Source organism: Caballeronia sp. HLA56 (assembly GCF_054655155.1).
Genome location: NZ_BAAHOB010000002.1, coordinates 55,339 through 168,898, shown reverse-complemented (window position 1 = coordinate 168,898; position 113,560 = coordinate 55,339). Strand labels below are relative to the sequence as shown.

The following is a 113,560-nucleotide window of genomic DNA, read 5'->3' as shown; positions in this document are numbered from 1 at the left end:
GCGCTTGCTGACCGGTATCGGTCTTGGCGCGGCCATGCCCAACACCACGACGCTGCTCTCCGAATACGCGCCGCAGCGCAAGCGCTCGCTGCTCATCACCATCATGTTCACGGGCTTCAACCTCGGCTCCGCGCTGATCGGTTTCGTCGCCGGCTGGTTGATTCCCGAGCACGGCTGGCGCTCGGTGCTGATCTTCGGCGGCGCGTTGCCGCTCGTGTTGATTCCGCTGCAAATCTGGCTGCTGCCCGAATCGGCGCGTCTCATGTCGGTGCGCGGCGCGACCTCGCAACGGATCGGCGCGGTGCTCGGACGTGTCTGCGGCGAGCGCTTCAAGGGCGATGAAGTCTTCGTATCGACGGAACCGCCGCTGCCGACCAAGAAGCCTATCGGCGTGCTGTTCTCGCAAGGCTACGGTTTCATGACCGCCGCGTTGTGGGTCACGTACTTCATGGGCCTGCTCGTGATCTATCTGCTGACCGGCTGGCTGCCCACCTTGATGAAGGATGCGGGTCTCACGGTTTCCGCCGCCGCCAACATCACGGCGATGTTCCAGATCGGCGGCACCATCGGCGCGATCATCGTCGGCTTCATCATGGACAAGACGCGGCCCGCGCCTGTCATCAGCGCGGCGTATCTCGGCGGCGCGGTGTGCGTGCTGGGGCTTGCGTGGATCGGCGCGTTGTCGTCGTCGCTCGCCGTGCTCGTGTTCGCCGCGGGCTTTTGCATGAGCGGCGCGCAGACCGGCCTCAACGCCTTCGCGCCGGGACGCTATCCGACCGTGGCGCGCGCCACCGGCGTGAGCTGGATGCTCGGCATGGGACGCTTCGGCAGCATCTTCGGTTCGGCCATCGGCGGCGCGCTGCTCGGTCTGGGCTGGCAGTTCGGCGCGATCCTCGCGATGCTCGCCGTGCCCGCCACGCTTGCCGCCGTCGCCATTCTTGTCGCGCAGAAAACGCGCGCCGGCGAACCCGCGCCGCAAACGAACGCCGCTGCACACTAGTTTTCTGGAGCAAGGATGATCATCGACATTCACGGCCACTACACCACCGCGCCCAAGGCGCTGGAAGCGTGGCGCAACCGGCAGATTGCCGGCATCAACAATCCTTCGGAGAGGCCGGCGGTTTCCGAACTGCGTATCAGCGACGACGAATTGCGCGAGTCGATCGAGAGCAATCAGCTTCGCCTGATGCGCGAACGCGGGCTCGACCTCACCATCTTCAGTCCGCGTGCGAGTTTCATGGCGCATCATATCGGCGACTTCGACGTGTCGAGCACATGGGCCGCGATCTGCAACGAGCTGTGCTTTCGCGTGAGCGAGTTGTTCCCCGATCACTTCGTCCCCGCCGCGATGCTGCCGCAAAGCCCTGGCGTCGATGTGGCGACGTGCATTCCCGAACTCGTGAAGTGCGTCGAGCAATACGGCAATGTCGCCATCAATCTGAACCCGGACCCGTCCGGCGGTCACTGGACGAGCCCGCCGCTGTCCCATCGTTATTGGTATCCCATCTACGAAAAGATGGTCGAGTACGATATTCCCGCGATGGTCCACGTGAGCACGAGTTGCAACGCGTGCTTTCACACGACCGGCGCGCATTATCTGAACGCGGACACGACCGCCTTCATGCAGTGCCTGACCTCGGACCTGTTCCGCGACTTTCCGAGCTTGCGTTTTGTGATTCCGCATGGCGGCGGCGCAGTGCCTTATCACTGGGGTCGTTTTCGCGGGCTGGCGCAGGAACTGAAAAAGCCGCTGCTCGAAGACCATTTGCTGAAGAACATTTTTTTCGATACCTGCGTGTATCACCAGCCGGGCATCGACCTGCTGACGCGCGTGATTCCCGTCGACAACATCCTCTTCGCGAGCGAGATGATCGGCGCGGTGCGCGGCATCGACCCGCAAACGGGACAGTATTTCGACGATACGAAGCGCTATGTCGAAGCCGCGCAGATCGAACCCGAAGCGCGCTACAAGATCTACGAAGGCAACGCGCGCCGTGTGTATCCGCGCCTCGATACGGCGCTCAAGTCAAAGGGACGTTGAACATGGTCGAACTCGGAGTGGTTTATCGCAACATCGATCGCGCGGACGCAGAGGCCGCGACGAAACTCGGCGCGCTCGGCTCGGCGACCGTGCATGAAGCCATGGGGCGCGTCGGTCTGTTGAAGCCGTACATGCGGCCCATCTATGCGGGCGCTCAGGTGAGCGGCACGGCGCTGACGGTCCTTCTGCAACCCGGCGACAACTGGATGCTGCACGTCGCCGCCGAACAGATTCAGCCCGGCGATATCGTCGTGGCCGCCTGCACCACCGACAACACCGACGGCTTCTTCGGCGACTTGCTCGCGACGAGTTTCAAGGCGCGCGGTGCGCGTGCGCTCGTCATCGACGGCGGCGTGCGCGACGTGCGTGTGCTGACCGCAATGAACTTTCCCGTGTGGAGCCGCGCGATCTCGTCGAAGGGAACGGTCAAGGCGACGCTTGGCTCGGTCAACATTCCGGTGGTCTGCGCGGGCGCATGGGTTACTCCCGGCGATGTGATCGTCGCCGACGACGATGGCGTGGTCGTGGTGCCGGCTGCATCGGCGAGACAGGTGCTCGACAAGGCGAGCGCGCGCGAAGCGCTGGAAGAAGAGAAGCGCGACAAGCTCGCGAGCGGCGTGCTGGGTCTCGACATGTACAACATGCGCGAGCCGCTGCAACGCGCGGGCCTGCGCTACATCGACTGATATGGCAACGACGATTACCGGCATCTCGTCGATGGCGACGAAGCATCTGCTAGCCGATCTCGCCCATGCTTATGCAAGCGCATTCGCGAAGCCGGTCGCGATCGAATCGACGGGCGGCGTGGCGGCGTTGCGGCGTATCGAGGAAGGCGAGGCGTTCGATATCGTCGTGCTGGCCGCGAACGCCATCGAGCGTCTTGCCGAAGCGGGACGTATCGATCCGGCGAGCCGCGTGAATATCGCGCGTTCGGGCGTGGCCGTCGCGGTGAAGGCGGGCGCGCCGCATCCCTCCATCGACGACGAAAGCGCCGTGCGTCACGCAGTGTTGGCCGCGCGCAGTATCGGCTATTCGACCGGGCCGAGCGGCGCGTATCTCATGCGGCTGTTCGAGCGCTGGGGCGTGCTTCAGGAGGTGTCGTCGCGTATCGTGCAGGCGCCGCCCGGCGTGGCCGTGGGCGGACTTATCGCGCAAGGAGAAGTGGAGCTGGGCTTTCAGCAGATGAGCGAGCTGATCGGCGTCGCGGGCATCGACGTAGTGGGTCCGTTGCCCGCGGACATTCAGACGCTCACGGTATTTCAGGGCGCCGTGTGCACGGCCGCGCGCGAACCCGTGCTCGCGCGCTCCCTTCTTGCTTACCTGAGTTCTCCGGAAGCCGGCGCTGTCATGCAACGTCATGGCATGGAACCCGTTCGATGAGCACGCGCCTGAGCGAACGATGCAGACTTGCACTCTTTCGCCTGGCGTTGTCGGCGCCAGGCGGCGTCACCGTGTTATTGATGGCCGATGGACGAGAGAGCGCCTTGCGCATCGCGCGCGCGGCCGTCTCCATTCTTCGCGAAGTGCCGGTGCATGAAGTGCGCGTACGCGAATCGCTGTCGTTTCGCGAGCTGCTTCGCGCGGGCGTCAGCGACGACCCCGATCTGCGCGTGTTCGAAGCATCGTCGAAAGACGGCAAGGTGCAAGCCTGGATCGAGCCGCCAATCTTCTTTACCGACGACGCCACCTTGCTCGGGAAGTGGGCCGAGCTGCATGCGGATCTCGCGACGGAGACCGCACGGCAGCTCATCGACCGCGCGAAGTAGCGGCGGACTTCAGGCCATTAAAGCAGCGTCAGTGCCCCCAGCGCAGCACCAGCGGGTCGAGCTTTCGCGCCACCTTGAGCAAGCCTTCGCGCACTTTAGGATGCATCGGCGCAAGCGGATGCCTCACCGCGTCCGAGCCGATCACGCCGCCTTCCTTCATCAGCGTCTTGCATGCGGCAAGCCCGCACTGACGGTTCTCGTAATTGATGAGCGGAAGCCATTGCTGATACAACTCGGCGGCTTCGTCGGTGTTGCCGGCAGCGTAGGCATCGACGATCTTGCGGATGCCGTCGGGGTAGCCGCCGCCCGTCATCGCGCCGGTCGCGCCTGCATCGAAATCGGGGATCAGCGTGATCGCTTCTTCGCCATCCCACGGGCCGACGATGGCATCGCCGCCGAGTTCGATCAGCTCGCGCAGCTTCGACGCAGCCTGCGCCGTTTCGATCTTGAAGTACGACACGTTTTCGACTTCACGCGCGAGCTTCGCGAGAAAGGGCGCGGACAGCGGCGTGCCCGCGACGGGCGCATCCTGAATCATGATCGGAATGTCGATGGCGTCCGACACCTTCGCGTAGAAATCCTGAATGCCGCGCTCGCTCACGCGGATAGTCGCGCCGTGATAAGGCGGCATGACCATGACCATGGCCGCGCCTGCGTCCTGCGCCGCGCGGCTGCGTTCGGCGCAAACGTGCGAGCTGAAATGCGTCGTCGTGACGATCACCGGCACGCGGCCCGCGACATGTTCCAGCACGGTGCGCTGCACGGCATCGCGCTCTGCGTCCGTCAGCGCAAACTGCTCCGAGAAGTTCGCGAGAATGCACAAGCCGTTCGAACCGGCATCGATCATGAAGTCGATGGCGCGCTTCTGGCCTTCGAGATCGAGCTTGCCTGCGTCGTCGAAGATGGTAGGCGCGACGGGGAACACGCCGCGATAAAGGGGAGCTGCCATTGATTGTTGTCTCCTGAATTTAGATGCGATAGAGGGCGCTGGCATTGTCGTGGAAAAGGGCCAGTCTTTCCGCGGGCGTTCGGTGCGCGACCATCGCCTTGAAGCCGCTGAAAAGATTGTCCAGCGAAACGACAAGGCTATCCACCGGAAAATTACTCGCGAACATGCAGCGCTCGACGCCGAAGCTCGCGATGGCCTCGCAGACCACCGGCCCGTTGCGCTCCACGCTCCAGTTTATCCCCGCTTCGCCGATGCCGGATATCTTGAGCCACACGTTGGGCCAGCGCGCGAGCGTATCGAGCGCGGCGCGCCATGCGCGCAACGCCTCCTCGCTGCGATCGGCCGGTAAGCCCGTGTGATTCACGATGATCTTCACATCGGGAAAGTCGCGCGCAAGTTCGGCCGCTTCCGCGAAATGCCACCACGGAGCCTGCAGTTCGAACATCAGATCATATGCCGCGAGCAGCGCGTAACCACGCCGCCATCGTTCGCAGCGCATGGAACCCGCTGCCGAGAAATCCGCGCGATGCTCCGCGCGCGGCACGGTCTTGGGCTTATGACGCACGCTGCGCACGAGCGGCAAACCACGATATCCATCAAGCACCGCGCGCACGTCTTCGCGATCCAGCCAGATTTGCCCGGCCATTGCATTGGGCAGGCCGGTGCGCGCGTTGAGCGCGCTCGCCCAGCGCGCTTCGCCGAGCGGATCGCGCGCGTCCCATTCGCCTTCCATCATCACCGTCTTGACCACGCGATGACTCGCCGCCTGCGCAAAGTAATCGTCGGGCAGGAAGTCATGGCAGATGGCCGCGTAATCGCCATAACGGAACGGAATGCGCGGCAGATCGCGCAGCCACGGATGATAGTTGTTCGCGAGGTCCCAGAAATGATGATGCGCATCGACGACAGGCAGGTCGGCATCGTCGCCGCTTTGCAGGAAGCGCTCGCGCAAGGCATCGATATGGGCGTGCATCATGGGCTCTTAGCTCACGCGGTCTTGTGCCATGCGCACGAGAATATCGAAGGCCTTCTGTGTAGCGCCGACATCGGCGGAACCCTTGCCGTGGATATCGAACGCGGTGCCGTGCGCGGGCGTCGCGATGGGCACAGGCAAGCCGCCGTGCACCGTGACGCCGCGCCAGAAGCCCATGAGCTTCATCGCGATCTGGCCTTGGTCGTGATACATGGTGACGACGCCATCGAAGACCTTTTGGTCGCGTGCACGCACGAAGATGGTGTCGGCGGGAAAGGGGCCTTGCGCGTCGTAGCCGAGCGCGCGTGCATGCTCCACGGCCGGCGTGATGACATCGATCTCTTCGCGGCCGAATGCGCCGTTGTCGCCGTTGTGCGGATTGAAGCCGCAGACCGCGATGCGAGGCGCCGCGATGCCGGCGCGTTTGAGTCCGTCGTGAATCAACTGCACCGCGCCGACTATGCGTTCGTCAGAAAGCCGCGCGCTCACGTCCTTCAATGCAATGTGGGACGTGACGCGCGAGGTCCACAGTTCATCGAGCACGTTGAATTCGCAAAATGCGCCGGCATAGTCGAGCTGATGCGCGAACCATTCCATCTCGTCGTTCGTGTCCATGCCCGCCATGTGCAGCGAGGTCTTGTTGACGGGCGCGAACAACATGGCGTTGGTGCGGTTCGCGCGCGTCAGTTGCAGGGCTTGTTTGAACGCTTCCAGGCTGTAGCGTCCGCCGCGTTCCGTGGATACGGCGGGCTCGTAAGGCGCGTCGTCGGGCAGGCGGAAGTCGATGAGCGAAGGCACGTCGGTACCGCGCGCGGCGGCGGCTTCATCGTTCACCACGGTGTAATCGAAACGTTGCCGCGCGATCTCCATGCCGCGATCGAGTTCGCGCCGGTCGCCGATGATGAGCAGATCGGCACGCTTGCGATTTTCCGGCCGTGCAACGAGGCGCGCGATGAGTTCGGGGCCGATGCCGGCGGGGTCGCCGAGAAGGACAGCAATGCGAGGTTTCATGACGGATCAACCTTTGGGTTTTTTAGCGGGTACGGCGCAGATCGATGGCGATCGAGCCGAAGATATACACCAGCGCGCAGGCACTGTAGAAATGCAGCACCGTATCGAACGAACCGGTTCGCTGCAGGATGAAACCGGTGATGAGCGGAACCGAGATGCCGCCGACGCTGCCCGCGCAGTTCATGCATGCACCGAGCAGACCGACGCGCCCCGGCGTCGCGAGCAACGAAGGCAGGCTCCAGTAGAGACTACCCCACATCAGCAAGAACGACGCCGCGCACAGCACCGCGACCGCGCTCACCGGCGACTGAATGGTCGGCAGCGCGGCGAATACGGCAAGCGTCGTGATGCCCGACAGCGCGATCATGCTCTTGACCACCTTGCCGCGCGAGAAGCCGTGCGTGCAAAGTGCATCGCAGAGAAAGCCGCCCGACAGCGAGCCCAAAGCGCCGGAAAAGAAGATGAAGAACGTGGCCGCGCCGATCTGCGAAAGACTCAAGCCGCGCGCTTGCGTCAGATAGCTCGGTCCCCACGTGATGAGCCCGAAGAAGATCATCGCCCAGCTCATGCGGCCGACGCACATGGCGATGGTCGAGCGCAGCGGCAAGGGTTCCTCGGCGATGACGCTCGCGGCGACCGGGGCCGCGCCGTCACGAATTCGCGCGAGTTCCGCGCCATTCACGAAGGGATGCTTCGCGGGATCGTCGCGCAGATAGCGCCATGCGAGCCAGCCCGCCGCGATGGTCGCGATGCCCGCCACGACGAACGCCATGCGCCACGAGCCGAACGCGAGGATGAGATTGGAGATTGCAAGCCCGCCGATGGCCGCGCCCAATGGCGAGCCCGCATCCATCAATACGGCGCCGCGACCGCGCTCTTTCTTCGAGAGCCACAATGCATTGAGCTTGCTGCCGGCGGGAAAGAGCGGTGCTTCGGCGCCGCCCAGACCCACACGCAGGAACAGCATCGACAGACCGCCGCCGGCAGCGCCCATCAAGGTCTGGAAAATGCCCCACAACACCGTCGCGCCCGCGATGATCTTGCGCGGACCGTAGCGGTCGATGAGCCATCCGCCCGGTATCTGCAACAGCGCATACGACCAGAAGAAGCTCGACAGGATCAGCCCCTGCATGGCGGGCGAGAGCGCGTATTCCTTGGCGATGGTGGGCATCGCGATGGAAAGCGAGATGCGATCGACGAGATTGATCAGCGTGATGAGAAACACCACGCCAAAGATGCGCCAGCGCACGCTCGTCGCGCGCTCCGACGTAACCGCGTCGAGCGCGGGCGCTTCTATTCTGCTTTCCATTGCGTGTCTCCAATCCTTGATGTCGAGGGCTGCATTGGCCCATCGTTCGTGCGTTATTCGATGATGTTGAAGTCATCCAGATACTTGTCCGAGAGCGTGATGCCGAGGCCCGGCGTTTCATCGGAGAGTTGCAGATAGCCGTTCTCCGGTTGCGGTTCACCGTCGAAGATGTAGTAGAAAAGCTCGTTGCCCACTTCCACGTCGTAGACCGGGAAGAACTCGGACATGGGGCTCGCCACGCTCGACATGGTGAGGTGATAGTTGTGCATCTGTCCGGCATGCGGAATGACCGGCACGGACCACGCCTCGGCCATTGCGTTGATCTTGCGCGCCGCCGTGATGCCGCCCACGCGATTCGTGTCGTACTGAATGACGTCCACGGCGCGGCGTTCGAGCAGGTCCTTGAAGCCGTAGATGGTGAACTCGTGTTCGCCGCCCGAGATCGGGATCACGTTCATCTTCTTCAGTTCCTGATAGCCCTCGATATCGTCGCCGATGACCGGTTCTTCCAGCCAGCGCGGATTGAATTCGGCCAGGCGCGGCAACATTCTGCGGGCGTATTCGAGCGTCCAGCCCATATAGCATTCGACCATGATGTCGATGTCGTCGCCCGCGAGTTCACGCAAGAGACGCAACTGTTCGACGTTCTTCGCCATGCCGCTCGGGCCGTCTTTCGGGCCGTAGCCGAAGCGCATCTTCATTGCGGTGAAGCCGTCGTCGAGATAGCTCTTTGCTTCGGCGAGAAACACGTCGCGGTCGTCGTTGTTGTAGAGCTTCGAGGCATAGCACCAGATCTTTTCCTTGGTACGTCCGCCGAGCAGTTTGAAGACGGGCTTCTTCACCGCCTTGCCCATGATGTCCCACAAGGCGATATCGACAGCCGAGATCGCCGCCATGCCAATACCCTTGCGCCCCCAGGCAAGCGTGCGCCGATACATCTTCTGCCAGATGTATTCGTGATCGAACGGGTCTTCGCCAATGGCGATAGGCGCGAGATATTCGTCGACGATCTGCTTGGCCACGCGCGGCGCAAGCGCGCAATTGCCGATGCCGATGGTGCCGTCGTCGCACTCCACTTCGACCACGAGCCATTGGTGAAAGCGGAACGAGCCCATGGCGTCGCCGCGTTCGTAGAGAATGTCCACGGCATTCGTGCAGAAGTGCGCTTGCGGCGGCACGACCTTGCCTTTCCATTCGAATACGCGTGCACGGATATGCTTGATCTTCATCGCGAATGTCTCCTTCTTGTTTGATGGAAGGCCGCGCGAGGAAGGGTTTGCGCGGCTGTTTCGGGTGACGCTAGTGTGCGAAACTGCGCGATAACTGACTATTGAATAATTTGCATCGGGTTATTTCCTGCGGTTATCGCGGGAAAGCGCTCACAGGGTTATCGCCGACATGATTGCGCCTGCCAATACCATCCGCAAACGCCTGCGCTTGCGTCATCTTCAACTGATGATGGCGCTCTCTGAAACAGAGTCTCTGCGCAGCGCCGCCGACGAACTCGCCATGACGCAGCCCGCCGCGACCAAGGCGTTGAAGGAACTGGAGGACACCATGGGCGCGTCGCTGTTCGTGCGGCATGCGCGCGGCATGCAGGCCACGGTATATGGCGAAGCGGTCATGCGTTATGCGCGCGTGGTGTTCGAAGACCTCGACGAGTTGCGCGAAGAACTCGCGGCCATCGAAGCGGGGGATATCGGCAAAGTGCGGATTGGCGCGGTCATGGCGCCCGCGCCCGAGCTGTTGACGAAAGTGATCGTACAGTTGAAGGACGCGCATCCGCGTCTGCATATCACCGTGCAGATCGATACCAGCGATGTGCTCGTGCAAGCCTTGCAGCAGGACCAACTGGATATCGTGGTCGGGCGCATTCCCTACGGGTTTCCCGCCAACGACTTGAGTTTCGAAACGCTTGCCGAAGAGGCATTGGCGATTGTCGCGCGGCCCGGGCATCCGGTGCTCGAATCGGCCGGACGCCCGAAACTGGATGAGCTCGCGGGGTATGCGTGGATCGTGCAGCCGCATCCAAGCCCGATGCGCGAGATCATCGATCAGACTTTCAGGGAGTCACGCGTCGCACCGCCGGTGAGCACCGTCGAGACGTCTTCCATTCTCACGACGCTTTCGCTGTTGCGCGATTCGGATATGTTGGCGGTGCTGCCGAGTTCGGTTGCCGACTACTACGCTTCGCTCGATACCATCGCTTCCATTGCCACGCCGCTGCGTGGACGGCTCGCGCCTTATGGGTTGATCCTGCGCAGTAACCGGCGCATCAGTCCGGCTACGCAACTGGTCATCGAGGCGATTCGGGCAGCCTAGTTAGGGCGACGGCACGGCCGCGTTATGCGTGTCGAGCGCGAGATGCCGTCGCCGTCCGTCATCGGCGATCCGCGAATGCCAGTTTCCCTTCGGCATCGCGCAACGAGGAATCGGCATCGTTCGCCGGATCGAGTTCGATATCGGGTCGCATGAAGAACGTCATCACGATACCCACCGCAAGCAGTCCCAGCGAGCCGCCGAACGGCAAGGTCCAGCTTCCGGTGCGGTCCACGATGAAGCCGAACACGATCGGCGAGAAGATGCCCGCAATGGCCGATCCCGCATTGACGAGCCCGCTCGCAATCCCGACGTGCTTGGGCGTGATGTCCATCGGCACGGCCCAGATGGGACCGATGGTCATTTCGAGGAAGAAGAACGACAGACTCATGCAGCCTGCCATGACGGGCAAGGACTTCACCACCATGACGGGCGCGAGAAAGATCAACGCGCCGAGAAATGCGACGATGATCATGTTGCGCCGCGCGGCGACCACGTTGCCGGTGCGTTTGAGAATGCGGTCGGAGATCACGCCGCCCGCCGTATTGCCCACGACGCCCGAGAGAAACACGCCCGCTGAAAAAAGCGCCGAGCTCTTGAGATCGAGGCCGCGTCCGTGCATGAAGAACGTCGGCAGCCACGTGAAGAAGAGCCAGCCTGTCCAGCCGTAGCAGAAGTAGACCATCATGGTCGGCCCGATGCGCTTGATGAGACGTCCCCACGGCGTCGGCTCGCGGGTCTTCTCCACGGCCACCTTATTCTCGGGCGGCAGCTCGGCGATCTCCTCGGCCGTGATGTGTCGATGCTTGCGCGGGTTATCGGCGAAGTACCACGCGTAGACCAGCACCCAGACCGCGGTCAGCGCGCCCACCAGAATGAACGATGCACGCCACGACGCAAAGGCGACGAGAATCGCGATCAGCGGCGGCGTCAGCGCATTGCCCAGGCGCGAGAACGAATGCGTGAGCCCTTGCACGAAGCCGCGCTTTTGCGCCGGATACCAGTTGACTAGCGCGCGGGCCTGCGCCGGAAGCGCCGCGCCCTCGCCGACACCGAGCAGCATGCGCGCGCAGAAGAGCGATACGACGCCGCCCGCGAAGCCCGTCGCGACCGTGGCGACGATCCAGATCGACGCGCACAGCACGAGCGTGGTCTTCGCGCCGAAGCGATCGCTTACCCATCCGCCGATTACCTGGCAGATCGCATAGGTGTAGGCGAAGGCGCCGAACACGAAGCCGATATCGGTATTGCTGAGATGAAGATCATCGCGAATCAGGCCTGCCGCGGCGGACAGGTTGACGCGATCGAGATACATGATGAAAGACATCGCGCACATGAGCGCGAGGACCGACCGGGTGACCTTGGGTCGATGGAACATAGCGTGTCTCCTCCGAGGCTTGTGCGCTTCATGCGCGCTCTTATCGAGGGCGAATCGTGTATCGATCCGACGTCCGAAGTCTGGAGAAAACAGCGATAGCCGTCTATTGAATTTGCCTTATGAGGCGATTACCACAGGTTATGTCCTTGAAAGCGGCTTCGAAAATGCCGCGGCCCGCGCTTCCTTGAGAAGACGCGGGCCGTCAGGGTGAACCAGTAGACGATCAAGCGGCGATGCGCGCGCCTTCGTCATGCAGACGGAAGATTTCGACTGCGGTACGCAACGCGCCCGCCTGATCTTCGAGCGACTGCGCCGCTGCCGCCGCTTCCTCGACGAGCGCCGCGTTCTGCTGCGTCACTTCGTCCATTTGCGTCACGGCGCGCGCCACTTGTTCGATACCGCTCGATTGTTCTTCCGATGCCGCCGCGATCTCGCCCATGATGTCGGTCACGCGTTGCACGGCGTTGCTGATGTCGTTCATCGTGCGGCCGGCTTCATCGACGAGCGCCGCGCCGGATTGCACGCGTTCGACGGAGGTATCGATCAGTTCCTTGATCTCCTTCGCCGCCGCCGACGAGCGTTGCGCGAGCGAGCGCACTTCGCCTGCCACGACCGCGAAGCCGCGTCCTTCTTCGCCTGCACGCGCCGCTTCCACGGCTGCGTTGAGCGCGAGAATGTTGGTCTGGAACGCGATGCCTTCGATGATCGCGATGATGTCCGCGATCTTCGTCGAGCTCTGGTTGATCTCGCCCATCGTGGTCACCACTTGCGACACCACATGGCTGCCCTTGCCCGCGATCTCCGATGCATTGGCGGCCAGCACGCTCGCTTGGCGCGCGTTGTCGGCGTTCTGTTTGACCGTGCCCGTGAGCTCATCCATGCTCGACGCGGTTTCCTGCAATGCCGACGCCTGTTCCTCGGTGCGCGAGGACAAGTCCACGTTGCCCGCCGCGATCTGCTTGGTCGCGGATGCAATCGATTCGCTACCCGAGCGCACCGAACGCACGGTTTCGACGAGGCTCGCCTGCATGGTCGAAAGCCCGCGCAGCAGCTGGCCCATTTCGTCGTTCGAGGTGATGCGCACATCGCGGCGCAGGTCGCCTGCGGCAATGGCGCCGAACTGTTCGAGCGCGGCGTCGAGCGGGCGCGCAATGCGCTGGCGCAGCGAGAACCACGAATACGACGATGCAGCGAGCCCGATCACGATCGCGATGATCGACACCATGCGGAACATGGCGAAGGTCGCCTGGCTCGCGTCGTAGTCGCTTTGCGCCTGGTCGAACTGCAGCTTGCGCAACTCGACGCCGGTCTTCGCGAAGTCGTTGAACGCGGCCTGCATCGTGGCGGCGTCGGCGGTGACTTTCGCCTGGTCCTTCGCGCGCACGTCGGCATAGCCTTCGTCGAGCAGCTTTTGCATTTGCAGACGCTGCTCGTTGAATTTGTCCGCAAGCTGCTTTTCGCCGGGAGCCTGGGGCAGGGCGGCGTACTTCGTCCATGCGTCGTCGGAAGTCTTGCGCATCAGCGCGCCCCGGCCGATGGCCTCGTCCGCCGCGTTCGTGCCGATGTTCAGCGCCGCGCGATCGAAGCTCAGACGTTCGCGCGCCATGAACATTTCCGCGTTGCCGACCGACACCGCGCTCGGCATTTCATTCGTGAAGAGGTCGTGGGTCGTCTCGTTGGACTTGCTCATGCCGACGAGTCCGACCAGCCCGATGCCGATGAGCAGCATGCTCAGCAGAGTCATGGCGAGGGCGAGGCGGCCCTTGATTGTGGAAAACATATTCGTCCCAAAGGTGGCTGCATCTTGTTCGCGCGCCGGCACGCGACGATGCTCTCGCCTGCCACGCGGCCAGTGAAATGTCACCGGCCGCCTGTATAACGACCGCAACGCGATGGCCTTTAGGGAAACGGTTACCGATAACTGCGCGGCTTTGAGATCGACCGTGCGAAAACCTCGGACATTCAGCGCATCAGGGAAAACGCGGCGTGCCTGAACGCTGCCGGCTACGCATGGCGACGAGCGCGCGCACGATCAGCAAGAGGTGATAGTAGAGCCTGAGACTTGCGCCGTACGTATAGGCATCGGGATGTTCGAAGGCGACGCGCAGCGCGGCGAGCGGCGCATCGTGCCGCGCGTGCAGCGAAACGACGATCGGCGCCAACCGGCGCAACGCGATGCCGCGCGCCGCTTCGAGCGATGGATCGAGCGTCATCGCCGAAACGAACTGGTAGGCGCTAAACGCTGCCGCGCTGACCGAACGGCGCGTGCTGCGCGACACGGAAGCCGTCGTCTCGCGATAGTACGAAACGTATTCGTGCAGATAGTAGACATGCTTGGCCGCCAGACACAACTGCGCGCCGAACACGTAATCGCAGCACGCGCCGACTTCCTCGCGATACCCCACTGCCCGCACGAGCGCCGCGAGCGCCATCCAGCCATTGTTGGGGAACATTTGCACAAGACCGGTTCGTCCTGGCAGCGGCTGCATGCCTTGCGCGCGCCGTTTTCGATGGAACGCCGCATTGAGCGCCGCGCTTTTATGGACATCGACGCGACCTTCGGGATCGACCTCGTATTGATCGCCGAACGCGACTTGCAGATGCGGATACGTCGCCCAAAGCGCCGCGAGCCGCGCGACGGCGTCGTGCACGAGATAGTCGTCGTCGTGGATCAGCATGACGAGCGCGCCCGTCGCACGCTCGAAGAGGCTCGACACATTGCGTGCTTGCCCAAGCGGCACGTCGTTGCGTACATATCGCACGCGCGCGTCGTGCGCGTAGCACGCGGCGATGAGCTGCTGCGTGAGATCGTCACGCGAGTCGTCCCCGATCAATATTTCGATGTGCGGATACTTCTGCGCGAGGCAGGAGTCGAGGCACTGCACAATCAGTTCGGGCCGGTTGCAGGTGGGCAGGCAAATGGAGACCGTCAGCGCGTTTTTCATCTTCTTCTCGCTTCGTCGTTTGTTTATATCGGCGATTTTGTCGGCGATTTTCAGCGGCCGCTTCACAATGCGAAATCTTTCGCATCGTTAGCAAGGTAGAAGAAAGAGGAAGAAAAATAATCCGAAAAAAATGGGTAATTAATACGGCGTTTGCGGCTCGGGTTCGTACGCCATACCGATTTACGCGATTCGCGCGTGCATCGCTCTGCCTAACCGGCGCGATGCCCCGCGCCGTCAGTCCGGATATTCGTCGTGACGCTTCCACCAGTTGCCGGTTTCGTTGCGGCCTTTCGGCGCGCGATCGAGCCACTGATACATGCCCCAGAGACTGTCGAGACCTCGCGAGTAGGCCGAGTACGTGTGATAGACGTCGCCGTCCTGCATCGCGAAGACGCTCAAGCCTGGTCTGTCGAGCGAATACGCGGGCGCGGTCGTGCCGACATCGGCGGCGCCTTGCTTGACGGTTTCGGGCGGGTCTTTCTGATCCATCGCGTGGCGATTTTTCGCATAGTTATATTCGATGCTGCCGTCGCGCTGCTGCTCTTCGGTGAACGACACGTTGAAGTCGAAGTTGAAGTCGCCATCGTGCGCGGAGGCCCATGGAAACTGCCATCCCATGCGCTTCTTGTAGGCCGCGAGCTTCTCGATGGGCGCACGGGACACGCACCACAGCGCGACATCGTGATGCGCGAGATGAATGGCGAAACCGTCGAAGCCATCCGCGATCGCGGAGCAAGACGGGCAGCCCGCCTTCCAGTCCGGCCCGAACATGAAGTGATAAACGAGCAACTGCGAGCGGCCGCCGAACAGGTCAGCCAGCGTGGCACTTCCTGTTTCCGTATCGAAGCGATAAGTCTTGTCGATGCGAACCCACGGCAACGCCTGACGTCCCGCGGCGAGTTCATCGCTTTGCCGGGTGAGTTCCTTTTCGCGCGAAAGAAGGCTCAAGCGTGCGGCCAGCCAGTCGTCGCGCGTTCCTGTCGTATGACTCGTCATCGTGCTTGTCTCCCGAGTGAGGTTTCGAAATGCACGGTGTTAGATTAGTACCGGACGCACACCTGAGGGGAGTGACAATTGTGGCGGGAATCGGAGGCGGCATGGATTCGCTGATCAACGCGGCGGCGCGCGCGCTCGCGGCCGGCGACCCCCTTGGCGCGCTCAATCGGGTTGCATTGCGCGACGACGCCGCTGCGCTCGCACTGCGTGGCATCGCCATGGCGCAACTCGGCGAGTTCGCGCGCGCGAAGACCTTGCTGCGCAGCGCGGCGCGTCGATTCGGCGCGAAGGAAGCGGTTGCGCGTTCGCGATGCGTGGTCGCCGAAGCGGAGATCGCGTTGGCATCGCGCGATCTTGCGTGGCCGCAGAAAGCGCTCGATGCCGCGCGCGTCACGCTCGAAGCGCATGGCGACCACGTCAACGCGTTCCATGCACGCATATTGGCGGTGCGCAGGCTCGCGTTGCTCGGCCGGTTGGACGATGCTCGGCTCTTGCTCGCATCGCTCGACGCCTTAAGTCTTCCACCGGCATCGGAGGCCGCACGCGAACTCATTGCGGCGGCAATCGCGATACGGCGTGTGGAGACGCAGCCTGCGCGCGAAGCGTTGACGCGCGCGCGAGAGGCGGCGCATCGGTCGGGTATCGCCGCGCTCGAAGCCGAAGCGGAAAGCGCGTCGAGCGTGCTCGATGCGCCAGCGGCCAGACGTATCGCACAAGGCGAAGCGCGGCTCCTGCGGCTCGATGAAGTGGAGGCGCTGTTTGCATCGGCTGCGTTCATCGTGGATGCGTGTCGCAATGTCGTGCGCGAAGGCGGCGTGACCATTGCGCTGGCCACGCGTCCGGTGCTTTTCACGCTGGCGCGCGCGCTTGCCGAAGCATGGCCGGACGATGTGCCGCGCGACACGCTCATCGTGCGGGCGTTTCGCATGAAGCATGCGGACGACACGCATCGGGCGCGCTTGCGGGTCGAGATCGGGCGCTTGAGGACGATGCTGCAATCGCTCGCGACGGTGAGCGCGACGCCGCGCGGCTTCACGCTGACGCCGCGTCGGGCAGATGAAGTCGTCGTTCTGGCGCAGCCGACGGAAGACGCCTACGCGACGCTGCTGGCCGTTCTCGCCGATGGTCAAACGTGGTCCAGTTCGGCGCTTGCGTTGGCGCTTGGATCGAGCCAGCGCACGGTACAGCGTGGGCTTACGACGCTCGCGGCGGCGGGCAAGGTTCAGGCATACGGACAAGGACGCGCGCGCCGCTGGATGACCGCGCCCCTGCCCGGTTTCACGACGGCCTTGTTACTCCCTGCTGGTTTGGCCTACGACTAGCATGAAGTCTCGATCAACCAGTGAGCAAAGAGGAAGGCGACATGAAACGCGCAAAGGCGGAGATCATCCGCGAATACGGACCTTTTCCCGAAGTGGAAGGCGTGCACGGCGTGAGCTGGGACGGACAGCAAGTCTGGTTCGCCTCGGGCGATGCCCTCAACGCGCTCGACCCCGAAAGCGGCAAGACCCGACGCAAGCTCGCGGTCGCGGCGCACGCGGGCACGGCCTTCGATGGCGAGCATCTGTATCAGATTGCCGAGGACCGCATTCAAAAGGTCGATCCAAAAACCGGCGAGGTCGTCTCGACCATTCCCGCTCCCGGCGGTGGCGCGGATTCCGGTCTCGCGTGGGCAGAAGGCACGCTCTGGGTCGGACAATATCGCGAGCGCAAGATTCATCAAGTCGATCCGGGCGATGGCAAAATTCTACGCACCATCGATTCCGATCGCTTCGTCACGGGCGTCACCTGGGTCGATGGCGAACTCTGGCACGCCACGTGGGAAAGCGACGCGAGCGAACTGCGACGCATCGACCCGGCCACCGGCGAAGTCTTCGAGCGGCTCGACATGCCGGAAGGCGTGGGCGTCTCGGGACTCGAATCGGACGGCGGCGAGCGCTTTTTTTGCGGCGGCGGGCGCACAGGCAAGATAAGAGCCGTGAAAAAGCCGAAGCTAGAATGATGCACCGGCGCTGTGCCGAAACGGTCAAGCCTCGAGTCGAAGACCAGGCATCCCCCTTGCGAACACGCTACTCCGACATTTCGCGCGCCGCGAATTAGCTTTACTCTGTCGGATTGGTGCGCGCCCTTCGCGCATCGTTCAAAGGAAAAGGATTCCCCGATTTGGATTCGACTTTTTTCGGTCGCCCTCAACTCGATTCATGGGTCGGCGAAACGGCGCGCTTCATACGCGATTTCGACTGGCGCAAAACGCCGTTGGGCCCGATCGGCGACTGGCCGCCGGTCTTGCGGTCGGTCGTGCAGGTCATGCTGCCCAACGCATTGCCGATGGCCCTGCTTTGGGGCGACGAAGGCACGCTCGTCTACAACGAAGCCTATGCGAAGTTCTCGGGTGTGCGGCATCCGGGCATCCTCGGCATGGCCATTGAGAAGGCATGGCCCGAGGCGGCGGACTTCAACCGTAACGTGATCGATTCGGGCATGCGCGGCGAATCGCTGACTTACCGCGACACGCGCTTCGTGCTGGCGCGCGAGCACGATCCCGTCGAAACATGGCTCGATCTGCACTACAGCCCGGTTGCATCGGATGAAGGCGTGCCGGTGGGCGTGCTTGCAGTCGTCGTCGAGACAACCGAGCGCGTGCTGCTCGAACGCAATCGGAGTGCGGCCGAAGCGGCGTTTCGCGGAACCAACGAGCGGCTGCAACTCGCGTTGAATTCGGGCGCCGTGCGCGGCACCTTCGTGTGGGAAATCACGCAAAACCGCGTAAAGGGCGACGAACGTTTCGCGCGCACTTTCCTCTTCTCGCTTCAGGAAGTGGAAACCGGCTTGCCGATCGAGGCGGCGCTCGAGATCATCCATCCGGACGACCGCGGACGCGTGACTTCGCTGATCGCCGCGACCTTGCGCGATGGCGCGCCGTATCGCGCCGAATATCGCATCCGCACGCCGGACGAGGGCTGGATCTGGATTCTCGCGTCCGGCCGCTGCGAATACGATGAAGCCGGAGCGCCGCAGCGGTTTCCCGGCGTGATCGTCGATATCAACGACCGCAAGATCGCCGAAGAAAGCCTCAAGGAACTGACGCGCGGTCTCGAAGACAAGATCTCCGAAGCCGTGGCGGCGCGCACCGCGGTCGAGGCGCAATTGCGCCAAAGCCTGAAAATGGAAGCGCTCGGCGCGATGACGGGCGGCGTCGCGCACGACTTCAACAACACTCTGCAGGCCATCAGCGGAAATTTGCAATTGATGCAGTATCTGCCGCCGACCGACCCGCGCGTGCCCGAACGCGTTCAGGCTGCGCTGGACGCCGTGCAGCGCGGCGCGACGCTCGCCTCGCAACTGCTGTCGTTCGCGCGGCGGCAGCCGCTCTCGCCGGTGGTCGTCAATCCGCAGCGGCTTTTTGCCGAGTTGCACGAACTTCTGCAGCACGCGGTGGGCGCGTCGGTGGTGATCGGCGCCACGTTGCCGGAACAGGCGTGGAATTTCTGCGTCGACCGCAATCAGCTGGAGAACGCGCTGCTCAATCTCGCGATCAACGCGCGCGACGCCATTAGCGGCGATGGCCGGCTCACGCTCACGTGTTCGAACGAGTCGCTGGATCACGCCGCGTGCGAGGGCAACGACCTGCGTCCCGGCGAATACGTGCGTCTTTCCGTATCCGATACGGGCACGGGCATGCCGCCCGATGTCCTCGAACGCGCCTTCGAGCCGTTCTTCACCACCAAGCCGGAAGGACACGGCACGGGGCTCGGCTTGTCGATGGTGTTCGGCTTCGTCAAGCAGTCGGGCGGCCATATCCATGTGTCGAGCACGGTGGATGTCGGCACGACGGTGGAGATCTACTTTCCACGCAGTTACGACGACGAGACCTCGTCGGCCGAAGCGGGCAGCATTCCCACGCACACGGGCAGCGCAACCGTGCTCGTCGTCGACGACGACGTCGCCGTGCTCTCCTCGACGGTCGCGATTCTCGAAGCCATGCATTACACCGTGCTCAAGGCCGCAAGCGGCGACGCGGCGATGAGCGTGCTGGAAAGCGGCATCGGCGTGGACGTGATCCTGACCGACGTGGTGATGCCAGGCAAGGTGAAATGCGCCGATCTCGCCGAATGGGCGTTCGCCCAGCCGCAGCCGGTGCCGGTGATCTACGCGTCCGGCTATACCCGCGACATCATCTCGCGCGACGGCGTGCTGCGGCCCAACGTGACGCTGCTGAACAAGCCTTATCGGGCGGAGCAACTGGCGAAGGAAATTGCGTCGGTGTTGAAACGCGAGTGAGCGCGCTTTCCATCCCATCTAAAGTATTTACCGATCCCGCCGTTATGCATCAGTAAGATAAACCAAAAGCAACAGCAACAGCGGACGGGGTCGAAGGTGCAGGGCAGAGCGTCTGATTTTCTCGGGATCATCGGCGAAAGCGTGGCCGGCGAATCTCACTATGTCGAATGCACACGGCGCCTGGACGGCTTTGGAGCCGCGTTCTTCGGCGTCTTGCTGGTCGCCGCGGTGACGCCTTTCATTCCGCTGCCGTGGAACCTGCTGCTGGCGGCCATCGCCATCGCGGCGGTCGTCGTGATCCAGCAGATGCAGCGCGCGCACCGGCAAACCTTCGTCGCGCGTCAGCTCTCGAATGGTCTTCTCTCCATCGCGGACGACTGCATCAAGCTATTGAGTCCGGAGGGCAAGGTCGTCTGCATCTCCGAAGTCGGCCAGCGCCTGATTGAAGCGCGCGCCGCCGACGATGTCGTCGGCATCGACTGGCTCGCGCTCTGGGACGGCCCCGACGCGCGCCGCGCTTTCGAACGCGCCAAGGCCGGCGAATCCACGTCCTTTACCGGCGCGTGCTGCACCATGCGCGGCAATCTGCGCTGGTGGACTTCCACTTTCGCGCCGGTCTACGGCGAGTTCGGCAAGCTGATAGCGGTACTTTGCAAGTCGCGCGACATCACGGCGGAGCGCACGCTCATTGATGAGTTGCGGGGCAAGGCGCGCGTGCAGAAAGACATGGAAGATCACGTCGATGCCGTGTTCTGGACCGCGAGCCACGACTTCCGCGAACTGCTGCATGTGAGTTCGGCATTCGAGCGCATGTGGGAAATGCCCGTGTCCGCGCTCGAAGCGGACGAGACCGCATGGTCGCAGCGCGTGCATCCCGAGGATATCGCCGGGCTGCGCACGCAGATGCGCGCCGCCGTCAACACGGCCATGCCCGCGCAAAGCTATTTCCGTTTGCGCTTGCCGGAGGAACGCACGCGCTGGGTTCGCGCGGATATCTATCCCGTCAGCGAAGACGGCGCGGTGTCGCGCGTGGTGAGCGTTTGCGTCGATGCCACCGAGGAGCGCAACCGGCTTCAGCAATTGCATCGCCTGGCGAACATCGACAGCCTCACGGGTCTTCATAATCGCAACGCGATCGTCGAGGCGCTCGACGCGCGCTGCGCATCGGGCGAGCCGTTCGCTTATCTCTTCGTCGATATCGACCGCTTCAAGTCCATCAACGACACCGCCGGCCACACCGCCGGCGACACCGTGCTCAAAGCCCTGGCCTCGCGCATTCAGGAAGCGCTGCCGCCCGATGCAATCGTCGCGCGGCCGGGCGGCGACGAGTTCACCGTGATCCTGCCGGGCGCGTTCGATCACGAACAAATCGCGCGGGCGTGCCGACGGCTTGCCATTGCGTGTCATCGCCCGATAGCGATGGATTGCAAGAGCATCGCGATGACCTGTTCGATCGGCGTGGCGCTCTTTCCCGAGCACGGCAGTTCGCCCGAGTCGCTCTTCATCAGCGCCGACATGGCCATGTACGCGGCCAAACGCGCGGGCCGCAACACGTTCCGCGTGTTCGGCGAGCGCGAGAAGGACGAACTGGCGCGTGCGCATCTCGAATCCGAACTGTTGAACGCGATTCGCCAGAACCAGTTCCTGCTGCATTTCCAGCCGCAATATCGCGTGGATTCCGGCACGCTCGTGGGCGTGGAAGCGCTGTTGCGCTGGAATCATCCGCTGCTCGGTCTGCTCGGTCCGGGCGCGTTCGTGCCGATGCTCGAAGAGAGCGGCTTGATCGTCGAAGCGGGGCACTGGATCATTCGCGAAGCCGTGCAGGCGGCGTCCCGACTCTCGCATGCAATGCCCGCCGTGCATTCGATGGCGGTGAACGTATCGCCGAAACAGTTCCGCGATCCGCGTCTCGTCTCCGTGCTTAGGCACGCGATCAAGCGATGCTGTATCGACCCGAACAACGTCACGCTGGAAATTACGGAGTCGGCGCTGATCGAAAACGTCGACGATGCACAGGACGTGCTGTCGAAAGTGCGCGAGATGGGCGTGCGGATTGCCATCGACGATTTCGGCACCGGCTATTCCAGTCTCAACTATCTGACGCGTTTCAGGCCCGACGTGCTGAAGCTCGACAAGTCTTTCGTCGATAACATCGCCACCGACGAGATGATGCGCATCGTGGTGGAAGGCGTGATCGAGCTCGCGCATAAGCTCGGTGTGACGGTCGTCGCGGAAGGCGTGGAAACGGCAGAGCAGCTGGACTGTCTGCGCGAGGCGGGTTGCGACAAGGTGCAGGGCTATTTGCTGAGCCGGCCGGTCCCGCTCGACTCGCTGCTCAAGACAGTCACGAAAGTGCAGCGGCTGGCAGCGGGCTGACGCTGCGGCCTGCTTGTCGGCACGGCTCGCAGGCGGGTATACAATCGACTTGTTTATCTGTCGCGCGTTCGAATGCGCCTGCCGCCATCATGGAAACTCCATCGACCAAGGAAACGCCCAAGAAGCGGATGTCTCCCGTCATGCTCAACGTGCTGACCGCGCTCGTTGGCATCGGCACGCTTGGCGTGGGTATCGGCTGGCTGATCTATAGCTGGGTCGTGGATCTGGAAGTGCCTTACTTCGCCATTCCGCTCGTGCTCACCGTGCCGGTGATCGCCGCTGTCGCGTTCCGTAACTGCTGGGACTGAAAACACTCGATTTGATCGACGAAAAAAAAGCCGCGTTCTTATACGCGGCGTTTTTTCTTGATGCAATGCATTCGTTGGTAGGCTCGATTGGATTCGAACCAACGACCCCCACCATGTCAAGGTGGTGCTCTAACCAACTGAGCTACGAGCCTGTGGAGCGGCGGATTATAGAGAGCGGCATCGCAATGCACAAGAGCGCACGCAAAAATTTTTGCGGCGGCGCGGCAGGCTTTCAATTCGCCTCTCAGGGCAAGTCCCGAGTCGGCTATTTAGCCGGGCATTACCTTGACCCCAAGCGTCTCCCTAAACTTGCGTCACAAGGAGGAGACGCCATGTCAAAGCTGATCCACACGATGATTCGTGTGCAGGACCTCGACCGCTCGCTGCGCTTTTACCAGAACGCGCTGAATCTCGAGACGGCGCACCGGCTGGACTTCCCGGACTTCACGCTCGTCTATTTGCGTAACGACGAAACCGACGCTGAAATCGAACTCACGTGGAACAAGGGACGCGCCGAGCCCTACACCCATGGCGATGGCTACGGACACGTCGCCGTGAGTGTCGCGGATGCCAAGGCCGAGCGTGAGCGTCTCATCGAACTGGGCATGACGCCCAACGACCTGCGCGAATTCCGCGACGACGACGGCGCGCTCATCGCCCGTTACTTCTTCATTCAGGACCCGGACGGATACAAGATCGAAGTGCTGGAGCGGCACGGCCATTATCAGTAACACGATTTCGAGCAGCGCATACACATAAATAAGCTGTTGCAGTACCCCACAAGGAGATAGACATGCGAGACACGATCATTCCGATCGTCGCGCCGCGGCGGGCGGGCGACGTCATCGAGGCGGGCGTGCGGCACTCTGAAGCGCAAGCCGCGCCGCCTAAAATTGCGTTGACACGACGCGAATTCCTGCGCGGTTCGGGCGTGCTGGTCGGCACGCTCGCCGTAACCTCGGTGTTCGCGAGCCTGGCGCCAAGCCGCGTGTGGGCGCTCGAACTGCAAGGGTTCGACACGCATCAGGGCGAAGTGTTGCTTGCGTTCACGCGCCAGGTGTTTCCGCATCCCACGCTGGACAACGCCGTGTATGCGCTCGTCGTCAAAGACCTCGACGCGAAGGCCAAGGCCGATCCGGCCGTGCGTCAACAACTCGCCGATGGCATCGGCAAGCTCGATGCCGGCGCCGGTTCCGACTGGACCAAACGCGCCGCGGCGGACCAGGCAAAGGATGTCGCGGCGCTTGCCGGCACACCGTTCTTCGAAACCATTCGCAGCACCGCGGTCGTCTCGCTCTACAGCAACGCGATGGCGTATGCGCACTTCGGCTATGGGGCATCGAAGGGAGACGGAGGCTATCTCTATCAGGGCTTCAACAATCTGTCATGGCTGCCGGACCCGCCGGTCGCCGCAAGCGGACCGATTCCGAAAGACGGCTGATTGCGCGCGGATCGAAACGACATCGGGCGAGCAGGCAGCAGCGCCGACTCTCGCGATACAGCGGACACAGCGGAGACAGACATGTACGCAGGCAACAAGGTGCAGTTCAAGCAGAGCGACGACCACGTGGTCGTCATCATCGGTTCGGGCGCGGGCGGCGGGACGCTCGCCAACGAACTTGCGCAGAAAGGGATCGACGTGGTGGTGTTGGAAGCGGGCGGCTCGCATACGCAAAGCGATTTTTCGACGGAGGAATGGAACGCGTTCCAAATGCTGTCGTGGCTCGACAAGCGCACGACGTCCGGGTCGTGGCGCGTGGCGAAGGACTTCCCGAATCTGCCCGCATGGATCTGCAAGACGGTGGGCGGCACCACCGTGCACTGGGCGGGCGCGAGCCTGCGCATCCAGCCGTGGGAGTTCAAGGCGAAGTCCACGTATGGCGATATCAAGGACGCGAACCTGCTCGACTGGCCCGTCACGCGCGACGAGCTGAACCCGTACTACGACCGCGCAGAGAAGAAGCTGGGTGTCACGCGCACCAACGGTTTCCCCGGACTGCCCGGCAACAACAACTTCAAGGTGATGTCGGCGGGCGCGGAGAAGGTCGGATACAAGGAATGCAACACCGGCCACATGGCGATCAACAGCACCGTGCGCGACGACCGCGCGCATTGCTTCCAGCGTGGCTTCTGCTTTCAAGGCTGCCGCATGGGCGCGAAGTGGTCGACGCTCTATACCGAACTGCCGCGCGCGCAGGCCACGGGGCACATGGAGTTGCGCACGCAGGCGCACGTGGTGCGCATTGAACACGATGCGCGCGGCAAGGCGAGCGGCGTCGTCTACTACGACGCGAGCGGCAAGCTGCAACGTCAGAAAGCGCGCGTCGTCGCGGTGGCGGGCAATTCCATCGAGACGCCGCGCCTCTTGCTGAACTCGCAATCGAGCAAGTTTCCGGACGGGCTCGCGAACGGCTCGGGACAGGTGGGCCGCAACTATATGCGCCACACGACGGGTTCGGTCTACGGCGTGTTCGAAGACAAGGTCGAGATGTTCAAGGGCACGACGATGGCGGGCATCATCGAGGATGAAGCCGTGTTCGATCCCAAGCGCGGTTTCGCGGGTGGCTACCATCTGGAAACGGTGTCGCTCGGTCTGCCGTTTTATGCTGCTTTCGTGGATCCGGGCGCGTGGGGTCCGAGCTTCGCGCAGACCATGGATCAGTACGCTTACACAGCCGGCATGTGGATCGTCGGCGAGGACATGCCGCGCGAGACGAATCGCGTGACGCTCAATTCGGACGTGAAGGATCAATACGGCCAGCCGGTGGCGAACGTCCATTTCGACGATCATCCGAACGACCAGGCAATGCGCGAGCATGCCTACAAGCAGGGCAGCGCCGTGTACGAGGCGGCCGGCGCGAAGATGACGTATCGCGTGCCGCCGTATCCATCGACGCACAATCTCGGCACGGCCCGCATGAGCGCGCGCGCCGAGGACGGCGTGTGCAACAAGCATGGCCAGACCCACGAGGTTGCGAACCTGTATATCTCCGACGGCAGCCAGTTCACGACGGGGGCGGCGGAAAATCCGACGCTCACCATCGTGACGCTCGCGATCCGGCAGGCGGATTACATCGCGGGACAGATGAACGCGCGCCGTGTTTGAACGGATGCGCTAACGCCTGCCATGCTTCCGGGTCCGACTCGATTGCTGGACGAGTCGCCCGGGAGTAGGGTTGACCGGCAATCACGGGAGGGCTTTCTCATGTGCGGGGTTTATATCAACGCCGATCCGATTCTGTATGAATCGCGCACGCGCTCGCTGCGCATTCACGGAGTGATCACCACGGTCAGGCTGGAGAATCTGTTCTGGGATGTGCTGCAGGAAATCGCGGAGCGCGAAAATCTGACGACGAGTCAGTTCGCGGTGAAGCTCTACGACGAGTTGATCGCACTGCGTGGCGAGATGCCAACCAACTTCGCCTCATTCTTGCGCGTGTGCTGCCTGCGGTATCTGTCGATTCGCGAAGTGAAAAAGGCGCCAGCCGAAAGCGAAGCGCGCGTGGGCAATGCGTTGAATGATTCGGGGTTGAGGGTGTTGAAGGCGCGGTAGCGGCTAGCGCCGCCGCCAGTCCAGACAGCGCTGAACCCCCTTCAATTACAAGTCCCATCGATATACTCGAACCCCGAAGCGATCGCAAACCTGATCGCTTCTTCCACGCAATCGAATTCCCCCGGCAGTTGCACCGAGCGCTCGCGGCCGTCCACGTCCTGAATGCGCGCCATCGCGGCAAACGCATCTCCATGCCGGACTGCCGCCGGCGTGACCAACATATCTCTGTAGCTGAAAACCATCGTTATCTCTTGTCGCAATCAATTCTGTCAGCGGCGCTGCCTGTGGAAAACCCTAATTCGGCACGCTCTGCACCGATTAACGGCATCGGCAAACGTTTCTTTACAGTGATTTTCAACTGGCTTTGAGTGGCCTTTCCAACACGATTTCATTTCTTGCGACTTTCCTCAGTCGAATGTGGCGACGACAACATAAAAGCCGTCGCGTCTCGATCAGAATCGGTTCCGTCTTACGAATAAAAACAAACGCTTCAAGGCGGCACCATAGCGGCCAGAGGCTTACGGGGAAGTCATGCAGCGAGATAAAAACAATTCGCTCGAGAAGGGTTTTAAAACCCTCCGGCGAACGACCGCAGTGTGCATCACGTTTTGGGGAAGTATCACGGGCGCTCACGCGCAGGACGCGGAAGCGCCGGCCATCGCCACGCATGTGACGAGCTCGGCGCAAGCTCAGCCGCTCATTTCGCTGCCGAGCACGCCGACGCCCAGCCCGCTGAACCGCGGCACCGCGCTGCCCGCCGCCAATGGCGCGCCTCTCAGCTCGCGCGGCACGGTGAACGGTTCGTCATCGCTCGACAAGGGCGATACCCTCGCCGATACCCCGCGTGCCCGCGGCGCCGACGTCAACGGTCAGAAGCCGCTCGACGATGCGCTCGGCGGCGTCGTCACCACCGACACCGTGACGCTCGCCGGCCAGGACTTCTACAACTGGTTCGCGCAGGCATGGGGCGCGATTCCCCTCTCCGAGCGCTACATCGTCTCGGTGCACGAGCGGCCCTCGGCGCGCTACGGCAGCCTCGTGTGGGTCGAGTTCGGGCAACGCCGCGTGTTCCAGGCGTTCCTGCCGATCGCCCGCTCCAATGTGAAGCCGGTGGCGGAAAACGCGGCGCAGATCGCGTTTCAGAACGTCATGCAGGCCGACATATCGCGCCTCTTGTTCCGCGACGCCGACATGGCGACGGACGAACTCTAAAAAAAGCAACACGGCCAATCACGGGGATTCACGATGAAGATCACTGCGCCCGCAAAACGCGCGATGCTCGCCTGCGCGCTCTCGACGACGCTCGCCGCCGCACACGCCACCTCGCTCGTCTATGAACCGGTCAATCCGAACTTCGGCGGCAATCCGCTGAACGGCACGAACCTGCTCAACGAAGCGAACGCTCAAAACAAGTACAAGGACCCGTCGCTGTCGGATCTCGGCACGAGCAGCCAGTCCACGCTCGACCAGTTCAACACGCAACTGCAGCAGGCGATCCTGTCGCGCGTCGCATCGTCGATTTCGAGCTCGATCGTCGGCACCGACGGCACCTTGCATCCGGGCACGATCAACACGGGCAATTTCTCGATTGCGATCACGCAAGTCACGGGCGGCAATCTGCAAGTGACGACCACGGACAAGACCACGGGCGCATCGACGACCTTCGTCGTTGGCAACGGACAGTGAGCTCGAACATCGTCATGAATAAGAACAACTTCAAATTTTCCGCGATGCGCGCCGCGCTCGGCGCCGCCGTCATCGGCTCGATGCTGCTCACCGGTTGCGTGACCGCGCCGATGCCCTCGGCGGGAAACGCAACCCTCACGCCGCCGACGCGCGTGACCCGCGATCTCACGCATCTGCCGCCGCCGAAGGGACGCATCGTCGCGGCCGTGTATGGCTTTCGCGATCTGACGGGCCAATACAAGCCGTCGCCGGACAGTTCGTTTTCCTCGCAAGTGACACAAGGCGGCGCGTCGTTCCTCGTGAAAGCCATGCGCGATTCGGGCTGGTTCACGCCGGTCGAACGTGAAAATCTCCAGGACCTGCTCACCGAACGCAAGATCATGCGGGCGCTCGAAACGCCCGACGACAAGAACCGCGCGATTCCGCAGATCGGGTCGCTGGCGCCGGCGAGCATCGTGCTGGAAGGCGGCATCGTCGGCTACGACTCGAACATTCGCACGGGCGGCGCGGGCGTCGCGTATCTGGGGATTTCGGCGTCGCAGCAGTATCGCGTGGATCAGGTGACGGTGAACCTGCGTGCCGTGGATATTCGCAACGGCACCATTCTCAACAGCGTCTCGACCACCAAGACCATCTATTCGATTCAGGTAGATACGGGCGTGTACCGCTTCATCGGCTTCAAGGATCTGTTGCAGGCCGAACTCGGCATGACGCGCAACGAGCCGCAACAGTTGTGCGTGAACGAAGCGATCGAATCGGCGCTCGTGCATCTGATCGTGCAAGGCGTGGCCAATCAGTCGTGGTCGCTCAAGGACACGAAGGACTGGTATGACCCGACCATGCAGCGCTACTTGCAGGAAAACCAGGGCTATGCCGCGACGATGGAGCAGATCAATCCCGCGTATAGCCCCGAGAAGATCGATCCGCCGAGCGCATCGGCGGCCAAGAGTTAAGGCACATTGATGGAGGAGACTGAAATGAAGTCAATGCGTTCCTTGACACGCGCCCCGAAAATCGCGCTGCTCGCGGCGTGCGGCGCGGTCGTGAGTGCATCGCTCGCGGTGTTCGCGGCGGACCTCTCGCCGATCTCGGACTTCGGTCCTTCGGAGCCGGGCTTCGGTGGGCAGACGGCGCGTGTCAATCAGGCGGGCGCGGGCAATCGCATCGTCGGCGTGCAGGCAAGGCAGAACGTGCTGCTCGCCAATCAGGCGGGCGTGGCGAACGCCGCCGCAACGGCGCAGGCAGGCAACGACAACTGGACGGCGCTTTCGCAGTCGGGCAGCGGCAACCAGTACGCCGGTTATCAGGCCGGAACGAACAACCGCTCGGTCACGGTGCAGAGCGGCAGCGGTAATGCAGCAGCGGTCACGCAGATCGGTTCCTCGATGTCTTCGCAGGTGACGCAGTACGGCGCCGGCAACGAGGTTTCCATCCTGCAAAGCCGCAACGGCGCAGGCGTGTCTGTGACGCAGACGGGCGGCGCGAGGGCTTCGGTCCTCATGAAGTAGGTGCCTGAACGCCATGGTCGAGTGCCAGGGTGAGAGGAGACCGCGGTAACGCAGTAAGGTGTGATGCAGGAGAGTAGGTGGAGTCGTGCCGGCTGACGGTAGGGGCCGTCAACCGTTAGGGTGACTAATCGAAGTACTCAAAATATCAAATCAACGAGGCATAAAAATGAAAGTCAAGGCATCTATCATCGCTATGGGTCTGGCAGCACTGGCATCGACGGCAGCTTTCGCCGACAACTCGTCGGTAGGCGAAAAAGCCTTCGTGACGCAGATCGGCGCCGGCAACACGGCTACCGTGACGCAGACGGCATCGAGCAACGACACGGTCAATGTTCTGCAAAGCGCGAACAACGCGCAAGCTACTGTCACGTCGTCGAATGGCTCGAACAACGACACCGACATCAAGCAACTGAGCGGCGCGGCGAACTCGAAGCTCGGCGCGACGGTCACGCAAGACGGCGCACACAGCGAAACCACCCGCATCTCGCAGAACGGCACGAACTCGACGGCCAACGTAACGCAAACCAACGCGTCGCAAGACAAGGACACCGTCAACCAATACGGCGCCAACAGCAAGTCGACGATCTCGCAAACGGGCGGCGGCTCGAACACCGTCACCATCAATCAAGGTTCGACGCAGTACGGCAAGATCGACGGCGGCGAAGCCACCGTGACGCAATCGGCCACTATCGGCAACACGGTGAAGATTTCGCAAGACCGTGACCACGGCAAGGCCGTGGTGCAAACCACGGGCGGCGGCTACAACGACACGACCGTGACGCAAACGGGCGGCGTGACCGACACGTCGGTTCAGCAAAACAACGAATACGCCGACACGGTCAAGATCACGCAGAACGGCGCGGAAATCGCCAACGTCTCGTCGACCAACGGTGGCAACAACCACACGACCATCGACCAGAGCGGCGCCAGCCTGCCGAACCTTGCAAGCGTGCATCAGATCAACGCGCAAAACGAGACGACCAACATCGTTCAGTCGGGCGCCGCGTTCAACACCGCTTACGTCGATCAACTGTACGCTTCGAACGACCACGCGACCGTCGTCCAGACCGGCAGCAACAACACGGCTTCGGTTGCACAGCGCTTCGGCGGCGGCAACACGGCAAGCTCGCTGCAACTCGGCTCGTCGAACAAGGCCGATCTGACGCAGGACAGCGCGGGTGAATCGAACATCGTGTCGTCGCAAATCGGCGATCTGAACACGGCGAAGGCTTCGCAGTCGGGCTCGTATGAAGACTTGCTGCTGACGCAAGCGGGCTTCGGCAACGTCGCGACCTCGTCGCAAACGGGCGCCAACAACGTCGGCGTGATCACGCAGATCGGCCTGGGCAACAACGCATCGGTGACGCAAGCTGGCTACGGCAACACGGCTGTCGTGACGCAAACGGGCACGGGCAACAAGGCGACCATCGCACAGAAGTAAGCATCGCGGTTCTTGCAGTACCTTGCGGGCGGCTCATGCGGGAGCCGCCCGTTTTTTATTCGCGTCTCCTATTGCGTTACGCGCCTTGCCCCGGGAAAGGCACGAAGGCGGCGCTGCAATCGACCGGGCCTGACGTGCCCGTGTTGGTCGAACGCGTGACCGTCACGCTGCCGGCGGTCTGAAAGGGCAGATTCGTTCCATCCGCGCCAATGGCGATAAGCGCATCCGACACGGCGAAGCCAGCCGGCGCCATATCCGCGATAACGTTGTTGAGCGAAATCACGAGCGGATTCACGACCGGCGGATTCGGCACACCCGCCGTGCCGCCGGACCATCCGGAGCCTTGCATGATGGGACTTGCCGAATTGAAGCCCTGAAACGTATAGCTCGATGCATTCACGATACGCACGCCATCGAGCGCGATGCCCTGCATGTTCGGATAAAGGCCGCCATTCTTCGTCGCGCTGTAATACGGCGAGAAGATGAGTGCCTGCGGGTTGCCGTCCGGCGACGACGAAGGCGTGCGGATGCAAATGTTCGAATAGCGGATGTTCGAGATCAGTCCGCTGCGGCTCCAGTCCGACTTGATGCGCAGGCCGTTGTCCGCGCCGTCGATCGCGAGATCGTAGACATTGACGTTGCTCACGCTCGGCAAGACGCCGTTGACCGCGACGACATCCGGATTGGCCGCGCCGTTGTCGGTGCCAGCGGTTTCGCTGCCGATCGACATGCCGTGGCCTTCGTAGAAGTGACTATGCGCAACGGTGAGGTTATAGGTCCGGCCGTTGACCGTGCCCGTGCCGCCCTTGATCGCCATGTTGTCGTCGCCGGTGCGGATGAACGAATAGGCGATCAGGATGTTGCTCGCGTCCCCCGCGAGCCTGCCGGGATTGCCCGCATTGCTCGTGATGACGCCCGAACTGCCGGGATCGATGCCGTCGGTGTTCTTCGCGGTGGCGGGGCTATACGGCATGCCGAGATAGTTCGTCATGGCTTCATAGGCGGCCGTCGGCGTGTAGATCTTGACGGCCCATGCCGTGAAGCCGTCGATGCCGCTCGGCACCACATGGAACTTCGGCGCATTCTGCAACGTCACGCGGTACAACGTGAAATTGCGCCCGTTGCTGATCTGGACGAGGCGCGGATTGTTCTGCGCCTGATTCAGCACCTTGTTGGCCTTCCAGCCGATGTCCCACCAACTCATGGTGGTGCCGTCGGGGCGTTTGAGCAGATTCGGGTCGTTCGGCACGCTGCTCACGAGGGGACTGCCGCCGCGCCCGTCGATGACACCGTCGCCCATCACCGCGACATTGGCGACCTTGCTCGCGTTGATGAGCGCGAGACAGCCGTTGTCGCTCGCGGTGATGACGCCGCAACTCGCCGTCCCCTTGGTCTTGTCGTACTGACGTGGGTCGCGCGACGCGAAGAGCGTGACGCCCTGATCGATCCACAAGGTGATGCCGGTCGGCATGGTCAGCGCGCCTGCGAGAAACGCGTTCGCGCCGCCCGATCCGGCCATCAGATGCACGGCCTTGTTGGTCGCGAGACTCGTGCTCGACTTGTTCGCGCAGTCGTTGAGCGCGGCCTGAATGCGCGCGGTGTCGGGCGCAGTGTCGGTGGCGTCGGCGCTATCGGGCAGGAGGCCGTTTGGCAGCGCGGAGAGCGTGGCGGGCAGTTCCTTGCAGACTTGCGCGGCGGTGGGCAACGACGGTTCGGGCGGCAATGCGGCGTCGTAGAGCGTCGTGCCGACCTTGAAGCCTGCGGGCGGCGTGACGACGGCCGAGTCACTGGCGGGCGCGGCATCGGACGCGGTTTGCGCAGGCGTGGCGTCGGAGGCGGTTGGCGCCGGTGTAGCGGTCGATGCAGGATTAGCTGCCGATGCAGGCGCAGCGGACGAACCCGCTGAAGCCGCCGAAGCCGCTGAAGCCGCTGAAGCCGCCGGTGCTTCGCCGTTATTCTCGACCGCCGCGTTTGTCGGCGTGGACGAAGAGCCGCCGCAAGCGCCGAGCGCGAACACCGTCGTAACCGATAAAAGCCACGCGGCCGCGATCCGCGACGGACTGCTCTTGGTTTCTCTCTTTGAACTGCTGTGGATGCAATTTCTCATGCTTGGGTCAAAGCCTCGTTGTTTGAATACGTCATCCGAGGGAGAACGCTGCCTGATGTCATCCGATAAGGCGGCGCAATCCTCTCATGTGGTCGTACAACTTCGAGGAGAATCTTAGCGATCCGAATCAAGAGAGATACTTGGGTTTGTCCCTTAAGCCATTTATAAGAAAAACATAAGAATCGCCGGCGAATCTGTCTTCGAAATCGCCGGTTGAATCGGTTTCAACGTAAGCGCGTCCTGGCTGGCGGGTACGGAGAAGACCCCGTCAACTGCTAGAAGGCATCAAAAACCGGTCGACGATATCCACGATCTGCGCGCGCTTGGCCACGAGAAACGCTTCGGCTTTCATGTCGATATCGAACAGCGTGCCGAAGGTGTGCTGATTCGCGATGCAAAAAAAAGCCAGGCTGCTGATGGTCATGTGCACGTCCTTCGCGCTGACATCGCGGCGAAATACGCCTTGCTCGCGGCCGCGTTCGAGGATGGCGTCGAGCAGGCGAATGATGCCCTGATTGCTTTCGCGCACCACGCCCGATTTCGCGAGGAATGCGCCGCCTTCTATGTTCTCGCTTGCCACGAGCCGCACGAAGCTCGGATGGCTCACGTAATAATCGAACGTGAAGGCGCAGATTTGCGCGAGCGCTTCGCGTGGTGGCATGTTGGCGTCGCCGAGCGCTTCTTCCTCGTGACGGATGCGCTGATACGCCGCTTCGAGCGTCGCGATATACAGTTTCTCTTTTGAATCGAAGTAATAAAAGACGAGCCGCTTGGTGAGTCCGACGCTTTGCGCGACGTCTTCCACGCGCGTGGAGGCGAAACCGTTTTGAGCGAACGCTTCGGCGGCGGCTTCGAGCAAGGCCGCTTTCGTGCGTTCGGCGTCGCGTTGTTTAGGCTTGATCATGCGGCGAGGCTTCGAGTCGGTGAGAGACGCGATTGTATGCTTAACATGTTCCATCGCCGTCATTCGTGAAGACTTCGCGAGTTGGTGCTATGTTGCTGCCGGAGATACTTCCGTCAATAAGATTGCGCCAGTCAAAGGAGTGCAACACATCATGAGACATCGTTTGATCAAAGCGGCAAGTATCCTGTTTTTATCGACAGGTTTTGCGTCGGGCGCGTATGCGCAATCCACGGTCACCATGTATGGCCGTCTCGATGGCGGCATCGAATATCTGAACCACGTGGCGAACGGTCAAGGCGGCACGTCCTCGCGCTGGAGCGCCGAAGGCGGCGACTGGGGCACGAGCATGTTCGGGCTGAAAGGTATCGAAAATCTGGGCGGCGGCACGTCGGCCATCTTCACGCTCGAAACCGCCTTGCAGATCATGAACGGCACAACGGGCGGCGGACGCATGTGGTCGCGGCGCGCTTATGTGGGACTGACTTCGAAAGAGTGGGGGCAATTGCAGGCTGGCCGTAATCTTTTCATCGATAGCGACGGCGTCTGGGAATTCGATCCCTTCGTGCAACAGGCGGTGTCGTCGGCATCGCTCGTGAGAGGACGCAACTGGCAGCAAAGCAGCAATAACGTCGAATATCACAGCCCGGTGTTTCATGGCCTCGACGTGCAGGGGCAGTATGCGTTCGGCAATCAGCCGGGCGCGTTCAACAAGGGCGCGACGGGCGAGTTCGGCCGCTCGGACGGCATCATGCTTACCTATCATTCGTCGATGCTCGACGTGCGCGGCATCTACGATGAACTGCGCAGCGTGGATGGCCGGCTCGACAACATCTTCCAGGCGTCGCGCGAATACTTTGTCGGTGCAAACGTGAAGGTCGACAAGTTCAAGCTGCAGGCCGCGTACACGCACTACGCCGCGCCGGATTCGCCCGCAGGCGTGGCGGATAGCGCCGATCACTACTGGCTCGGCGCGACTTACCAGTGGACGCCGCAATGGGCCGTGACGGCCGCGGGCTTTTACATTCACGTGGGCGACGGCACGGGCGATACGGCGCACGATCCAGCCAGTCACGCGACGCTCTATGCGCTCGGCACGACCTACAACTTCACCAAGCGCACGTTCGTCTATGGCACGGTAGCCTACGTGCGCAACAGCGCGAACGGCACGTTTTCGGTGTTCGCCACGCCGCGCGACACGACGCCCAGCACGAGCCCGCTCGCGGGAGAATCGCAAACGGGTGCGTATGTCGGCCTGATGCACATCTTCTGATTCAGGCTTCGCGGCGCAACCAGTCTGCAAGACGCGTGCGACCCAGACGCGCATCGGCGAGCGGCACGAGCGAATTTTCTTCGAGCGTGCCGCCGAAGTACGTGGCGTTTGTATCGACGACGACATTGCGCGTGTCATTCACCGCCTGAAGATAGCGCGATATCAATTCGTTCATGGGCGCGCGCTCCGGTCCGGCTATATCGAGCACGCCATTCAGCGGCGCGGTCAGCGCGATATCCGCGACGATGGCCGCCACGTCGTCCGCTGCAATCGGCTGAAATCGATGCGGCGAGAGACGCGTTTGGTCATCGCTCGTACAGACATCGGCGATGCCTTGCAGAAACTCGAAGAACTGCGTCGCGCGTACGACGGTGTAAGGCAAACCCGATTCGCGAATCAGCTTTTCCTGCTGGTCCTTTGCGCGAAAATAGCCGTTGTCCGGCATGCGATCCGTGCCGACAATCGACAACGCCACATGATGTTTCACGCCCGCTGCGTGTCCGGCTTCGATCAGGTTCATGGTCGACGTGCGGAAGAACGCCATCACGTCATCGGGCGCCCATGAAGGCGCGTTCGTTACGTCGATGACCGTATGCGCGCCCGTCAACGCTTCCTTCAAGCCTTCGCCCGTGACGGCATTCACACCGCTGCGCGACGATGCGGCCAGTACATCGTGACCCTGTGCGCGCAGAATGGCGACTGCCTTCGCACCGATGAGCCCCGTTCCGCCAATAACGACAATCTTCATGTCCAGCCTCTTCAAGTGGATGAATGGTTGAAGCCATTGTGCAAGAATGATGGCTCACCCAAAAGGGACAAGATTCGCAAGATTGACTAGGCCATAGGATGCGTCATGGCGTGGAACATGGAAATCGACCGGCGCGAGGAATTGCCGATCTATCTGCAGATTTGCGAGCGATTCAAGTCGGCTATCGCGGCAGGGCATTTGCGGCCCGGCGACCGCGTGCCCGCCTTGCGAGGCTTGGCGACGCAGCTCAACACCGCGCGCGGCACGGTGGAGTTGGCCTACAGCATCCTCGTCAACGAAGGCTATCTGCACATGCGCGGCGCGGCGGGTACGTTCGTATCGTCGTCGTTGCCTCCGTCGGCGACCGCCGCGCGATCGCGCAAGAGCCGTGACCGCGCGCTTGCGCCCGCGCAGCCTCCGCGTGCGGATGACATCGGCAACGACGCGAAGCCGCTACGCCCCGGCCTGCCCGCGCTCGATGCCTTTCCGCGCAAGGTCTGGAGCAGGCTCGTGGCGTATCGCGCGAGAAGCGGCGATGTCGCCGCGCTCACCTATCCGGAACCAGCGGGCTATGGACCGTTGCGCGAGCACATTGCAACGTATGTCGGCTTGTCGCGCGGTGTGGAATGCTCGCCGGAACAGGTGTTCGTGACCAACGGCTATCGCGCGACGCTCGAACTCGTCTTGCGCGGCCTCGCTCGACCGGGCGACAGCGCGTGGTTCGAGGAACCGGGCTATCTGCTCGCGCGCAACTTTCTTATCGAAGCGGGACTGCGGCTCGTGCCGGTGCGGGTCGATGACGAAGGTCTCGATGTCGAACGCGGCGTGGCGCTCGCGCCGGATGCGCGCTTTGCGTTCGTCACGCCGTCGCATCAGAGTCCGCTTGGCGTCACGCTTTCGCTCGCGCGGCGCATGAAGCTGCTCGACTGGGCGAATCGCGCGGGAAGCTGGATCGTGGAAGATGATTACGACAGCGAGTTTCGCTACGTCGGGCGTCCGTTGCCGGCGTTGAAGAGCCTCGACCGGGATGATCGCGTGATTTATTGCGGCACCTTCAGCAAGGTGCTGTTTCCCGGCTTGCGGCTTTCGTATGTGGTTGTGCCCGAGCGGGCCGTCGCGCGCTTCGGGCAATTGACGAGGAGCACCAACGCGGGCTCGCCGTATCTATTGCAGGCGGCCGTGGCGGACTTCATCGCGCAAGGGCATTTCGCGCGGCATCTCAAGCGCATGCGTGCGTTGTACGACGAGCGTCGCACCTTGCTTGCCGATGCGCTCGTGCAGGCGTTCGGGGCGAGGCTGAGCGTGGAGTTGCCCGCTGGCGGCATGCATCTGGTGGCCATCTTCAATGCGGGCCGCGACGGTCCCGTGGATGATCTCGCTGTCGCCGCGCGCGCCCGCGAGGCAGGGTTCGCGGTGATCGGTTTATCAGCGTGGTATCTGGGCAAACGCACGAAGCGCACGTTGAGTGGCCTCGTGCTCGGCTTTGCCAATGTCGGCACCGCAGCGGAAGCGTCGCGTCTTGCGCGCATGCTGAGGCGCGCGTTCGATGGCTAAAGCGCGATTAGAGCGCGATTAGAGCGCGACGGAATCGCTCGAAGCGAAGAGCGCATGATGCGCGAGCCTGGCGCGTGCAACACGCAATGCGTCCTCCACTGCGGCGTCTGCCATGACGAGCCCCTGCAGCAATAAAAACTGCACGCTGTGAATGCCGATGGAACCCAGCGCATATCGCAGATACGGCGTCAGAAAGTCCGGCTGACGCGCGCGTTCCCCTGTATGAAAACCGCCGGACCCGACGATCACGAACGTGGGCCGGTCGCGCATCAAGCCGATCTTGCCTTCGAGCGTGGCCGCGAACGTGCGATGAATGCGCAACACATAGTCGATCCATAGTTTCAACGCGGCGGGAACGGTGAAGTTATGCATCGGCGTGTTGATGATGAGCGCATCGGTCGCTTCTATCTCGCCGACCAGCGTTTCGGAGAGATCGAACGCGCTGGCATCGGGCGTGCGCGAGGTAACGTTGCCGGCATAATCGCGTGTGATGGGCGCAAGCGGATGCGCCGTCAGATCGCGTTCGATCACTTCGACGATATTGGTGCTGCGCAGACGCTCGATCATCTCCATGGTGAGTCGATGGCCGTGGCTGTTCTCGCCATGCGGGCTGGCGTTGAGCAGAAGAAGTCTCATCGCGTCTGCTCCGTCGTGTCGTTCAGCGTCTCGACGAAATGCATGCCTCGCGCGAGCAAGCCATTGCGGTAGTAGAAGCGCTGCGCGAGCGCCATATGCAGGCCTGTGTCGAGCACGAAGTGGGCGCAATCGGATTCGCGCGCGATGTTGCGCACGGCATCGAGCAGGCTTGCGCCGATGCCGCTACGTTGCAACTCGTTCGTGACGACGAGATCGTCCACGTAGACGAAGCGTCCATAGATCAGATTCATCTGCATGCGATAACCCGCGAGTCCGAGGACCGTGTCCGCGTCGGACGCGGCGATCAAACGGTAGCCTTGTTCATGCTGTGCTCGCAGTTGCGTGCAGAAAGCCGTGGCATCCGTCAGATGCGGACGCAGTTGTTTCATCACCGAGAAAGCGCGCGTCCAGTCGGCGGGCGTATCGAGATGGCGTATGACGATCCTTGGGTTCATGCGTGTTTCTCCTTGAGGCATGAACCGTACGATACATTCTCGATGACCCAGCGACGAGGGCCAAGAAAGCGCAAACCAACTAGGCCAAGATTTCAGCACACACTCGGCAGACGCTGCGCGCAAATGTCGAGCACATCGGCGGGATCGCGGCGCCACCAGTTGTCCTTCGAAAAAATCTCCACTTCGATCAAACCGTCATAGCCCGCCCGTTCAACCGCGGCCCGCAGCGCCGCGAGTTCGATCACGCCGTCGCCCATCATGCCGCGATCGAGCAACATGTCGCGCGTGTCGCGCAGCCAGTCGCATACGTGAAACGCACGAATCCTCTTGTCGCGTCCCGCCGCGCCTATCGATTCGACGAGCGCCGGGTCCCACCAGCAGTGGTAGGCATCGACAGCGATGCCGAGAAAGCCATCCGCATGAGGATCGATGTCCGTGCATATCGCCAGCGCTTGCGCGATCGTGTTGATGGCCGAACGTTCTGCCGCGTACATGGGATGCAGCGGTTCGAGCGCGAGCGGCACGCCGCAGTCACGTGCGGTTTCATGCAATAAGCCGATGCCTTCCGCTATCTGCTCGCGCGCGCCGCGCAGGTCGCGACTGTCATCGGGCAGCGCGCCCACGACCATGACAAAGGCGCGTGCGTCGAGAATCGCTGCATCGCGCAGAGCCGCGCGGTTCGCTGCAATGTTCGCGTCGAACCCAGCACGCGTCTTCGCCGGAATGTAAGTCGAGCGGCAATAGCCCGTCACTGTGAGTCCGTGCGCGCGAATCTGCCGTGCAATCTGCTTGACATCTGCTTGTTCCACCTCATGCCGCCACGGCGCAATGCCGCCGAATCCCGCACGCGCGATACGGTCGATGGTCACGTCGAGCGGCTCGCGATGGCCAAGCGTCGCCGTGTTGATCGAGCATAGATCAGGTCTTCCTTGCAGGCTGCGCATGATGTCAAGCGCCGCAACCGAGGGCCGATAAAACCGCGCGCGCTCGCACAATCGCTTGCTCGGGATCGCGCAGTAGGCCAGCGCGATCGGCAAGACGCAATACATCCGCGAGATACACGGGCGGCCGCATGCCGTGATGCCCGCCGAGCATGAAGAAGTGATCCTGAAAGCCGTTCAGATACGCGAGAAACACGACGCCTGTTTTGTAATACTGCGTCGGCGCACGAAAAATATGGCGCGATAGCGGCACGGTCGGCGCGAGCAACGCGTGATAACGCGCGTGATCGTTGACGGCGAGCGCGGCGAGCGCCTGTGAAGCGGCGGGCGCAATGGCATCGAAAATGCCGAGCAGCGCATGCGAATGCCCGACCTCGTCGCCTTCTATCAGGCCGGGATAGTTGAAGTCGTCGCCGGTGTACATCTTCACGTCATGCGGAAGGCGGCGCCGGAACGCGATCTCCTTCGCGTCGTCGAGCAGCGAAATCTTGATGCCGTCGATCTTCGCCGCGTTCTCGCCAATGATGTCAAGACACGTCCGCGCCGCGCTCTCGTAGTCTGGCGCGCCCCAATAACCCGCGAGTTCCGGGTCGAACATGTCGCCGAGCCAGTGCAGGATGACGGGCTCATTGCACATCGACAGGACTTCACGATAGACGCGCCGGTAATCGTCGCCATTTCGCGCCACCCGTGCGAGCGCGCGGCTTGCCATCAGGATGACGCGGCCGCCTGCGTGCTGGATGGCTTCGAGTTGTTCGGCGTAGGCGCGGATCACGTCGTCGCAAGAGCCGACTGTATGCGGCGCGACGTGGTCGGTGCCGCAGCCCGAAGCGATCGAAGCGCCGGGCATGTCACGCGTGTCCGCTATCGTGCGCGTGATCAGCTCGAGCGCGCTCTTCCACGGCAGGCCCATGCCGCGCTGCGCGGTGTCCATCGCTTCGGCGATACCGAGCCCTTGCCCGATCAGATAGCGCCGATACTCGAGCGTGCGTGCCCAGTCGATCGCAACGGGTTCGTGAAGCTCGCCGCTCTTACGTGGATCGGCGACGACATGCGCCGCCGAGTATGCGACGCGATTGAACAGCGCATCGGGTTCGCGCGGCACGAGCGGCGTGCCAATCAGACGATAGGTTTCCAGTGTGCCGCGTTCGGTCGGAAGCGTGATCTGCATGCGTATGCTCAGTATTTGTGAACGAGAAGACCGCCGTCGATGCGAATCGGCTGGCCGATGCTGTAGGGCAAGCCGCCCGTGGCGAGCGTGCGCACGGCGGTAGCCACTTCTTGCGGCGTGCCCCAGCGCTTGATCGCGGTGAGACCGTGTTCCATTTGCACGTCATAACGCGCTTTCGAGGGCGCCGTCATCTCGGTTTCGATGAAACCGGGCTGCACTTCGTAGACGCCCACGCCGAAGTCCGCGAGCCGTAGCGAGAAGAGCGTCGTTGCCATGGAGAGACCGGCCTTGGACACGCAATACTCGCTGCGCTGCACGGAGGCCGCGACGGCATTCGACGAAGTAATGGTGATGATCGAAGGTGGATAGTTCGCCCCAGGCGCAGCGGTATTGCGCGCGATGCGCCGCCCGAACGCCTGCATCAGAAAAAACGTGCCGCGCGTGTTCACCTGGAGGCACCGGTCGTAACTTTCCGGCGATACATCGAGCAAATCGCCGCGCGACATCACCGAGACGCCCGCATTGTTGACGAGACACGTCACCGGTCCCAGACGTTCTTCGATTGCGCCGAACAGGCTGTCGTGTTGCGCGATGTCGGCGAGATCGGAGAGTTGCACCGCGCATCGTGCGCCGCGTGCGATGACGGCGTCGCGGGCATCGTCGAGTTCGGCGGATGCGGCGATATCCGTGATGGCGATATCGAAACCGGCGCTTGCGAGTTCCAGCGCGATCGCGCGGCCAATGCCGCGACGCGCGCCGGTGACGAGCGCAACGGGACATTCGTTCATTGCCCTTTCCCTCCATGATTTATAAGTAACGATACGGTTCGTTATTTATAAAATCAAGCGCTATCGAGCCGAAGAGGGTTTTTACCTAGCAGGGGAGCGGCGGCAGAGAAAGGCCGCCGAAATGCGGTCAGCGCGGACGCAGCAGGCTGAGCACGGTATCGATATTGAATTCGAGCCGTTCGCGCAGCGCCTCTTTCGAGACGAAATCGAAGCCGAAGATCACTTCGCCGGTGAAGCGATTGGTCAGGTAGTAGTAGCCGATGGCCGCAAGCGTCAGATGCAACTGGCGCGCGTCGATGCCGCTGCGGAAGTCGCCGGCCGCGACGCCACGGTCGAGAATCGACTGCAGCATGTCGATGAAACCGCCGTGCAGTTCGCGAAAACGCAGCGACTTCTTCACATGCCGCGCGCGATGCAGATTCTCGCTGTTCACGAGCGCCATGAACTCGGGATGCTTGAGGTAATACTCCCAAGTGAACGTCATGAGCGCGCGGATGGCGTCGGCGGGCGGCAAGTGGCCGAGTTCCAGCTTGCGCTCCGCGTCGCGAATATCGGACCACGCGTCTTCCAGCACCGCCTGAAAGAGTTCGTCCTTGCCCTTGAAGTATTCGTAAATCATGCGCTTGTTGACGCCCGCCTTTTCGGCGATCGAATCGATGCGCGCGCCACCCAGCCCGACTTTCGCAAATTCCGCCTTGGCCGCGGCCAGGATCTTCGTCTGCGTCTGGATTGGATCGCGCGTGCGTTTGGTTTTCTTCGGCGCGTCCGGCGCTTCGGCGGTCGTTATCGGCATTGCCCCGTCTCTTTCGTGTTCGAAGCCTGAACGTTAGCCGACGCCGCCGGCACTGGCAATGCGCGGACTGTCGACGTGATCATCGTAAACCCCACTTTGTTCATCGAGCGCTTGAAGCCGATCCGAGCGTGTGCCAACATCTTCTCTAAGTAACGAACCAGTTCGTTTTTAGTTAATTAGAGCGAGGTAATTCAAATTGGATAAATGGATTCACGCCGAGGCCGTCGCGAACGCGATCCCTGACGGCGCGACGATTGCAATCACCGGTTCCGGCGGCGGCTTGCTGGAACCCGACGCCGTGCTCGCCGCCATCGAAACGCGTTTTCTGACGACGGGGCATCCATGTGACTTGACGGTGGTTCACGCGCTCGGCGTCGGCGACGGGCGCGGCAGCGGTCTGGGCCGTTTTGCGCACGAAGGCATGGTCAGGCGCGTGATCGGCGGACATTGGGTCTGGTCGCCGGCCATGCAGCAACTCGCCGAGAGCGGCCGTATCGAGGCGTACAGCTTTCCGGGCGGCGTGATTGCCACGCTGTTTCGCGAGATCGGGGCGAAGCGTCCTGGCGTGCTGACGCGCGTCGGCTTGCGCACGTTCGTCGATCCGCGCTTCGGCGGCGGCAAGCTCAACGATCAAACGCATGAGGATCTCGTCGAACTCGTGACGCTGGGCGGCGAAGAGTATTTGCGCTACAAGCCGTTTCGCATCGACTGGGCCATCGTCATGGCGTCTTCCGCCGATGACAGCGGCAACCTCACCACGCGCCACGAACCCGCCGACCTCGATATCTACGCGGTCGCGCTCGCCGCGCACAACAGCGGCGGCACGGTCGTCGCGCAGGTGAAGACGCGTTCGCAAGACTACGTGCCCGCCCGGCTCGTGCGCGTTCCCGGCGTGATGGTCGACCGGATCGTCGAGACGCCCGCGCAACGTCAATGTGCGATCAGCGACTACGACGCGGCGTTGAGCGGCGAAGCGCTCTTGGAAGCGCACTCTTCGAACGATGAGGCGGCTTATCCCGAAGGCATGCGCCTGATCGTCGCCGAACGCGCGGCACGGGAACTTGGCGTGGACCAGTCGGTGAACTTCGGCTTCGGCTTTCCGGGCGCGATTCCCGCCGTGCTCGCAAGACAGGGGCGCGTCAACGACTACTGGGGATCGGTGGAGCAGGGCGTGCATCGCGGCGTAATGCTCGACGGCGCCATGTTCGGCACGGCGCGAAATGCCGATGCCATTCTCCCGAGCGTCGATCAGTTCGACTTTTACAGCGGCGGCGGTATCGACGTGACCTTCCTCGGCATGGGCGAGTTCGACGAAGAAGGCAACGTCAACGTGTCGAAGCTCGGCAGCACGGTGGTCGGCCCGGGCGGATTCATGGACATTGCACAGGGCGCGAAGAAGATCGTCTTCTGCGGCGCATTCGAGGCGAAAGGTCTCGAAGTGAAGCAGCACGCCGACAGCCTCGAAATAGTCACGCCCGGTTCGGTGCCCAAGGCCGTGAAGCGCGTGCGCCATGTCACGTTCAGCGGCGTGCAGGCGCGTCTCGAAGGCAAGGAAGTCCTCTACGTGACCGAGCGCGCCGTGTTCCGGCTCGATGCGCTCGGCGTGCGGCTCATCGAAGTGGCGAAGGGTATTGACGTGCGCCGCGACGTGCTCGCGCGCATGGCGTTCGAGCCGCTCGTCGACGAGCATTTGCTCGAAGCGGAGTCGGCTGCATGACAACGAATCGGAACGAGGAGACAGGCATGCAATCGGAGTCCGGCATTCGCTTTGCCGTCGAGGGTGGCATCGCGGTCATTACGCTCGAACGCGTGGCGCGTCATAACGCGCTGACGCTTCACATGCTCGACGATATCGCGCGCGCCGTGAAAGAAGTCGAACGCAACGATGACGTGCGCGTCTTGCGCTTCGAAACCGCGAGTCCGCGCTTCTTTTCGAGCGGCGCGGATATCAACGAGTGGGGCGACATCGATCCCCAGAAGATGGGCACGCGCTTCATACGCGAGGGAAATCGCGTGTTTCGTGGCATCGCGGAACTGGATATTCCGACCATCGCGGTGCTCTCGGCCAGTGCGCTTGGCGGCGGACTGGAACTCGCGCTTGCATGCGATCTGCGCTATGCGAGCGTCGATGCGAAGCTCGGTTTTCCCGAGGCCTCCGTCGGCGCGATTCCCGGCTGGATGGGCTGCGCGCGTCTCGCGGAACTCGTGGGCGCGGTACGCACGCGTGAACTGATTCTGCTCGGCGAACCTATCGATGCCGCGCGCGCGGTGGCTTGGGGCATCGTCAACGAAGCCTTGCCCGCGGATACCTTGCTCGCACGTGTCGATACCGTGAGCGCGTTGCTCGTCGGCCGGTCGCGGACCTCGCTGTCGGTTGGAAAGCGGCTGCTTCGACTAGTCGAAACGGGCCAGGCAGAAATCGCGCACGAACTGGCGGCTTCGGTATGCAAGGCATCGCCGGATGCGCTCGAAGGAGTGGCGGCTTTTCGCGAGAAACGCAGCGCGAGATTTTGATGCCTCTCGGCGTAGTCATCGCGGGCCCGATAACTACCTAGTAAACCGTATGAAGTGGAGAGAGACAAGACATGGACCGTTCCAGTTACCGCTGGCGCATCTGCGCGCTGCTGTTTTTTGCGACCACCATCAACTATTTGGACCGGCAAGTGCTCGGTCTGCTCAAACCCGCGCTCGCGGTGCAGTTCAGTTGGACGGAGACGCAATATAGCTACATCGTCGTCATTTTCACCGCTTGCTATGCAGTGGGCATGCTGCTGTCGGGAAAGCTCGTCGATCGCGTCGGCGTGAAAATTGGCTATGGCGTGTGCGTGTTGTTGTGGAGCATCGCGGCGTGCGGACACGCGCTCGTGCGCAGCACCTTCGGCTTCGGCGTGATGCGAGCCTTGCTCGGCTTGTCGGAATCGGGCAGCTTTCCATGCGCGGTAAAGAGCGTATCCGAATGGTTCCCGCGCAAGGAACAGGCGTTCGCGGTCGGCATTCTGACTTCGGGCACGAGCATCGGCGCGGTGGTGGCGCCAGCGACCGTGCCTTGGCTCGCGGCCGTGTACGGATGGGAAGCGGCTTTCTTCGTCACCGGCCTGACCGGTTTCGTGTGGCTCGGCTTCTGGTACTTCATGTATCAGGCGCCTTTGAAACACAAGAAGGTGTCGCGGGAAGAACTTCGCCTGATCGACGATGGCGCTTCCACCAACGCCGCGACGCAACCGCGCATCAGCTGGTTCGCGCTCTTGAAGTTGCGGCCGACATGGGCGTTCTTCGTCGGTAAATTGCTGACGGATCCCATCTGGTGGTTCATGCTGTTCTGGCTGCCGTCGTACTTCAATTCGCGCTTCAATCTCGACTTGAAGAACCTCGGGCTGCCGCTCGTGATCGTGTATGTCGCGACGTCCATCGGCAGCGTGGGTGGCGGGTGGATATCGTCGAAACTGATTGCGCGCGGTTGGAGCGTATCGAAGGCGCGTGGCACGACCATGTTCGGCCTCGCGCTGCTCGTCACGCCAATTGCATTCGCGCCGTGGATCGACAACATGTGGGCGATGGTCGCTTTGCTCAGTCTCGCGGCGGCGGCGCACCAGGGCTGGTCGGCGAATCTTTTCACTACCGCGTCCGACATGTTCCCGAAGCAACTGGTCGGCTCCGTGGTCGGCATCGGCGGATTGGCGGGTGCCTTGGGCGCGACACTCTTTCCGCTTTTCGTGGGCGCGGTGCTCGACCACTTCAAGTTGCTCGGCAACATCGGCGCGGGTTACAACGTCATCTTCGTGATCTGCGGCAGCGCTTATCTCATTGCGTGGCTCTTGATGCGCGTGATTCGCGCGTCCAGGACGGTGACCGATGTCGACGGCCTGCAGGCCGACGCGAGTTGAAGGCAAACGATAGAATCCTACGCATCGCCGTGCGCTTCTATTGTCCTCATGCCGCTCAATCCTGCTTCGCCGCTCGCCCGTCTCATGTTCGCGCCCGTGCTGCCCGGCGGAATAGTATGGATAGGCTTGCGCACGGCGCGGCGCGCGCCCATGCAACAGGTCGAGAGCACGACGGCGCTGACAGGCGGCGGCCTTGACGGCGACCACTACAGCCGCAAGCAGGGCAACCGGCAAGTGACGCTGATACAGCTCGAAAGCATGCGTGCCATAGCGAGCCATCTTGGCCGCGACGAAGTCTCGCCATTCGATCTGCGACGCAATATCGTCACGTCGGGCATCAATCTGCATGCGCTGAAGGACCGTCGGTTTCGTATCGGCGATGCGGTGCTCGAAGCGAGCGGCGAATGTCATCCCTGTTCGCGGATGGAAGAGACTTTCGGCGTCGGCGGCTATAACGCCGTGCGCGGCTTCGGCGGAATCACGGCACGCGTGATCGAAGGCGGAGAGATCGCGCTTGGCGATGTGATCGTGCCTTTGACGTAAGATAGCTCGCTTCCGAACGTCCATTATCGAACAGGAGCGTCAAGCGTGATCGAGCCGAAGAGCGTATTCAAGGACAACCTGGCGCAATTGCCGGGCATCGATGGTATCGGGCGTATCGATCTGATCGATAGCCGAGGCGCGGTGGTGTCGAGCATCGAAAACAAGCCGGGCAAGCAGGGCTCGCTCGCGGTGTATCACTATCTCAAGCAAGCCTTCGGCACGCTCGATGTCGAGGCCGCCGAGTATGGCCTCGCTCTTTTCGCCGAACATACGACCGATGCGCGCAGCCGTCCGGGCGCGCATCCGAATGTGGATCGGCTGGTCGAGATTGCAAATGGTGGCGAACCGTTGCGTATCGAAGTGATCGCCGCCGCGTAAGCGAATGGGCCTGGAAACTCTCAAAGAAGCGGTGGCGGAAGAATGACGCCGCTTGGCATCGTAACTCGCGTGGGCCCAATGACGCTATTGAAAATCAGGTCGCCGTTCGGCAGGAATTCGATCAGCGCATAAAGTCCATTACCCAATATGCCCGGGCCGAAAATCGTTCTATGGACGGTTACGCCCGTCGACCAGTCCAGTCCGGTCACTTCCCAGCCGGTGCTTTGATAGTAGCCGTTCACGAAGACGATGTGCGAGGTTGAGCTAATACCCGGCACCATGGTGTTGGACGAAACATCGGCGCGAGCCCAGGTCGAAGACCACGCGTGTGTCTGAGGGTTCCAGGCAAAGCGCTCGACGCCAACGGGCGATGGCACGAGTGGGCCGCGTGCCAGAAAACCATCCACGGCGATATTGCCCGAGCCCGTTGAACCATCAGCCGACGAGACATTGTTCACGACGAAAGCGCCGTAGCCATCCACGGCGACCGATTGATCGGTTTGAATCTCATAGGCGGCGGGCAGGCCGCAATTGACTTGTATCGTGCCGGCGATTCGATCCGTGAAACCGGGCGGAATGGCGTCCCGCCAGAACGCCATCAGGCTCATACGCTTCAATCCGTCAGTGATGACGACCAGCTTGTCGGTATCGGTGTTGAAACCCATGAGCGTGGGCGTGCTGCCCGAGCCGGAGCCAAAGAGCGTCGGATACGTATCGCCCGTGGGATAAGGCGACGACCATGCGCCATCTGCGGAGCTTTGCGAAAGCGTCGTCCCGGTCCACACGACTTTGCGCATGAGCTTGTCGGTGACGATGTAAATGCCGTTGTTTTCATCGACCGCAGCGGAATTGCTGATGCTCTCGTCGCTATTGAATTGCACGGTATGCGTGGGTCCAGTGAAAGAACGCGAGACTATGGTTGCCGAATGCGTGCCGAGCACGACCAAATTGCCGTCGTAAGTCATGACAATGCCGGCAATCTGTTCGTCGCTCTGCAGAAAGGTCGTTGCATCCAGCGTGCGGATGATCTGGATGCCGAGCGCCGGCAGCGTTGGCGAAAGCAGCGCGAACGCATAGACCTTCTTCCCGTAATTCACATAGAGAACGTTGTCGAGATCGACAACGTTATAGGCCGAGGAAAGTCCGCCCGCGAGCGGAAGACTCGTCGTGATCTGGTTGACGATGCTTTGCGCCTGCTGCAGTGTCGCGACGGGGGCCGTAAGCAAGCCGTTCAGCGTACTCGACAAGGTCTGGGTAAGTCCTGGCAGAAAAGCCCGCGCCACGGCTTTGAAGCTGCCGCCGGCAGTCGAAATATAGCTCACGCCCGTCGTCGATACACCCCACATGTAATTCGGCGAGGTCGAGGCCAGCGTCATGATGTTGATGGGCCCTGCCGGGACTTGCGGTACTTGTAATAGTGGTACCGGGAGCAAGGCGGAAACGTTGCGTGTACCCGTCGGCGCCGGATAGGGGAAGGCGTCGGTCTGGGCCGAATCGAAATGCGTGACGGCGTATTTGGGTGCGGAAAGATAAGGATTGGGGACCGGATCTGCGGCGCGCGCGGGCAGCAATGTGAACGACGCTGCTATCAAGACAAGCAGCGAACATATTGCTTGAATAAGCTGTTTTTTATTCACGAAGATATCCTAAATATCATTGAATGAAACGATGGGATGTCGCTTAAGTTCGCATTGCGTTACGACGCTCAACGAGTGCGATATTCGTTTATCTGGAAGTTTTCAAAAACGGCTGTGATCAAGCTAAAAGGCGGACGGATAACCCAGGAGCCGCGGCCGGATTTCAACAAGCACTCTAGAATATGGCCGGCGCTTTTTCCAATGATTTGATTAGCCGAGGATCGTCGAGAACGAGACGATGGAGATAATCGCAAGCGCAATTAAAGATGTTGCACGAAATGAAACAGCCCGATCGTTTTTAGCGACCGGGCTGCTATTTTTTCCATCAAGTCAGATGGAAAGTCAAACCGGCTTTAACTCCACCCGCTTGATGTCCTTGACGATCACGAGATAGGCAAACACCGTGATCAGCGCATTGACGCCGACGAACGCCAGCGCGCCGTTGAACGAGCCGGTCCGCGCGAGGATATAGCCGATCACGATCGGCGTGACGATGCCCGCCGCATTGCCGAACATATTGAAGATCGAACCCGACAAGCCGATGGCTTCCTTCGGCGCCGTATCCGCGACCACCGCCCAGCCCAACGCACCTATGCCCTTGCCGAAGAACGCGAGCGACATCAACGCCACGACGAGCCAGTCCGCATCCACATAGTTGCAGCCGATGATGCACGACGACAGCAACATGCCGGCGACGATCGGCAGCTTGCGTGCGAACGTGACCGAACGCCCGTGGCGGATCAGCGAGTCGGACAGCACGCCGCCCAGCACGCCGCCGAGAAAGCCGCAGATTGCAGGCAGCGAGGCGATCAGGCCCGCTTGCAGAATCGTCATGTGACGCGCCTGCACGAGATAGATGGGAAACCACGTCAGGAAGAAGTACGTCAGCACGTTGATGCAGAACTGCGCGAGATACACGCCGAGCAGCATGCGGTTCGTGAGCAACTGGCGCACGGCGCTCCAGCCCAAAGCGTTGCCACCGTTGCCGCCGACGCGCCCACGCCGATGCCCGCGCACGAGGCCGCCGCCTTCCTCGATGTAATCGAGTTCCTGCTTGTTGATGCCCGGATGATCGGCGGGATTCTTCATGACAGCGAGCCATGTCAGCGCAAGCAGCAAGCCGGCGATACCCATGACGATATACACGTGATGCCAGCCGAAAGCGTGCGTGAGCCAGGCCATCAACGGCGTGAACACGACAGCGGCGAAATACTGCGCCGCATTGAAAATGGCCGATGCCGTGCCGCGTTCGCTCGTCGGAAACCAGCTTGCGACCACTTTGGCGTTGGCGGGGAAGGCGGGCGCTTCGGCCGCGCCCATCATGAAGCGCAGCACGAACAATGCGGTCACGGCGGTGGCGGCGCTGCCGAGCAGGCCGATCGAGCTTTGCAGCAGCGTAAACAGCGACCACAGAAAGATACTCGCCGCATACACGCGCCGCGCGCCGAAGCGGTCGAGCAGCCAGCCTGCGGGAAGCTGCGAGAGCACATACGCCCAACTGAAGGCCGAGAAGATATACCCCATGCGGATGGCGTCGAAACCGAACTCGGCGCGCATCGCGGAGCCGGTGACCGACAAGGTCGCGCGATCCGCATAGTTGAAGGTCGTGATCACGAAGATCAGCAACAGAATCACGTAACGCACTTTCGTGCGCTTCATGGCGTCGGCCGGAGCAGCAGCGCGGCTCATCGACATGGCAATCTCCTTTTGGTTACGGCAAAAAAACGCGCGGCGCTCGTTGATGACGGCGCCGCGCGTTTTTGTGTCTCCTGCCTGTCGTACTCTTACTGTGCGCCGAGCTTCTTGATCAGCACGTCGAGCTGGGCGACTTCTTCCTCGGTCAGGTCGGTGAGCGGTGCGCGCACCGGGCCCGCGTCGTGACCGACCAGCTTCGCGCCCGCCTTGACGATGCTCACCGCATAGCCCGCACGGCGATTGCGGATGGCAAGGTACGGCAGGAAGAAGTCGTCGATCAGCTTGCCGACGGTTTCGTGGTCGTCCGCCGCGATGGCGCGATAGAAGTCCATCGCGGTCTTCGGAATGAAGTTGAACACGGCCGACGAATATACCGGCACGCCGAGCGCCTTGTAGGCCGCGGCATAGACTTCCGCGGTCGGCAGGCCGCCGAGGTACGAGAAGCGGTCGCCCAGACGGCGGCGGATGGTGACCATGGGCTCGATCTCGCCCACGCCGTCCTTGAAGCCGATCAGGTTCGGGCAGCGGTCGGCCAGACGTTCGAGCATGTCGGCGTTGAGCTTGGAGTTGGCGCGGTTATAGATAATGACGCCCATCTTCGGCACGGCCTTGCAGACTTCTTCGGCGTGAGCCGCGATACCTTCTTGCGACGCTTCGGTCAGATAATGCGGCATCAGCAAAATGCCCTGCGCGCCGTTCTTCTCGGCTTCCTGCGCAAACGCGATGGCCGTGCGCGTCGGGCCGCCCGCGCCGGCGAGAATGGGCACCTTGCCACGGCACACTTCGGTGGCCGTCTTCACGATCTGCGAATATTCGGGTTGCGTCAGCGAAAAGAACTCACCCGTGCCGCCCGCCACGAACAGCGCCGATGCGCCGTAGGGCGCGAGCCATTCGAGGCGTTCGGCGTAAGTATCCGCGCGGAAATTGCCTTGGCTGTCGAAGTCGGTCACGGGAAAAGAAAGCAGGCCTTCGGAAACGATTTGCTTGAGTTCTTGCGGTGTCGTCATGGTGTTATCTCGGTGGGCAGCGTCCGGCGGTTGCAGCGCTTATAGGTCATCGTACAACATGGGGTGACGTCGTACAACGAAAAGTGAATGGAATCGACGCTCTTCGGGGTAAACACCGACCAAAAGACAGCGGCTATGTTGTAGGATGACATAACTCTAGCCGGCAGAAGTTTTCGCGCCAAGGATCATCAAGAATGAATCAGTCCCCGCTCTATATTCGCGTGCACCCGGACGATAACGTCGCGATCGTCGTCAACGACGGCGGTCTGGGCGAAGGCGCCACGTTCGCCGACGGCCTCGTGCTGCGCGAGCGCGTGCCGCAAGGCCACAAGGTCGCGCTGGCCGATCTGCAGGAAGGCGACGCCGTCATCCGCTATAACGTCGTGATCGGCTATGCGAACAAGCAGCTGCCAAAGGGAAGCTGGATCAACGAGCACGTGCTGCGCATGCCCACGCCGCCCGAGTTGCACGATCTGCCGATCGCGACCATCAAGGCGCCGGACAACTCGCCGCTCGAAGGCTTCACGTTCGAGGGGTATCGCAATGCGGACGGCTCGGTCGGCTCGCGCAACATCCTCGCCATCACGACGACCGTGCAATGCGTGGCCGACGTCGTGCAGCACGCGGTGACGCGCATCAAGACGGAACTGCTGCCGCAATACCCCAATGTCGACGACGTCGTGAGCCTCGGCCATACGTACGGCTGCGGCGTCGCCATCGACGCGCCCGACGCCATGGTGCCTATCCGCACGGTGCGCAATATCGCGCTGAATCCGAACTTCGGCGGCGAAGTGATGATGGTGAGTCTCGGCTGCGAGAAGCTGCAGCCCGAGCGCCTGATGCCGCCTGGCACCATTCCTATTGCGGCGGCATCGGTGGAAGTGGACGACGTTGCCGATATCGGCGATCTCACGGCGGACGAGAACGGCGGCGCGGTCGTGCTGCAGGACGAATCGCATGTCGGCTTCGAGTCGATGATCGATTCCATCATGCGCATGGCCGACTCGCACCTGAAACGCCTCAACAATCGTCGCCGCGAGACGTGTCCGGCGGCGGACCTCGTGATCGGCGTGCAGTGCGGCGGCAGCGACGCCTTCTCCGGTCTGACGGCGAATCCGGCAGTCGGTTTCGCGACCGACCTGCTGGTGCGTGCAGGCGCGACCGTCATGTTCTCGGAAGTCACCGAAGTGCGCGATGGCGTCGCCCAGTTGACGGCGCGCGCCGCGAACGGCGAAGTGGCGGCGGCGATCATCCGCGAGATGCAGTGGTACGACGATTATCTGAAGCGCGGCGGCGCGGATCGTAGCGCGAACACCACGCCGGGCAACAAGAAGGGCGGGCTGTCGAATATCGTCGAGAAGGCGATGGGGTCCATCGTCAAGTCGGGTAGCTCGACCATTTCGGGCGTGCTTTCGCCGGGCGAAAAGGTCAAGCAGAAGGGCTTGATCTACGCGGCGACGCCCGCGAGCGACTTCATCTGCGGCACGCTGCAAGTGGCTGCGGGTATCAACCTGCATGTGTTCACCACCGGACGCGGCACGCCGTACAGCCTGGCCGAAGTACCGGTCATCAAGGTCGCGACGCGTTCGGATCTGGCGCGGCGCTGGCACGATCTGATGGATATCAACGCGGGCACCATCGCGACGGGCGAAGCGACGATTGCGGACGTGGGCTGGGAGTTGTTCCGTCTCATGCTCGATGTCGCGAGCGGAAAGAAGCAGACGCGCGCCGAGAAACTGAAGCTGCATAACGCGCTGGTTCTGTTCAATCCGGCGCCGGTGACCTGATTTTTTATCGCTGTTCGCTGGAACGATGCGCCCCGTCACCGGCATGGCTGGTGAACGGGGCGCAGTGGTTTGTGGTGGTGAGCGCGTCGAGGCGAGCGCTGCCGTCGCTGCTTGCCGCGATGGCTCCGGGTACACTACTTGCCCCTTGAAACGACCGTCCCACGCCTGGCCCTCATGCCCTCCATCGCTCCCGCACTCGAATGCCGCCGCCTCAGCAAGTCCTACGGCAACGGCCGCATCGTGCTCGCGGGCCTCGACTTCATCCTCGAATCGGGCGAGTTCGTCGCGATCATGGGCGACTCGGGCGTCGGCAAGTCCACTTTGCTGAATCTGATCGCCGGTCTCGATACCGCCGACAGCGGCGACGTACTGATCGATGGCGCGCCGATGTCCACCCAAAGCGACGATGCCGCCACGCGCACGCGCCGCGAGAAGCTCGGCTTCGTCTTTCAGGCGTTTCACGTGCTGCCGCATCTCACGCTCGCGCAAAACGTCGCCGTGCCGCTGCTGCTCAACGCCATGCCGCCTGCGCCCGCGAACGCGATGCTCGCCGCTGTCGGTCTCGCGGGCCGCGACGATGATTTGCCGCGACAGTTGTCCGGCGGCGAGTTGCAGCGCGTGGCGATTGCGCGCGCGTTGGTGCATCGGCCGCGCCTCATTCTCGCCGATGAACCCACCGGCAATCTCGATCCGCAAACGGCGCACGAAATCCTCGCGCTCTTGCGCCACGAAACGAAATCGACGGGCGCCGCGACCATCATGGTCACGCATTCCGAAGCGGCCGCCGCGGTTGCCGATCGCGTGCTCGTGCTCGCGGACGGCACCTTGCACGAGGCGGAATCGCTCGCGGCGTTCAACGCAGCGCGCGTCCAATGACGGCGCGCGCCGCCGCGCCCCGCACGCTCACGCGCTGGTTGCTCGGCGCGCAATGGCGCAGTCATCGCGGCCGCGCGCTGGTCGCCATACTCACTATCGCGCTTGGCGTCGGGCTCGGCTACGCGGTGCAACTCATCAACAGCGCCGCGTTCAACGAGTTTTCCGCCGCCGCGCGCAGTCTGTCCGGCCAGGCGGACTTGCAGGTACGCGGCGCACAGCCGTTCGTCGATGAAAACATCTATCCGCAACTCGCCGCGCACGAAGGCGTGGTCATGGCGAGTCCCGTGCTCGAAGTCGATGCCGCCGTGCCCGGCCGCGATGCGCCGCTCAAGGTGCTTGGCATCGATGTGTTCCGCGCCAAGCGCGTCGCGCCGGACCTCACGGGCGTGCCGTCCGCCGACGCGCCGTTCGACGTGCTGTCGGGCGATGCCATCTTTCTGTCGACCGCCGCATTGCAATGGCTCGGCGCGCGCGCCGGCGGCAAGGTTGCGTTGTTGAGCGGGACCGAGAAGGTGCCGTTGCGGGTGGCGGGCGGAATCGCGCGGGCATTGCCGGGACAGCGCATCGCGGTGATGGACATTGCGGCGGTGCAGACGCGCTTCCATATGACGGGCAAGCTGTCGCGCGTCGATCTGCAACTCGCGCGCGGTGTCGATCGCGACGCCTTCCAGCGCGAGCTGCAGCAGTCGCTCGGAGCGCGTTTTGTCGTCGGACAGACGCGCGATGTCGAAAGCCGCACCGACCGGCTTTCGCGCGCGTATCGCATCAACATGAACGTGCTGGCGCTCGTCGCGCTTTTTACCGGCGCGTTTCTGGTGTTTTCGACGCAAGCGGCGGGCGTCGTGCGCCGCCGCGCGCAATTCGCGATGTTGCGCGTGCTCGGCATGACGCGCAGGCAACTCGTGCGGCAGATCATGCTCGAAGGCGCATTGCTGGGCGTGGTGGGCGCGATCATCGGCATTGCGCTGGGTTATGCGGTGGCGGCGGTGGCGCTGCGCTTTTTCGGCAGCGATCTGGGCGGCGGCTACTTTCCGGGCGTGCAGCCGCGAGTCGGTTTCGAACCGCTTGCGACGGCCATCTTTCTTGCGCTCGGGATTGGCGTGGCGCTGGCGGGGACGCTCGTTCCCGCGCTCGAAGCGGCGCGCGCGCGGCCCGCGCCCGCGCTCAAGGCGGGCAGCGAGGAAGCCGCGCTCACGCCGCTGCGCAAGCCGTGGCCGGCGTTGATCTGTCTTGCGCTCGGCGTGGTGCTGACGCAAGTGCCGCCTGTCTTCGATGCCCCCATCGCCGGTTATCTCGCCGTCGCGTTTCTGCTCGTCGGTGGCATCGCGCTCATGCCGCGTCTGACGGCCATCGTGTTTCGTGCGGCGAGCGTCGGGTATGCATCGCGAAAGAATAAGGCGCCGCGCGCGCGCGGCACGATCGCCACGCGCGCGCGCGGCACGATCGCCACGCTCGCGCTCGCGCGGCTTGCGAATGCGCCCGGTCAAGCGTCGATTGCCATGGGCGGCGTGCTGTCGAGCTTCACGCTGATCGTCGCGATGGCGATCATGGTGGCGAGCTTTCGCGTGTCGGTGGAAGACTGGCTCATGCATCTGCTCTCCGCCGATCTCTACGTGCGCATGGCGTCGAGCGGCGACACGGGCGGCTTGCGTCCGGCCGAGCAGGCGCAACTCGCGGCGACAAAGGGCATCGAACACGCGGCGTTTTTGCGCACCTCGCAGGTGACGCTCGATTCGGCGAAGCCGCCTATCGTGCTGATTGCACGCGAAATCGATGCCGCCGATCCGGGCGCCACGTTGCAGATGACGGGTTCCGTGCTGCCGCCTTCGTCGTGGCAACCGAACGAGACGCCGGTATGGGCGTCGGAGGCGACGGTCGATCTTTATGGCTATCGGGTCGGCGAGCGCATTGCGTTGCCGGTCGGCGCGGCGAAGGAGCGCTTCGTCATCGCGGGCATCTGGCGCGACTACGTGCGGCAGACGGGCGCGTTGCAGATCCGGCTCGCCGATTACCGCCGCATCACGGGCGACACCACCGCGACCGACGCCGGCATCACGCTGTCGAAGGGCGTGCCGGCCGCACAGGTGATCGACGCGCTAAAGCGCTTGCCGTTCGGCGCCGCGCTCGAATTTTCGCAGCCGGGCGACATCCGCGCGCGCACGCTCACCATCTTCGACCGGAGTTTCGCGGTGACTTATTTGCTGGAAGGCGTGGCTATCGTGATCGGCCTGTTCGGCGTGGGCGCGACGTTTTCGGTGCAGACACTTGCGCGCGCTCGCGAGTTCGGCATGCTGCGGCATGTCGGCGTCACGCGCGGGCAGATCCTGGCGCTGCTTGCAAGCGAAGGTGGCTTGCTTACCTTGCTCGGTATCGCGATGGGTTGCGTGCTTGGGTTCGCGATCAGTTTGATCCTCGTGTTCATCGTCAATCCACAGTCGTTTCACTGGACGATGTCACTGCATGTGCCCTGGTCAATGATCGCGATCATCGGCTGCGTGATGCTCGCTTCTTCATGCGCGACGGCGGTGCTGGCGGGAAGACGCGCGGTGTCCATCGATGCCGTGCGCGCGGTGCGGGAGGATTGGTGATGCGTGCGTCTTTGCTTTCGACGATGATGCTTTTGGCGACCGTCGCCGGCGCGGCAGATGCGGTGAATGCGGCGAATGCGGCAAGCACCACGGAGACGTCCGACACAGCCAGCGCCGCCGACCGGCAATTCGCATCCGTCAGCCCCGGCCACTCCATCCAATGGCCCCAAGACACCGGGTCCCACCCGGCTTACCGCACCGAATGGTGGTACGCAACCGGCTGGCTCGAAACACCCGATCACAAGCCGATGGGCTTCCAGATCACCTTCTTCCGTTCGAAGACCGGCAAGGGCGAGCCAACGAGTGCTTTCGATCCATCGCAAGTCATCATCGCGCATGCCGCCCTGAGCGATCCTGCGCACGGCCGCCTCGTGCACGATCAGAACGTCGCGCGACAAGGCTTCGATCTCGCCTACGCGAAAAACGGCAACACCGACGTCAAGCTCGATTCATGGCGCATGACGCGCGCAGCGGACGGCCGCTACACCGTCAGCGCCGATGCCGCCGGCTTCGCATTGCACCTCGTCTTCGCGCCGACGCAGCCGCCGATGCTGCAAGGCGATGCGGGCTACTCGCAGAAGGGCCCGCTTCCCGCGCAGGCGAGCTACTACTACAGCGAGCCGCAATTGAGCGTGAGCGGAAGCGTCACGAGGCCGTCGGCATCCGAGAAGAAAGGCGATACGGTCGCCGTCACCGGCAAGGCCTGGCTCGATCACGAATGGTCGAGCACGCTGCTTTCGTCGGATGCATCCGGCTGGGACTGGCTCGGCGCGAATCTCGACGACGGCTCCGCACTCATGGCCTTCAAGGTGCGCAGCCGCGACGGCCACGCGATCTGGGCGCATGCCGCATTACGCGATGCCGCCGGACACGCGACGCAATACGGCCCCGCCGATGTCGACTTCACGCCGCAACGTCAATGGCGCTCGCCGCGCACGGGCACGACGTATCCGGTGGCGATGAAAGTGCGCGTCGGTGCGTTGCAATGGCAGCTCGCGCCGCTCATCGACGATCAGGAACTCGACTCGCGCGATTCCACCGGCGCGCTTTACTGGGAGGGCGCGGTAACGCTGACAGGGACGGGTTCCGCGCCCGCTCAACGGGGGCGCGGCTATCTCGAACTGACGGGTTATGCGAAGGCCATCGAAGTCGACAAGCGCTGACGCCGGTTACGGCGCCGTCGCGCTCGGCGTGCCGCCGGGACCGTAAGGATCGGGATTGCCGAAGCGAGGCAAGTTGCCGTTCATGCGCGCCCGGCGCAACTCGTCCTGCACTTCGGCGCGCGTTTTCGGCGCCTGAGTCGATACGACGTAAGCCGGCGCCGCGTTAGCAACCGGGCTTGGTTTCGCGGCTACTGGGATGGGCGCATCCGTGGCCGGAGCGCGCGCGGGTTTATCGAGCGTATTCGCGGCCGCGGATTCGAGCGGCGCGCGTTGCACGGGCGGCACAGGCGCGCGCACCGCCGCGGCTTCAAGCGGCGCCACGCGGGTTTGCGCGACGGCATGGTTACCGCGATGCTTTTCGCGCGCAGTCTTTCTGGTTTCCAATGTCCGCTTCTGTGCGCGATGCACGCGCGCCGGTTCTGCCTGTGCAACCGGCCTGGGCGCGGGTTCATCGCGTGTAATTTCGGCTGCGGTTGCCGTTGCGGTCGCGGTTTCGGGACGCGCATCGGCGACGGCTACGACAGGCGCCTTTGCAGGCTCCGGCGTTTCCTCGCGCACGCTGCCGCGCACGACTGCGCCGCGGTCGCGCGACATCATGTTCGTCCTGTCGTCGCTGCGTCGGTCCTGCTTGGGCAGCAGGTTGACGGCCAGCAAGGACAGCACGATGACACCCGCGCCAATAAACGTAATGCGGTCTGCGTAGCGGAGCATGAGAGCGTGATCCTCCTTGAATTGTCTGGCGAATATGGCGGACAGCGTGCATCGGACCACCGCGTATCAGATTGGTACGCGCGATGCCGTCCGACGGATGCGCCAATCGTTCGCCAATCGCCGCCAAACTCACTCGATTGATGTGAAGGATCACCGCGCCGCCGCGTCACTTGTAGTGCGCAACGCGCGGTCCAGGCATCAGCTTTGATCCGATGCCGCCGGCCAGCGGTTCTCGAACACGCATTCCTTGCGGGTACGGCGCTTGGCCCAGCCTTCGGTTTCGAGCATGGGTTCGTCGTAAAAGCGCTCGACATGTCCCAAGCAGAGAATCGCGACTGGCTGCGCGCCTTCCGGCATGCCGAGCAGGTCGGCGACGTCGTCGGGATCGAAGATGGAGACCCATCCCATGCCGATGCCTTCCACGCGCGCCGCAAGCCACATGTTCTGGATGGCGCACGCCACCGACGCGAGATCCATCTGCGGCAAGGTGCGCCGGCCGAAGACGTGCGCCTCGCGTCCGTCCATGAGCGCCATCACGATGATTTCCGCGCACTCGCGCATGCCTTCCACCTTGAGCGCCATGAAAGCGTCGCGACGCTCGCCGAGGGCATCGGCGGTGGCGACACGTTCCCGTTCGACGATAGCGTGAAGCGCTTCGCGCGTTGCATCGCATGTGATGCGCAGCATGCGCCAAGGCTGCATGAAGCCGACGCTCGGCGCACACAGCGCGGCATCGACGATACGCTTCAACGCGTCTTGCGCGACCGGTTCGTGCGTGAAATGGCGCATGTCGCGCCGTTCGTGGATTGCGCGATAAACGGCATCGCGCGCGGCTTCGTCGAAAGGCTCGTTCATTGAGAAATGCGCTGGAAAAGTGGGTTCGTGCTGCGCGGATTCTAGTTCATGCGGGTGCGCTCGCGCTGTTCGTGCTGCGTAGCCGATGTTCTCATCAAGTGCTCGCACGCCCATGCTGAATGCAACAACAGCTTACAAAAACCTTGATCGATACCCTGCGCGACCCGTAGAATGCGAACCATTCTTATTTGACGAGCGTCGCTGGCATGTTGGCAATTGCGTTGAATGATCTTCCGAAGGCGTGCTGACGTGCGGCCCGTTCTGGTTCGGCTCCATCGATGGCTCGGCGTCGCGACAGCGCTCTTCTTGTTCGTGTCCGGTCTCACGGGCGCGGTGATCGCGTGGGATCACGAAATCGACGCGTGGCTCAATCCGGCGTTGTTTTACGCGCGCACGGAAGGCGCCGCGTTGCCGGCGCTCGAACTCGCGCATAAGGTCGAAGCCGCCGATCCGCGCGTTCAGGTGACGTATCTGCAACTCGGCGCCGAAGCCGGCCACACGCTGCAGATGCTCGTCACGCCGCGCACGAACCCGGCAACGGGTGCGCCATTCGATGTCGATTACAGTCAGGTCGCGGTCGATCCGGCAACGGGCGTCATTCAGGGCAAGCGGCTGTGGGGCACGGTGTCGCTGGCGCGTATCGATCTGATGCCGTTCCTCTACAAACTGCATTACACGCTGCATCTGCCGGTGCTCGGCGGCATCGATACGGGAACGTGGCTGCTCGGCATCGTCGGGATTTTGTGGTTCTTCGACAGCGGCATCGCGCTCGTGCTGTCGTTTCCGAGCGTCAAGGCATGGCGCAAGTCCTTCGCGTTTCGCTTTAGGCGCGGCGGTTATGCGCTCACGTTCGATCTGCATCGGTCGGGCGGCGTCTGGATCTGGGGCTTGCTGCTGATGGTCGCTATCACTTCGATATCGATGAATCTCGGCGATCCGGTCGTGCGTCCGCTCGTCTCGCGCCTCTCGCCGCTCGCGCCAACCATGTTCGATAACCCGGAACTCACGCGCGCGGCGCCCAAGGGCAGCACGGCGTTGCCGGTCGAAAGCGTCCTCGCGACCGCCGTCGCGGATGCAAAGCGCCTCGATATCGCCGCACCGCCCGGCGCGCTGTATTACCTTCCGGCGATGCAAGCTTACGGCGTCGGCTTCTTCGCTCCGGGCAACGATCACGGCGACGGCGGTCTCGGCAACGCCTGGCTTTACTACAACGGCTACACCGGCAAGCTCGCCGGATCGTCGATTCCTGGACGCGGGTCGGCCGGCGACATCTTCATGCAGGCGCAGTTTCCGTTGCATTCGGGACGCATCATTGGCGTGACCGGACGCGTGCTCATCAGCTGCGTCGGCGTCATGGTGGCGATTCTCAGCGCGACTGGCCTGATGATCTGGCTGCGCAAACGCACGGCGCGCTCGCGTTCGGCGGCGTCGGCACGCGAACGCGTCGCACGCGGCCAGTCGGTTTCGTCCTGATTTGCTGGGCGGCATCGGCGGGTGCTTCGTGCATGACCTGAGAGTGGAAGACGCCTCTGCGAGTCGAAAGACCGCCGAGGCGTTTTTTCGTGGCGCGTGCGCGGATTCGCGGGACGGCGAGACCCTGTGCAGTACCATCACTCGGTGCATGAAAAGAAGACATGGAGCACTCATGAATGCATCGGAACAGATCGACGAATTGATCGCGGGAATCACCGACTGGCGCGGCGAGACGTTCGCGGACATTCGCCGCGTGGTTCTCTCGGCGGACCCGCGCATCATCGAGGAATGGAAGTGGATGGGCAGCCCGGTCTGGTCGTGCGACGGCATGATCGCGGTGGCCAACGCGCACAAAGGCAAGGTGAAGCTGACCTTCGCGCACGGCGCGGGTATTGCCGATCCGGACCAGCTCTTCAATGCGGGCCTCGAAGGAAACGCGCGACGCGCCATCGACTATCTCGAAGGCGACAAGGTCGATGCCCGCGCTTTGAAGGCGCTCGTGCGCGCGGCTATCGCTTATAACCAGACCAAGCTCAAGAAGAACGCGCCTGCGCGCAAGCGGGTGAAGGCGGGTAGCGAAGGCTGAACGGCGGACATAACGCGGCGTCATCAATCCAATAACCTCAAAGCCATTTCTCGCATCGAACGCGCGCTCTACCATTCGACTCATCGTTTCATAACGAACACGGAGAGTCGATCATGTACGTCATCACGGGAATCAGCGGAAAGGTAGGCGGCGCGCTCGCCAAGGCATTGCTCGACGCGGGTCAGACGGTCCGCGCGGTCGTGCGCGATGCGAAGAAAGGCGACGCGTGGAAGGCGCGCGGCTGCGAGGTGGCGCTCGCCGACATGACGGATGCGCGAGCGCTCGCGCATGCGTTCGAAGGCGCGACGGGCGTGTTCATTCTTCCGCCCTCGGATTTCGATCCGGCGCCCGGCTTTGCGAGCGCGCGCGAAGTGATCGATGCGATCGTCGCCGCTATCGCGCTTGCGAAGCCGAAAAAGATCGTTTGTCTGTCGACCATCGGTGCGCAGGCGAAAGAAAGCAATCTGCTCTCGCAACGCACGCTGATGGAAGAAGCGTTGAGCAAACAGGAGATTCCCGTGACCTTTCTGCGTCCGGGCTGGTTCATGGAAAACAGCGAATGGGACGTCGATACGGCGCGCGCCGAGGGCATCGTCCATTCGTTCCTGCAGCCGCTCGATCGCGCCATCCCGATGATCGCCACGGAAGACGTCGGCCGCGCCGCCGCCGCCTTGCTCCAAGAGGATTGGAGTGGCGTGCGGTATGTCGAACTCGAAGGCCCGCAACGCGTCAGCCCAAACGATATCGCAGCGGCGTTCGCGCAGACGCTCGGTAAGCCGGTGCGCGCGCAAGCCGTGCCGCGCGAACAGTGGGAAGCGTTATTCGTGAGTCAGGGCATGCGGCATCCCACGCCGCGCATGCGCATGCTCGACGGCTTCAACGAAGGCTGGATCGACTTCGAAGGCCCGGTGGAGCGTGTCCGTAAGGGCTCGGTCTCGCTGCTGGCGGTGATCGGGAAACTCGTTTCCTCGCGCTGAAGTTTCAAGGCGCCGCTTCGGTCTGCGCGCGCGCGAGTTCCGCGTGCGCTTCGTCCACCTTGCGCTGGCGCTCCGCGATCTTCTTCGCGCTCTTGCCTTCGGTCTTCGCTTTCTGCAGATCGTGCTCGCGTTCGGCGAGCTTCTTTTGCGCGGATGCGACCTTGCGCTGGCTCTCGTTGCGTAAGGACGCTTCCGTGCAATTGGCGTTCAGTTTGCCAAGTGCGGTTTCCAGGCCATCGATACGACTCGCATTGCCATGCGCACGCGCATAGGTAATTTCCTCTTCGATTGAGGCGCGCTTCGAGTCGCAACTGGTCTGTGCGGAACAGAAAAGCGGCATGGCCGCCATTGCCAGACATGCCGCCGTGAACGCCGTTTTCATAGTCGATCCTCGCGATGAATGGTCCGTCAGCATAGCGCAAAGCGCTTGACCCATTTGCCTGCTTGCGCCAACTTGCCGGTTGCGGATCTGTCGATCGAAACGAAAGATGGCTTGGAATGTCCGGCGCTTCATTCACGCACGCGCGAAAGCACGGCGAGCGCGGCGAGCAAGCCCGACGTCTTATCACCAACGCAGCAAGCGCGGCCCGAGCCATGCGCCGATAGCGGCAGGCATGAGCATGCCGATGGCATACCACACGCTCCAGAACGCGGGGCTCATCTCCGGGCAATGCAGGCAATACGCCAGCGTGGCGAGCGAGCTTGCGAGTAAGCCCGCGACCGCCCCAGCGAGCCGCAAACGTGTGGGTGCAAGCCCCTTGACGGCCCAAAACACGGCCGGAAACGTCGGCAACGATAGCAGCGTGATATTGAACGGACAACTGCGCCACGAATGCCCAAGAACGAGCGGCGCGCGGTCCACGGGAAGCGCGGCCGCGAGGACGAACGCCCCGGCAACCCACACGACGACGAAAGGCAGCACCACGAGCGCCCACGCATGACCCGCGCGCGCACCCGGCCTGCCGAGCCGCGTCACGACGAGCAACGCGCCGATGCCGACGCACGAGGGAAATGCGATCTTCGCCCAGAACATCGCGGTGCCCGCGACGCTGCGCAAGTCGGGCCGCATTCCATAGACCATCAGCATCAACACGACGGAGCCGAGCACACCGAGCGGCAACGCCTCGCCGAAGCGTCGTGCAATGGCCGCGCGATCGACGCGCGTTGCGCCATTCGAGAGGAGATCGATCAGGTCATCGGTTTTCATCGGATACCCCGGATGCGCGCGGCAAGTGCCTTCAGGCCGCGATGCACGCCCACCTTCACCGCCGACTCGGACAGCCCCGTGATGCGCGCCGTTTCGGTGACGGAAAGGCCTTCGAGCTTGACATGAACGATAGGCAAGCGCTGTTTGTCAGGAAGATGTTCGAGTAACTTGCCGATGTCGTGACGCGCGCGCGCGGGTTCGTCGTCGCTGAGCGCGAAGAGGTCGGTATGGTCGTCGAGCGGGTCGTTCAGCGATTCGTGACGCGAGCGCGAGCGGAAGAAGTCGGTCAGCTTGTAGCGGGCAATGGCATGCACCCACGCCGTGAGCGGTTCGTCCGGCCGATACGTATGCCGCGCATTGTGCACGGCGAGCAGGATTTCCTGCACGAGGTCTTCGACATCTTCGCGATGCTGCGGAATACGTTTGCGCAGATAAGCCCGCAAATGCCGCGTCAGCGCCTGCAGGAATTCGCGGTAGGCAGTCTGCTCGCCGTCCAGGCCGAGCACGAACAGCGCCTTCAGGCGGTGTTCCGCGTCATGCAAGATGGGTCCTGTGTTGACGAGGCGACGAATGGGCGATTCCGCATTGCGCTGCGTGGCCGCGCGGTCACGTTCACGTTCTGGATCGGTCGATTCAGAATAGCCGAAGCCAAGATGCGTCGCAACATTGGCGCTGATTGCGTGCAACGTGCCGTCGGTGTTCATCGTCATCGTCGTGTAGTGGAAGGGTCGACCTGGGTAGTTCGTTGCAACGCGTCCCGTGGTTACAGTTTCTTTGCATCGATAAAAATAATGTGTCGCTGTAACCGGCGGCGCGTTGGCGGCGAATTACTCGGAACACAACCGCGTGGCGCCCGAACGATCATGCAAACCACTCTTGTCGATCAGCCTTCTGAACTCGTGCATCCGCTCTGGCTGCGCGTCTCGCACTGGCTCAATGCCTTTGCCGCTTTCATCATGCTGTTCTCGGGATGGCGCATCTACGACGCATCGCCCGTCTTTCCCGGCTTCGTCATTCCGCCATCGATCACCCTTGGCGGCTGGCTCGGTGGCGCGTTGCAATGGCATTTCGCGGCAATGTGGCTGCTGTTCTTCAACGGCATCTTCTATCTGATACTCAATCTCGCGAGCGGCCGTTTCCTCGCCAGGTTCTTCCCAGTGTCGCCACGCGCCGTATGGCGTGACCTGGTCGCGGCGCTTACCGGCAAGCTCTCGCATGGCGACTTGCGCCAGTACAACGCGGTGCAGAAGCTCGCGTATCTCGTCGTCGTGATCGATCTGATGGTGCTCGTGCTCTCAGGGCTCGCGATATGGAAGTCGGTGCAGTTTCCGCTGCTGCGCGAACTCATGGGCGGCTATGACCGGGCGCGCGTTGTCCATTTCTGCGCGATGGCGGTGATGGCGGCGTTCATCGTCGTCCATGTGGCGATGGTCGCACTCGTGCCGCGTTCGCTTCTGACCATGCTGCGCGGCCGTTGAACCGATACGAGACTCCACGATGAAACCCAAGGACAGAAGCATCATGACGCTCGATCGCGCATCGATTCTCGCGGATGCGCGGCGCGAACTCGATATGCCGTCGCGGCGTCTTTTCGGCAAGCGCCTGTTGTCGCTCGGCGGACTGGCGATGCTCACCGGCTGCTCGATCACCGACGACGACTCGGTGAACACATTTTTGACTGCGGTATCGCGGCTCAACGACCGCGTGCAAGGCGCGCTATTCGATCCCGCGCGGCTCGCACCGACCTACACGGAAGCGCAAATCACGCGGCCGTTTCCATTCAACGCGTTCTACGGAATCGACGACGTACCGAGCGTGAATGGCAGCGACTATCGGCTGAAGGTGAGCGGGCTCGTGGCGGGGCAGCGCGTATGGACCTTGCCGCAGCTTTACGCGCTGCCGCATGCCGAACAGATCACGCGTCATATCTGCGTGGAAGGCTGGAGCGCCGTAGGACGTTGGGGCGGCACGCCGTTCTCGGAGTTCCTGCGTCGCGCCGGCGCGGATACGACGGCGAAGTACGTCGGTTTTCGTTGCGCGGACGACTACTACGAGAGCATCGACATGCCGACGGCGCTGCATCCGCAGACACTGCTCACTTTCGATTACGACGGCGAACGCTTGCCGGCGAAATACGGTTATCCGATGAAGCTTCGCATGCCGACCAAGCTCGGCTACAAGAACCCGAAGCATATCGTCGAGATCTTCGTCACGAACACGTATCCCGGCGGCTATTGGGTCGACCAGGGCTACAACTGGTTCGGCGGTTCATGATCGCCGCTCGTTGAAATCCGGCTTTGGCCGGAGCAGAAGACTCAACCTCACTCACTCAAGGAGAAGTAGCATGAAGCAATTGATGACGGCAGTTCTCACCGCGGTCCTTGCAATCGGCACGACGGCCGCCTACGCGCAGGCAAGCGATACGATGGCGCAGGGCTCGATGAGCAAGGACAGCATGTCTCACGATTCCATGAGCAAGGACGCGATGTCGCATGACTCGATGGGCAAGGGCGACAAGATGAAGAAGCACGACAAGATGAGCAAGGATCACGCGGCTTCGGGCGCGATGGCGCAGTAAGCGCAAAGGCCGGGAGTGATATCCCGGCCTTATTCCTTTTAGGACAGATGCGCTTCAACGCCATGCGAAGCGACAACCGCTGCGGCAACGAGCATCACGAAGACTCACGTCCCGCGCACCACCGCCATCCTGTCTTCACCGTCTCGACTTCCGGCACTTCGCGCCACCATTTCTCACCGCGATGCGGCTCGACCAGATTCAGCCGCTCGCCCATGCGCGGCGTCGCCAGCGCGATACCCCGTGCAAGCGCGAGCCCAGTCACGCGCTCGAACGGTTCCTGCCAGCGATGCATCGCCAGATCGAACGTGCCGTTGTGAATGGGCACGAGCCAGCGGCCGCGCAAGTCCACGTGCGCCTGGACGGTCTCCTCGGGCTGCATGTGCACGTAGGGCCACTGCGCGTCGTAGGCGCCGGTTTCGATGAACGCGACATCGAACGGTCCGAGCCGCTCGCCGATGGTCCGAAATCCTTCGAAATAGCCGGTATCGCCGCTGAAGAACACGCGCAAGGCGTCATCGACGATCACCCACGACGCCCACAATGTGCTGTTGCCATCGAAGAGACTGCGGCCGGAAAAGTGCTGAGCGGGCGTCGCGGTGAATGCGAGGCCGTCTAGCTCCACGCTTTGCCACCAGTCGAGCTGGCGCACCTTGCTCGCGTCGATGCCCCATTCGATCAGCCTGTCGCCCACGCCGAGCGGCGTCAGAAACACGTCCGTCGTCGCGGCGAGCGCAAGCACGGTCTCGCGGTCGAGATGGTCGTAGTGATCGTGTGAAAGGATCACGCCGCGCAACGGCGGCAGGTCGGCAAGCGCGATGGGCGGCGCATGAAAACGCTTCGGCCCGACATTGCGGAACGGCGATGCGCGCTCGCCGAACACCGGATCGGTCAACCAGAACTCGCCGCGCAGTTTGAAGAGCAGCGTGGAGTGGCCGAGGCGAAAGAGGCTGCGGTCCGGCGCGGCATCGAGTTGCGCGCGCGTCAGTGTCAGCACGGCCGGCGGCGCTACGGGCGCGGTGCCGCGCGGCTTGTTGACGATCATGTTCCACATGATGCGCAAGGTCTTGCCCATGCCCTCGGCCGGACGCGGCTTGACATTGCGAAAGCGCTCGCCGTCGTGCTGCGGCGACGTATGCGACAGTTCGCGTCCGCGCCTGGCTGCGGTGAGTCCGAGCGCGCGGCTGATCGAGGCGGTAATCGACGTCATGGCAAATGGCATCCGGTTGGTGCAGCAGGAAAGTAGACTGCCCAGTGTAGTTTATTTTCGAGATGAAAGTAAACCGCTCAGTGTAAAATTGCCTGATGGAATCGAACGCTGACCAACCTCGTCTGACCGACCGCAAACGCGCCGCCATCGTGAGCGCGGCGGTGGAGGAATTCATCGCCTCGGGTTATGACGCCACGAGCATGGACCGCATCGCGGCGCGCGCGGGGGTATCGAAGAGAACGGTGTACAACCATTTCGACGGCAAGGACGCGCTGTTCGCGGCGATCCTCCATCAGTTGTGGACCGCAAGCCAGTCCGACGACGCTCCTGCCTACGACCCTCGATCGCCGTTGCGTGCGCAGTTGCTCGACCTGCTTGCGCGCAAGTTGAATCTGTTGAACGACGCCGCGTTTTTATCGCTTGCGCGAGTGGCGATTGCGGAGGGCATTCATTCGCCCGAGCGCGCGCGGGAAATGGTCGGCAAGCTTGGCGAGCGCGAGGAAGACTTGACGCGATGGATACGCGCCGCCGCCGCCGATGGCCGCCTGAATGTGGCGTCGGACCCGGCGTTCGCGGCGCAGCAGTTGCATGGCATCGTCAAGGGATTCGCGTTCTGGCCGCAGGTCACGATGGGTCAATCGCCCTTGTCCAAGCGCGAGCAGAAGCGGGTAGCGGAAGCGGCGGTGGATCTCTTTCTGGCGGGGTATGGCGTGCCCGATTCATCGTCGAAATAACTTCAATTTTTCCCTTAAAACAAGGTTCGAACGAATGAGACTGAAAGGAAAAGTAGCGATCATCACGGGCGCGGCGCAGGGCATCGGCGCGGCCACGGCACTCAAGTTCGCGCAGGAAGGCGCGATCGTCGCGGCATGTGACCGCAACGCGGAAGCGCTGGGAGCGGTGGTCGAAGCGTGTCGGCAAGCGGGCGCCGAAGCGAGCGCATTTTGCGTCGATATGTCGGATCGCGAGCGCGTCGACGAGATGGTGGCGACGGTGCGCGACCGCTATAAGCGCATCGACGTGCTCGTGAACAATGCGGGCATCACGCGTGACGCACGCCTGCAGAAAATGACGCTCAAGCAATTCGACGATGTCATCGACGTGAATCTGCGCGCCGTCTTTCACGCGAGCCAGGCCGTGGTCGATGGCATGATCGTGCAAGGTTCGGGCGTGATCCTGAATGCGAGTTCGGTGGTCGGCATCTACGGCAATTTCGGGCAGACCAATTACGCGGCGGCGAAGTTCGGCGTGATCGGTTTCACGAAAACGTGGAGCCGTGAACTCGGGCCGAAGGGCATCCGCGTGAATGCGGTTGCACCCGGTTTCGTCGATACCCCGATTCTCGCGACCATCCCCGCCGAAGTGCTAGAAAAGATGCGCGCCGATGTGCCGCTCGGCCGTCTCGGCAAGCCCGAGGAAGTCGCGAATGTCTATGCGTTCCTCGCAAGCGACGAAGCCAGTTACGTCAACGGCGCGGTGATCGAGGTAGCGGGCGGCATGACGCTTTGAAGGTTGGCGTTCAGCCCGGTTCCTTCACTTGCCCGGCTTGCGCGGCGGCGTCTTGCGCCGCCTCTTCTTCCGCACGCCAGCGCTGACGCGATCGATACATCGTCGCCAGCGCAATGCGCGCCATCTTCACCCAGCCCGAACGGCGCGGATCGGCCAGCATGCTGAGCGCGCGCGCGTAGTCGAGCGTCAGGCCCGGCGTCCACGCCATGGTCGCCGCGCGCTTGCGCACTTGCGCCGCCACCCATAGCTCGGGCGTCGTCATGATGCGCACGAGCGGATTCCACCCGCCGCGCTTGCCCCACACACGCGCCGATGCGCCTTCGATGGCCGCTTCGAGCGCGCGCGCCACGGTGCTCGAACAGTTGCGATACGTGAGGTTGTAGGTCGTGTCGCGCTGATATTCCTGCCAGAAGCGCGCGAGCCTTTCGGGATCGTAATTGCGGATGCGTACCTGTTGCGTCGACGGGCACCATGCTTTCGATTCGGTCGCGTAGTCGGGTTGAAACATGCCGGGCACATCGTTATCGCGGGTCGCACGCAAGAGGCGCGAGAACTCGTCCGGCGAGCGGTCTATCTCCACCGCCGGATACAGGCTGATATACACGCCCTCGGGCGTTTCGAGCGCGGCATGGCCGGTCGAGATGGTGCCGTTGCGGTCGACGGCGGCAATGTACCGGTCGATGATCAACTGCCTGCGCGGCTGCATCTTCGCGGTGCCGACCGGCGTCCATACATGCACGGTCAAGGCGGCTTCGTCGGGTCCGGGAGGGCCGTCCCAGACGACGCCCGCGACCGGCGTGCGTGCCGCCTGCACGGACGCCTGCGATGCAGCTGCGGCGGCCGCGGCGTCATCGGCTGCGGGGTTGCGCGCGAGACGCCGCACGCGCGAGGCGAGCAGCAGCATGTTCCATCCACCGAAGAAAAGGCCGAACGCCACGCAATAAGCCACCGTGCCCGCGTAGTAATCCGGATACGGCTGGTAGAAGAAAATGGCGATGGCGATCTCGAACACGCCGCCTGCCATCGCGAGCTTCCAGCGGCGATAGCGGACCACGCGCGCGGAGACGATCTGCAACGCGCCATCCACGAGAAAGAGCGTGCCGAAGATGAGCGACAGCACGAAGTTGCCGCGCTCGCCGCCGATCAGCACGAGCAGCGCCGACAAAGAGAACGCCGCGCTCTTAACGTAGCGCAGCGTGCGTTGCCCGCCCATGCCGGTCCATGCAACCGCAAGCGTGGCGAGTCCTTCGAGCAGCAAGGCGAGCGCGAACGGGATGATGGGAAAGTACAGCGAGCCGTCGAGGGCATCGACGAAAATGACTCCGCCCAGCGCGATGCTCAGAAAGCCGAGCACCATGACTTCGCGCCAGCGCGTGCGCAGATAGTCCACGCCGAGAAGAATCATCACGAGACGAACCATGTCGAAGCTCCGTCGAACTGTTCGGTGCGTGGAGTGCGTCCATTCGCAAACGACGCGGCCACTCACTATATAAAGCATCGGACGGGGAAGCGGCAAGCTCGCGATGACAAGCCCTAGCCTAACGCCTGACTGGCGATGGCGTATTCGATCGAAGTGGCATCGACGGGCAAGGGACCATTGCGCACCACGCGCTCGATGCTGTCGACATGCGGCAAGCCGAGGCCTTCGAGCCATGTCGAAAGTCCGAGCCTCGCGGGGGTATCGACACGTACGAACATACCTGCATGCAGCGCGAGCCAGTAACTGATGAGCGCTTTCGCGCGGCTTTCATTCGGCGAGTCGGGCGCGACCACCGGGCCGATCACATGACCGTCGCCGAAGCGCCGGAACAATGCGAAGCCGAGCAACTCGCCGTCGCGATCGAGCGCGATACCGCTTGCGACATCGAGCAATTGCGGCAGCACGGCGCTCCGATCCAGCCCGCTTGCACGCGAGGCGAGATCGACCAGACGCGGCGTGTCGTTCGCGCCGATGGGCCGCAGCCGCTCGCCCGGCGGCAGCGAAACGAGCGGCGGCTGAAACGCCGCGCCCTGATGCTGATGGATGGTGCCGGTCTTCTCGAAGCCGAGCGTTTCGCATAGCGCGAGCCCGGAACCGATCGCATGCATGACGACCGTGCGCGCGCCGAGTTCCCGTATGTGCCGCTCGATCAGCTCACGGCCGATACCGAGTTGCTGATGCTCCGGCGACACGATGAACATGCCGATGGACGCGGCCTCCACACCGAACTTCCATGCGAGCGCCGTACCGACCACTGCGCCGGAAGCGTCGACGGCGGCGATGCCGCTGCTGGTCTGCGCGGCAAACCGCCAGTCGTCCGGACGATGCCGCCACCGGACGGCGCTCGACAACGCGTGTCCTGCCGCGATGTCGTCGGGCGTGAAAGCGCGATATCGAATCGCATCGTGCTGATTAGAGTCGGGCACGCCGGCCTCCTGGTTCTGAGCGTTCTGTAGACGGTTATCGCGACTGTGACACCGCACAACGCGCATGACTAGGACGATCTTCCTATCAAGCGTTGCGCTTTTGATGCAATGCAAAACCACGGGTTACGCGTGCAAGAACGCGCCCGATATGCCGATTGCGCAATTTTGTCAGCGAATTATGCCGGGCCTTCGGACCTAAGATTTCATACGACATCAACGCATACAAGGCCCAAGCACATGGACCGTTTCGATCCCGCCGTCATTGCCGTGCCGCGCGGCCACTTCATCGGTGGCGAGTTCGTCGATGCAGGCACCACGCGCATCGACGTCACGCGGCCTTCGGATGGCGTCGCGTACGCATCCATTCCAGTCGCCGATGCGGCCATGATCGACCACGCCGTGCAGAACGCCTACACCGCGTGGCGCACGAGCGGCTGGGCAAGCTGCGCGCCGCGCGAGCGGGCCCGCGTGCTGCGCCGTTTCGCGGATCTCGTTGCCGCCGACGCCGCCACGCTCGCGCCGCTCGAAGCGCTCGGCTCCACGCGTCCCGTGCGCGATGCATTCAACTGGGACGTGCCGTTCACCGCCGAAGGCATCCGCTTCTACGCGGAACTCGCCGACAAGATCGGCGGTGAGGTCGCGGCGACGGATCATCGGCACCTCGGCATGACCATGACCGAGCCGTATGGCGTGATCGGCGCCATCGCACCGTGGAATTTTCCGCTGGTGATGGCGTCGTGGAAGATCGCACCGGCGCTCGCGGCCGGTAACGCGGTGGTTCTCAAGCCTTCGGAGATGACGCCGTTTTCGGTGCTGCGTCTCGCCCGGCTCGCGCTCGAAGCAGGCGTGCCGCCAGGCATCTTCAATGTCGTTCAGGGCGATGGCCGCACGACCGGCGACGCGCTCGTGCGTCATCCGCGCATCGCCAAGGTGACGTTCACGGGTTCGACACGCACGGGCGCCGCGATCATGGCCGCCTGCGCCGAGACCGGCACCAAGCCCGTGACGCTGGAACTGGGCGGCAAGAGTCCGCAGATCGTCTTCGCGGATGCCCCGCGTATCGATGAAGTCGCGCGGCGTATCGCCGGTGCGATCGCCGGCAACGCGGGCCAGGTATGCGTCGCGGGATCGCGGCTCCTGGTCGAGCGTTCGATCGCGGATGAGCTCGCCGAACGCATTGCACATGTATTCGGCGAACTGCATGCCGGACCGACCTGGGCCGCCGACACCACCTTGCCGCCGATCATCTCCGAGCCGCAAGCCGCGCGTATCGAAGCGATCGTACAACGCAGCGTCGCGAGCGGCGCCGCGCTGCGCTGCGGCGGAGAACGCCCGCATGCCGCGACGCCCGGACCGTTCTATGCGCCGACGCTTCTGACCGGCGTGACACAGGAAACGGAAGCCGTGCGCCACGAAATCTTCGGCCCGGTGCTGACCTTGCAGGCCTTCGACAGCGAAGAGGAAGCGCTCGCACTCGCCGCTCACCCCGACTATGGCCTCGCCGCCGGCGTGCACACTGCAGACCTCGGCCGCGCGCTGCGCATGGTGCGCGGCATCGAGGCGGGCACGGTGTGGGTCAACCGCTACGGCCGGACCAGCGACTTCGTGATTCCCACCGGCGGCTACAAGGGTTCGGGCATCGGCAAGGACCTCGGGCGGCAAGCCTTCGAAGCCAATTTGCGCATCAAGAGCGTGCTGATCGACATCGGTCAATGAACGATCGATCGTGCGTCGGAAACGCGCCGCATAAGCTGCTGCGGACATGCCTCGAAACGAGTTGTTTTGCATGGTCGAAGCACCCGCATTCAACGACATCAGTATTTTTGCCCTGATTAAATTTTCTTCAGGAAATGCGTTTTTCCTGGCCCTCGCCCCTGAACCCTGTGCGGTTCATTACCCGATAGGACTGACACCATGATCGATTTCGAGCCTAAGTACATCACCTTCGACTGCTACGGCACGCTGACGAAGTTCCGCATGGCCGATATGGCCCGCGAGATGTACGGCGACCGTCTGAAGGGCGCCGAGCTTGAAAAGTTCGTCGCATTCTTTTCCGGATACCGCCGCGACGAAGTGCTCGGCGCGTGGAAGCCGTATCGCGATGTCATCGTCAATGCCGTGCGCCGTGCGTGCCAGCGCATGAACGTCGAGTTCAACGAAGCCGAAGCCGAAAAGTACTACCTCGCCGTGCCGAGCTGGGGCCCGCATCCGGACGTCCCGGAAGGTCTGTCGCGTCTCGCTTCGAAGTACAAGCTCGTGATTCTCTCCAACGCATCGAATGACCAGATTCAAAGCAACGTCGACAAGCTCGGCGCGCCGTTCCATCGCGTGTTCACGGCACAGCAGGCGCAGTCGTACAAGCCGCGCATGCAAGGCTTCGAGTACATGTTCGACCAGCTCGACTGCAACCCCGAAGACGTGCTGCACGTGTCGTCGAGCCTGCGCTACGACCTGATGACCGCGCACGACATGGGCGTGAAGCACAAGGCGTTCGTCAAGCGCGGCCACGAGCCGAGCACGCCGTACTACGAGTACTACGAAGTCGACACCATCGGCGATCTCGCCACCGAGCTCGGCCTGTAATCGTCATCCTCCGGACCCGCCGATGAAACTCGACTCCTACTGGCTCGATACCGCACCCGCCTTCACGGCGGCGCAGGAAGGCCCGGCCGATGGCCGGGTCGATGTGGCGGTGATCGGCGGCGGCTTCACCGGTCTGTCGGCGGCGCTGGCGCTTGCCAAACGCGGCGCGAGCGTCGCCGTGTTCGATGCGGGGAAAATGGGCGGCGGCGCTTCCGGGCGCAACGGCGGCCAGTGCAACACCGGCGTGGCGCAGGACTATGCGGCGTTGCGCTCGCAACTGGGCGTCGAGCGTGCGCAGGGCTGTTATCGCGCGTATGCGGCCGCCGTCGATACCGTCGAGCGTTTGATTCGCGAGGAAGGTATCGATTGCGATTATGTTTCGACGGGCAAGCTGAAGCTCGCGTCGAAGCCGCATCATCTCGCGCACATCGAACGGACCGCCGAACTCATTCGCCGCGAAGTCGATCCCGATATCGACGTGCTGACTCGCGAACAGGTTCGCGGCGAAGTGCAGTCGGACAGTTTTCATGGCGGCTTGCTGCAACGTCATGGTGGCCAGATGCATATGGGCAAGTTCGCGGCGGGTCTTGCGAACGCCGCCGTGCGGCAAGGCGCGAAGCTTTTCGAACATGCGGAAGTGCGCGGCATCACGAAGGAAGACGGCGGATTTCGAGTCGATACGGCGCGCGGCGCGGTGAGCGCGAAGCAAGTGTTGATCGCGACCGGTCCTTCCAAGCACGGTCCTTTCTCGTGGTACAGACGCAGGCTCGCGCCGGTGGGCTCGTTCATCATCGTGACCGCGCCGCTGCCGGCGGAAGAGCTCGCGCGCATCTTGCCCAAGCGCCGCTCCTACACCACGAGCCGCCTCATGCATAACTATTTTCGCGTGACGCCGGATGCGCGTTTGCTGTTCGGCGGACGCGCGCGCTTCACGGCATCCGAAAGACCTTCGGATGCTAAGAGCGGCCGCATCCTGCAGGACAACCTCGCGCAGATGTTCCCGAGTCTCGCGAGCGTGGGCATCGACTATTGCTGGGGCGGTCTCGTCGATATCACCGCGGACCGTCTGCCGCGCGCCGGGCAGCACGACGGCATCTACTTTTCGATGGGCTACAGCGGCCACGGCACGCAGATGTCCACGCACATGGGCCAGGTCATGGCCGACGTGATGAACGGCAAGGCCGACGCCAATCCGTGGCGCGATTTCGACTGGCCCGCCATTCCGGGTCACACGGGCAAGCCGTGGTTCCTGCCGTTGGTCGGTGCGTACTACTCGATCAAAGACGTTTTCTATTGAAGCATCGAAGCATCGAAGCAAATACAGCCAGCCGGAAACAACCGAGCCGGCGATTCATTCAGCCCCAATCTCACGCGGAGAAGTTCATGAGCATCGATCAATCGCCTGATGCAGTCGACCATGCCGGTATCCGGCTCGACGAACTGACGAAAAAAGGCGCGTCGCGCCGTAGCGTGCTGCGCGCGCTGACCGCGGGCGGCTTGCTGTCCGTCACCGGCACGGGCCTGCTTTCCGTGAGCGGCGCCGCGTTCGCGCAGGAAAAGCCGAAGCAGGGCGGACGGATTCGCGTGGCGACGCAATCGTCTTCGTCCGCCGATACGCTCGACCCCGCCAAGGGCGCGCTCGGCACCGACTACGTGCGCGGCTTCATGATCTACAACGGCCTGACCGAACTGGATTCGCATCTCGGCGCGCAGATGTCGCTGGCTGAATCGCTCGAAACGAAAGACGCGACCGTGTGGGTCGTGAAGCTCAGAAGCGGCGTGCAGTTTCACGACGGCAAGTCGCTCGCGCCGCAGGACGTGATCTATTCGCTGATGCGTCACAAGGATGCAGCGGTCGGCTCGAAGGCCAAGACCATTGCCGACCAGTTCAAGGACGTGAAGGCCACCGGCCCGAACGAAGTGACCATCACGCTCGCCGGCGCGAACGCCGACCTGCCCGTGATTCTCGCGGATTCGCACTTCCTCATCATCAAGGACGGCACCACCGACTTCAAGACGGCGATCGGCACGGGTCCGTTCAAGGTCAAGGAATTCACGCCAGGCGTGCGTACGGTCGGCGTGCGCAACGAGAAGTACTGGAAGCCGGGCCTGCCGCATCTGGATGAAGTGGAGCTGATCGGTATCGCCGATGAATCCGCGCGCGTCAACGCGCTTCTGTCCGGCGACGTGCAACTGATCAACGCGGTGAGCGCGCGCTCGACGGACCGCATCAAGGGCACGCAAGGCTTCAACGTGCTGGAAACGAAGACGGGTCAATACACCGACCTGATCGTGCGCGACGACGGCGGCATCACGGGCACGAGCGATTTCCGGCGCGGCATGATGCACTTGATGGATCGCGACCAGATTCGCCAGACCGTGTTTCGCGGCTATGGCGCAATCGGCAACGACCAGCCGATCGATCCGACCAACAAGTACTACATGGCCGGTCTGCCGCAACGCAAGTTCGATCCGGACAAGGCCAAGTTCTACTTCCAGAAGGCGAAGCTCGGCAGCGCGCCGGTGCAACTGTACGCATCGCCGGCGGCTGAGGGTTCGGTCGAAATGGCCGTGCTCTTGCAACAGGTGGCGCCGCAAGCGGGCCTGAATCTGCAAGTGGTGCGCGTGCCCGCCGACGGCTACTGGTCGAATCACTGGATGAAGCATCCGCTCGGCTACGGCAACATCAACGCACGCCCGAGCGCGGATGTGCTGTTCACGCAGTTCTTCAAGTCCGACGCACCGTGGAACGAAGCCAACTGGAAAAACCCGCAGTTCGACCAGATGCTGGTGGCCGCGCGCGGCGAGCCGGACGACGCCAAGCGCAAGAAGATCTACGGCGACATGCAGCAGCTCGTGCACGAGGACGGCGGCATCGGCATTCCGATGTTCCAGAGTTCCCTCGATGCCCACACCGCGAAGCTCAAGGGCCTCGGCTCGATTCCGCTCGCCGGTCTCGGCGGCTTCATGTTCGCGGAAAAGGTCTGGCTCACGGCGTAAAGCACGCTGCGTCTCAAGCGACATCGCGCGCCCTCAACGGACGGCGCGCGAACCTCAAACCGGAGGCGATATCCGATGAAAGTTCATGCGCAACGACTCGTCGCCACGCGCATCGGCCTCGCGTTGCTGACCTTGCTGATCGTCTCGGCGGTGGTGTTCGGCATCACGGGTCTCTTGCCCGGCGATGCCGCACAGCAGGCGCTCGGCCAGGCGGCCACGCCCGAGCAGGTCACGGCCCTGCGTCACGAGTACGGGCTCGATCAGCCCGCGCTGCAACGCTACGTGCAATGGCTCGTGCACGTGGTCTCGGGCAACTTCGGCACGTCGCTGTCGAACAATCTCCCGGTGAGTCAGCTGATCGCCTCGCGTCTGCCGAATTCGCTCGTGCTGGCCGGTTTGACCGCGCTGGTTTCGGTGCCGGTGGCGCTTTTCATCGGCATCGTGTCGGCCATGTTTCGCGGCTCGCTGCTCGACCGCGCGCTCAACGTGCTGACGCTTTCGACCGTGGCCGTGCCCGAGTTTCTCGTCGCGACCATCGCCGTCCTGATCTTCGCGGTGAAGCTGCGCTGGCTGCCAGCGCTCTCGTATCTCTCGGATGTGTCGTCGTTCGGCGCGCTCTTGCGGGTCTACGCGATGCCGGTGATGACGCTCTGCTGCGTGATCGTCGCGCAAATGGCACGCATGACGCGCGCGGCGGTGCTGGATCAGCTCAACGCGTCTTACGTGGAGATGGCGCGACTAAAGGGCGCATCGCCGATGCGCGTGGTGTTGCGGCACGTCTTGCCCAACACCATCGGCCCGATTGCGAACGCGGTGGCGCTGAGTCTCTCGTATCTCTTCGGCGGCGTGGTGATCGTCGAATCGATTTTCAACTATCCCGGTCTTGCAAGCCTCATGGTCGATGCCGTCACCAACCGCGACATGCCGCTCGTGCAGGGCTGCGTCATGGTGTTCTGCGCGGCGTATCTCGCGCTCGTGCTGATTGCCGACCTGGCCCAGATCGTATCCAACCCGAGGCTGCGTCAACGATGAATCGTCCCTCGACACCTCACGTGCCACACGCCTCGCAGGTCATGTACGAGCCGGAGCCCGGAATACCGGACGTGGCCGAAGCGCCGGTCGTCGTGCAGAAGCGCGGCCCGTTGCGACGTCTCGCCGGACGCTTCTCGGTGCTCGGCTTGATCGGTCTTTTCATCGTCGTCTTCTGGCTCGCGATCGCGTTCCTGGCTCCGCTCGTCGCGCCGTACAAAGGCGGCGCGATGACTTCCATCGACATCTTCGGCAGCTATAGCGCGGCGCACTGGCTCGGCACCGATTATCTCGGCCGCGACATGCTCTCCCGCGTGCTGTACGGCACGCAGTACACGGTGGGCCTCGCGCTCGCGGCGACGCTGCTCGCGAGTTTCATCGGCACGTTCTTCGGTCTGATCGCGGCTGTGTCCGGCCGCTGGGTCGATGAAATCCTGAGCCGCTTCTTCGATGCGCTCATCTCCATTCCGAGCAAGGTGCTCGCGCTGGTGGTGATCGCCGCGTTCGGCTCGTCGATTCCCATGCTAACGATGGTCGCCGCGCTCGCCTACATTCCCGGCGCGTTCCGCATTTCGCGCTCGCTCGCGGTCAACATCATGACGCTCGAATACGTGCAGGTGGCAAGAGCGCGCGGCGAGAAGCTGTTCTATATCGCTCGCGTCGAAGTGCTGCCGAACATGATCCACCCGATGCTCGCCGACTTCGGTCTGCGCTTCGTGTTCATCGTGTTGCTGCTGTCGGGCCTGAGCTTTCTCGGCCTCGGTGTCCAGCCGCCGAACGCGGACTGGGGTTCGCTCGTGCGCGAGAACATCGGCGGTCTCGCGGAAGGCGCGCCGGCCGTGCTCATGCCGGCGGTCGCCATCGCCACGCTGACGGTCGGCGTGAATCTGCTCATCGACAGCCTGCGCCGCCACGGTGCGCGCGGCAACGGAGGCGCGCAATGACCACCAACATGATCGAAGTGAAAGGCCTGCGCGTGGTCGCGGGCGCGGCGCCGGACCCGGTCGTCGAGATCGTGAAAGGCGTGGACTTCGTCGTGAAGAAGGGCGAAGTGCTCGCGCTGATCGGCGAGTCGGGCTCGGGCAAGACGACGATTGCGCTGGCGCTGCTCGGCCATGCGCGCACCGGCTGCGCGATTGCGGGCGGTTCCGTCAAGATCGGCGACACCGAAGTGCTCGAACTGAGTGAAAAGGGCCGTCGCGCGCTGCGTTCGCGCACGGTGGCTTATGTGGCGCAGAGCGCGTCGGCGGGATTCAATCCGGCACGCACGATCATGGATCAGGTGACCGAGCCCGCGTTGCTGCACAAACTCATGTCCGCCGCAGCGGCGCGCGAGAAGGCGGTCGCGTTGTTCCGCGCGCTCGCGTTGCCGAATCCGGAAAGCATTGGCGACCGGTATCCGCATCAGGTCTCGGGCGGGCAGTTGCAGCGGTTGATGGCCGCGATGGCGCTGATCACCGATCCCGCCGTCGTCGTGTTCGACGAACCGACCACCGCGCTCGATGTGACCACTCAGATCGAAGTCCTCGCCGCATTCAAGCGCGTGGTGCGCGAACTCGGCACGACGGCGGTGTACGTATCGCACGACCTCGCCGTGGTGGCGCAGATGGCGGACCGCATCGTCGTGCTGAACGGCGGACGCGTGCGCGAGAACGGCGCGACCGCGCAAGTGCTCGACGCTCCCGCCGACGATTACACGCGCCAGTTGCTCGGCGCGGTGCGCCGCCCCGATGCGCTGCTCGCCGAACTCTCGCCGCTCACCAGTCAGGGCGAAAAGCCGTTGCTGGAAATTCGCCGCCTGAGCGCGGGTTATGGCCGTGTCGATGCGAACGGCGTGCCCGCCGTGCGCGTGCTCGACGACGTGAGCCTGAAGATCGCGCGTGGCAGCACGCTCGGTGTGATCGGCGAATCGGGATCGGGCAAGACGACGCTTGCGCGCGTGGTCGCGGGTCTGGTGGACCGGGCGCGCGGCGACGTGCTGCTCGACGGCAAGCCGCTGCCGGCCAAGCTCTCCGAACGTACGCTCGAACAATACCGGCGCGTGCAGATCGTGTTCCAGAACGCCGATACCGCGCTCAACCCGAGCCGTACCATCGCCGATATTCTCGCGCGGCCGATGAACTTCTATCACGGCCTGCGCGGTGCGGCGGCACGGAAGCGCATGCTGGAACTGCTCGATCTGGTGAAACTGCCCGCAGCGATTGCGAAGCGCCAGCCGGGCGGTTTGTCGGGCGGACAGAAGCAGCGCGTGAATCTGGCGCGCGCGCTCGCCGCCGACCCCGCGCTCATTCTCTGCGACGAAGTCACGTCCGCGCTCGATACGGTGGTCGGCGCGGCCATTCTCGATCTGCTCGCGGAATTGCGCCGCGAACTCGGCGTCTCGCTCATGTTCATCAGCCACGACATCTCGACGGTGCGGGCCATCTGCGACGAAGTCATCGTGCTGTATGCGGGCCAGTGTGTCGAAGCGGGCCAGCGCGAGTCGCTTTCGCATCCGCCGTATCACCCGTACACGGGTCTGCTCGTCGATTCGGTGCCTGCGCTGCAACCGGGCTGGCTCGACGAGCGGCGCGCATCGACGCTGACTGCCTTGCCCGTGCTCGGCTCGGATAGCGGCGTGGATGCGTTGTGCAGCTTCCGCGCGCGTTGCACGGTGCGTATCGACGGCAAGTGCAACGTGACACCGCCATCGGTCAAGACCTTGCCTTCGGGCGCCGCCATTCTGTGCCACCGCTCGGCCGACGACCTCACGCGCATGCAGACACAAGACAACGCGGTGGCTGCATGAACGCACGTTTCGTGAGAGTGGCGGAGACGGGGCGCAAAACGGTGACCATCGTCATCGACGGCAGCATCGCACAGGCCAAGGAAGGCGACACGCTGATGGTCGCGCTGCTGACGGCGCAAGACACCTTGCGCGATTCCGAGTTCGGCGATGGCCGCCGCGCCGGTTTCTGCCTGATGGGCGCGTGCCAGGATTGCTGGGTTTGGACCGCGAGCGGCGAACGCCTGCGCGCCTGCACGACGCCGGTTGAAGAAGGCATGTCGATCGTCACACGCATCGGTCAGACGAAGGAGGGTGTATGGCCGCGCGCGAGCGTTTGAAGGTCGTGGTCGTCGGCGGCGGACCGGCGGGCGTGCGCGCAGCCGAAGCGCTCGTGCGCGCGGGCTTGCGTCCGACCGTGGTCGATGAAGGACGGCGCGACGGCGGGCAGATTTATCGGCGGCAGCCCGACGGGTTTTCGCGCTCGTATGAAACGCTTTATGGCAGCGAAGCCGTCCGCGCTCAGTCGCTGCATCGCACGTTCGACGGCTTGCGCGCGCAGATCGACTATCTGCCCGAGACGCTCGTGTGGAACATCGAACCGAACGTGGTGCACATCGTCAGCGGCACGCGCTATCGCAAGCTCGACTTCGACGCGCTCATCGTGTGCAGCGGCGCCACCGACCGCCTCATGCCGGTGCCGGGCTGGCATCACGCAGGCACGTATAGCCTCGGCGGCGCGCAGGTCGCGCTGAAGTCGCAAGGCTGTGCAATCGGCGCGCGCACGGTGCTGATGGGCACGGGACCGCTGCTCTATCTCGTCGCCGCGCAATACGTCAAAGCAGGCGCGACGGTCGGTGCGGTGCTGGACACCTCGACGCTTGCACAACGCATTCGCGCATTGCCGCAACTGCTCGCCATGCCATCGACGCTCGTCAAGGGCATCGGCTTGATGCGCGTATTGCGTCGCGCGGGTGTGGCGGTGCATCGCGGCATCACGCCGGTTGGCATCGGCGGGACGGCCGAACATGGCGTCACCGGCGTGCGCGTTGAAACGGCGAACGGCGCGCAACTCGATATTGCCTGCGATGCCGTCGCGCTCGGCTATCACCTCCGTCCCGAAACGCAGCTCGCCGATCTCGCGGGCTGCGAGTTCGTCTTCGATCAGGCCGCCCGGCAATGGCTTGCTCGCATCGACGGCGATGGCCGCAGCAGCGTGCCCGGCGTCTATCTCGCGGGTGACGGCGCACGCGTACGCGGCGCGGACGCCGCCGAGCGCTCCGGACAACTCGCGGCGCTCGCCGCCTTGCACGATGCGGGGCTCGCGCCCGACAACGCGCGCGTCACGCAATTACGCGCCGAACTCGCGCGCTTCACGCGATTCGCCGCCGGCCTGCGGGCCGCTTTCCCGTGGCCCGCGCGCTTCGCTGCCGCGCTTCCGGACGAGGCGATCGTCTGCCGCTGTGAAGCCATCACCGCGGGCGAATTGCGTCGCGTGGTACGCGAAATGGGCGCGCGGGAAGCGAATCGCGCGAAGGCGTTTTCCCGCGTCGGCATGGGCCGCTGTCAGGGCCGATATTGCGCGCACGCGGGCGCGGAAGTCATCGCCGCCGAGGCGCGCGTGCCGCTCGAAGCGGTCGGCCGTCTGCGCGGACAAGCGCCTGTCAAGCCGCTGCCGATGGCCGTGACGCCGCAGGACGAAGTGCATCGAGGAATCGAAAAGGAGTTGAGCGAATGAACGAGCGCGCCGATGTGATCGTGATCGGCGGCGGTATCGTCGGCACGACGACCGCATTTTTTTTGCGCCGCCGTAAGCGTTCCGTGATCGTGCTCGAACGCGGTCTCACCGGGCAGCAGGCAAGCGGCGTGAACTTCGGCGGCGTGCGTCGCCAGGGCCGCGCGCTTTCGCAACTGGCCATGTCCAATCGCGCCTTGCAGACCTGGAAACGCTCGCGGGAACTGCTCGGCGAAGATGTCGAATTCCTGCCTTCGGGCCATACGCGCGTCTGCTATCACGCGCATGACGCCGCGTATTTTCAGCGCTATGCCGATGAAGCGCGCGCCCACGGCCTCGATCTCGAAGTGCTCGAAGGCCGTGCGATGTTCGAGCGCTTCCCCTTCCTCGGCCGCGAAGTCCTTGCCGCATCCGTTTCGCCGCTCGATGGCCACGCCAATCCGCGACTCGCCGCGCCTGCGTTCGGGCGTGCGGCGGCGCGGCTCGGAGCGCGCATCGTCGAGAACACGGAAGTGGTGCGTATCGAGAAAGAAGCGGGCGGCTTTCGCGTGGAAAGCGCGGCGGGCGACATCTATCGCGCCGAACAAGTGCTGGTATGCGCGGGCGCGTGGGCCAATACCTTGTCGACGCAACTCGGCGAGCCTGTGCCGCTCGTCGCGCGCGGCCCGCAAATGGCCGTGACCGAACCCGTGCCGTATGTCTTCCAGCATTCGATGGGCGTCTACACGACGGTCAAGGCCGAGAGCGTGTACTTCCGCCAGATTCCGCGCGGCAATCTCGTGCTCGGCGGCGGCCCGCCCGGTCCCGCCGATATCGCCACGCGCCGCGCGGGCGTGCTGCCGGAAAACACCGTCGCGCAGATGGCTCAGTTTCGCCGCATGGTGCCGGCGCTCGGACCCTTGCACGTAATTCGCGTCTGGAGCGGCGTCGAAAGCTATCTGCCGGATTCGGAACCGGTGATCGGCCCGAGCACGAAAGCCGATGGCCTCTTCTATGCGTTCGGTTTCAGCGGCTCGGGGTTTCAGATCGGGCCGGGCGTGGGCGAAACGCTCGCGGAACTGCTCGATACCGGCGCCACACCCATTCCTCTCGATTCGTTCTCCATTCAACGATTCCAGCGCGGCGCATCGGCACACGCGGAATCGGCCACGTCAGAGACTTCTTCATGAACCACGAGAGCCACGCGAACATCAAGCCCGCCGTGCTCGGCAACGCGCTCGCCTATATCGAAGCGAATTTCGACAAGACCGTGAGTCTTGCGCAGCTCGCCGATGTCTCGGCGTTGTCGGTGTCGCGCTTTGCGACCGTGTTTCGCGAGCAGATCGGGCTTTCGCCCTACAAGTATCTGTGCCGCGTGCGGGTGCGGCGTGCGCAGAGTCTGTTGCTCGCGGGCATGCCGGGATCGGTGGTGGCGACGGAAGTCGGCTTTTTCGATCAAAGCCATCTCGCGCGGCATTTCAAGCGCTTGTGCGGTATGACGCCGAGCACGTTCATCGAGCACGCACGCGAGCACGCACGCGACCATGCGGACACGCGTTCAGCCAAGCTGGATGCCGGTTGCCTTAAGGGCATCGCGAAGACCGAGCCGCGGATACTTGCTCTCGACGACGCGCATGTCGCCTAGCGTTTCCGCGATGAGCCAGTCGCGCACGTCGGCGACGATAGGCCGCAACGGCCGGTTCGGCGGCGTGACGAGGCAGCAGCGCCGGCTCGTCACGATGAGTTCCTGTTCCGCCGGCACGAGCGCGCCTTGCGCGAGCCAGTGAGACGCCACGTTGAGCCAGCCGAGCGCCATGCCTTGCCCGAGCAACGCGGCCTGCACGACGATGGCGTAGTCGTTGAAACTGAGCATGCCGGCGACATGCCGCTCTTGGTCGGCGAACGCATGAAAGCGCTCATGCCAGCCGCGTTCGCCGTCGTCCATGACGATCACCGTATCGCCATGCGCGCGGCCCGCTTCGGTGCACGCGGTTTCGTGGTATCGCTCGTTCGATACCGGCAGCAGCGCTTCGGGCATGACCAGCACGGCGTTCTCGTCGATCTCTTCATCGTGAAGGAAGCGCATGCCGAGATCGACATCGACGAGCGGCCCGCCAATGCGCCCCGAGATCAGTTGAAAGCGCAGGTCCACCGAAGGAAACGCCTGATTGAGCCGGCTCATGCGCGGCATCAGCCAGTGCGTGGTGAAGGCGGTGGAAACCGACAGCGTGACCGACTCCACGCCGGTGGCGCGTGCCTCGATTTCGCGGATGGCGCTTTCTATGCCATTGAAGCCTTCCGATATCTTGCGATACAGAATGCGCCCGCTTTCCGTCAGTTCAATGCCGCCGCGCACGCGCTCGAAAAGCCGCACGCCGATATGGTCTTCCATGCGCGCGAGCATGCGGCTGACCGCAGGCTGACTCACGTAAAGTTCTTGCGCGGCACGCGTGAAATTACCGCAGCGCGCGGCCGCTTCGAAGACGAAAAGCGCGTTGGCGCTGGGCAGTTTCTTGCGAAGGTTTGGCATGACCTGATGTTATGCCCGATCCAACAATTTTGGAATTGCCGTCAAAAACATCGCGCCGTATATTTTTCTTAATCCTCAAGCCCGAAGACACGAGACGACACTCATGGATGCACGAGCGAAAACCGGCGTATCGATCAGGTCGGCAACCAAGCGCTACGGCGCGCTGGCCGCACTCGACGATGTTTCTCTCGACATCGCGCCGGGCGAATTCGTCTCGTTGCTCGGCCCGTCAGGTTCGGGCAAGACCACGCTACTAGGCATTCTCGGCGGCTTCGTGCAGCCAACGTCCGGAAGCGTCTGGGTCGGCGAGCGCGACATTACATTTGCGCCGCCGCACAAGCGCGATATCGGCATCGTGTTCCAGAACTACGCGCTCTTTCCGCATATGACGGTGGGCGAGAACGTCGCGTTCTCGCTGCGTGCGCGACGCGAGCCGAAATCCACCTGGCCGAAGAAGGTCGCCGATGCCCTGGCGATAGTCGAACTCGCGGGCTACGAGAATCGCGGCATCGACCAGTTGTCGGGCGGGCAGAAGCAACGCGTGGCGCTCGCCCGCGCGATGGTCTTCGAGCCGCAACTGATCCTGATGGACGAGCCGCTCTCCGCGCTCGACAAGCAATTGCGCGAGACCATGCAGATCGAGCTGCGGCGGCTGCATCGGCGGCTTGGCGCGACCATTGTCAACGTGACGCACGATCAGCGCGAGGCGCTCACCATGAGCGACCGCGTGGCCGTGCTCAAAGACGGCAAGCTCGTGCAGATCGACACGCCCGAGCGTCTCTACGACCGTCCTTGCGATGCGTTCGTCGCGAGCTTCATCGGCGAGGCGACCTTGCTCGACGTGAGCCGCGCGGGCGACGACGCCGTGCGTCTCGGCAACACGGTCTTGCGCACGGCGCACCCGTTGCCACGCGGCGAGAAGCTCTTGCTCGCGGTGCAGACGGAGAAGCTTTTCATCGCGCATGGCGACGCGTTAGTAAACGCCAACCGCTTTTCCTGTCGCGTGACCGAAGTGCTTTATCAGGGCGAAAGTCTGCGCGTGTTCGCGGTGCTCGCAGACGGCACGGCCATCAGCCTGAGACAGCCCGGCAGCTTCGAGGCGCGCCGCCGCATTCCCCAGCCGGGCGCCGAGATGATCGTGGCGCTCGATCCCGCGGACACCATCGTCGTGCCCGCATGAACGGTTTTTCATCGCCTGTGCACGGGCGATTCGACTGGCACATGTTGCCAACTCATACGCAACCCGCAAAAGGATGATGCAATGAATCTCACCGATTTCAAGGTCCTGACGTTCGATGTCGTCGGCACGCTGATCAACTTCGAAAAAGGCGTGCTCGATTCCGTGCGGCGTCTGGGCGGCCCGAAGGCAAAGGACCTGACCGATGACCAGATCTTCACGCCGTACATGGATGGCCGCGCGAAGTATCCGGGGCGTTCGAGCCATGAGATGGCCAACGTCTATCTGCATCTGGCGAAGGAACTCGGTTTGCCCGACGACGCGCAATCGGCTGCCGCGTTCCAGCGCGACGTGCTCGAATGGCCCGCCTTCGAAGATTCCGTTGCCGCATTGAAGCGCCTGCGCAAGCACTTCCGGCTCGTCGCGATGACCAACGCGGACCGCGTCGCACTGTCGGCGTATGCGCATACGCTCGGCAATCCGTTCGACGATACCGTCTGCTGCGATGAAACCGGTGTCGCCAAGCCCGACCCGCAATTCTTCGCTTACAACCGTGGACGTCAGGCTGCGTTCGGCTACAAGTTCGACGAGATTCTGCATACGGCGCAGAGCCAGTATCACGACATCGGCGTCGCGACGAAGCTCGGTTATGCGACGTGCTGGATCGAACGCCGTCAAGGTCAGAAAGGCTTCGGCGCCACGCCCGTGCCGGAGAACGTGACGACGCCGACGTTCAAGTTCGCGACCCTCGGCGCGCTCGCCGATGCGGTCGAGGCCGAACTGCGCGCCGCCGCCTGATCATGCGCGCCCCGACGACGCCGCGTCCCGTACCCGACTCGCTCTGGCGGGCGATGGCCGGCCCTGCTGCCGCCACGGCGCCCTTGGCTCGCGACCTCGATGTGGAAGTCGCGATCATCGGTGCGGGCTATTCGGGGCTGACGGCCGCCCATGCCTTGCAAAAGCGCGGCGTGGAGTGCGCCGTGCTCGATGCGAATCCGGTCGGATGGGGCGCAAGCGGTCGCAACGGCGGCGTGGTGTCGTCGAAATTCAGGCTGTCGTTTCCGTCGATTGCGAGCGCGCATGGCGTCGCTATGGCCAAGCGCATGCATCGGCTCGCGCACGAGGGCGTGCGCGCGGTGGAAGCGCTCATCGACGAATTCGGTTTGCAGGCCGCGCAATTCGAGCACACGGGCAGTCTGCGTTGCGCTCATACCGAGCGCGCTTTCGCCTCGATACGGGCGGAAGCCGAGTGGGTTCGCACGACACTCGGCGACACGACCATGAGCGTGCAGTCGCGCGCCGAAGTGGAACACGAGACGGGTTCGCGTGGTTTCGTGGGCGGCGTGTTGAGCGCGGACGCGGGCACCATCTTGCCGCTGGAATACGTGCGCGGGCTTGCCGACGGTCTGACTGCGCGTGGCGTGCCGATCTTCGAATCGACACCGGTGATCGACATAACGCGCGCGGACGATCGTCGCGTGATCCTGCGTGCGCCTGGCGGCACGGTGCGCGCGAAACAGGTGATCGTCGCGACCAACGCTTATTCGAATCTTTCCGATGCCACCGCCGCCTATCATCGCGAACTCGTGCCGTTTCGCAGCGCGATGATCGCGACCGCGAAACTCCCCGCCGACCTCGACGCGCAGATGATGATCAATCGCCGCAGCTACGCCGAAACGCGCCGCATGATGAAGTGGTTTCGCAAGGTGGATGGCCGCATGCTCTTCGGCGGACGCGATGCCTTCGGCAAGGAAGGCGAGCCAACCGGCTTCGATGCGTTGCAACGCGCGATGATCGCGCTGTTCCCGCAACTCAACGGCGTGCCGGTCGAGTACCGCTGGTCGGGTTATGTCGGCATGACCTTCAACGCGCTGCCGCATGTCGGCCGTAGCGACGACGCCACCACGTTCTGCCTCGGCTACAACGGCGCGGGGATTTCCATGGCGAGCCTCGTCGGGCAACATGCAGCGGCGCTCGCCCTCGGCGACAAGCCCGATCTCGCGCTGCTCGCGCAAGACGGCTTGCGGCCGGTGCCTTTTCATGCGCTGCGCGCGCCGGGCGTGAGGCTCGTCGCCGCGTGGTATCAGCTTCTCGACGCCGTGGGTGCATGATGACGATAGCCAAACGGATACTAGAGGATGCAACGCCGATGCATGCCGCCGCAGCCGACCCCTCGGTGCGCCATCAACGACGCGAAGACCGCGCCATGCTGCTGCTCATGGCGCCCGCGTTGTTCGTGGTGATCGTGCTGCTGGTGGTGCCGCTCGCGTGGCTGTCGTGGCAGTCCATTTATCACGAAGGCGCGTTCACGCTCGTGAACTATCGGCGCGTTTTCACGGGCGCTTATCTCGACACCTTTCTGCTGACGTTCAAGCTGTCCATCATCGTGACGGGCGTGACGCTTTTGCTGGGATATCCGGTCGCATATTTCGCGGCATCGGTTTCGCCGCGATGGAGCGCGCTGATACTTGGCATGGTCATTCTGCCGTTCTGGACCAGCGTGCTCGTGCGCACTTACGCATGGCTCGTGCTGTTGCAGCGAACGGGCCTCATCAACAAGGCGCTGCTCGGCATGGGGCTGATCGAGCGGCCCTTGCAGCTTTCGTATAACCAGTTCGGCACGATCATCGCGATGGTGCATATCCTTTTGCCTTTCATGGTGCTGCCGCTCTATTCGGCGATGCAGAAGATTCCGCCGAACCTGTCGCAAGCGGGCGCGAGTCTCGGCGGTTCGCCCTTGCATGTGTTCATGCGCGTGTTCTTGCCGCTCTCGATGGGCGGCGTGGTCGCGGGCGTGACACTCGTCTTCGTGCTGTGCCTGGGCTTCTACATCACGCCGGAACTCATGGGCGGCGGCAAGTCGATGATGGTCTCCATGATCGTCAGCCGTAATGTGGAGATCTACAACAGTTGGGGCGCGGCGAGTTCGGTGAGCGTGGTGCTGTTGCTGTGTGTCTTTGCAATCTTCTGGCTCGCGAGCCGCGTGATTCCGCTCGAAAAAACGCTGGGGGCGAAATGAAGAGACTGTCGCTCGGCCGGATCATACTCGGCGCATCGGTGCTGCTGATTCTCGTGTTCCTGATGGTGCCGGTGGTGATCGTCGTGCCGCTGTCGTTTTCGGATGCGCGCTTTCTGACCTTTCCGCCGCCCGCGTATTCGTTGCGCTGGTATCACGCGTTCTTCGACAACCCCGCGTGGATCGACGCAGCCAAGACGACGTTCGCCGCATCGACATGCGCGGCATTGATAGCGACGCCGCTCGGTATTGCGGCGGCTTATGGCATTCAGTACGGCTCGCACTGGTCGATGCGCTATCTGCGCACGCTCCTCATGTTGCCGATGATGGTACCGATCATCATCGTCGCGGTGGGCGTGTTCTTCGTGTTCACGCAAGCGGGATACGTGAATACGCTGGGCGGGCTCATCATCGCGGACACCATGCTGGGTCTGCCTTATGTGCTCATCTCGGTCGGCGCGGATCTGCGCAGCTTCGACCGCACGCAGGAAATGGTCGCGCGCAGTCTCGGCATGAACCGCTTTCGCAGTTTCATGGCGGTGACGCTGCCGCAGATTCGCGCGAGCGTGATCTCGGGCGCGGTGTTCGTCTTCATTCAGGCGCTCGATGAAACCGTCGTCGCGCTGTTCATTTCGGGCGGCAGCAACCAGACGCTCACGCGCCGCATGTTCGTCACCTTGCGCGACGAGATCGATCCGACCATCGCGGCCATCAGCACCATGCTCACGGCGATTACGTTATGCCTCGTGATGATCGTCGTCGTGAGCCGGCGCTCGGCGGTGGCGCGCACTTAACGCTTATGGAAACGGATCAACGCATGTCACACTCATTGCAGTTCTACATCGATGGCGCGTGGGTCGAACCGGCCGGCACGCGACGTCTGCCCGTGATCGATCCCTGCACGGAAGAAGCGTTTGCAGAGATCGCACTCGGCGATGCGCGCGATGTCGATCGCGCGGTTGCAGCCGCGCGGCGTGCATTCGAAACGTACTCGCGGACACCGGTATCAGAGCGCGTCGCGTTGCTCGAACGCATACTCGAAGCGTACCTTGCGCGTTACGACGAGATGGCCGAAGTCATCACGCGTGAAATCGGCGCGCCTTCCAAGTTATCGCATGCGTGGCAGGCGTCGCTCGGCAAGCGGCATATCGAAGAGACCTTGCGCACGGTCGCGCGCTTTCAGTGGCAACGCAGGAAGGGCACGACGCTCATCAACCACGAACCGGTCGGCGTCGCTGCGCTCATCACGCCGTGGAACTGGCCGATCAACCAGATCGTCTGCAAGGTCGCGCCCGCGCTCGCTGCGGGTTGCACGGTGGTGCTCAAGCCAAGCGAAGTATCGCCGCTGAATGCGCTCTTGTTTGCCGAGATTCTCGATGCGGCAGGCGTGCCGTCGGGCGTGTTCAATCTCATCAATGGCGACGGTCCGACCGTGGGCGCGGCGCTGTCATCGCATCCGGATGTGGACATGGTGTCGTTCACTGGCTCGACGCGCGCGGGAGTCGAGATTGCGAAGCTGGCCGCGCCGACCGTGAAGCGCGTGCATCAGGAGCTGGGCGGCAAGTCGGCGAACATCCTGCTTGACGATGTCGATCTGGAAGCGGCCGTGACGGCGGGCGTGAACTCGTGCTTCGGCAATAGCGGTCAGTCGTGCAATGCGCCCACGCGCATGCTCGTGCCTGCATCGCGTCATGCAGAGGCCGTGGAGATCGCGCGACGTGCGGCTTCGAAGCAGCGCGTCGGCCCCGCCGATGCGGACGGCACGACGATGGGCCCGGTCGTCAGCGACGTGCAGTTCACGCGCGTGCAGCGGTTGATTGGCATCGGCATCGAAGAAGGCGCGGAGTTGGTGGCGGGCGGTTTGGGGCGTCCGGACGGGTTGGAACGTGGTTACTACGTGAAGCCGACGGTGTTCGCTGGTGTCGATCCGTCGATGACGATTGCGCGCGAGGAAATCTTCGGGCCGGTGCTTGCGATCATGCCGTATCGCGATGACGAAGAAGCAATTGCGATTGCCAACGATACGCCGTTCGGGCTTGCGGCTTACGTGCAGTCCGGGGATAAGGAGCGGGCGCGGAAGGTGGCGCTACGCATGCGCGCGGGTAGCGTTTATGTGAACTATCCGGCGTGGGATGCGGGGTCGCCATTTGGCGGATATAAGCAGTCGGGGAATGGGCGCGAGTATGGGGAGTGGGGATTGGAGGCGTTTTTGGAGGTTAAGGGGATTGTGGGGTTTGGGGAGTAGTCAAGCGCACGCGCCTCGATTCTTAGCGCGCGTGACGCGACCGCCAATCTCACGCCCTACGATATCCGCTTCGACCCATACCCATTCACCACTCCGACCTCGCTCGCAAAGCGATTGGCGCTCGACTCCGCCCGCAGCATATCCGCCACGCGCTCGGCCATCATGATCGTCGGCACATTCGTATTGGCACAGGGTATCGAAGGCATCAGCGAGGCGTCGCATACATAAAGACCATCGACGCCATACACCGCGCCGCGCGCGTCAGTCACGGCGAGCGGATCGTTTTCAGCGCCCATGCGGCATGTGCCCGACGGATGCCACGTTCCGCCAACCGAACGCGTCACGAACCGCGTGAGCGCTTCGTCATCGTTCATCAATTCGGCGATGCTCACGCCCTGCGTCACCACGCGTCGGACCAGCCATCCACGCAACGGTCCCGCAACATCCAGCAGCGCACTCAACGCGCCGCGCTGCAACGCGTTCCACATTCCCGGCACGGCGACCGCTGCGACGCGCGGCGAATAGCTCGACGGAAACACGATGTCGCGATGCGCATCCATCGACGCCGCGTTAAGTGTTTGCGCGCCGAAGCGCAAGGCAAGCTTGAGCCGTTCGAGGTCGCGTGTATCGGAAAGCATGGCGAAATCGACCTTCGGTTCATCGAGTGGATTCGCCGATGCCAACGTCACCCGCCCGCGCGAATACGACTTGTTGACCCAAAAGAAGATCGTGCCGAGCCGATAACCCACCGAATGCCAGCCGGAACGCGAAAGAATCGCGCCGTGCATGTCGCCGGGCACGGTGTCATCGAGATGTGATGAGAAGCGCACGATCGCCTGCTCGTGATGCTCATCGGGATAAGGCGTGCGCGCCGAACGCGGCAAAAACGCGGACACCGCAATCGACGGATGCTCCATCAGATTGCCGCCCACGCCCGGCCGGTCCGCGCATACTTCGATGCCGAGCGCAGCCAACGCTTGCGCCGGCCCGATGCCGCTGCGCATGAGCAACGCGGGACTGTGTATCGCGCCCGCCGAGACGATCACGCGCCGCGCGTGCACATCTTCGTGCGTGCCATCCGGCCGCAGGATGCGCGCACCGATCGCGCGTTTGCCATCGAACAAAATGCGATCGACGACGAGACCCGTGCGGATCGATAGATTCACGCGTTTGCGCGTGGCATCGTCGAGATAACAGACGGACGTCGGAATACGTTCGCCCGCCGCGCTCACCGAGAGCGAGCCGATAAACGCGCCGTCTTGCCAGGGCCCGTTCTGATCGTCATGTAATGGATGGCCGCTCTTGCTAAGCGTATCCAGCACGGCGCGCACGAACGGCGAGATGCGCGCCCACTTCGGACGCTGAATGCGCAGCGGTCCGTCCGAGCCGTGATAGGGGCCGGCGAAGTCGCAATCGGTTTCGAGCTTGCGGAAGTAAGGCAGGCAGCTCTGCCAGTTCCAGCCATCGGCCCCGAGCGTGTCCCACTCGTCGTAATCGGCGGGCGCGCCGCGATTGGCCATCAGCGCGTTGATCGCGGAACCGCCGCCGAGAATGCGCGCTTGCTCATAACGTCGAACGGGCGCGAGCGCGCTCATGCGGGCCCTCAACTGCCGCCAGATGTTGTTCGTATCGAGATAAGCGCGCCCCGGATAGCGGCTGCGAACCGCGTCCGGCATGGTGCTCGCGGAGATGTCGCGGCCCGCCTCGATGAGGCATATGTGTTTGCCTGCGTCCTCCGACAGGCGCGCGGCCAGCACGCAGCCCGCCGAGCCGCCGCCGAGAATCAGATAATCGATCATGCCGGAACGCGCGCGCTGCACGTTCACTGCATGAACTTGAGCCACCGCGCCTTGGCCTGAATGCCCGGGTCCGATGCCCACCATTCTTCCTGCATCAGCGCTTGTTTCGCGGCATTGGCCGGTGAACTCGGCAGCTCGGACGCGCGCTTCTCGCTGATCTTGCCGGTCTTGAACGCGGCCGGATTGCCCGGACCGTAATCGATATACGTCGGCAGGTTCGCCTGCAATTCCGGCGAAAGCGCGGTATTGAGGAAGCGCACCGCATCGTTGAGGTTCGGCGCGTTCTTCAGGATGCACAACTGCGTGTTCTGCAGGATGCCGTCGTTGAAAGTGAAGTCCACGTCCGGATCGTCCTTGCGCACGGCGCTCGCGCGGCCATTCCAGATCATCGTCATGTCGACTTCGCCGTCGTGCAGCAACTGCGCCGACTGGCCACCCGAGGTCCACCATACCGTGATGTTCGGTTTGATCTCTTCGAGCTTCCTGAACGCGCGATCGACATCGAGCGGATAGAGCTTGTCGCGCGCCACGCCGTCCGCGAGCAAGGCGGCTTCGAGCACGGTCTGCGGGTCGTTGCGCAAGGCGCGCGTGCCGGGGAAACCCTTCACGTCCCAGAAGTCCTTCCAGCTTTGCGGCACCTTCTTGAGCGTTTTCTTGTTGTAGCCGATGACGGTCGAATAAAACTCGTACGCCGCCGAATAGGGCGTGCGGTATTGCTCGGGCATCGCGGCCGCGTTGGGGATCTTCGAGAAGTCGAGCTTTTCGAGCAAGCCTTCGCGCCCGCCGCGCAGACAGTTCGACGTCGGGGTATCGATCACGTCCCAGATCGGCTTGCCGGTAGCGGCTTGCGCTTTGACTTGCGGCCATGCATCCGGAATGCTGTCCTGCTTGATCGTGATGCCGAGTTCTTTTGCAGCGGGATCGAGAATCGCCTTGGTCTGCGCTTCCTGATAAGCGCCGCCTTGCGACACGAAAGTGATGCTGCCCGCGGCAAAAGCCGGTGCCGCGCCGCCCAGGGCCATGCCAAGCGCGAAAGTCATGGCAAGCGGGCGAAGCGTGAGACGGGAACAACTGAACCTTGCAATATTGATCACGGCGTTTCCTCGACAAGGTTGAAGCGAAGGACGTCTTGCAGGTCGCGCCGTCACTGCGGATGAGCATGTCATCGCGCAAGAACGACGCGGGTCTGAGCAAAAATATATTGGGTCAAATTCGCTGGAGCAACGCCGCAATTGTTGGAGGCTCCATGACCTTAGGTTATGCCCTGCAATTCAAGAAACGCTTCACTGGAAAATCACGTAGACCTTGCGCATGGTCTCCTCGACTTCCCATGTTCCTTCGGTGTTCGCCGCGAAAAACAGCGTGTCGCCGCCCGTGAAGTGCACGGTGTCTTCGCCATCGGGCGTGAAGCGTCCGCTTCCGGCAAGAAAGTGCATGACTTCCGCTTCCTTGACCGAGCGACGATACGTGCCCGGCGTGCATTCGAACACGCCGGTGTCGATGTTCTCGCTGCCCGGAATCACGCGCTGTACGCCCGAAACCCTGATTTGCGGTGTGCCCGGAAGGCCTGCCGTGCCCCAGTCTTCCAGGCCTTGTAGCCCGATGCTCTGCTTGATCTGCTGAACTTTCATATGGTCGTGTCTTGTCGATCGAATGTTATTGCGATGCAGCGATACGCTGTTCTATCTTCCCAAGCCTCACCACCGTCACGCCCGCGCGCAATTGGCGCAGCGAAGGCATGACGAGCATGCAATCGGCATAGGGCGTGCGGACCGCTTCGCCTTCGGACCAGCCGATCACGCTACCGGCTTCCGGAAAGACTTCGAGTCCGGTGTAGGCATCGGCGAAACGGAAGTCGAGGCTCTTTGCCACGACAGGTTCCGTCACGCGCACGATCAGCATCTCCGGCGGTGACGGCTTGATCCATCCAATGGGAAGATCGGCCTCATCGAGCACGTCGGCAAGGCGGAGAAAGCGCGCCGTGACGTCGCGCGCCACGTCCACCGCGCTTGCTTCCCAGTGCTGTCCGCATTCGATCAGTAGCGCGTTCTTCTCGCTGGCCGGATCGCCAAAGCCTTCGTAATCGCGCATGCGGCGGCCTTCGGGATGGCCTTCGTCGCAGATCACGGTCGCGGGCGTGCCGAGTTGCGCCGACAGCGCAATGCCTTTATCGAGCGGTCCCGCGACGATCAGCGGCGCGCTCTTCTCGTGCATCGAATGCAGGTCGAGCAGCAGATCCACCGTGTCGATGACCGGACGCATCGCGCGGGCGCGGCGCAGTTCGCTCGAATCGCGCGAGGTGTCGTCGAGCGTCTGCGCGGTCCACACGCGGTTGAAGTCCTGATCGACGAAGCGCGAGGCATCCGGCTTCGCGGCATCGAAGCGTCGATAGGCATCGACATTCGCAAACGCGAGCGTGAGCTTGCCGCGCCGCGGGCGCACTTTCGCGCGCAGGAGTTCATCGACTGCAATCGCGCCGCACACTTCGTTGCCGTGCGTGAGCGCGTTGATCATCACGTGAGGACCGGCCACGCCCGAATCGAAGGTATGCACATAAGGGATGCCGGTGTTGCCGGCCTCATGCGCGCCGATGTCGGGAAACGTGACCTGAATGGGATAAGCCGTCGCGTTCATTCGAGACCGCCCTGACAGAGGTATTTGATCGACAGATAGTCGTCGAGGCCGTACTTCGAGCCTTCGCGGCCGTAGCCCGATTCCTTCACGCCGCCGAAAGGCGCGGCTTCGCTCGCGAGCGCGCCTTCGTTGATGCCGACGATGCCCGCTTCGAGCGCACGCGCCACGCGGTCGATGCGCTTCACGTCCTGGCTGTAGAAGTACGATGCGAGGCCGAAGGGCGTGTCGTTGGCGGCGCGAATGCCTTCGGCTTCGTCGTCGAAACGAAAGAGCGGCACGACAGGACCGAAGGTTTCCTCGCAGCTCAGTTGCATGTCGGGCGTGGCATCGGCGAGCACGGTCGGCGCGTAGTAGTTCGCCCCGAGTTCCGTGAGCCGCTTGCCGCCCGCGAGCACGCGTGCGCCGCGCGCGACGGCGTCCTCGACATGGCGGGCGATCTTGTCGACCGCGCGCGAGTTGATCATCGGGCCGATCTGCGCTTTCGGGTCGGTCGCGGGCGCAACCTTCAATGCAGCGACGCGGTTACTGAGCAAGTCCGCGAAGCGCTCGTACACGCCGGACTGCACGAACACGCGATTCGGGCACACGCAGGTCTGTCCGCCGTTGCGGAATTTCGAGGCCATCAGGCCGGTCACCGCCGCGTCGAGATCGGCGTCATCGAACACGATGAAAGGCGCATTGCCGCCGAGTTCGAGCGAGAGCTTCTTCAGCGTATCCGCCGACTCGCGCGCGAGATACTTGCCGACAGGAGTCGAACCCGTGAAGGTGATTTTGCGTACGCGGCTGTCCTGAAGCCAGTCGGCGACCGCGGGCACCGCGCTCTCCCGCGACGAACTGATGAGATTCAACGCGCCCGCCGGCACGCCCGCCTCGTGCGCGAGCATGACGAGCGCAAGCGCGGTCAGCGGCGTGTCTTCGGCTGGCTTGCCGACGACCGTGCAGCCCGCCGCGAGCGCGGGCGCGATCTTGCGCGCAATCATCGCGAGCGGAAAGTTCCACGGCGTGATGGCCGCGACGATTCCCACCGGTTCTTTCACCGCGCTCATGCGCTTGCCGCGCTGCTGTTGCGGAATGATGTCGCCGTAAATGCGCGTAGCTTCGTCGGCAAACCACGCCACATAAGACGCGCCGTACAGCACTTCGCCGCGACCTTCGGCAAGCGGCTTGCCTTGTTCGAGCGAGATGAGTTCGCCGAGCGCGTCGGCATTCTCGACGATCAGCGTGTGCCAGCGGTGCAGCACCGCCGCGCGATCCTTCGGCAGCGTGTCACGCCAAGCGGGAAACGCGCGCGCGGCGGCATCGGTGGCGGCGCGGGCATCGGCGGCGCCGCTGTCGGCTACTTCGACGATGACTTCGCCCGTCGCCGGGTTCGTCACGGCAAAGCGCTTGCCGTCGGCGGCCGCCACCCATTTGCCATCGATGAAATTATCGGCGCGGATCAGATCGCTCAATGTATGGCTCATGGCAGCTCCTTTAAAGCAGACGTTGCGCGACGGCTTGCCCGACTTGCGTCGTGTTCGCCTTCCCGCCCAGGTCGCCGGTATGCGGGCCTTCCTTGAGCGTTGCCTCGATGGCGGCGAGGATCGCGTCGTGGGCCTCGCGCTCCTTGCCCGTGCCGTTGCCGAGGAAGTCGAGCATCATCGCGGCCGACCAGATCATGGCGATCGGGTTCGCAACGCCCTTGCCCGCGATATCGGGCGCCGATCCATGCACCGGCTCGAACAGCGACGGGAAGTTGCGCTCCGGATTCATGTTGGCCGAAGGCGCGATGCCGATGGTTCCGGTGCACGCCGGCCCGAGGTCCGAAAGAATGTCGCCGAAGAGATTGGTGGCGACGACCACATCGAAGCGATCCGGGCTCAAGACGAAGCGCGCGCACAGAATGTCGATATGCTGCTTGTCCCACTTGACGTCCGGATACTGCTCCGCGATCTCCGCGGCACGCGCATCCCACCACGGCATGCTGATCGAGATACCGTTGCTCTTGGTCGCCACCGTGATGGTCTTTTCGCGGCGTTGCGCGAGATCGAACGCGAACTTCAGCACGCGCTCCGCGCCCTTGCGCGTGAAGATGGAGGTCTGCGAGACGAACTCGCGTTCCGTGCCCTCGAACATCGCGCCGCCGACCGACGAATACTCGCCTTCGGTGTTTTCACGCACGATCATGAAGTCGATGTCGCCCGCCTTGCGATTCGCGAGCGGCGAGGGCACGCCTTCGAAAAGACGCGCGGGACGCAGGTTGATGTACTGGTCGAACTCGCGGCGAAACTTGAGCAGCGAACCCCACAGCGAAATATGATCGGGCACGGTCTGCGGCCAGCCCACCGCGCCGAACAGAATGGCGTCCGTGTCCTGCAGTTGCGCCTTCCAGTCGTCGGGCATCATCTGGCCGTGCGCCGCGTAGTAATCACAGCTCGCCCATTCGATATGTTTGTATTCGAGCGCAATGTCAAAGCGCTTGCTCACGGCATCGAGCACGCGAATGGCTTCGGGCATCACTTCCTTGCCGATGCCATCGCCGGGAATAACCGCAATACGATATTTGCTGGACATGAGGATCTCCGCTTTCGTTTAGTCAGGAACCACGCGCGCGAGGGTCGTGCGCCGACCCGCCCGCGGCGCGAGCGTTCGAAGCTTCAATACAGGAAACAAGGATAACAACGCGCGTGAATGCGCGTTGCGGTGGTCAGTGCTGGCTTGGCGAGAAGAGCGTTTCGAGCGGGTAATGCGTTTTCGCGAACGCCGTCTTGATGATGACGTAGCTGAAGTACTTCTCGATGCCGATATCCCGCTCCAGCAGCCCTTCGACGATGTTTTGATAATGGCTCACGCTGCGCGGACGAACTTCAGCAGATAGTCGTAGCCGCCGCTCGCCAGATGACATTCGACGATCTCGTCCACGTCTTTCACCGCATTCACGAACTTGATGAAGTCTTCGCGCCGGTGATCCGCCAGCGTGACTTCGGTGAAGACCACCTGAATGTCGCCGAGCTTCTCCAATTGAATCTGCGCGCCGTAGCCCACGATATAGCCCGCCTTTTCCAGACGCTTCACGCGAATCAGGCAAGGGCTTGGCGATAAGCCGACTGCATCGGCGAGTTCGACATTGGTGATGCGTCCGCGCTTTTGCAATTGCGAGAGGATGCGCAGGTCGATTCGGTCCAGCTTGCAGTCGGTGCTCATCGTGGGAGGCGGGGCGGGACATGTCGGAGAAGTCGGTCGATGGTATCACGCAGCCACGCGACGATTAAATCCCGTTGCACCGCCTGCCGCGCCGCCCAGCGCCGCGCGCACTTCCGCTTGTGCGAGGACGTCGTCGAGTGTCTTCGTGAGACGCTCGAACATCATGTCGAAATTGGCTTCCGTGTAGCACAACGCCGGTGCAAAGCCGAGGATGTTGTCGCCGAACGCGCGGAACACGAGGCCGTTGCCGTAGGCGGCAGCGGCGATGCGGTCCGGCAGCTTGAGCGAGGCGTCGAAGCCGCGCTTGGTCTCTTTGTCGGCGACGAGTTCGAGCGCGCCGAGCAGACCGCGATGCCGCGAATGTCCGACGAGCGGATGCGCAAGCAGCGAATCGAGCCCTTCGGCAAAGCGCGGCGCCCGCGCCTGGCCGTTTGCGAGCAGTCCGCCTTCGTGATAAAGCCGCATGACTTCGAGACCGATCGCCGCGCTCACCGGATGCGCCGAATAAGTGTGACCGTGACCCACGGCCACGCCATTGTTCGTACCCGACGCGATGCCTTGATAGACGGCATCGGACATGAGGACGGCGCCCATCGGCGCGTAACCTGCCGTCAGGCCCTTGGCGACCGTCATCAAGTCCGGTTCCACGCCTTCGCCTTCGCACGCGAAGAGCGGGCCGGTGCGCCCGAAGCCGGTGATGACTTCATCGGCGACGAAGAGGATGTCCAGTTGGCGGCATGCTTCGCGCATGGCCTTGAGCCAGCCGACAGGCGGCACGATCACGCCGCCCGAACCTTGAATGGGCTCGCAGAAGAATGCGGCAACGTTCTCCGCGCCGAGCGCTTCCACCTTGGCCCGCAGCGCCGCCACCGACGCGGTGATGAGCGCGTTGTCGTCCGCGTAGTCGTTGCGATACGCGTACGGCGAGGGGATGTGATGCTGCGTCGCGAGCGGCAGATCGAAGTTTCGATGGAACGCGGGCAGCGCGGTCAGCCCCGCACCAACCGACGACGAGCCGTGATAGCCGCGTTCCAGCGCGATGAAGTGCTTCTTCGCCGGACGGCCGGTCGCGTTGTAGTAGTGCGTGATGAAGCGCAGCGCGGAATCGACCGCATCCGAGCCGCCGAGCGTGAAGTACACATGCGTAAGCGATGCCGGCGCGAGATCGACCAGCTTTTCGGCCAGTTCGATAGCCGGTTCGGAGCCGAAGTGGAAGTAGCCGGTGGCGTAAGGCAGACGCGCCATCTGTTTCGAGGCCGCCTCGACGATGCTCGCATGACCATAGCCCGTGTTCACGCACCAGAGGCCGGAGAACGCGTCGAGCAGTTCCTTGCCTTCGATATCGCGCAAGAAGACGCCGTCCGCCGAATCGAGCACGGTGACGCCGCGCGCTTCATGGGCGCGGTAGCTTGCGACTGGGTGAATCAGATGTTTGCGGTCGGATTCGACCAGGGCTTGCTTGGATTGATTCGACATGAGCGGGCTCTTCTCGGAAGTAAGCTGGACCGTTCCATACTATCGGGGGAGCGCCGTCGGGCGCATCGCCAAATAAATCGCGGAAAAGCAAATATGCGGCGTTTTGCGGGGCGTGCGCAGCATTTTGTGCTGAGGCGCCTCAGTAGCCCCGGCTGCGGTCTATCTGACCGATCATCGGCTGGCCTTCGCGATGCCGGCGCAAATTGTCGAGCACCACGTCCACCGCCGTTTCCGGCCGCGTCGCGCTCGCGATATGCGGCGTCAGACGCACGCGCGGATGCGTCCAGAACGGATGCGTGTCGGGCAAAGGCTCGGGATCGGTGACATCGAGAATGGCGGCGTGCAGATGGCCGCTATCGAGCGCATCGAGCAAATCGTCCTGATTCACTTGCGGACCGCGCCCGACGTTGATGAACGACGCGCCTGGCGGCAGCGCGGCGAACACGCGCTTGTTCAGCAGGCCGCGCGTGGAATCGGTGAGCGGCAAGAGGCACACCAGCACATCGGTGCGGGCGAGGAAGGCATCGAGCGACTCGACACCCGCATGACATTCGATGCCTTCCAGTTCATGCGCCGAGCGGCTCCAGCCCGCGCACGCAAAGCCGAAACGGTGCAACTGTTTCAGCACGGCCGTGCCGAGCATGCCGAGGCCCAGCACGCCGACACGCCGCGTGGATGCCGCGCGCACCGGCATTGCACGCCATACGCGTTCGCGTTGCTGCGCCGCGTAGTCGAAGAGATCGCGATGCACGGTGAGCACCGCCTGCGTCACGTATTCGACCATGCCCTCGACGATGCCCGGCTCGACCATCCGCACCACGGCGATGCTGGACGGCACGGCGGACAGATCGAACTGGTCGATGCCCGCGCCCACCGAGAAGATCACTTCGAGATTCGGCAGCGCGCGCGTGAGGTCGGCGGGCGGTTGCCATGCGGCCAGATAGCGGATGGATGCGGCATCGCCGATATCCGGCCACAGGCGAAACGGTGTCTCGGGCGCCTTGCTGGCGAAAAGCTGCGCCCACTGTCTGCCGCGCTCGGGGTCGGCCTTATAGAGAAGAGCCATCGTATTCAACCTACTGCCTGATTGACGATGCCGAACTGGCCCACCGACGCGTCCGGCCGCGGCGCACCATTGCGCGCCATCTTGACGACCGCATCGACCTGCCTGAGACCGAGTTCTTCGAGCCACGGCGTGAGGCCGCTGTCGCCCGGCGTATCCATGCGGGTAAAGGCGCCTTCGTTGGCGGCAAGCCAATGTGCAATCAGCGCCTGCGCGCGCTGCAACCGTTCCTGACCTTCGCCCGTGGCGATGACCGGACCGATGGCGTGGCCGCGCCCGAATGGCCGCATCAGCGCGAAGCCGACGATCTCGCCGGCGGATTCCAGCGCGACGCCTTGCGCCACGCCGAGCAGTTGCTGCAGAATCGCGCCGCGATCCACACCGGCCGCGCGCGATGCCAGTTCGGCGAGGCGCGGCGTATCGGCGGATTCGAGCGGACGCAGGCTTTCACCGGCCTGCAGCAAAATGGCGGGTGCGCGAAAATCGGCCGATTGATGTTGATGCAAGGTGCCGATTGGCTCGAAACCGAGTTTGGCGTAGAGCGGCTGTCCGGCGGGCGTCGCGTGCAGGAGGGTGACGCGGGAGCCGAGCGCATCGAGCAGCAGTTCCATCAGCTTTCGCCCGATGCCGTGCCCTTGCCGGTCGGGCGCGACGATGACCATGCCGAGCGAGCCGGCATCCTCGCCGAACTTCCAGTAGAGGGCGGTGCCGACCACGCGCTCGCCTTCCTGCGCGATGAAGCCGGCGCCAGCGTCGAGAACGAAGCGCCAGTCGTCGGCGCGGTGCGGCCATTTCACTTCGACCGACAGCGCATGCGCGGCGTCGATGTCGCGGGCTTCGAAGGGTCGGTACAGAATGGTTGAGCGTATTTCGGCAACGGACACGGCGCACTCCAGGGACGGGGACGCATGCTACTTTGACAGCCGCGAACGACCCGGGCTAGGACGATCCTGCTGCGCCGCGAGCGCGGCTTCGCGCGATGGCAGGCGCCGCGCCGTGCACGGAAAATGACGGATCTCGCGGCGAACGTAGTAACGTTACGCCAGTCGATGTTTTATCAGGCAAATACAGTGTTGAGGGGCACATGTCAGAGTCAAGCACCATTACGGATCAACAGGTCGCATCGATCGCGCAACGGTTGAGCGGAGAAGGCCGCGAGTTGTCGCCATTGACCGTCTGGAACGAAATCCGCAGCGGCTCCATCATCGAGGTGGCAAACGCGTTGCAGCGCTGGAAAGCGGCACAGGAGCCGCAAGCCGCGCCCACACCCGTCGACGACGAAGCGAGCTTGCCGCAAGGCGTCGCCGAGACGCTTCTGAACGCGGCGCATCAGCTTTGGGCGGGCGCGCATCAGCAGGCCGGGCAACGCTTCCAACCGCAATTACGCACGCTGGATCAGCGGCTTACGGCCACGCTCGCGGAACGCGACGAAGCGCTCGCCGGTTTCCAGCAGGCCGACGAGGAAGCCGGCCGCGAGCGCCAGCAGCGCAACAATCTGGCGCAGGCGTTACAGGCTTCGGAACAGACGGTCGAACATCTGCGCAGTGCGCTTGCCGATGTAAGCGCCCGCGCCGAGACCGCCGAACGGCGCGTCGAGGAACTGACGCAGCGGGAATCGATGGAGCAGGGCAGGCTTGCAGCGGCGATCGCCTCCTTCGAGGAAGCGCAGCGTTCGCAGGAAGCGTTGGCCGCGTCGATCTCGGATAAGAATGACGAGCTCGCCCGAATCGCGCGGGAGCGGGACGAAGCGCGCCATGCGCATGAGGCACTCACGGCATCCGTCGCGGCGAAGGACGACGAGATTGCGCGAATCGTCCGCGAACGCGACGACGCGTTGAACGCGGCGACAGTCGGCAAGCACGAGGAGATCGCGCGCATCGTCCAGGAGCACAACGATGCCTTGCACGCGGCCGTCTCGCAAAAGGACGAGGAGATCGCGCGCTTCGTGAGCGAGCGCGACGACGTGCGGCAGGCGCATGAAGCGCTGAGCGCGCATGTCGCGAGCAAGGACGACGAGATTGCCAGCCTCGTTCGACAACGCGACGAGGCGCGTCAAAGAGCCGAGGCGCTGCAGCATGAAAGCCAGGCGAAATCCGATGAAGCGCAACGCTACGCGCATGAAGCGGGCGTTACCGCTGAACGCGTGGCGGCGGTCGAGCAGCAAGCGAACGAGCGTTTTGCGCGTATCGCGGAACTCGAAGTCGAACTCGACGCGGCACGCGGTGCGCTAAACGAGTTGCAACAGGCTCACGCCGCCAAGCACGATGAAGCCACGGCGCAGTCCGGCGAGCTTCAGCGTGTTGCACGAGAACTCGAAGCGGCGCGTTCGCAGATCAGCGCGTTGAACGAGCAAAAGGACGCGGCAAGCGCCGACGCCGCCCAGCGCGCGCAAGATGCCGCCGCTGCCCGCGAACGCGCGGAAAATGCCGAACAGCAGGCGGCGTTGCTGCAGGAGCGTTTGGCCGAACAGGAACAACGCGAAGCCGATGCAAGAAGCACTCACGCCTCGCAGCGCATGGAACTTGAGGCACGCGGCGTCGCGGTGGAAGGCGAGATCGCCGCTTTGCAACGGCAGATCACGACACAAGCCAAGGATCATACGAAGGCCTACGACAAGCTGCGCACGCAGGCCGAAGAATGGGTCAGTTATGCCAAGGACCTGAAGCAGCGGCTCGACGGCGCAAACGAGAAACTGCTCTTCATCGATGCACGCAGCACCGGCGAAGTCGCGCTCATGCGCCGGCTTGCGCTGGAACTCGAACGGCTCAAGCCGGACCATGAACTCGTGTTGCGTGAAGCGCAGCAAAGGGTAATCGGCGACAAGATGGTCCAGCAGCTTGCGCAGAAGGGCTATCGTTATGACCCGGCTACTTCGGCGATTTCGAAGATCGAAGAGTAGGCGTTAATCAAGCGGGACTCGGTGAGAACGTCAAGCGGGCCATCGTCGATGGCCCGCTTCGTCTAAGTGCGGTAGCCCACCATCGTCGGCGGGGAAATCAGCGAACATGCGCATGCATCAAGCATCGTTCGCCTGATTCATTTCTCTTCCACGACGAAAAGCCGCTTCATGACATTCGACCATGGGGTGTTCACGGTCTCGCTTGACTTCGAATTGCTCTGGGGCGTGCGCGAGATGCGTACCATCGAGAGCTATGGCGCGAACCTGCGCGGCGTGCGCGAGGCCATTCCGCGCATGCTCGATGTCTTTGCCGCAAACGGCATTCATGCGACATGGGCCACGGTAGGCTTTCTTTTTCATCGCAATGCGGATGAACTTCGCGCGGCTTTACCGCCGCCTTCCCTGCGGCCGAATTACGTGCGCGCAGGCATTTCCCCTTATGAATATATCGATGCAGGCCAGGCGCTCGATCCGCTTTATCACTTCGCGCCCGAACTCGTCGAACGCATTGCGGAGCAGCCTGGTCAGGCTATCGGCACGCACACCTATTCGCATTACTACTGTCTAGAACAAGGTCAGGGCTTACGCGAATTCGAAGCGGATATCGAATGCGCCACGGAGGTTGCCAGGCGCGCAGGCTTCCGGTTGAAGAGCATCGTATTTCCGCGCAACCAGTGCAATGAAGATTACCTTGCGGCGCTCGCGCGGCATGGCATCGTGTGTTATCGCGGAACACAAGGCGGTCACGCTTATGCGGCCTCCGACAAGGCAGGGCAAGGCTATCTGCGCCGCGCAACGCGTTTGCTCGATGCTTATATGAACGTGTCCGGACACAATACCCATGCGCTCGAATCATGCTTCGAAAGCGCGCCTTTCAATTTTCCGGCAAGCAGTTTTCTGAGGCCTTATTCAAGCAAATGGGCAATGCTCGATGGCTTGCGCCTTGGACGAATAAAAAATGCCATGACCGATGCGGCGCTCAACAAGCGCCTTTATCACCTCTGGTGGCATCCGCATAACTTCGGCCGCAATACCGCGCAGAACATCGCGTTTCTTGAGCGCATTGCCAAGCACTATGTTCTGCTGCGCGAACGCCACGGCTTCGCTTCGCTCAACATGGAGGAGCTTAGCGAGCTGGCGGCCACGCGATTGGTCGATCAAACAAGCTTGCCTGCCGCCGAGCCTGCGTGATCAACGGCGGGTTTCGGAGGCGGTCGGAGCAATCGCCGAATGCGCGGTGAGAAAACGCGGCGTCCTGAAACGCACGATGCTTGCATAGAACCATACGTAGACCGCGATGAACATCGCGCCGGTGACGAAAAGCGCAAGCGGCCGGTCCCAGAACACCGTTGCGGGCGCGACGCCCACCGCGCACAACACCCACAGATAAGGCGATGTGCGGCCATTGCGGCGCGCACGCTGACGCACATCGCTATAGTCCGATCCTTTGAGTGCAATACGCTTGTAAATGAGCGTGTGAAGGTGCACGCCATCCGGTTCGCTCACGGGTCGGCCTCGCACGAACTTGCGGCGATAGATTGAGAACACGGTTTCGAAGAGCGGATAGATGGCGACGACAGCCGCATACCACGCCGACACGGAAGGATGCCGCGCGATCAGCAGCACGAGCAATTCGGCCATGACGAAGCCGATAAAGTATGCACCGCCATCGCCCAGGAAAATGTGGGCGCCTGGATAATTCCATACGACGAAGCCAAGGATGGTGCCGATCATGGTCAACGCGACGCTCATGACCAGCCAGTCGCCGACTTGATGCGCGACGAAACCTATCGAAGCGAAGATCAGGATGGACGAGACCGATGCGAGGCCATTCATGCCGTCGATGAGATTGATTGCGTTCGTGAGCCCCGACACGGTCAGCACGGTGAGGCCGACCGCAAGCGGCATGAGTTGAAGCCCGTGATCGACCACCGGCAGATCCACGCGAACCAATACCGCATGCAACGCATAGACGCCACCGATCGACCCTGCCATGGCCGCGAGCAGACGCGCACGCGGGCTTACATGCTTGGTCAGGTCTTCGAGACAGCCGGCCAGGAACGGTAAAGCGGCGCACGCCAATAACAGCATCGACTCGCCTCGTGGATTCGCACCGAATAGGCCGCCCATCATGAACGTGATTGCCGTTCCGCCGACGATGGCCGCACCGCCCACGCGTGGCACGGGGACCGCATGATTCTTCTGCACTCCATTGAGGTCGGTGTCGAGTAAATGCGATCCCGCATGACTCGCATAACGCACGATCCAAAGAGTCAGACAAAACGAAGTCAGGCAACCGAGAGCGAGGTTTAGCATTGTCTTATGCTCGTCTTAAACGCGGACGGTCGTTAATTTCAGTGAGGACGAACTATCGTTCGGCGAGACCGAAGCATGCAGATAGTCCAGGAAGTAAGCGGCGCAACATCGACGAAACTGAAAAACGAAAAGCAACGGAATGAGATGACAAGGCGGTACATCGCGCTTACGGCTAACGGCTATTTCATCAAGCCATTTGCTTTTTGCCGTATTTACTGATTAATTAGGGAAACCCCCATCATTAAATGCCTTTCGGAGTCCAAATATCATCTCGCGGAGTGCAGCGAAGTGAGCATCTTTTTTTGAAGATGAAATGTGGGCTAGACCGCGTATCGATTCAAATTTGCTAGCGCTTCGAAGACGACTTTTGTGCTCTAAGCATTGTTGAACATTATCGAGTCAAGCCTGTGGCAAAGCGTTAGCGAAATGCTGACACTGATCGTTGATACGAGCGAAGCAGTTTGGCTTTCAATTGGACTAGCAACGAATGAAATAGCGGTGGGCGTGACCCGCGTGCAAGGTCGTCGAAGATCTCTCGTCCGATGAAAACCTTTGGATCGGAGCGCTTGATTGGCCACCGCTAAGACGCGCGTCAGGCGTGACAATAGACCTAAAGGTCTTCAGAGTCGAAGATGTGAGTCGCGATGCGGGTCCATCCCGTGAATGCTTTATTCAACGCGTTGAACCATTACAATATGCTCGATAGAAGAACTGCATTAAAGGTTTTTGCATCGTGCGCATTGGTGCAAACCCTTGCGCCGCATCGCGCGCATGCGCAAACAAATGATTCGACTGAGCTTATACGGGCAAGCACGTTCGGTGTGATAGGCGACGGTAAAAGCAATGACCGCGCGCGTCTTCAGGCCGCGATAGACAGTACCGTCGGCAAGACCTTGTTGATAGAAGGTCGGTGTCGAATGGATACGCGAGGTCTGGATCTGCACAGCAGTACGCATCTGCGTTTTGCGGATGGCGCATCGATCAAGCTGTTGCCTCACGACACGCCTTCCTATCAGATGATCCGTATCTGGGATGCGGATAACGTGCTGCTGGAAAATGCGACGCTGGATGGCAGCAAGGAGCTCAACGCAGCGCCGCCCGAAACACACGACGGTGGCTACGGTATGGGCATTTCCATCGCGGGGAGCACGAATGTCACGATAAGCTCGGCCACGACGATCGGCTGTTGGGGCGATGGCCTTTACATCGCCAATAGTTATGAACGGGCGACGCGACGATCCCGCAATATCGTCGTCCGCGATCATCATGCGCGTGCGTGCAGGCGTCAGGGTGTGTCGCTCATCAGTGGAATGAACGTGCTGATCGAACGTGGTGTGTGGGAAGACATCGGTGGAACAGCGCCTTCGGCAGGCATCGATATCGAACCGAACTCCAATCGAGACGTGCTCGAAGACATTCGCATCGTAGATCCGCTTACGCGCCGATGCAGTATCGGCATTCTCGTTTATCTCGCGGAATTGCCCGGCCCCAAGCCTAAGACCGTAAGCATAGAAATAAGCGGACAGCGCGATGAATCTTCTTCCGACAATGCCTTTAGCGTATCCGGTCTCGACACTAAAGGATGGACGGTGAAAGGTAGCGTGACGAATGTCTCGCCGGTATGGGTGAATTCGCGGCTAGCCTCAGTCGAAAGCGTCGACTACGATAAGCGCGGGCCGGCTATCGTCGTGTCCGGGTTACGCCTCATCCGTTAAGCCACATGCTGTGCGACAACGTACAGACGGGTCGCATGTACTCACGACACCCTCAGCGGGTTGTCGCCAATATCATCAGAATCGCGCTAGCAAGGGAATTCCTAGATGAGAGCAAGAGCAATGGAAGCGCGAAGCGTTTCTCCTTCCCGTCCTCGCGCGCGTGCTCATTCCTATCTGGCGACGCCGAATGGCTTGCTGTTCATCATTCTCGCGCTCGTCGTCCTGTATGTGATGGCGACGGGCGTACGCAATGTGCCGACGTTGCTCGACCAGGACAATTACCTCGAATACTTCCGCAAGACCACGTGGGACTGGTTCCTCAATACTTACGAGGAACGCAAATCCACGGTTAGTTTCGTCATCAGCACGATCACCGAGGAATTCGGTTGGCGCGCTTGGGTCGTCGGTTTGAACGCATTGGGCTTTACACCCGATGCCGGTGTGCGACTTACGGTGGTGCTGCTCAACGCGCTGATCTTCATTGCGCTTCTGGAAGTACGCCGGCCATTGCTGGGTCTCGTGCTCTGGTGTGTCGTGCCGATGGCGCTCGCCACTGTCGGACTATTTCAGATTCGCCAGGGGATGGCGTTCTCTATCGCCATGCTCGTGTCCTTGCGCTATCAAAGACCCGTAACGGGATGGCTGCTCGCAAGTTTTATTCACACCACGTTCGCGGTGCCCGCGCTCCTGCTTATCGCAATGCGTCCATGGGGCAATCGCAGATGGCTCGCGTTGGGAAGCGCTTCGGCGGTGGCGGTCGTGCTTGTTTCGTCGGCGGGCTTTCTCTTCAAGAACTTTGGCGGCCGTCGTATCGACGAATATGCGGGCTACCAGAACGATTTCACCATCAAACTGGTGATTCTCCTCGTGGTTTATATGACGGCGGCACTTGTCATGCTTTATACGGAATGGAAAACGAAGCAGGCGGGCAAAGCTCAGGCATGGCGCGACATCTGTTTCATGGACGTCGCGCTCGTGCTTTATCTGGTGCTTGCCTTCCTGCTGTTTCCCTTCGGCAAAGGGCGCGTATGGTATTGCGTGCCCTTGCTGCTGCCGTTTCTCGTCGGGCAGACGCGCTTCAAGAATCGCTTCGTATGCTGGTGGACCGTGGGAATATTGCTGGTGCTGACTGCGGAAATCATCAAGAGCTATTACGAGGGCGTGTACGCGTATTTTCTCGGCCTATGACCGCGCATGGCAAGCAATGGCGCGGTCATTCGCCTGCATGATTCACGTTTTATCGAGCGTTGCCTTGCGCAAGCGTCGCGCGCCAGTGCGGATTGCCATCTTCTCGCCTCTTAGTACGGTGCGCAGGGCGCCGTAATCCGCGCGCATGCGTTCAATTTCATAGCGCGTTACAAGGCGTCCTCCGAAGCCCGATAGAAAGTCGAGAATGGTAGCGGTGGAAATGCCGTCGAAATCAAAAATGAGTTTGCGTTCTCGCGCCACGCGCGCGCCTTCCCAAATCAGAAGACTTATTGCGCCGCCGTGTGCATCCGCCGCGCGCGATGACAGCAGGTAGTACACGGCACGCGTATCCCACACGAGTGCGGTCTCGGCGACGAGATGGCCGTTCTCGTCGAATGCGCCAAGCATGACACCTGCATTGCGCTTGATGACTTCGCCGAGCACGCGGCGCATGATCTGCGAGCCGTACACGTTATTGCGTTTGCGCACGGCGAGGTTGGCGTCGTAGAAATCCGTGAAGGCGTCGGGGCTGTTTATTTCGCGCACGGTAAGCCGTTCGGTGGCGCGACGCAGCCAATTGCGTGTATTGCGCCGTAGCGCCGACCATGCCTCGGCTTCGCTTCGATCAGCCGGCAACTCGAGCGTATAGCCTATGGAGACATCGAAGCCATGCAGCGAAAATGCAATAGCTTCGGCTTGCGACATACGCGTGTCCATCAATTGATGAAAATGCGCACACGCCGGAATCTTCGAGACGAGCTGATTCGTGATGTCCATTCGATAACACCATTCGCGCTCGCCACTACCTAAACGTTGCGGTTTGATGACAGGGCCAAGCGTGCGCGTCAAAGGCGGCAGCACGGATATGCGCCAGATGCCTTTACGCTCGAACATATAAGGCATTTCCCCAATGACGACATCGCCCTGCTTTACTTCAGCAATGCCCCATTTACCGTCGGTCGCCGCTTCAAGCCACCAGGGCTCATGAAAGATGGAGCGCTCCACGATGCCTTCTGCTTTAGTGGTGCTCGAATCGTTCTTGACGTTTTCCCTGATTTTCTTTTTAACCGGTTTTGAGCTTGGCTCGATAGGTGAAGAGCTTACTGAATAGCATTCGTTATCCATTGTCCCTCACAACTCGGTTCATGAAAGCCGTTCGCTTTGTGTGTATGTCGCTTTGATCATCCCGTTCGCCGCCAAAGATGGACGATTGCACCGGGCCGCCTCGCAGATGAAGCGCCGTGTTGCAGGCCGCTTGTCGCGGACCGGTGACAGCATGAGGATGTGCGTTCTATCGAGACGAAGTCGCGCCGTCTCCTGCGCGACCCTGTATAGGAACTTACTGGAGCGTAAAGACCAATCGCATGCACCACTGTACGCCATCGCACGTTGGGCAGTTTGCTATTCGATGCAAGATCTTGACTCGAAGGAGAGCCAAGCTTGTGCTTAAGTGCGCGCTATGAGGGCACGCTTGTGCGGTTGCAGATCCATGATCAAGCGGACCTCGAATAACGATGCCGGAGCTGCCCGATGAATACGGCCAAATATGTGATCGATCTGATTAAAAGTCCTGACGAATTCGAAGCGCTGCATAAAGAATGGGATGAACTGTGGACGCTCGCCGACGGGCGGCATCATGAATCGTTTGCGGTCTGCTCATTGGTTTGGCGTCATGTCGCCAAACCTGCGGGACGGTCACTTTGCATCATTACTGCGCGGCGCAAGGAACGTATCGTCGCCATTTGGCCGCTCGTGCGTTCGCGCAATCGTCTCTGGAACGTGCTTCGGCCACTTAGCTCTGAATCGGCAGACTATACGACCGTGCTGACCGATCCAGCGTATGCATCGCCGGATCTGTCGCAATCGATCTGGCAGGCGGCGCGTGACCTAGGGAAGGGCGATATTGTTTTGCTTCCGTATGTCGATTGCAAAAGCGAGTTGTATCGGCTCGCTGCGGAGCATCCGGGGATCATGCTCGCCAAGGAACATCCCTATGCCGTGGCTAAACTTTCGGAAGTGAATTGTTGGGATGAATTCGTCATTGGCTTGGGCAAGCTTTCGGGCAAGCGACCCGGCCAGTTGCGTGAACGACTCGACCGCGAAGGCAAGTTCGAGGTGTGTATTCTCGGCCCGCACGACCGTGAAGAGAACGCGCGCATGGTCGACTGGATGCTGGCGAGAAAGCGCGAGTGGGGCGAACGCGTCGACAAGAAGGGCAGTTGGCTGTGGGAGGAAACCTTCCGCAATTATCTAATCGAGCTGCTGAATCATTGTCATCCCCTCGCATGTGCAAAGCTCATGGTCCTGAAACTCGATGGCGAGATTCTCGCCGTGAACATGATCGGTCTCGGCGCAAAGAGCATGATCGGTCTGATTGCGAGTTTCGATAAGCGCTTTGGGAAATTCGCACCCGGCGCGGTTTCAACCGAGGCATGGGTTCGGTGGGCAATCGAGCAGCGTCTGGATTTCGACCTCGGCATCGGCGCAGAAACGTTCAAGCCGTACTGGAGCCGGGGCAATACCGCAATGGTTTGCAGTCTGCAACTTGCGCAAACGAACTGGGGACGCGTGGCATTCGCCATTTCTGGCGCACAACGAATGCTTAAGAAAGCGAGCGTTAATGTCTGGCGTTCGAACGTTCGGCCAGAAAAATCCTTGGGCAAAGAACAGGCGTAGAAAGGCCTAGAAGCGAATCTGTTCACAATTCAGCGCGGCTTGAGAATGACCGATCAAGCTTGTTTAATTCCGTGCGCTCAGCGTTGCGGGAAACAAGCTAAACACGAAAATCAGAGATTTTGCTGAAAGATCTCCAATCAGCTGATTAGAAGAATTCAGGGAAAATTTCCTTCATTAATCTGATAAATAGCCGTTGTTTCACTGCGACAGAATTCGTTTTTCGCAATAAATTCGAGAATTGCTTATTCATCTGATTATATGCGCAATAGAAAAGCGCATTTCCCGCCTGACGTGCGATCGCGCGTTGCGTGAGCCAGAAAATTCGGCCCTGTCCCCGTTATACAGTTACAGATAGTTACGATTCGTCTCTATTCGTCATACAACGATCTGTATCATACGATCCGTAGTCGGTATTTAATGCCTTATTAGAAGCGAAATTAACTTCGTTAAAGGTAATTAATACCGTTCCGACGAGTGCGCGAGTTTGCTGGTCCTTCCGAGGCCATCCGAGTCGTGAAAATCCAATCCGAAAGCTGACACGGCGAATCTGTTCGTCAGACGCCCATTGATAACTTCGAGCTCATGTCCTTGACCAAAAAAACTCCTGTTACTCCAATGCAATTTGCTGATCAGATCGATCGAATCTTCACGCGTCGCAAGTTTCTCACTGCGGTGATGGCCAGCACCGGATCGCTCGCACTTGCCGCATGCGGTGGCGGCGGTGAAGGAGATGTCGCTGATTCCGTCTCCAAGCGCCGCCGCCGTGCGTCCGGCACCAGTTCTGCGTCAAGCACCCAAGCTGCTTCGACACCGGCGGTCGCTTCGTCGACGCAGGCCGCGACGACATCCGGCACGGTCACCGACACGTCCTTCGGCGTGAAGGGCGATGGCACTACCAACGACCGCGTCGCGCTTCAGAAAGCGATCGACGGTTCAGTCGGCAAGATTCTGCTGATCACCGGCAAGAGCCGTATCGATGCGGCCGGCCTCGACCTGCGCACGAACTCACACCTGCGTTTCGCAAGCGGCGCGTCGATCAAGCTGCTCGCGCACAACGTCGCCAGCTATCAGATCCTGCGCGTCTGGGATGCCCAGAACGTGCAGATTGAAAACGCCTCGCTCGACGGCAGCAAGGAACTCAACTCCGCGACCAACGATCCGAACGACGGCGGCCAGGGCATGGGCATCTCCATCGCGGGTTCGACCAACGTGACGATCACCTCGCCGACCACGATCAACTGCTGGGGCGACGGCATCTACATCGGCAACTCGTATCGCA

At 62.5% G+C, this 113,560-nt stretch carries 105 protein-coding genes, 1 tRNA gene and 1 pseudogene (2 of these 107 running past the window's edge); 63 read left to right on the top strand and 44 right to left on the bottom strand.

Annotated elements, in window-relative coordinates; translation table 11 throughout:
- The 5 genes in view from ACYQ47_RS07230 to ACYQ47_RS07210 are tightly spaced (at most 15 nt apart) and all read left to right on the top strand, a layout consistent with a single transcriptional unit that may run on beyond the window.
- Positions 1–1,000, top strand: the 3' portion of a protein-coding gene (locus ACYQ47_RS07230; protein ID WP_250468578.1) for an MFS transporter. The gene continues 353 nt to the left of window position 1, outside the view; 1,000 of the gene's 1,353 nt are visible here — the last part of the coding sequence; its start codon lies off the left edge, out of view; its stop codon occupies positions 998–1,000.
- A 15-nt stretch (positions 1,001–1,015) separates the two neighbouring features.
- Positions 1,016–2,041, top strand: coding sequence for an amidohydrolase family protein (locus ACYQ47_RS07225; protein ID WP_244830019.1), 1,026 nt, complete (start codon positions 1,016–1,018; stop codon positions 2,039–2,041).
- Between the two features lie 2 nt (positions 2,042–2,043).
- Positions 2,044–2,727, top strand: a complete 684-nt coding sequence (gene ligK, locus ACYQ47_RS07220; protein ID WP_459904940.1) for a 4-carboxy-4-hydroxy-2-oxoadipate aldolase/oxaloacetate decarboxylase — start codon at positions 2,044–2,046, stop codon at positions 2,725–2,727.
- 1 nt (position 2,728) lies between these two features.
- A complete protein-coding gene (locus tag ACYQ47_RS07215; protein ID WP_459904938.1) occupies positions 2,729–3,421 on the top strand; it encodes a substrate-binding domain-containing protein in 693 nt (230 codons plus the stop codon).
- A complete protein-coding gene (locus tag ACYQ47_RS07210) occupies positions 3,418–3,807 on the top strand; it encodes a hypothetical protein (protein WP_459904936.1) in 390 nt (129 codons plus the stop codon). Before ACYQ47_RS07215 ends, ACYQ47_RS07210 begins: the two co-directional genes overlap by 4 nt.
- 28 nt (positions 3,808–3,835) lie before the next feature.
- Here the strand turns inward: ACYQ47_RS07210 and ACYQ47_RS07205 are convergent, their stop codons facing one another.
- The 5 genes from ACYQ47_RS07205 to ACYQ47_RS07185 are packed head-to-tail and all read right to left on the bottom strand — an operon-like array spanning position 3,836 to position 9,278.
- Positions 3,836–4,756 carry a dihydrodipicolinate synthase family protein gene (locus ACYQ47_RS07205; RefSeq protein ID WP_250494189.1) on the bottom strand — a complete coding sequence of 307 codons (921 nt, stop codon included), beginning with the start codon at positions 4,754–4,756 and terminating at the stop codon, positions 3,836–3,838.
- Between the two features lie 19 nt (positions 4,757–4,775).
- Positions 4,776–5,732 (bottom strand): amidohydrolase family protein, encoded by a 957-nt coding sequence (locus ACYQ47_RS07200; protein WP_459904934.1) that lies wholly within the window; start codon positions 5,730–5,732, stop codon positions 4,776–4,778.
- Between the two features lie 6 nt (positions 5,733–5,738).
- Positions 5,739–6,740, bottom strand: a complete 1,002-nt coding sequence (locus ACYQ47_RS07195) for a 4-hydroxythreonine-4-phosphate dehydrogenase PdxA (RefSeq protein ID WP_309848161.1) — start codon at positions 6,738–6,740, stop codon at positions 5,739–5,741.
- A gap of 22 nt (positions 6,741–6,762) precedes the next feature.
- Complete coding sequence (locus ACYQ47_RS07190) at positions 6,763–8,049, bottom strand: MFS transporter (RefSeq protein WP_459904932.1); 1,287 nt, start codon at positions 8,047–8,049, stop codon at positions 6,763–6,765.
- A gap of 53 nt (positions 8,050–8,102) precedes the next feature.
- Positions 8,103–9,278, bottom strand: a complete 1,176-nt coding sequence (locus ACYQ47_RS07185) for an L-rhamnonate dehydratase (RefSeq protein ID WP_244830028.1) — start codon at positions 9,276–9,278, stop codon at positions 8,103–8,105.
- A gap of 169 nt (positions 9,279–9,447) precedes the next feature.
- On the opposite strand from ACYQ47_RS07185, the gene ACYQ47_RS07180 reads away from it, so the two are divergent.
- A complete protein-coding gene (locus ACYQ47_RS07180; protein WP_459904930.1) occupies positions 9,448–10,371 on the top strand; it encodes a LysR family transcriptional regulator in 924 nt (307 codons plus the stop codon).
- A 58-nt stretch (positions 10,372–10,429) separates the two neighbouring features.
- Here the strand turns inward: ACYQ47_RS07180 and ACYQ47_RS07175 are convergent, their stop codons facing one another.
- The 4 genes from ACYQ47_RS07175 to ACYQ47_RS07160 form a co-directional block, all read right to left on the bottom strand.
- On the bottom strand, positions 10,430–11,746 hold the full coding sequence (locus tag ACYQ47_RS07175) for an MFS transporter (protein ID WP_250494183.1): 1,317 nt from the start codon (positions 11,744–11,746) through the stop codon (positions 10,430–10,432).
- Positions 11,747–11,969: 223 nt separating this feature from the next.
- Positions 11,970–13,526, bottom strand: a complete 1,557-nt coding sequence (locus ACYQ47_RS07170) for a methyl-accepting chemotaxis protein (RefSeq protein ID WP_284503442.1) — start codon at positions 13,524–13,526, stop codon at positions 11,970–11,972.
- Positions 13,527–13,716: 190 nt separating this feature from the next.
- Positions 13,717–14,691 carry a glycosyltransferase family 2 protein gene (locus ACYQ47_RS07165; RefSeq protein ID WP_459904927.1) on the bottom strand — a complete coding sequence of 325 codons (975 nt, stop codon included), beginning with the start codon at positions 14,689–14,691 and terminating at the stop codon, positions 13,717–13,719.
- 234 nt (positions 14,692–14,925) lie between these two features.
- Entirely contained in the window at positions 14,926–15,687 is a 762-nt protein-coding gene (locus ACYQ47_RS07160) for a DUF899 domain-containing protein (protein WP_459904925.1), read from the bottom strand.
- Between the two features lie 101 nt (positions 15,688–15,788).
- Here ACYQ47_RS07160 and ACYQ47_RS07155 point away from each other — a divergent pair, with 101 nt between their 5' ends.
- The 5 genes from ACYQ47_RS07155 to ACYQ47_RS07135 all read left to right on the top strand — a co-directional run bounded on the left by ACYQ47_RS07155 (position 15,789) and on the right by ACYQ47_RS07135 (position 22,652).
- A complete protein-coding gene (locus ACYQ47_RS07155) occupies positions 15,789–17,009 on the top strand; it encodes a helix-turn-helix domain-containing protein (RefSeq protein ID WP_310392658.1) in 1,221 nt (406 codons plus the stop codon).
- A 41-nt stretch (positions 17,010–17,050) separates the two neighbouring features.
- Positions 17,051–17,689 (top strand): Vgb family protein, encoded by a 639-nt coding sequence (locus ACYQ47_RS07150; RefSeq protein ID WP_459904924.1) that lies wholly within the window; start codon positions 17,051–17,053, stop codon positions 17,687–17,689.
- Between the two features lie 161 nt (positions 17,690–17,850).
- Positions 17,851–19,968: an ATP-binding protein gene (locus tag ACYQ47_RS07145; RefSeq protein WP_459904922.1), complete on the top strand. Its 2,118-nt coding sequence runs from the start codon at positions 17,851–17,853 to the stop codon at positions 19,966–19,968.
- Positions 19,969–20,109: 141 nt separating this feature from the next.
- Positions 20,110–22,344 carry a putative bifunctional diguanylate cyclase/phosphodiesterase gene (locus ACYQ47_RS07140; protein ID WP_250494175.1) on the top strand — a complete coding sequence of 745 codons (2,235 nt, stop codon included), beginning with the start codon at positions 20,110–20,112 and terminating at the stop codon, positions 22,342–22,344.
- A gap of 89 nt (positions 22,345–22,433) precedes the next feature.
- A complete protein-coding gene (locus tag ACYQ47_RS07135) occupies positions 22,434–22,652 on the top strand; it encodes a hypothetical protein (protein ID WP_244830044.1) in 219 nt (72 codons plus the stop codon).
- A 75-nt stretch (positions 22,653–22,727) separates the two neighbouring features.
- Here the strand turns inward: ACYQ47_RS07135 and ACYQ47_RS07130 are convergent.
- A tRNA-Val gene (locus ACYQ47_RS07130) sits at positions 22,728–22,804 on the bottom strand.
- A gap of 180 nt (positions 22,805–22,984) precedes the next feature.
- Between ACYQ47_RS07130 and ACYQ47_RS07125 the strand changes: the two genes are divergently transcribed.
- The 4 genes from ACYQ47_RS07125 (at position 22,985) to ACYQ47_RS07110 (ending at position 26,205) form a co-directional block, all read left to right on the top strand.
- Complete coding sequence (locus ACYQ47_RS07125; protein WP_244830045.1) at positions 22,985–23,383, top strand: VOC family protein; 399 nt, start codon at positions 22,985–22,987, stop codon at positions 23,381–23,383.
- A gap of 62 nt (positions 23,384–23,445) precedes the next feature.
- A complete protein-coding gene (locus tag ACYQ47_RS07120) occupies positions 23,446–24,093 on the top strand; it encodes a twin-arginine translocation signal domain-containing protein (RefSeq protein WP_309958358.1) in 648 nt (215 codons plus the stop codon).
- A gap of 81 nt (positions 24,094–24,174) precedes the next feature.
- Complete coding sequence (locus tag ACYQ47_RS07115) at positions 24,175–25,758, top strand: GMC family oxidoreductase (RefSeq protein ID WP_250510757.1); 1,584 nt, start codon at positions 24,175–24,177, stop codon at positions 25,756–25,758.
- Between the two features lie 99 nt (positions 25,759–25,857).
- Positions 25,858–26,205 (top strand): ribbon-helix-helix domain-containing protein, encoded by a 348-nt coding sequence (locus tag ACYQ47_RS07110; protein ID WP_244830050.1) that lies wholly within the window; start codon positions 25,858–25,860, stop codon positions 26,203–26,205.
- 41 nt (positions 26,206–26,246) lie between these two features.
- Here ACYQ47_RS07110 and ACYQ47_RS07105 read toward each other — a convergent pair whose 3' ends face one another.
- A complete protein-coding gene (locus tag ACYQ47_RS07105) occupies positions 26,247–26,447 on the bottom strand; it encodes a hypothetical protein (protein ID WP_244830052.1) in 201 nt (66 codons plus the stop codon).
- Positions 26,448–26,736: 289 nt separating this feature from the next.
- Between ACYQ47_RS07105 and ACYQ47_RS07100 the strand changes: the two genes are divergently transcribed.
- From ACYQ47_RS07100 to ACYQ47_RS07080, 5 genes are all read left to right on the top strand, one after another.
- Positions 26,737–27,417, top strand: coding sequence for a curli production assembly/transport protein CsgE (locus tag ACYQ47_RS07100; protein WP_250468529.1), 681 nt, complete (start codon positions 26,737–26,739; stop codon positions 27,415–27,417).
- A gap of 33 nt (positions 27,418–27,450) precedes the next feature.
- The gene (locus ACYQ47_RS07095) at positions 27,451–27,891 is read left to right on the top strand and encodes a curli assembly protein CsgF (protein WP_250468527.1); all 441 of its coding nucleotides are present in this window, start codon (positions 27,451–27,453) and stop codon (positions 27,889–27,891) included.
- Positions 27,892–27,905: 14 nt separating this feature from the next.
- The gene (locus ACYQ47_RS07090; RefSeq protein WP_244830057.1) at positions 27,906–28,844 is read left to right on the top strand and encodes a CsgG/HfaB family protein; all 939 of its coding nucleotides are present in this window, start codon (positions 27,906–27,908) and stop codon (positions 28,842–28,844) included.
- A 24-nt stretch (positions 28,845–28,868) separates the two neighbouring features.
- A complete protein-coding gene (locus tag ACYQ47_RS07085) occupies positions 28,869–29,399 on the top strand; it encodes a hypothetical protein (protein WP_459904921.1) in 531 nt (176 codons plus the stop codon).
- A 166-nt stretch (positions 29,400–29,565) separates the two neighbouring features.
- Positions 29,566–30,840, top strand: a complete 1,275-nt coding sequence (locus tag ACYQ47_RS07080) for a hypothetical protein (RefSeq protein WP_459904920.1) — start codon at positions 29,566–29,568, stop codon at positions 30,838–30,840.
- Between the two features lie 76 nt (positions 30,841–30,916).
- Here the strand turns inward: ACYQ47_RS07080 and ACYQ47_RS07075 are convergent, their stop codons facing one another.
- Complete coding sequence (locus tag ACYQ47_RS07075; protein ID WP_459904919.1) at positions 30,917–32,947, bottom strand: glycoside hydrolase family 28 protein; 2,031 nt, start codon at positions 32,945–32,947, stop codon at positions 30,917–30,919.
- A 268-nt stretch (positions 32,948–33,215) separates the two neighbouring features.
- Positions 33,216–33,851 (bottom strand): TetR/AcrR family transcriptional regulator, encoded by a 636-nt coding sequence (locus ACYQ47_RS07070; protein ID WP_459904918.1) that lies wholly within the window; start codon positions 33,849–33,851, stop codon positions 33,216–33,218.
- A gap of 151 nt (positions 33,852–34,002) precedes the next feature.
- On the opposite strand from ACYQ47_RS07070, the gene ACYQ47_RS07065 reads away from it, so the two are divergent.
- Positions 34,003–35,121, top strand: a complete 1,119-nt coding sequence (locus ACYQ47_RS07065) for a porin (protein WP_255784700.1) — start codon at positions 34,003–34,005, stop codon at positions 35,119–35,121.
- Between the two features lies 1 nt (position 35,122).
- Here the strand turns inward: ACYQ47_RS07065 and ACYQ47_RS07060 are convergent, their stop codons facing one another.
- Positions 35,123–35,869, bottom strand: coding sequence for an SDR family oxidoreductase (locus tag ACYQ47_RS07060; RefSeq protein WP_459904917.1), 747 nt, complete (start codon positions 35,867–35,869; stop codon positions 35,123–35,125).
- A 105-nt stretch (positions 35,870–35,974) separates the two neighbouring features.
- Between ACYQ47_RS07060 and pdxR the strand changes: the two genes are divergently transcribed.
- Positions 35,975–37,423: a MocR-like pyridoxine biosynthesis transcription factor PdxR gene (pdxR, locus tag ACYQ47_RS07055; RefSeq protein ID WP_310392647.1), complete on the top strand. Its 1,449-nt coding sequence runs from the start codon at positions 35,975–35,977 to the stop codon at positions 37,421–37,423.
- A gap of 18 nt (positions 37,424–37,441) precedes the next feature.
- Here pdxR and ACYQ47_RS07050 read toward each other — a convergent pair whose 3' ends face one another.
- The 6 genes from ACYQ47_RS07050 to ACYQ47_RS07025 all read right to left on the bottom strand — a co-directional run bounded on the left by ACYQ47_RS07050 (position 37,442) and on the right by ACYQ47_RS07025 (position 42,207).
- On the bottom strand, positions 37,442–38,059 hold the full coding sequence (locus ACYQ47_RS07050) for an FMN-dependent NADH-azoreductase (RefSeq protein WP_459904916.1): 618 nt from the start codon (positions 38,057–38,059) through the stop codon (positions 37,442–37,444).
- Positions 38,056–38,514 (bottom strand): GNAT family N-acetyltransferase, encoded by a 459-nt coding sequence (locus ACYQ47_RS07045; RefSeq protein WP_459904915.1) that lies wholly within the window; start codon positions 38,512–38,514, stop codon positions 38,056–38,058. The genes ACYQ47_RS07050 and ACYQ47_RS07045 overlap by 4 nt, the downstream gene beginning before the upstream one ends.
- Positions 38,515–38,606: 92 nt before the next feature.
- On the bottom strand, positions 38,607–39,458 hold the full coding sequence (locus ACYQ47_RS07040) for a sugar phosphate isomerase/epimerase family protein (protein ID WP_459904914.1): 852 nt from the start codon (positions 39,456–39,458) through the stop codon (positions 38,607–38,609).
- A 4-nt stretch (positions 39,459–39,462) separates the two neighbouring features.
- Positions 39,463–40,626, bottom strand: coding sequence for a dihydrodipicolinate synthase family protein (locus tag ACYQ47_RS07035; RefSeq protein WP_459904913.1), 1,164 nt, complete (start codon positions 40,624–40,626; stop codon positions 39,463–39,465).
- A gap of 8 nt (positions 40,627–40,634) precedes the next feature.
- Positions 40,635–41,414: a 3-ketoacyl-ACP reductase gene (locus tag ACYQ47_RS07030; protein WP_459904912.1), complete on the bottom strand. Its 780-nt coding sequence runs from the start codon at positions 41,412–41,414 to the stop codon at positions 40,635–40,637.
- 127 nt (positions 41,415–41,541) lie between these two features.
- On the bottom strand, positions 41,542–42,207 hold the full coding sequence (locus ACYQ47_RS07025) for a TetR/AcrR family transcriptional regulator (protein WP_459904911.1): 666 nt from the start codon (positions 42,205–42,207) through the stop codon (positions 41,542–41,544).
- A gap of 196 nt (positions 42,208–42,403) precedes the next feature.
- Between ACYQ47_RS07025 and ACYQ47_RS07020 the strand changes: the two genes are divergently transcribed.
- The 5 genes from ACYQ47_RS07020 (at position 42,404) to ACYQ47_RS07000 (ending at position 47,012) form a co-directional block, all read left to right on the top strand.
- Entirely contained in the window at positions 42,404–43,924 is a 1,521-nt protein-coding gene (locus ACYQ47_RS07020) for an acyl CoA:acetate/3-ketoacid CoA transferase (RefSeq protein ID WP_309848146.1), read from the top strand.
- Between the two features lie 26 nt (positions 43,925–43,950).
- On the top strand, positions 43,951–44,721 hold the full coding sequence (locus ACYQ47_RS07015; protein WP_459904909.1) for an enoyl-CoA hydratase/isomerase family protein: 771 nt from the start codon (positions 43,951–43,953) through the stop codon (positions 44,719–44,721).
- A gap of 71 nt (positions 44,722–44,792) precedes the next feature.
- The gene (locus ACYQ47_RS07010; protein WP_459904908.1) at positions 44,793–46,091 is read left to right on the top strand and encodes an MFS transporter; all 1,299 of its coding nucleotides are present in this window, start codon (positions 44,793–44,795) and stop codon (positions 46,089–46,091) included.
- Positions 46,092–46,139: 48 nt separating this feature from the next.
- Complete coding sequence (locus ACYQ47_RS07005; protein ID WP_309958372.1) at positions 46,140–46,634, top strand: MOSC domain-containing protein; 495 nt, start codon at positions 46,140–46,142, stop codon at positions 46,632–46,634.
- Positions 46,635–46,679: 45 nt separating this feature from the next.
- A complete protein-coding gene (locus tag ACYQ47_RS07000) occupies positions 46,680–47,012 on the top strand; it encodes a DUF2322 family protein (protein WP_459904906.1) in 333 nt (110 codons plus the stop codon).
- Between the two features lie 20 nt (positions 47,013–47,032).
- Here the strand turns inward: ACYQ47_RS07000 and ACYQ47_RS06995 are convergent, their stop codons facing one another.
- The 3 genes from ACYQ47_RS06995 to kdgD form a co-directional block, all read right to left on the bottom strand.
- Positions 47,033–48,388, bottom strand: a complete 1,356-nt coding sequence (locus tag ACYQ47_RS06995) for a hypothetical protein (protein WP_309848141.1) — start codon at positions 48,386–48,388, stop codon at positions 47,033–47,035.
- Positions 48,389–48,991: 603 nt separating this feature from the next.
- Positions 48,992–50,344: an MFS transporter gene (locus tag ACYQ47_RS06990; protein ID WP_244830081.1), complete on the bottom strand. Its 1,353-nt coding sequence runs from the start codon at positions 50,342–50,344 to the stop codon at positions 48,992–48,994.
- Positions 50,345–50,433: 89 nt separating this feature from the next.
- On the bottom strand, positions 50,434–51,351 hold the full coding sequence (kdgD, locus tag ACYQ47_RS06985; RefSeq protein WP_244830083.1) for a 5-dehydro-4-deoxyglucarate dehydratase: 918 nt from the start codon (positions 51,349–51,351) through the stop codon (positions 50,434–50,436).
- 194 nt (positions 51,352–51,545) lie between these two features.
- Here kdgD and garD point away from each other — a divergent pair, with 194 nt between their 5' ends.
- The 4 genes from garD to ACYQ47_RS06965 all read left to right on the top strand — a co-directional run bounded on the left by garD (position 51,546) and on the right by ACYQ47_RS06965 (position 57,765).
- Positions 51,546–53,138, top strand: coding sequence for a galactarate dehydratase (garD, locus tag ACYQ47_RS06980; RefSeq protein WP_459904905.1), 1,593 nt, complete (start codon positions 51,546–51,548; stop codon positions 53,136–53,138).
- Between the two features lie 174 nt (positions 53,139–53,312).
- Positions 53,313–54,014: an ABC transporter ATP-binding protein gene (locus ACYQ47_RS06975; protein ID WP_244830087.1), complete on the top strand. Its 702-nt coding sequence runs from the start codon at positions 53,313–53,315 to the stop codon at positions 54,012–54,014.
- Positions 54,011–56,602 carry an FtsX-like permease family protein gene (locus ACYQ47_RS06970; protein ID WP_459904904.1) on the top strand — a complete coding sequence of 864 codons (2,592 nt, stop codon included), beginning with the start codon at positions 54,011–54,013 and terminating at the stop codon, positions 56,600–56,602. Before ACYQ47_RS06975 ends, ACYQ47_RS06970 begins: the two co-directional genes overlap by 4 nt.
- The gene (locus tag ACYQ47_RS06965; protein WP_459904903.1) at positions 56,602–57,765 is read left to right on the top strand and encodes a lipocalin-like domain-containing protein; all 1,164 of its coding nucleotides are present in this window, start codon (positions 56,602–56,604) and stop codon (positions 57,763–57,765) included. The genes ACYQ47_RS06970 and ACYQ47_RS06965 overlap by 1 nt, the downstream gene beginning before the upstream one ends.
- Before the next feature lie 6 nt (positions 57,766–57,771).
- Here ACYQ47_RS06965 and ACYQ47_RS06960 read toward each other — a convergent pair whose 3' ends face one another.
- Together ACYQ47_RS06960 and bluB are read right to left on the bottom strand one after the other, a co-directional pair.
- The gene (locus ACYQ47_RS06960; RefSeq protein WP_310392633.1) at positions 57,772–58,476 is read right to left on the bottom strand and encodes a DUF4148 domain-containing protein; all 705 of its coding nucleotides are present in this window, start codon (positions 58,474–58,476) and stop codon (positions 57,772–57,774) included.
- 198 nt (positions 58,477–58,674) lie between these two features.
- Positions 58,675–59,331: a 5,6-dimethylbenzimidazole synthase gene (gene bluB, locus ACYQ47_RS06955; protein WP_459904902.1), complete on the bottom strand. Its 657-nt coding sequence runs from the start codon at positions 59,329–59,331 to the stop codon at positions 58,675–58,677.
- A 249-nt stretch (positions 59,332–59,580) separates the two neighbouring features.
- Here bluB and ACYQ47_RS06950 point away from each other — a divergent pair, with 249 nt between their 5' ends.
- The 3 genes from ACYQ47_RS06950 (at position 59,581) to ACYQ47_RS06940 (ending at position 62,367) form a co-directional block, all read left to right on the top strand.
- Positions 59,581–60,804 carry a PepSY-associated TM helix domain-containing protein gene (locus tag ACYQ47_RS06950; protein WP_459904901.1) on the top strand — a complete coding sequence of 408 codons (1,224 nt, stop codon included), beginning with the start codon at positions 59,581–59,583 and terminating at the stop codon, positions 60,802–60,804.
- 172 nt (positions 60,805–60,976) lie between these two features.
- The gene (locus ACYQ47_RS06945) at positions 60,977–61,390 is read left to right on the top strand and encodes a DUF1801 domain-containing protein (protein ID WP_244830100.1); all 414 of its coding nucleotides are present in this window, start codon (positions 60,977–60,979) and stop codon (positions 61,388–61,390) included.
- Positions 61,391–61,503: 113 nt separating this feature from the next.
- Positions 61,504–62,367, top strand: coding sequence for an NmrA family NAD(P)-binding protein (locus tag ACYQ47_RS06940; RefSeq protein ID WP_459904900.1), 864 nt, complete (start codon positions 61,504–61,506; stop codon positions 62,365–62,367).
- Positions 62,368–62,371: 4 nt separating this feature from the next.
- Here the strand turns inward: ACYQ47_RS06940 and ACYQ47_RS06935 are convergent, their stop codons facing one another.
- The 3 genes from ACYQ47_RS06935 to ACYQ47_RS06925 form a co-directional block, all read right to left on the bottom strand.
- Entirely contained in the window at positions 62,372–62,749 is a 378-nt protein-coding gene (locus ACYQ47_RS06935; RefSeq protein WP_310392628.1) for a DUF1090 domain-containing protein, read from the bottom strand.
- 183 nt (positions 62,750–62,932) lie between these two features.
- The gene (locus ACYQ47_RS06930; RefSeq protein WP_310392627.1) at positions 62,933–63,574 is read right to left on the bottom strand and encodes a DUF1109 domain-containing protein; all 642 of its coding nucleotides are present in this window, start codon (positions 63,572–63,574) and stop codon (positions 62,933–62,935) included.
- The gene (locus ACYQ47_RS06925) at positions 63,571–64,116 is read right to left on the bottom strand and encodes a sigma-70 family RNA polymerase sigma factor (protein WP_250469490.1); all 546 of its coding nucleotides are present in this window, start codon (positions 64,114–64,116) and stop codon (positions 63,571–63,573) included. The genes ACYQ47_RS06930 and ACYQ47_RS06925 overlap by 4 nt, the downstream gene beginning before the upstream one ends.
- A gap of 321 nt (positions 64,117–64,437) precedes the next feature.
- Between ACYQ47_RS06925 and ACYQ47_RS06920 the strand changes: the two genes are divergently transcribed.
- From ACYQ47_RS06920 to ACYQ47_RS06910, 3 genes are all read left to right on the top strand, one after another.
- Entirely contained in the window at positions 64,438–65,052 is a 615-nt protein-coding gene (locus ACYQ47_RS06920) for a cytochrome b/b6 domain-containing protein (protein WP_244830104.1), read from the top strand.
- A gap of 19 nt (positions 65,053–65,071) precedes the next feature.
- On the top strand, positions 65,072–65,848 hold the full coding sequence (locus ACYQ47_RS06915) for a molybdopterin-dependent oxidoreductase (RefSeq protein WP_244830105.1): 777 nt from the start codon (positions 65,072–65,074) through the stop codon (positions 65,846–65,848).
- 70 nt (positions 65,849–65,918) lie between these two features.
- On the top strand, positions 65,919–66,152 hold the full coding sequence (locus ACYQ47_RS06910; protein WP_250527928.1) for a pentapeptide MXKDX repeat protein: 234 nt from the start codon (positions 65,919–65,921) through the stop codon (positions 66,150–66,152).
- Between the two features lie 94 nt (positions 66,153–66,246).
- Here the strand turns inward: ACYQ47_RS06910 and ACYQ47_RS06905 are convergent, their stop codons facing one another.
- Positions 66,247–67,359 (bottom strand): MBL fold metallo-hydrolase, encoded by a 1,113-nt coding sequence (locus ACYQ47_RS06905; protein WP_459904899.1) that lies wholly within the window; start codon positions 67,357–67,359, stop codon positions 66,247–66,249.
- A 95-nt stretch (positions 67,360–67,454) separates the two neighbouring features.
- On the opposite strand from ACYQ47_RS06905, the gene ACYQ47_RS06900 reads away from it, so the two are divergent.
- Together ACYQ47_RS06900 and ACYQ47_RS06895 are read left to right on the top strand one after the other, a co-directional pair.
- Positions 67,455–68,093, top strand: a complete 639-nt coding sequence (locus tag ACYQ47_RS06900; RefSeq protein WP_250468447.1) for a TetR/AcrR family transcriptional regulator — start codon at positions 67,455–67,457, stop codon at positions 68,091–68,093.
- 34 nt (positions 68,094–68,127) lie between these two features.
- The gene (locus ACYQ47_RS06895; protein WP_459904898.1) at positions 68,128–68,868 is read left to right on the top strand and encodes a beta-ketoacyl-ACP reductase; all 741 of its coding nucleotides are present in this window, start codon (positions 68,128–68,130) and stop codon (positions 68,866–68,868) included.
- Positions 68,869–68,878: 10 nt separating this feature from the next.
- On the opposite strand, the gene ACYQ47_RS06890 is transcribed toward ACYQ47_RS06895, so the two are convergent.
- Both ACYQ47_RS06890 and ACYQ47_RS06885 read right to left on the bottom strand, forming a co-directional pair.
- The gene (locus tag ACYQ47_RS06890; protein WP_244830110.1) at positions 68,879–70,288 is read right to left on the bottom strand and encodes an HdeD family acid-resistance protein; all 1,410 of its coding nucleotides are present in this window, start codon (positions 70,286–70,288) and stop codon (positions 68,879–68,881) included.
- 113 nt (positions 70,289–70,401) lie between these two features.
- Complete coding sequence (locus ACYQ47_RS06885; RefSeq protein ID WP_459904896.1) at positions 70,402–71,274, bottom strand: GNAT family N-acetyltransferase; 873 nt, start codon at positions 71,272–71,274, stop codon at positions 70,402–70,404.
- Between the two features lie 237 nt (positions 71,275–71,511).
- Between ACYQ47_RS06885 and ACYQ47_RS06880 the strand changes: the two genes are divergently transcribed.
- The 12 genes from ACYQ47_RS06880 to ACYQ47_RS06825 all read left to right on the top strand — a co-directional run bounded on the left by ACYQ47_RS06880 (position 71,512) and on the right by ACYQ47_RS06825 (position 84,009).
- A complete protein-coding gene (locus ACYQ47_RS06880) occupies positions 71,512–72,990 on the top strand; it encodes an aldehyde dehydrogenase family protein (protein WP_459904895.1) in 1,479 nt (492 codons plus the stop codon).
- A gap of 70 nt (positions 72,991–73,060) precedes the next feature.
- Positions 73,061–73,192 carry a hypothetical protein gene (locus ACYQ47_RS06875; protein ID WP_255784709.1) on the top strand — a complete coding sequence of 44 codons (132 nt, stop codon included), beginning with the start codon at positions 73,061–73,063 and terminating at the stop codon, positions 73,190–73,192.
- Positions 73,189–73,857 (top strand): haloacid dehalogenase type II, encoded by a 669-nt coding sequence (locus tag ACYQ47_RS06870; protein ID WP_250468443.1) that lies wholly within the window; start codon positions 73,189–73,191, stop codon positions 73,855–73,857. Before ACYQ47_RS06875 ends, ACYQ47_RS06870 begins: the two co-directional genes overlap by 4 nt.
- Before the next feature lie 22 nt (positions 73,858–73,879).
- Complete coding sequence (locus ACYQ47_RS06865) at positions 73,880–75,154, top strand: NAD(P)/FAD-dependent oxidoreductase (protein ID WP_244830114.1); 1,275 nt, start codon at positions 73,880–73,882, stop codon at positions 75,152–75,154.
- Between the two features lie 86 nt (positions 75,155–75,240).
- Positions 75,241–76,857 (top strand): ABC transporter substrate-binding protein, encoded by a 1,617-nt coding sequence (locus tag ACYQ47_RS06860; RefSeq protein ID WP_244830115.1) that lies wholly within the window; start codon positions 75,241–75,243, stop codon positions 76,855–76,857.
- A 75-nt stretch (positions 76,858–76,932) separates the two neighbouring features.
- Positions 76,933–77,889, top strand: a complete 957-nt coding sequence (locus ACYQ47_RS06855; protein WP_244830116.1) for an ABC transporter permease — start codon at positions 76,933–76,935, stop codon at positions 77,887–77,889.
- Complete coding sequence (locus ACYQ47_RS06850) at positions 77,886–78,830, top strand: ABC transporter permease (protein ID WP_250527921.1); 945 nt, start codon at positions 77,886–77,888, stop codon at positions 78,828–78,830. The genes ACYQ47_RS06855 and ACYQ47_RS06850 overlap by 4 nt, the downstream gene beginning before the upstream one ends.
- The gene (locus ACYQ47_RS06845; RefSeq protein ID WP_244830118.1) at positions 78,827–80,674 is read left to right on the top strand and encodes an ABC transporter ATP-binding protein; all 1,848 of its coding nucleotides are present in this window, start codon (positions 78,827–78,829) and stop codon (positions 80,672–80,674) included. Before ACYQ47_RS06850 ends, ACYQ47_RS06845 begins: the two co-directional genes overlap by 4 nt.
- On the top strand, positions 80,671–80,991 hold the full coding sequence (locus ACYQ47_RS06840) for a (2Fe-2S)-binding protein (protein ID WP_244830119.1): 321 nt from the start codon (positions 80,671–80,673) through the stop codon (positions 80,989–80,991). The genes ACYQ47_RS06845 and ACYQ47_RS06840 overlap by 4 nt, the downstream gene beginning before the upstream one ends.
- Positions 80,970–82,388, top strand: a complete 1,419-nt coding sequence (locus ACYQ47_RS06835; protein WP_459904894.1) for an FAD/NAD(P)-dependent oxidoreductase — start codon at positions 80,970–80,972, stop codon at positions 82,386–82,388. The genes ACYQ47_RS06840 and ACYQ47_RS06835 overlap by 22 nt, the downstream gene beginning before the upstream one ends.
- Positions 82,385–83,554 (top strand): NAD(P)/FAD-dependent oxidoreductase, encoded by a 1,170-nt coding sequence (locus ACYQ47_RS06830; RefSeq protein ID WP_250494139.1) that lies wholly within the window; start codon positions 82,385–82,387, stop codon positions 83,552–83,554. The genes ACYQ47_RS06835 and ACYQ47_RS06830 overlap by 4 nt, the downstream gene beginning before the upstream one ends.
- Positions 83,551–84,009 (top strand): helix-turn-helix domain-containing protein, encoded by a 459-nt coding sequence (locus ACYQ47_RS06825; protein ID WP_250527918.1) that lies wholly within the window; start codon positions 83,551–83,553, stop codon positions 84,007–84,009. The genes ACYQ47_RS06830 and ACYQ47_RS06825 overlap by 4 nt, the downstream gene beginning before the upstream one ends.
- On the opposite strand, the gene ACYQ47_RS06820 is transcribed toward ACYQ47_RS06825, so the two are convergent.
- Positions 83,923–84,894: a LysR family transcriptional regulator gene (locus ACYQ47_RS06820; RefSeq protein ID WP_459904893.1), complete on the bottom strand. Its 972-nt coding sequence runs from the start codon at positions 84,892–84,894 to the stop codon at positions 83,923–83,925. The two genes, ACYQ47_RS06825 and ACYQ47_RS06820, sit on opposite strands and share 87 nt — an antisense overlap.
- Positions 84,895–84,997: 103 nt before the next feature.
- Between ACYQ47_RS06820 and ACYQ47_RS06815 the strand changes: the two genes are divergently transcribed.
- From ACYQ47_RS06815 to ACYQ47_RS06790, 6 genes are all read left to right on the top strand, one after another.
- Positions 84,998–86,074 carry an ABC transporter ATP-binding protein gene (locus ACYQ47_RS06815; RefSeq protein ID WP_459904892.1) on the top strand — a complete coding sequence of 359 codons (1,077 nt, stop codon included), beginning with the start codon at positions 84,998–85,000 and terminating at the stop codon, positions 86,072–86,074.
- Positions 86,075–86,155: 81 nt separating this feature from the next.
- Positions 86,156–86,869, top strand: a complete 714-nt coding sequence (locus ACYQ47_RS06810; RefSeq protein ID WP_250468434.1) for an HAD-IA family hydrolase — start codon at positions 86,156–86,158, stop codon at positions 86,867–86,869.
- Between the two features lie 2 nt (positions 86,870–86,871).
- Positions 86,872–88,182 carry an NAD(P)/FAD-dependent oxidoreductase gene (locus tag ACYQ47_RS06805; protein ID WP_459904891.1) on the top strand — a complete coding sequence of 437 codons (1,311 nt, stop codon included), beginning with the start codon at positions 86,872–86,874 and terminating at the stop codon, positions 88,180–88,182.
- A 38-nt stretch (positions 88,183–88,220) separates the two neighbouring features.
- Complete coding sequence (locus tag ACYQ47_RS06800; RefSeq protein WP_459904890.1) at positions 88,221–89,090, top strand: ABC transporter permease; 870 nt, start codon at positions 88,221–88,223, stop codon at positions 89,088–89,090.
- Entirely contained in the window at positions 89,087–89,881 is a 795-nt protein-coding gene (locus ACYQ47_RS06795) for an ABC transporter permease (protein WP_250468432.1), read from the top strand. Before ACYQ47_RS06800 ends, ACYQ47_RS06795 begins: the two co-directional genes overlap by 4 nt.
- A gap of 23 nt (positions 89,882–89,904) precedes the next feature.
- Complete coding sequence (locus ACYQ47_RS06790; protein ID WP_459904888.1) at positions 89,905–91,332, top strand: aldehyde dehydrogenase family protein; 1,428 nt, start codon at positions 89,905–89,907, stop codon at positions 91,330–91,332.
- Positions 91,333–91,388: 56 nt separating this feature from the next.
- Here ACYQ47_RS06790 and ACYQ47_RS06785 read toward each other — a convergent pair whose 3' ends face one another.
- From ACYQ47_RS06785 to ACYQ47_RS06740, 10 genes and pseudogenes are all read right to left on the bottom strand, one after another.
- Positions 91,389–93,131, bottom strand: coding sequence for a GMC family oxidoreductase (locus ACYQ47_RS06785; protein WP_459905475.1), 1,743 nt, complete (start codon positions 93,129–93,131; stop codon positions 91,389–91,391).
- Between the two features lie 23 nt (positions 93,132–93,154).
- Positions 93,155–94,171, bottom strand: coding sequence for an ABC transporter substrate-binding protein (locus ACYQ47_RS06780; protein ID WP_244830130.1), 1,017 nt, complete (start codon positions 94,169–94,171; stop codon positions 93,155–93,157).
- Positions 94,172–94,414: 243 nt separating this feature from the next.
- Positions 94,415–94,762 carry a cupin domain-containing protein gene (locus tag ACYQ47_RS06775; protein WP_244830131.1) on the bottom strand — a complete coding sequence of 116 codons (348 nt, stop codon included), beginning with the start codon at positions 94,760–94,762 and terminating at the stop codon, positions 94,415–94,417.
- Positions 94,763–94,787: 25 nt separating this feature from the next.
- On the bottom strand, positions 94,788–95,765 hold the full coding sequence (locus ACYQ47_RS06770; protein ID WP_250468429.1) for a M14 family metallopeptidase: 978 nt from the start codon (positions 95,763–95,765) through the stop codon (positions 94,788–94,790).
- Positions 95,762–97,228: an NAD-dependent succinate-semialdehyde dehydrogenase gene (locus ACYQ47_RS06765; protein WP_250468428.1), complete on the bottom strand. Its 1,467-nt coding sequence runs from the start codon at positions 97,226–97,228 to the stop codon at positions 95,762–95,764. The genes ACYQ47_RS06770 and ACYQ47_RS06765 overlap by 4 nt, the downstream gene beginning before the upstream one ends.
- Positions 97,229–97,238: 10 nt before the next feature.
- The gene (locus ACYQ47_RS06760) at positions 97,239–98,318 is read right to left on the bottom strand and encodes a tartrate dehydrogenase (RefSeq protein ID WP_244830134.1); all 1,080 of its coding nucleotides are present in this window, start codon (positions 98,316–98,318) and stop codon (positions 97,239–97,241) included.
- Positions 98,319–98,451: 133 nt separating this feature from the next.
- Positions 98,452–98,948: pseudogene (locus ACYQ47_RS06755) on the bottom strand (Lrp/AsnC family transcriptional regulator).
- Between the two features lie 45 nt (positions 98,949–98,993).
- The gene (locus ACYQ47_RS06750) at positions 98,994–100,424 is read right to left on the bottom strand and encodes an aspartate aminotransferase family protein (protein WP_250468427.1); all 1,431 of its coding nucleotides are present in this window, start codon (positions 100,422–100,424) and stop codon (positions 98,994–98,996) included.
- 139 nt (positions 100,425–100,563) lie between these two features.
- The gene (locus ACYQ47_RS06745) at positions 100,564–101,490 is read right to left on the bottom strand and encodes a 2-hydroxyacid dehydrogenase (RefSeq protein ID WP_250494130.1); all 927 of its coding nucleotides are present in this window, start codon (positions 101,488–101,490) and stop codon (positions 100,564–100,566) included.
- Positions 101,491–101,495: 5 nt separating this feature from the next.
- Positions 101,496–102,371, bottom strand: a complete 876-nt coding sequence (locus ACYQ47_RS06740) for a GNAT family N-acetyltransferase (RefSeq protein WP_459904886.1) — start codon at positions 102,369–102,371, stop codon at positions 101,496–101,498.
- Between the two features lie 200 nt (positions 102,372–102,571).
- Between ACYQ47_RS06740 and ACYQ47_RS06735 the strand changes: the two genes are divergently transcribed.
- Together ACYQ47_RS06735 and ACYQ47_RS06730 are read left to right on the top strand one after the other, a co-directional pair.
- Positions 102,572–104,386 (top strand): DNA-binding protein, encoded by a 1,815-nt coding sequence (locus ACYQ47_RS06735; protein WP_459904885.1) that lies wholly within the window; start codon positions 102,572–102,574, stop codon positions 104,384–104,386.
- A gap of 168 nt (positions 104,387–104,554) precedes the next feature.
- Positions 104,555–105,577, top strand: coding sequence for a polysaccharide deacetylase family protein (locus tag ACYQ47_RS06730; protein WP_459904883.1), 1,023 nt, complete (start codon positions 104,555–104,557; stop codon positions 105,575–105,577).
- On the opposite strand, the gene ACYQ47_RS06725 is transcribed toward ACYQ47_RS06730, so the two are convergent.
- Positions 105,578–106,702: an MraY family glycosyltransferase gene (locus ACYQ47_RS06725; RefSeq protein WP_459904882.1), complete on the bottom strand. Its 1,125-nt coding sequence runs from the start codon at positions 106,700–106,702 to the stop codon at positions 105,578–105,580.
- 659 nt (positions 106,703–107,361) lie between these two features.
- Between ACYQ47_RS06725 and ACYQ47_RS06720 the strand changes: the two genes are divergently transcribed.
- Together ACYQ47_RS06720 and ACYQ47_RS06715 are read left to right on the top strand one after the other, a co-directional pair.
- Positions 107,362–108,417, top strand: coding sequence for a glycoside hydrolase family protein (locus ACYQ47_RS06720; protein ID WP_459904881.1), 1,056 nt, complete (start codon positions 107,362–107,364; stop codon positions 108,415–108,417).
- Positions 108,418–108,522: 105 nt separating this feature from the next.
- Positions 108,523–109,605, top strand: a complete 1,083-nt coding sequence (locus ACYQ47_RS06715; protein WP_309958393.1) for an EpsG family protein — start codon at positions 108,523–108,525, stop codon at positions 109,603–109,605.
- Between the two features lie 42 nt (positions 109,606–109,647).
- Here the strand turns inward: ACYQ47_RS06715 and ACYQ47_RS06710 are convergent, their stop codons facing one another.
- Positions 109,648–110,610 (bottom strand): GNAT family N-acetyltransferase, encoded by a 963-nt coding sequence (locus tag ACYQ47_RS06710; protein WP_309958394.1) that lies wholly within the window; start codon positions 110,608–110,610, stop codon positions 109,648–109,650.
- A gap of 525 nt (positions 110,611–111,135) precedes the next feature.
- Here ACYQ47_RS06710 and ACYQ47_RS06705 point away from each other — a divergent pair.
- Both ACYQ47_RS06705 and ACYQ47_RS06700 read left to right on the top strand, forming a co-directional pair.
- Entirely contained in the window at positions 111,136–112,281 is a 1,146-nt protein-coding gene (locus ACYQ47_RS06705) for a GNAT family N-acetyltransferase (RefSeq protein WP_459904880.1), read from the top strand.
- A 615-nt stretch (positions 112,282–112,896) separates the two neighbouring features.
- Positions 112,897–113,560, top strand: partial view of a glycoside hydrolase family protein gene (locus ACYQ47_RS06700; protein WP_309848110.1) — the 5' portion only. 488 nt of this gene lie beyond the right edge of the window; the window shows 664 of its 1,152 coding nt (coding positions 1–664); the start codon lies at positions 112,897–112,899; its stop codon lies beyond the right edge, outside the window.

Coding starts and splice junctions, on each gene's coding strand:
- ACYQ47_RS07225 (WP_244830019.1), top strand. CDS start 1,016: ATGATCATCGACATTCACGGCCACTACACCACCGCGCCCAAGGCGCTG.
- ligK (WP_459904940.1), top strand. CDS start 2,044: ATGGTCGAACTCGGAGTGGTTTATCGCAACATCGATCGCGCGGACGCA.
- ACYQ47_RS07215 (WP_459904938.1), top strand. CDS start 2,729: ATGGCAACGACGATTACCGGCATCTCGTCGATGGCGACGAAGCATCTG.
- ACYQ47_RS07210 (WP_459904936.1), top strand. CDS start 3,418: ATGAGCACGCGCCTGAGCGAACGATGCAGACTTGCACTCTTTCGCCTG.
- ACYQ47_RS07205 (WP_250494189.1), bottom strand. CDS start 4,756: ATGGCAGCTCCCCTTTATCGCGGCGTGTTCCCCGTCGCGCCTACCATC.
- ACYQ47_RS07200 (WP_459904934.1), bottom strand. CDS start 5,732: ATGATGCACGCCCATATCGATGCCTTGCGCGAGCGCTTCCTGCAAAGC.
- ACYQ47_RS07195 (WP_309848161.1), bottom strand. CDS start 6,740: ATGAAACCTCGCATTGCTGTCCTTCTCGGCGACCCCGCCGGCATCGGC.
- ACYQ47_RS07190 (WP_459904932.1), bottom strand. CDS start 8,049: ATGGAAAGCAGAATAGAAGCGCCCGCGCTCGACGCGGTTACGTCGGAG.
- ACYQ47_RS07185 (WP_244830028.1), bottom strand. CDS start 9,278: ATGAAGATCAAGCATATCCGTGCACGCGTATTCGAATGGAAAGGCAAG.
- ACYQ47_RS07180 (WP_459904930.1), top strand. CDS start 9,448: ATGATTGCGCCTGCCAATACCATCCGCAAACGCCTGCGCTTGCGTCAT.
- ACYQ47_RS07175 (WP_250494183.1), bottom strand. CDS start 11,746: ATGTTCCATCGACCCAAGGTCACCCGGTCGGTCCTCGCGCTCATGTGC.
- ACYQ47_RS07170 (WP_284503442.1), bottom strand. CDS start 13,526: ATGTTTTCCACAATCAAGGGCCGCCTCGCCCTCGCCATGACTCTGCTG.
- ACYQ47_RS07165 (WP_459904927.1), bottom strand. CDS start 14,691: ATGAAAAACGCGCTGACGGTCTCCATTTGCCTGCCCACCTGCAACCGG.
- ACYQ47_RS07160 (WP_459904925.1), bottom strand. CDS start 15,687: ATGACGAGTCATACGACAGGAACGCGCGACGACTGGCTGGCCGCACGC.
- ACYQ47_RS07155 (WP_310392658.1), top strand. CDS start 15,789: ATGGATTCGCTGATCAACGCGGCGGCGCGCGCGCTCGCGGCCGGCGAC.
- ACYQ47_RS07150 (WP_459904924.1), top strand. CDS start 17,051: ATGAAACGCGCAAAGGCGGAGATCATCCGCGAATACGGACCTTTTCCC.
- ACYQ47_RS07135 (WP_244830044.1), top strand. CDS start 22,434: ATGGAAACTCCATCGACCAAGGAAACGCCCAAGAAGCGGATGTCTCCC.
- ACYQ47_RS07125 (WP_244830045.1), top strand. CDS start 22,985: ATGTCAAAGCTGATCCACACGATGATTCGTGTGCAGGACCTCGACCGC.
- ACYQ47_RS07120 (WP_309958358.1), top strand. CDS start 23,446: ATGCGAGACACGATCATTCCGATCGTCGCGCCGCGGCGGGCGGGCGAC.
- ACYQ47_RS07115 (WP_250510757.1), top strand. CDS start 24,175: ATGTACGCAGGCAACAAGGTGCAGTTCAAGCAGAGCGACGACCACGTG.
- ACYQ47_RS07110 (WP_244830050.1), top strand. CDS start 25,858: ATGTGCGGGGTTTATATCAACGCCGATCCGATTCTGTATGAATCGCGC.
- ACYQ47_RS07105 (WP_244830052.1), bottom strand. CDS start 26,447: ATGGTTTTCAGCTACAGAGATATGTTGGTCACGCCGGCGGCAGTCCGG.
- ACYQ47_RS07100 (WP_250468529.1), top strand. CDS start 26,737: ATGCAGCGAGATAAAAACAATTCGCTCGAGAAGGGTTTTAAAACCCTC.
- ACYQ47_RS07095 (WP_250468527.1), top strand. CDS start 27,451: ATGAAGATCACTGCGCCCGCAAAACGCGCGATGCTCGCCTGCGCGCTC.
- ACYQ47_RS07090 (WP_244830057.1), top strand. CDS start 27,906: ATGAATAAGAACAACTTCAAATTTTCCGCGATGCGCGCCGCGCTCGGC.
- ACYQ47_RS07085 (WP_459904921.1), top strand. CDS start 28,869: ATGAAGTCAATGCGTTCCTTGACACGCGCCCCGAAAATCGCGCTGCTC.
- ACYQ47_RS07080 (WP_459904920.1), top strand. CDS start 29,566: ATGAAAGTCAAGGCATCTATCATCGCTATGGGTCTGGCAGCACTGGCA.
- ACYQ47_RS07075 (WP_459904919.1), bottom strand. CDS start 32,947: ATGAGAAATTGCATCCACAGCAGTTCAAAGAGAGAAACCAAGAGCAGT.
- ACYQ47_RS07070 (WP_459904918.1), bottom strand. CDS start 33,851: ATGATCAAGCCTAAACAACGCGACGCCGAACGCACGAAAGCGGCCTTG.
- ACYQ47_RS07065 (WP_255784700.1), top strand. CDS start 34,003: ATGAGACATCGTTTGATCAAAGCGGCAAGTATCCTGTTTTTATCGACA.
- ACYQ47_RS07060 (WP_459904917.1), bottom strand. CDS start 35,869: ATGAAGATTGTCGTTATTGGCGGAACGGGGCTCATCGGTGCGAAGGCA.
- pdxR (WP_310392647.1), top strand. CDS start 35,975: ATGGCGTGGAACATGGAAATCGACCGGCGCGAGGAATTGCCGATCTAT.
- ACYQ47_RS07050 (WP_459904916.1), bottom strand. CDS start 38,059: ATGAGACTTCTTCTGCTCAACGCCAGCCCGCATGGCGAGAACAGCCAC.
- ACYQ47_RS07045 (WP_459904915.1), bottom strand. CDS start 38,514: ATGAACCCAAGGATCGTCATACGCCATCTCGATACGCCCGCCGACTGG.
- ACYQ47_RS07040 (WP_459904914.1), bottom strand. CDS start 39,458: ATGCGCAGCCTGCAAGGAAGACCTGATCTATGCTCGATCAACACGGCG.
- ACYQ47_RS07035 (WP_459904913.1), bottom strand. CDS start 40,626: ATGCAGATCACGCTTCCGACCGAACGCGGCACACTGGAAACCTATCGT.
- ACYQ47_RS07030 (WP_459904912.1), bottom strand. CDS start 41,414: ATGAACGAATGTCCCGTTGCGCTCGTCACCGGCGCGCGTCGCGGCATT.
- ACYQ47_RS07025 (WP_459904911.1), bottom strand. CDS start 42,207: ATGCCGATAACGACCGCCGAAGCGCCGGACGCGCCGAAGAAAACCAAA.
- ACYQ47_RS07015 (WP_459904909.1), top strand. CDS start 43,951: ATGCAATCGGAGTCCGGCATTCGCTTTGCCGTCGAGGGTGGCATCGCG.
- ACYQ47_RS07010 (WP_459904908.1), top strand. CDS start 44,793: ATGGACCGTTCCAGTTACCGCTGGCGCATCTGCGCGCTGCTGTTTTTT.
- ACYQ47_RS07005 (WP_309958372.1), top strand. CDS start 46,140: ATGCCGCTCAATCCTGCTTCGCCGCTCGCCCGTCTCATGTTCGCGCCC.
- ACYQ47_RS06995 (WP_309848141.1), bottom strand. CDS start 48,388: ATGACGCTGGCCTCGACCTCGCCGAATTACATGTGGGGTGTATCGACG.
- ACYQ47_RS06990 (WP_244830081.1), bottom strand. CDS start 50,344: ATGTCGATGAGCCGCGCTGCTGCTCCGGCCGACGCCATGAAGCGCACG.
- kdgD (WP_244830083.1), bottom strand. CDS start 51,351: ATGACGACACCGCAAGAACTCAAGCAAATCGTTTCCGAAGGCCTGCTT.
- garD (WP_459904905.1), top strand. CDS start 51,546: ATGAATCAGTCCCCGCTCTATATTCGCGTGCACCCGGACGATAACGTC.
- ACYQ47_RS06975 (WP_244830087.1), top strand. CDS start 53,313: ATGCCCTCCATCGCTCCCGCACTCGAATGCCGCCGCCTCAGCAAGTCC.
- ACYQ47_RS06970 (WP_459904904.1), top strand. CDS start 54,011: ATGACGGCGCGCGCCGCCGCGCCCCGCACGCTCACGCGCTGGTTGCTC.
- ACYQ47_RS06965 (WP_459904903.1), top strand. CDS start 56,602: ATGCGTGCGTCTTTGCTTTCGACGATGATGCTTTTGGCGACCGTCGCC.
- ACYQ47_RS06960 (WP_310392633.1), bottom strand. CDS start 58,476: ATGCTCCGCTACGCAGACCGCATTACGTTTATTGGCGCGGGTGTCATC.
- bluB (WP_459904902.1), bottom strand. CDS start 59,331: ATGAACGAGCCTTTCGACGAAGCCGCGCGCGATGCCGTTTATCGCGCA.
- ACYQ47_RS06945 (WP_244830100.1), top strand. CDS start 60,977: ATGAATGCATCGGAACAGATCGACGAATTGATCGCGGGAATCACCGAC.
- ACYQ47_RS06940 (WP_459904900.1), top strand. CDS start 61,504: ATGTACGTCATCACGGGAATCAGCGGAAAGGTAGGCGGCGCGCTCGCC.
- ACYQ47_RS06935 (WP_310392628.1), bottom strand. CDS start 62,749: ATGAAAACGGCGTTCACGGCGGCATGTCTGGCAATGGCGGCCATGCCG.
- ACYQ47_RS06930 (WP_310392627.1), bottom strand. CDS start 63,574: ATGAAAACCGATGACCTGATCGATCTCCTCTCGAATGGCGCAACGCGC.
- ACYQ47_RS06920 (WP_244830104.1), top strand. CDS start 64,438: ATGCAAACCACTCTTGTCGATCAGCCTTCTGAACTCGTGCATCCGCTC.
- ACYQ47_RS06915 (WP_244830105.1), top strand. CDS start 65,072: ATGAAACCCAAGGACAGAAGCATCATGACGCTCGATCGCGCATCGATT.
- ACYQ47_RS06910 (WP_250527928.1), top strand. CDS start 65,919: ATGAAGCAATTGATGACGGCAGTTCTCACCGCGGTCCTTGCAATCGGC.
- ACYQ47_RS06905 (WP_459904899.1), bottom strand. CDS start 67,359: ATGACGTCGATTACCGCCTCGATCAGCCGCGCGCTCGGACTCACCGCA.
- ACYQ47_RS06900 (WP_250468447.1), top strand. CDS start 67,455: ATGGAATCGAACGCTGACCAACCTCGTCTGACCGACCGCAAACGCGCC.
- ACYQ47_RS06895 (WP_459904898.1), top strand. CDS start 68,128: ATGAGACTGAAAGGAAAAGTAGCGATCATCACGGGCGCGGCGCAGGGC.
- ACYQ47_RS06890 (WP_244830110.1), bottom strand. CDS start 70,288: ATGGTTCGTCTCGTGATGATTCTTCTCGGCGTGGACTATCTGCGCACG.
- ACYQ47_RS06880 (WP_459904895.1), top strand. CDS start 71,512: ATGGACCGTTTCGATCCCGCCGTCATTGCCGTGCCGCGCGGCCACTTC.
- ACYQ47_RS06875 (WP_255784709.1), top strand. CDS start 73,061: ATGGTCGAAGCACCCGCATTCAACGACATCAGTATTTTTGCCCTGATT.
- ACYQ47_RS06870 (WP_250468443.1), top strand. CDS start 73,189: ATGATCGATTTCGAGCCTAAGTACATCACCTTCGACTGCTACGGCACG.
- ACYQ47_RS06865 (WP_244830114.1), top strand. CDS start 73,880: ATGAAACTCGACTCCTACTGGCTCGATACCGCACCCGCCTTCACGGCG.
- ACYQ47_RS06860 (WP_244830115.1), top strand. CDS start 75,241: ATGAGCATCGATCAATCGCCTGATGCAGTCGACCATGCCGGTATCCGG.
- ACYQ47_RS06855 (WP_244830116.1), top strand. CDS start 76,933: ATGAAAGTTCATGCGCAACGACTCGTCGCCACGCGCATCGGCCTCGCG.
- ACYQ47_RS06850 (WP_250527921.1), top strand. CDS start 77,886: ATGAATCGTCCCTCGACACCTCACGTGCCACACGCCTCGCAGGTCATG.
- ACYQ47_RS06845 (WP_244830118.1), top strand. CDS start 78,827: ATGACCACCAACATGATCGAAGTGAAAGGCCTGCGCGTGGTCGCGGGC.
- ACYQ47_RS06840 (WP_244830119.1), top strand. CDS start 80,671: ATGAACGCACGTTTCGTGAGAGTGGCGGAGACGGGGCGCAAAACGGTG.
- ACYQ47_RS06835 (WP_459904894.1), top strand. CDS start 80,970: ATGGCCGCGCGCGAGCGTTTGAAGGTCGTGGTCGTCGGCGGCGGACCG.
- ACYQ47_RS06830 (WP_250494139.1), top strand. CDS start 82,385: ATGAACGAGCGCGCCGATGTGATCGTGATCGGCGGCGGTATCGTCGGC.
- ACYQ47_RS06825 (WP_250527918.1), top strand. CDS start 83,551: ATGAACCACGAGAGCCACGCGAACATCAAGCCCGCCGTGCTCGGCAAC.
- ACYQ47_RS06820 (WP_459904893.1), bottom strand. CDS start 84,894: ATGCCAAACCTTCGCAAGAAACTGCCCAGCGCCAACGCGCTTTTCGTC.
- ACYQ47_RS06815 (WP_459904892.1), top strand. CDS start 84,998: ATGGATGCACGAGCGAAAACCGGCGTATCGATCAGGTCGGCAACCAAG.
- ACYQ47_RS06810 (WP_250468434.1), top strand. CDS start 86,156: ATGAATCTCACCGATTTCAAGGTCCTGACGTTCGATGTCGTCGGCACG.
- ACYQ47_RS06805 (WP_459904891.1), top strand. CDS start 86,872: ATGCGCGCCCCGACGACGCCGCGTCCCGTACCCGACTCGCTCTGGCGG.
- ACYQ47_RS06800 (WP_459904890.1), top strand. CDS start 88,221: ATGCATGCCGCCGCAGCCGACCCCTCGGTGCGCCATCAACGACGCGAA.
- ACYQ47_RS06795 (WP_250468432.1), top strand. CDS start 89,087: ATGAAGAGACTGTCGCTCGGCCGGATCATACTCGGCGCATCGGTGCTG.
- ACYQ47_RS06790 (WP_459904888.1), top strand. CDS start 89,905: ATGTCACACTCATTGCAGTTCTACATCGATGGCGCGTGGGTCGAACCG.
- ACYQ47_RS06785 (WP_459905475.1), bottom strand. CDS start 93,131: ATGATCGATTATCTGATTCTCGGCGGCGGCTCGGCGGGCTGCGTGCTG.
- ACYQ47_RS06780 (WP_244830130.1), bottom strand. CDS start 94,171: ATGACTTTCGCGCTTGGCATGGCCCTGGGCGGCGCGGCACCGGCTTTT.
- ACYQ47_RS06775 (WP_244830131.1), bottom strand. CDS start 94,762: ATGAAAGTTCAGCAGATCAAGCAGAGCATCGGGCTACAAGGCCTGGAA.
- ACYQ47_RS06770 (WP_250468429.1), bottom strand. CDS start 95,765: ATGAACGCGACGGCTTATCCCATTCAGGTCACGTTTCCCGACATCGGC.
- ACYQ47_RS06765 (WP_250468428.1), bottom strand. CDS start 97,228: ATGAGCCATACATTGAGCGATCTGATCCGCGCCGATAATTTCATCGAT.
- ACYQ47_RS06760 (WP_244830134.1), bottom strand. CDS start 98,318: ATGTCCAGCAAATATCGTATTGCGGTTATTCCCGGCGATGGCATCGGC.
- ACYQ47_RS06750 (WP_250468427.1), bottom strand. CDS start 100,424: ATGTCGAATCAATCCAAGCAAGCCCTGGTCGAATCCGACCGCAAACAT.
- ACYQ47_RS06745 (WP_250494130.1), bottom strand. CDS start 101,490: ATGGCTCTTCTCTATAAGGCCGACCCCGAGCGCGGCAGACAGTGGGCG.
- ACYQ47_RS06735 (WP_459904885.1), top strand. CDS start 102,572: ATGTCAGAGTCAAGCACCATTACGGATCAACAGGTCGCATCGATCGCG.
- ACYQ47_RS06730 (WP_459904883.1), top strand. CDS start 104,555: ATGACATTCGACCATGGGGTGTTCACGGTCTCGCTTGACTTCGAATTG.
- ACYQ47_RS06725 (WP_459904882.1), bottom strand. CDS start 106,702: ATGCTAAACCTCGCTCTCGGTTGCCTGACTTCGTTTTGTCTGACTCTT.
- ACYQ47_RS06715 (WP_309958393.1), top strand. CDS start 108,523: ATGAGAGCAAGAGCAATGGAAGCGCGAAGCGTTTCTCCTTCCCGTCCT.
- ACYQ47_RS06705 (WP_459904880.1), top strand. CDS start 111,136: ATGAATACGGCCAAATATGTGATCGATCTGATTAAAAGTCCTGACGAA.